The sequence below is a fragment of the Pseudomonas sp. PB106 genome (assembly GCF_009764645.1).
GTDB lineage: Bacteria > Pseudomonadota > Gammaproteobacteria > Pseudomonadales > Pseudomonadaceae > Aquipseudomonas.
Window position 1 is genome coordinate 1 of record NZ_RWIM01000005.1, and the last position, 115,343, is coordinate 115,343.

98 protein-coding genes and 1 pseudogene (1 of these 99 running past the window's edge) are annotated in these 115,343 nt (G+C 59.6%); 50 read left to right on the forward strand and 49 right to left on the reverse strand.

The window, feature by feature from the left end; genetic code table 11:
- The first annotated feature begins 135 nt into the window (after nt 1-135).
- A complete protein-coding gene (gene pssA, locus EJA71_RS00750; RefSeq protein ID WP_158953428.1) occupies nt 136-1,479 on the forward strand; it encodes a CDP-diacylglycerol--serine O-phosphatidyltransferase in 1,344 nt (447 codons plus the stop codon).
- A 131-nt stretch (nt 1,480-1,610) separates the two neighbouring features.
- Here pssA and efeO (EJA71_RS00755) read toward each other — a convergent pair whose 3' ends face one another.
- The 4 genes from efeO (EJA71_RS00755) to efeU are packed head-to-tail and all read right to left on the reverse strand — an operon-like array spanning nt 1,611 to nt 5,835.
- Nucleotides 1,611-2,435, reverse strand: a complete 825-nt coding sequence (gene efeO / locus EJA71_RS00755; RefSeq protein WP_158953430.1) for an iron uptake system protein EfeO — start codon at nt 2,433-2,435, stop codon at nt 1,611-1,613.
- A 29-nt stretch (nt 2,436-2,464) separates the two neighbouring features.
- Complete coding sequence (efeB, locus tag EJA71_RS00760; RefSeq protein ID WP_158953432.1) at nt 2,465-3,763, reverse strand: iron uptake transporter deferrochelatase/peroxidase subunit; 1,299 nt, start codon at nt 3,761-3,763, stop codon at nt 2,465-2,467.
- An 18-nt stretch (nt 3,764-3,781) separates the two neighbouring features.
- A complete protein-coding gene (gene efeO, locus EJA71_RS00765) occupies nt 3,782-4,981 on the reverse strand; it encodes an iron uptake system protein EfeO (protein ID WP_158953434.1) in 1,200 nt (399 codons plus the stop codon).
- Nucleotides 4,982-4,989: 8 nt separating this feature from the next.
- Nucleotides 4,990-5,835 (reverse strand): iron uptake transporter permease EfeU, encoded by an 846-nt coding sequence (gene efeU, locus EJA71_RS00770; RefSeq protein WP_158953436.1) that lies wholly within the window; start codon nt 5,833-5,835, stop codon nt 4,990-4,992.
- Nucleotides 5,836-6,119: 284 nt separating this feature from the next.
- Here efeU and EJA71_RS00775 point away from each other — a divergent pair, with 284 nt between their 5' ends.
- The 6 genes from EJA71_RS00775 (at nt 6,120) to EJA71_RS00800 (ending at nt 13,334) form a co-directional block, all read left to right on the forward strand.
- A complete protein-coding gene (locus EJA71_RS00775) occupies nt 6,120-7,136 on the forward strand; it encodes an AraC family transcriptional regulator (RefSeq protein WP_158953438.1) in 1,017 nt (338 codons plus the stop codon).
- 389 nt (nt 7,137-7,525) lie between these two features.
- On the forward strand, nt 7,526-9,190 hold the full coding sequence (locus EJA71_RS00780; protein ID WP_158953439.1) for an AMP-binding protein: 1,665 nt from the start codon (nt 7,526-7,528) through the stop codon (nt 9,188-9,190).
- Between the two features lie 16 nt (nt 9,191-9,206).
- Nucleotides 9,207-9,968 (forward strand): SDR family NAD(P)-dependent oxidoreductase, encoded by a 762-nt coding sequence (locus EJA71_RS00785; protein ID WP_158953441.1) that lies wholly within the window; start codon nt 9,207-9,209, stop codon nt 9,966-9,968.
- A gap of 12 nt (nt 9,969-9,980) precedes the next feature.
- Nucleotides 9,981-11,174: an acetyl-CoA C-acyltransferase gene (locus EJA71_RS00790; protein WP_158953443.1), complete on the forward strand. Its 1,194-nt coding sequence runs from the start codon at nt 9,981-9,983 to the stop codon at nt 11,172-11,174.
- 139 nt (nt 11,175-11,313) lie between these two features.
- On the forward strand, nt 11,314-12,441 hold the full coding sequence (locus tag EJA71_RS00795; RefSeq protein ID WP_158953445.1) for an acyl-CoA dehydrogenase: 1,128 nt from the start codon (nt 11,314-11,316) through the stop codon (nt 12,439-12,441).
- Between the two features lie 119 nt (nt 12,442-12,560).
- Entirely contained in the window at nt 12,561-13,334 is a 774-nt protein-coding gene (locus tag EJA71_RS00800; RefSeq protein WP_158953447.1) for an enoyl-CoA hydratase, read from the forward strand.
- A gap of 87 nt (nt 13,335-13,421) precedes the next feature.
- Here EJA71_RS00800 and EJA71_RS00805 read toward each other — a convergent pair whose 3' ends face one another.
- The 12 genes from EJA71_RS00805 to arnB form a co-directional block, all read right to left on the reverse strand.
- The gene (locus EJA71_RS00805) at nt 13,422-14,573 is read right to left on the reverse strand and encodes an acyl-CoA dehydrogenase family protein (protein ID WP_158953449.1); all 1,152 of its coding nucleotides are present in this window, start codon (nt 14,571-14,573) and stop codon (nt 13,422-13,424) included.
- Nucleotides 14,574-14,576: 3 nt separating this feature from the next.
- Complete coding sequence (locus EJA71_RS00810; protein WP_158953451.1) at nt 14,577-15,683, reverse strand: enoyl-CoA hydratase/isomerase family protein; 1,107 nt, start codon at nt 15,681-15,683, stop codon at nt 14,577-14,579.
- A 142-nt stretch (nt 15,684-15,825) separates the two neighbouring features.
- Entirely contained in the window at nt 15,826-16,515 is a 690-nt protein-coding gene (locus EJA71_RS00815) for an HPP family protein (protein WP_158953453.1), read from the reverse strand.
- A 156-nt stretch (nt 16,516-16,671) separates the two neighbouring features.
- The gene (locus tag EJA71_RS00820; protein ID WP_158953455.1) at nt 16,672-17,850 is read right to left on the reverse strand and encodes an MFS transporter; all 1,179 of its coding nucleotides are present in this window, start codon (nt 17,848-17,850) and stop codon (nt 16,672-16,674) included.
- 193 nt (nt 17,851-18,043) lie between these two features.
- Nucleotides 18,044-19,423, reverse strand: coding sequence for a UDP-glucose/GDP-mannose dehydrogenase family protein (locus EJA71_RS00825; protein ID WP_158953457.1), 1,380 nt, complete (start codon nt 19,421-19,423; stop codon nt 18,044-18,046).
- Nucleotides 19,420-19,824 (reverse strand): 4-amino-4-deoxy-L-arabinose-phosphoundecaprenol flippase subunit ArnF, encoded by a 405-nt coding sequence (gene arnF, locus EJA71_RS00830; RefSeq protein WP_158953459.1) that lies wholly within the window; start codon nt 19,822-19,824, stop codon nt 19,420-19,422. Before arnF ends, EJA71_RS00825 begins: the two co-directional genes overlap by 4 nt.
- A complete protein-coding gene (arnE, locus tag EJA71_RS00835) occupies nt 19,821-20,165 on the reverse strand; it encodes a 4-amino-4-deoxy-L-arabinose-phosphoundecaprenol flippase subunit ArnE (protein ID WP_158953461.1) in 345 nt (114 codons plus the stop codon). Before arnE ends, arnF begins: the two co-directional genes overlap by 4 nt.
- On the reverse strand, nt 20,162-21,814 hold the full coding sequence (arnT, locus tag EJA71_RS00840) for a lipid IV(A) 4-amino-4-deoxy-L-arabinosyltransferase (protein WP_158953463.1): 1,653 nt from the start codon (nt 21,812-21,814) through the stop codon (nt 20,162-20,164). The genes arnE and arnT overlap by 4 nt, the downstream gene beginning before the upstream one ends.
- The gene (gene arnD, locus EJA71_RS00845) at nt 21,811-22,695 is read right to left on the reverse strand and encodes a 4-deoxy-4-formamido-L-arabinose-phosphoundecaprenol deformylase (RefSeq protein ID WP_158953465.1); all 885 of its coding nucleotides are present in this window, start codon (nt 22,693-22,695) and stop codon (nt 21,811-21,813) included. Before arnD ends, arnT begins: the two co-directional genes overlap by 4 nt.
- Entirely contained in the window at nt 22,695-24,686 is a 1,992-nt protein-coding gene (arnA, locus tag EJA71_RS00850; RefSeq protein ID WP_158953467.1) for a bifunctional UDP-4-amino-4-deoxy-L-arabinose formyltransferase/UDP-glucuronic acid oxidase ArnA, read from the reverse strand. Before arnA ends, arnD begins: the two co-directional genes overlap by 1 nt.
- On the reverse strand, nt 24,683-25,705 hold the full coding sequence (gene arnC / locus EJA71_RS00855) for an undecaprenyl-phosphate 4-deoxy-4-formamido-L-arabinose transferase (RefSeq protein ID WP_158953469.1): 1,023 nt from the start codon (nt 25,703-25,705) through the stop codon (nt 24,683-24,685). Before arnC ends, arnA begins: the two co-directional genes overlap by 4 nt.
- A complete protein-coding gene (gene arnB / locus EJA71_RS00860) occupies nt 25,702-26,850 on the reverse strand; it encodes a UDP-4-amino-4-deoxy-L-arabinose aminotransferase (RefSeq protein WP_158953471.1) in 1,149 nt (382 codons plus the stop codon). Before arnB ends, arnC begins: the two co-directional genes overlap by 4 nt.
- 446 nt (nt 26,851-27,296) lie before the next feature.
- Between arnB and xerC the strand changes: the two genes are divergently transcribed.
- Nucleotides 27,297-28,142: a tyrosine recombinase XerC gene (gene xerC / locus EJA71_RS00865; protein ID WP_256671463.1), complete on the forward strand. Its 846-nt coding sequence runs from the start codon at nt 27,297-27,299 to the stop codon at nt 28,140-28,142.
- Here xerC and EJA71_RS00870 read toward each other — a convergent pair whose 3' ends face one another.
- The 8 genes from EJA71_RS00870 to EJA71_RS00905 all read right to left on the reverse strand — a co-directional run bounded on the left by EJA71_RS00870 (nt 28,143) and on the right by EJA71_RS00905 (nt 38,391).
- The gene (locus tag EJA71_RS00870) at nt 28,143-29,201 is read right to left on the reverse strand and encodes an ABC transporter ATP-binding protein (RefSeq protein WP_158953473.1); all 1,059 of its coding nucleotides are present in this window, start codon (nt 29,199-29,201) and stop codon (nt 28,143-28,145) included.
- A complete protein-coding gene (locus tag EJA71_RS00875) occupies nt 29,198-30,793 on the reverse strand; it encodes an iron ABC transporter permease (protein ID WP_158953673.1) in 1,596 nt (531 codons plus the stop codon). Before EJA71_RS00875 ends, EJA71_RS00870 begins: the two co-directional genes overlap by 4 nt.
- Before the next feature lie 3 nt (nt 30,794-30,796).
- Nucleotides 30,797-31,810, reverse strand: coding sequence for an iron ABC transporter substrate-binding protein (locus tag EJA71_RS00880; RefSeq protein ID WP_158953475.1), 1,014 nt, complete (start codon nt 31,808-31,810; stop codon nt 30,797-30,799).
- Between the two features lie 221 nt (nt 31,811-32,031).
- The gene (locus EJA71_RS00885) at nt 32,032-32,583 is read right to left on the reverse strand and encodes a membrane integrity-associated transporter subunit PqiC (protein ID WP_158953477.1); all 552 of its coding nucleotides are present in this window, start codon (nt 32,581-32,583) and stop codon (nt 32,032-32,034) included.
- Between the two features lie 16 nt (nt 32,584-32,599).
- Entirely contained in the window at nt 32,600-34,255 is a 1,656-nt protein-coding gene (locus tag EJA71_RS00890) for an intermembrane transport protein PqiB (RefSeq protein ID WP_158953479.1), read from the reverse strand.
- 233 nt (nt 34,256-34,488) lie between these two features.
- Complete coding sequence (locus tag EJA71_RS00895) at nt 34,489-35,790, reverse strand: FAD-binding oxidoreductase (protein ID WP_158953481.1); 1,302 nt, start codon at nt 35,788-35,790, stop codon at nt 34,489-34,491.
- A complete protein-coding gene (locus tag EJA71_RS00900) occupies nt 35,787-36,875 on the reverse strand; it encodes a polyamine ABC transporter substrate-binding protein (RefSeq protein WP_158953483.1) in 1,089 nt (362 codons plus the stop codon). Before EJA71_RS00900 ends, EJA71_RS00895 begins: the two co-directional genes overlap by 4 nt.
- A gap of 157 nt (nt 36,876-37,032) precedes the next feature.
- Nucleotides 37,033-38,391, reverse strand: a complete 1,359-nt coding sequence (locus EJA71_RS00905; protein ID WP_158953485.1) for a glutamine synthetase family protein — start codon at nt 38,389-38,391, stop codon at nt 37,033-37,035.
- A 162-nt stretch (nt 38,392-38,553) separates the two neighbouring features.
- Between EJA71_RS00905 and EJA71_RS00910 the strand changes: the two genes are divergently transcribed.
- The 5 genes from EJA71_RS00910 to EJA71_RS00930 all read left to right on the forward strand — a co-directional run bounded on the left by EJA71_RS00910 (nt 38,554) and on the right by EJA71_RS00930 (nt 46,442).
- Complete coding sequence (locus EJA71_RS00910; protein ID WP_158953487.1) at nt 38,554-39,450, forward strand: helix-turn-helix domain-containing protein; 897 nt, start codon at nt 38,554-38,556, stop codon at nt 39,448-39,450.
- A gap of 87 nt (nt 39,451-39,537) precedes the next feature.
- Nucleotides 39,538-42,333, forward strand: a complete 2,796-nt coding sequence (locus EJA71_RS00915) for an RHS repeat-associated core domain-containing protein (RefSeq protein WP_158953489.1) — start codon at nt 39,538-39,540, stop codon at nt 42,331-42,333.
- A gap of 182 nt (nt 42,334-42,515) precedes the next feature.
- Nucleotides 42,516-43,025 (forward strand): sigma-70 family RNA polymerase sigma factor, encoded by a 510-nt coding sequence (locus EJA71_RS00920; RefSeq protein ID WP_158953491.1) that lies wholly within the window; start codon nt 42,516-42,518, stop codon nt 43,023-43,025.
- Nucleotides 43,025-43,972, forward strand: a complete 948-nt coding sequence (locus tag EJA71_RS00925) for a FecR domain-containing protein (protein ID WP_158953493.1) — start codon at nt 43,025-43,027, stop codon at nt 43,970-43,972. The genes EJA71_RS00920 and EJA71_RS00925 overlap by 1 nt, the downstream gene beginning before the upstream one ends.
- A 67-nt stretch (nt 43,973-44,039) precedes the next feature.
- Nucleotides 44,040-46,442: a TonB-dependent receptor gene (locus EJA71_RS00930; RefSeq protein ID WP_158953495.1), complete on the forward strand. Its 2,403-nt coding sequence runs from the start codon at nt 44,040-44,042 to the stop codon at nt 46,440-46,442.
- A 61-nt stretch (nt 46,443-46,503) separates the two neighbouring features.
- Here the strand turns inward: EJA71_RS00930 and EJA71_RS00935 are convergent, their stop codons facing one another.
- The gene (locus tag EJA71_RS00935; protein ID WP_158953497.1) at nt 46,504-47,319 is read right to left on the reverse strand and encodes a DUF1206 domain-containing protein; all 816 of its coding nucleotides are present in this window, start codon (nt 47,317-47,319) and stop codon (nt 46,504-46,506) included.
- 189 nt (nt 47,320-47,508) lie between these two features.
- Between EJA71_RS00935 and EJA71_RS00940 the strand changes: the two genes are divergently transcribed.
- Nucleotides 47,509-47,757: a CsbD family protein gene (locus tag EJA71_RS00940; RefSeq protein WP_158953499.1), complete on the forward strand. Its 249-nt coding sequence runs from the start codon at nt 47,509-47,511 to the stop codon at nt 47,755-47,757.
- 115 nt (nt 47,758-47,872) lie between these two features.
- Here EJA71_RS00940 and EJA71_RS00945 read toward each other — a convergent pair whose 3' ends face one another.
- Both EJA71_RS00945 and EJA71_RS00950 read right to left on the reverse strand, forming a co-directional pair.
- Nucleotides 47,873-48,544 carry a lipopolysaccharide kinase InaA family protein gene (locus EJA71_RS00945; RefSeq protein WP_158953501.1) on the reverse strand — a complete coding sequence of 224 codons (672 nt, stop codon included), beginning with the start codon at nt 48,542-48,544 and terminating at the stop codon, nt 47,873-47,875.
- A 196-nt stretch (nt 48,545-48,740) separates the two neighbouring features.
- Complete coding sequence (locus EJA71_RS00950; RefSeq protein WP_158953503.1) at nt 48,741-49,634, reverse strand: LysR family transcriptional regulator; 894 nt, start codon at nt 49,632-49,634, stop codon at nt 48,741-48,743.
- Nucleotides 49,635-49,728: 94 nt separating this feature from the next.
- On the opposite strand from EJA71_RS00950, the gene EJA71_RS00955 reads away from it, so the two are divergent.
- The gene (locus EJA71_RS00955) at nt 49,729-50,895 is read left to right on the forward strand and encodes an MFS transporter (protein WP_158953505.1); all 1,167 of its coding nucleotides are present in this window, start codon (nt 49,729-49,731) and stop codon (nt 50,893-50,895) included.
- Nucleotides 50,896-51,003: 108 nt separating this feature from the next.
- Here EJA71_RS00955 and EJA71_RS00960 read toward each other — a convergent pair whose 3' ends face one another.
- Nucleotides 51,004-51,918, reverse strand: a complete 915-nt coding sequence (locus EJA71_RS00960) for a LysR family transcriptional regulator (protein ID WP_158953507.1) — start codon at nt 51,916-51,918, stop codon at nt 51,004-51,006.
- A 215-nt stretch (nt 51,919-52,133) separates the two neighbouring features.
- On the opposite strand from EJA71_RS00960, the gene EJA71_RS00965 reads away from it, so the two are divergent.
- Both EJA71_RS00965 and EJA71_RS00970 read left to right on the forward strand, forming a co-directional pair.
- A complete protein-coding gene (locus EJA71_RS00965) occupies nt 52,134-53,465 on the forward strand; it encodes a nucleobase:cation symporter-2 family protein (RefSeq protein ID WP_158953509.1) in 1,332 nt (443 codons plus the stop codon).
- Nucleotides 53,466-53,496: 31 nt separating this feature from the next.
- Nucleotides 53,497-54,006, forward strand: coding sequence for a nucleoside deaminase (locus EJA71_RS00970; RefSeq protein ID WP_008077533.1), 510 nt, complete (start codon nt 53,497-53,499; stop codon nt 54,004-54,006).
- A gap of 114 nt (nt 54,007-54,120) precedes the next feature.
- Here EJA71_RS00970 and EJA71_RS00975 read toward each other — a convergent pair whose 3' ends face one another.
- Entirely contained in the window at nt 54,121-55,242 is a 1,122-nt protein-coding gene (locus EJA71_RS00975) for an SMP-30/gluconolactonase/LRE family protein (RefSeq protein WP_158953511.1), read from the reverse strand.
- Between the two features lie 257 nt (nt 55,243-55,499).
- Between EJA71_RS00975 and EJA71_RS00980 the strand changes: the two genes are divergently transcribed.
- Nucleotides 55,500-57,005 carry a sensor domain-containing diguanylate cyclase gene (locus EJA71_RS00980; protein ID WP_158953513.1) on the forward strand — a complete coding sequence of 502 codons (1,506 nt, stop codon included), beginning with the start codon at nt 55,500-55,502 and terminating at the stop codon, nt 57,003-57,005.
- A 142-nt stretch (nt 57,006-57,147) separates the two neighbouring features.
- Nucleotides 57,148-58,083 carry a LysR family transcriptional regulator gene (locus EJA71_RS00985; RefSeq protein WP_158953515.1) on the forward strand — a complete coding sequence of 312 codons (936 nt, stop codon included), beginning with the start codon at nt 57,148-57,150 and terminating at the stop codon, nt 58,081-58,083.
- Here EJA71_RS00985 and EJA71_RS00990 read toward each other — a convergent pair.
- The 4 genes from EJA71_RS00990 to EJA71_RS01005 form a co-directional block, all read right to left on the reverse strand.
- The gene (locus EJA71_RS00990) at nt 58,068-58,514 is read right to left on the reverse strand and encodes a heme-binding protein (protein ID WP_158953517.1); all 447 of its coding nucleotides are present in this window, start codon (nt 58,512-58,514) and stop codon (nt 58,068-58,070) included. The two genes, EJA71_RS00985 and EJA71_RS00990, sit on opposite strands and share 16 nt — an antisense overlap.
- Nucleotides 58,515-58,525: 11 nt before the next feature.
- Nucleotides 58,526-59,875 carry an amidohydrolase family protein gene (locus EJA71_RS00995; protein WP_158953519.1) on the reverse strand — a complete coding sequence of 450 codons (1,350 nt, stop codon included), beginning with the start codon at nt 59,873-59,875 and terminating at the stop codon, nt 58,526-58,528.
- 183 nt (nt 59,876-60,058) lie between these two features.
- A complete protein-coding gene (locus EJA71_RS01000) occupies nt 60,059-61,216 on the reverse strand; it encodes a S9 family peptidase (protein ID WP_158953521.1) in 1,158 nt (385 codons plus the stop codon).
- 59 nt (nt 61,217-61,275) lie between these two features.
- Entirely contained in the window at nt 61,276-62,238 is a 963-nt protein-coding gene (locus tag EJA71_RS01005; protein ID WP_158953523.1) for a LysR family transcriptional regulator, read from the reverse strand.
- Nucleotides 62,239-62,495: 257 nt separating this feature from the next.
- Between EJA71_RS01005 and EJA71_RS01010 the strand changes: the two genes are divergently transcribed.
- The 13 genes from EJA71_RS01010 (at nt 62,496) to EJA71_RS01070 (ending at nt 78,156) form a co-directional block, all read left to right on the forward strand.
- Entirely contained in the window at nt 62,496-63,437 is a 942-nt protein-coding gene (locus tag EJA71_RS01010; RefSeq protein WP_158953525.1) for a VOC family protein, read from the forward strand.
- Nucleotides 63,438-63,450: 13 nt separating this feature from the next.
- On the forward strand, nt 63,451-63,813 hold the full coding sequence (locus EJA71_RS01015; protein WP_158953675.1) for a Rieske (2Fe-2S) protein: 363 nt from the start codon (nt 63,451-63,453) through the stop codon (nt 63,811-63,813).
- Nucleotides 63,814-63,947: 134 nt separating this feature from the next.
- Nucleotides 63,948-65,084, forward strand: coding sequence for an FAD-dependent oxidoreductase (locus tag EJA71_RS01020; protein WP_158953527.1), 1,137 nt, complete (start codon nt 63,948-63,950; stop codon nt 65,082-65,084).
- Between the two features lie 57 nt (nt 65,085-65,141).
- Entirely contained in the window at nt 65,142-66,839 is a 1,698-nt protein-coding gene (locus EJA71_RS01025; RefSeq protein WP_158953529.1) for a DUF1302 domain-containing protein, read from the forward strand.
- A 12-nt stretch (nt 66,840-66,851) separates the two neighbouring features.
- Nucleotides 66,852-68,240 (forward strand): DUF1329 domain-containing protein, encoded by a 1,389-nt coding sequence (locus tag EJA71_RS01030; protein ID WP_158953531.1) that lies wholly within the window; start codon nt 66,852-66,854, stop codon nt 68,238-68,240.
- 60 nt (nt 68,241-68,300) lie between these two features.
- Entirely contained in the window at nt 68,301-69,404 is a 1,104-nt protein-coding gene (locus EJA71_RS01035) for a YCF48-related protein (protein WP_158953533.1), read from the forward strand.
- A 4-nt stretch (nt 69,405-69,408) separates the two neighbouring features.
- Entirely contained in the window at nt 69,409-71,883 is a 2,475-nt protein-coding gene (locus tag EJA71_RS01040; protein ID WP_158953535.1) for an RND family transporter, read from the forward strand.
- The gene (locus EJA71_RS01045; RefSeq protein ID WP_158953537.1) at nt 71,873-73,120 is read left to right on the forward strand and encodes an MFS transporter; all 1,248 of its coding nucleotides are present in this window, start codon (nt 71,873-71,875) and stop codon (nt 73,118-73,120) included. Before EJA71_RS01040 ends, EJA71_RS01045 begins: the two co-directional genes overlap by 11 nt.
- A 13-nt stretch (nt 73,121-73,133) precedes the next feature.
- Nucleotides 73,134-73,715, forward strand: coding sequence for a cupin domain-containing protein (locus tag EJA71_RS01050; protein WP_158953539.1), 582 nt, complete (start codon nt 73,134-73,136; stop codon nt 73,713-73,715).
- Nucleotides 73,712-74,695, forward strand: coding sequence for a fumarylacetoacetate hydrolase family protein (locus EJA71_RS01055; protein WP_158953540.1), 984 nt, complete (start codon nt 73,712-73,714; stop codon nt 74,693-74,695). The genes EJA71_RS01050 and EJA71_RS01055 overlap by 4 nt, the downstream gene beginning before the upstream one ends.
- Nucleotides 74,696-74,704: 9 nt before the next feature.
- On the forward strand, nt 74,705-75,706 hold the full coding sequence (locus EJA71_RS01060) for an NAD-dependent epimerase/dehydratase family protein (protein WP_158953542.1): 1,002 nt from the start codon (nt 74,705-74,707) through the stop codon (nt 75,704-75,706).
- Complete coding sequence (locus tag EJA71_RS01065) at nt 75,684-76,478, forward strand: cyclase family protein (RefSeq protein WP_158953544.1); 795 nt, start codon at nt 75,684-75,686, stop codon at nt 76,476-76,478. The genes EJA71_RS01060 and EJA71_RS01065 overlap by 23 nt, the downstream gene beginning before the upstream one ends.
- 46 nt (nt 76,479-76,524) lie before the next feature.
- On the forward strand, nt 76,525-78,156 hold the full coding sequence (locus tag EJA71_RS01070) for an arylsulfatase (protein WP_158953546.1): 1,632 nt from the start codon (nt 76,525-76,527) through the stop codon (nt 78,154-78,156).
- 59 nt (nt 78,157-78,215) lie between these two features.
- Here EJA71_RS01070 and EJA71_RS01075 read toward each other — a convergent pair whose 3' ends face one another.
- Together EJA71_RS01075 and EJA71_RS01080 are read right to left on the reverse strand one after the other, a co-directional pair.
- Nucleotides 78,216-79,289 (reverse strand): aromatic ring-hydroxylating dioxygenase subunit alpha, encoded by a 1,074-nt coding sequence (locus EJA71_RS01075; RefSeq protein ID WP_158953548.1) that lies wholly within the window; start codon nt 79,287-79,289, stop codon nt 78,216-78,218.
- Between the two features lie 36 nt (nt 79,290-79,325).
- Complete coding sequence (locus tag EJA71_RS01080) at nt 79,326-80,279, reverse strand: PDR/VanB family oxidoreductase (RefSeq protein ID WP_158953550.1); 954 nt, start codon at nt 80,277-80,279, stop codon at nt 79,326-79,328.
- A 291-nt stretch (nt 80,280-80,570) separates the two neighbouring features.
- Between EJA71_RS01080 and EJA71_RS01085 the strand changes: the two genes are divergently transcribed.
- A complete protein-coding gene (locus EJA71_RS01085; protein WP_158953552.1) occupies nt 80,571-81,041 on the forward strand; it encodes a MarR family winged helix-turn-helix transcriptional regulator in 471 nt (156 codons plus the stop codon).
- Between the two features lie 177 nt (nt 81,042-81,218).
- Here the strand turns inward: EJA71_RS01085 and EJA71_RS01090 are convergent, their stop codons facing one another.
- The 3 genes from EJA71_RS01090 to EJA71_RS01100 all read right to left on the reverse strand — a co-directional run bounded on the left by EJA71_RS01090 (nt 81,219) and on the right by EJA71_RS01100 (nt 85,233).
- Nucleotides 81,219-82,463, reverse strand: a complete 1,245-nt coding sequence (locus EJA71_RS01090) for a saccharopine dehydrogenase family protein (protein WP_158953554.1) — start codon at nt 82,461-82,463, stop codon at nt 81,219-81,221.
- A 28-nt stretch (nt 82,464-82,491) separates the two neighbouring features.
- Complete coding sequence (locus EJA71_RS01095) at nt 82,492-83,589, reverse strand: carboxynorspermidine decarboxylase (protein ID WP_158953556.1); 1,098 nt, start codon at nt 83,587-83,589, stop codon at nt 82,492-82,494.
- 321 nt (nt 83,590-83,910) lie between these two features.
- Nucleotides 83,911-85,233, reverse strand: a complete 1,323-nt coding sequence (locus EJA71_RS01100; protein ID WP_158953558.1) for a chloride channel protein — start codon at nt 85,231-85,233, stop codon at nt 83,911-83,913.
- A 210-nt stretch (nt 85,234-85,443) separates the two neighbouring features.
- Here EJA71_RS01100 and EJA71_RS01105 point away from each other — a divergent pair, with 210 nt between their 5' ends.
- The 5 genes from EJA71_RS01105 to EJA71_RS01125 all read left to right on the forward strand — a co-directional run bounded on the left by EJA71_RS01105 (nt 85,444) and on the right by EJA71_RS01125 (nt 90,440).
- On the forward strand, nt 85,444-86,886 hold the full coding sequence (locus EJA71_RS01105; protein ID WP_178113637.1) for an ATPase domain-containing protein: 1,443 nt from the start codon (nt 85,444-85,446) through the stop codon (nt 86,884-86,886).
- 23 nt (nt 86,887-86,909) lie between these two features.
- Nucleotides 86,910-87,269, forward strand: coding sequence for a response regulator (locus EJA71_RS01110; RefSeq protein WP_158953560.1), 360 nt, complete (start codon nt 86,910-86,912; stop codon nt 87,267-87,269).
- Between the two features lie 154 nt (nt 87,270-87,423).
- Nucleotides 87,424-87,927: a cupin domain-containing protein gene (locus EJA71_RS01115; protein ID WP_371925601.1), complete on the forward strand. Its 504-nt coding sequence runs from the start codon at nt 87,424-87,426 to the stop codon at nt 87,925-87,927.
- Nucleotides 87,928-88,237: 310 nt separating this feature from the next.
- Nucleotides 88,238-89,299 carry an SDR family oxidoreductase gene (locus EJA71_RS01120; RefSeq protein WP_158953564.1) on the forward strand — a complete coding sequence of 354 codons (1,062 nt, stop codon included), beginning with the start codon at nt 88,238-88,240 and terminating at the stop codon, nt 89,297-89,299.
- Nucleotides 89,300-89,765: 466 nt separating this feature from the next.
- Nucleotides 89,766-90,440, forward strand: a complete 675-nt coding sequence (locus EJA71_RS01125; RefSeq protein ID WP_158953566.1) for an HAD family phosphatase — start codon at nt 89,766-89,768, stop codon at nt 90,438-90,440.
- Nucleotides 90,441-90,502: 62 nt separating this feature from the next.
- On the opposite strand, the gene EJA71_RS01130 is transcribed toward EJA71_RS01125, so the two are convergent.
- From EJA71_RS01130 to EJA71_RS27455, 3 genes and pseudogenes are all read right to left on the reverse strand, one after another.
- Nucleotides 90,503-90,868: a histone-like nucleoid-structuring protein, MvaT/MvaU family gene (locus tag EJA71_RS01130; protein ID WP_053123193.1), complete on the reverse strand. Its 366-nt coding sequence runs from the start codon at nt 90,866-90,868 to the stop codon at nt 90,503-90,505.
- A 169-nt stretch (nt 90,869-91,037) separates the two neighbouring features.
- Nucleotides 91,038-91,337, reverse strand: coding sequence for a hypothetical protein (locus EJA71_RS01135; protein ID WP_158953568.1), 300 nt, complete (start codon nt 91,335-91,337; stop codon nt 91,038-91,040).
- Nucleotides 91,338-91,566: 229 nt separating this feature from the next.
- Nucleotides 91,567-91,705 (reverse strand): annotated as a pseudogene (locus EJA71_RS27455) (MarR family transcriptional regulator); the annotation flags it as partial.
- A gap of 85 nt (nt 91,706-91,790) precedes the next feature.
- On the opposite strand from EJA71_RS27455, the gene EJA71_RS01140 reads away from it, so the two are divergent.
- From EJA71_RS01140 to EJA71_RS01150, 3 genes are all read left to right on the forward strand, one after another.
- On the forward strand, nt 91,791-92,306 hold the full coding sequence (locus EJA71_RS01140; protein WP_158953679.1) for a sigma-70 family RNA polymerase sigma factor: 516 nt from the start codon (nt 91,791-91,793) through the stop codon (nt 92,304-92,306).
- Entirely contained in the window at nt 92,293-93,276 is a 984-nt protein-coding gene (locus EJA71_RS01145; RefSeq protein WP_158953570.1) for a FecR domain-containing protein, read from the forward strand. The genes EJA71_RS01140 and EJA71_RS01145 overlap by 14 nt, the downstream gene beginning before the upstream one ends.
- Before the next feature lie 122 nt (nt 93,277-93,398).
- Nucleotides 93,399-95,789, forward strand: coding sequence for a TonB-dependent siderophore receptor (locus tag EJA71_RS01150; RefSeq protein WP_158953572.1), 2,391 nt, complete (start codon nt 93,399-93,401; stop codon nt 95,787-95,789).
- 93 nt (nt 95,790-95,882) lie between these two features.
- Here the strand turns inward: EJA71_RS01150 and EJA71_RS01155 are convergent, their stop codons facing one another.
- The 3 genes from EJA71_RS01155 to EJA71_RS01165 all read right to left on the reverse strand — a co-directional run bounded on the left by EJA71_RS01155 (nt 95,883) and on the right by EJA71_RS01165 (nt 99,701).
- The gene (locus tag EJA71_RS01155; protein WP_158953574.1) at nt 95,883-97,061 is read right to left on the reverse strand and encodes a M20 aminoacylase family protein; all 1,179 of its coding nucleotides are present in this window, start codon (nt 97,059-97,061) and stop codon (nt 95,883-95,885) included.
- Between the two features lie 3 nt (nt 97,062-97,064).
- The gene (locus tag EJA71_RS01160; protein ID WP_158953576.1) at nt 97,065-98,384 is read right to left on the reverse strand and encodes an MFS transporter; all 1,320 of its coding nucleotides are present in this window, start codon (nt 98,382-98,384) and stop codon (nt 97,065-97,067) included.
- 393 nt (nt 98,385-98,777) lie between these two features.
- Nucleotides 98,778-99,701: a LysR family transcriptional regulator gene (locus EJA71_RS01165; protein WP_158953578.1), complete on the reverse strand. Its 924-nt coding sequence runs from the start codon at nt 99,699-99,701 to the stop codon at nt 98,778-98,780.
- A 304-nt stretch (nt 99,702-100,005) separates the two neighbouring features.
- On the opposite strand from EJA71_RS01165, the gene EJA71_RS01170 reads away from it, so the two are divergent.
- The 5 genes from EJA71_RS01170 (at nt 100,006) to EJA71_RS01190 (ending at nt 107,256) form a co-directional block, all read left to right on the forward strand.
- A complete protein-coding gene (locus tag EJA71_RS01170; RefSeq protein WP_371925602.1) occupies nt 100,006-101,340 on the forward strand; it encodes an MFS transporter in 1,335 nt (444 codons plus the stop codon).
- A gap of 149 nt (nt 101,341-101,489) precedes the next feature.
- The gene (locus EJA71_RS01175; RefSeq protein ID WP_158953582.1) at nt 101,490-102,683 is read left to right on the forward strand and encodes an ABC transporter substrate-binding protein; all 1,194 of its coding nucleotides are present in this window, start codon (nt 101,490-101,492) and stop codon (nt 102,681-102,683) included.
- Between the two features lie 3 nt (nt 102,684-102,686).
- Nucleotides 102,687-103,556, forward strand: a complete 870-nt coding sequence (locus EJA71_RS01180) for a branched-chain amino acid ABC transporter permease (RefSeq protein WP_158953584.1) — start codon at nt 102,687-102,689, stop codon at nt 103,554-103,556.
- The gene (locus tag EJA71_RS01185; RefSeq protein WP_158953586.1) at nt 103,553-106,033 is read left to right on the forward strand and encodes a branched-chain amino acid ABC transporter ATP-binding protein/permease; all 2,481 of its coding nucleotides are present in this window, start codon (nt 103,553-103,555) and stop codon (nt 106,031-106,033) included. The genes EJA71_RS01180 and EJA71_RS01185 overlap by 4 nt, the downstream gene beginning before the upstream one ends.
- Nucleotides 106,030-107,256 carry an amidohydrolase family protein gene (locus EJA71_RS01190; protein ID WP_158953588.1) on the forward strand — a complete coding sequence of 409 codons (1,227 nt, stop codon included), beginning with the start codon at nt 106,030-106,032 and terminating at the stop codon, nt 107,254-107,256. The genes EJA71_RS01185 and EJA71_RS01190 overlap by 4 nt, the downstream gene beginning before the upstream one ends.
- Here EJA71_RS01190 and EJA71_RS01195 read toward each other — a convergent pair.
- The 3 genes from EJA71_RS01195 to EJA71_RS01205 all read right to left on the reverse strand — a co-directional run bounded on the left by EJA71_RS01195 (nt 107,253) and on the right by EJA71_RS01205 (nt 110,818).
- Nucleotides 107,253-107,945 carry a GntR family transcriptional regulator gene (locus EJA71_RS01195; protein WP_158953590.1) on the reverse strand — a complete coding sequence of 231 codons (693 nt, stop codon included), beginning with the start codon at nt 107,943-107,945 and terminating at the stop codon, nt 107,253-107,255. The two genes, EJA71_RS01190 and EJA71_RS01195, sit on opposite strands and share 4 nt — an antisense overlap.
- A 110-nt stretch (nt 107,946-108,055) precedes the next feature.
- Nucleotides 108,056-109,627, reverse strand: a complete 1,572-nt coding sequence (locus tag EJA71_RS01200) for a gamma-glutamyltransferase family protein (RefSeq protein WP_158953592.1) — start codon at nt 109,625-109,627, stop codon at nt 108,056-108,058.
- 75 nt (nt 109,628-109,702) lie between these two features.
- Nucleotides 109,703-110,818 carry an aromatic ring-hydroxylating dioxygenase subunit alpha gene (locus EJA71_RS01205; protein WP_158953593.1) on the reverse strand — a complete coding sequence of 372 codons (1,116 nt, stop codon included), beginning with the start codon at nt 110,816-110,818 and terminating at the stop codon, nt 109,703-109,705.
- 116 nt (nt 110,819-110,934) lie between these two features.
- Between EJA71_RS01205 and alaE the strand changes: the two genes are divergently transcribed.
- Nucleotides 110,935-111,414, forward strand: coding sequence for an L-alanine exporter AlaE (gene alaE, locus EJA71_RS01210; RefSeq protein ID WP_256671462.1), 480 nt, complete (start codon nt 110,935-110,937; stop codon nt 111,412-111,414).
- 97 nt (nt 111,415-111,511) lie between these two features.
- Nucleotides 111,512-111,973: a short chain dehydrogenase gene (locus EJA71_RS01215; protein WP_158953595.1), complete on the forward strand. Its 462-nt coding sequence runs from the start codon at nt 111,512-111,514 to the stop codon at nt 111,971-111,973.
- A gap of 15 nt (nt 111,974-111,988) precedes the next feature.
- Here the strand turns inward: EJA71_RS01215 and EJA71_RS01220 are convergent, their stop codons facing one another.
- A complete protein-coding gene (locus EJA71_RS01220; protein ID WP_158953683.1) occupies nt 111,989-112,600 on the reverse strand; it encodes a dTMP kinase in 612 nt (203 codons plus the stop codon).
- A 128-nt stretch (nt 112,601-112,728) separates the two neighbouring features.
- Here EJA71_RS01220 and EJA71_RS01225 point away from each other — a divergent pair, with 128 nt between their 5' ends.
- On the forward strand, nt 112,729-113,862 hold the full coding sequence (locus tag EJA71_RS01225; RefSeq protein ID WP_158953597.1) for an aminotransferase class V-fold PLP-dependent enzyme: 1,134 nt from the start codon (nt 112,729-112,731) through the stop codon (nt 113,860-113,862).
- Nucleotides 113,863-113,981: 119 nt separating this feature from the next.
- On the forward strand, nt 113,982-114,884 hold the full coding sequence (locus EJA71_RS01230) for a bestrophin family protein (RefSeq protein WP_158953599.1): 903 nt from the start codon (nt 113,982-113,984) through the stop codon (nt 114,882-114,884).
- A 43-nt stretch (nt 114,885-114,927) separates the two neighbouring features.
- Here EJA71_RS01230 and EJA71_RS01235 read toward each other — a convergent pair whose 3' ends face one another.
- A protein-coding gene (locus tag EJA71_RS01235) for a MetQ/NlpA family ABC transporter substrate-binding protein (RefSeq protein ID WP_158953601.1) crosses the window boundary here: on the reverse strand, nt 114,928-115,343 show its 3' portion. It continues 364 nt past the right edge of the window; 416 of the gene's 780 nt are visible here — the last part of the coding sequence; its start codon lies beyond the right edge, outside the window; the stop codon is at nt 114,928-114,930.

A 115,343-nucleotide genomic window follows, 5' to 3' on the forward strand; every position in this document is an offset into this window, starting at 1 on the left:
GCAGCTCCTACATTGGTCGGTGTAGGAGCTGCCGAAGGCTGCGATCTTTTGATCTCTTTACGGGCACTAACAAGACCCGAGGGGTGTGATGGTGTAAGCTCTCGGGTTCTTCGGATTCGACCCATTGCGAGCCCTATGCCGTTGCTTTTCAAACGTTCCTTGCTGCCTAAACTGCGCAGCTTTCCGCTGACCGCCGAGGCCGTGACCATTCTGTCCGGCGCCGCCGAGTTTCGTCGTTGCCTGCTGGAGAAAATCGCCGCAGCGACCCAACGCATCTACATCGTTGCGCTGTACTTGCAGCAAGACGAGGCCGGTCAGGAAATCCTCGATGCCCTCCACGCCGCCAAGCTCAAGCGTCCCGAGCTGGAAATCGCCGTGGTCGTCGACTGGCTGCGTGCGCAACGCGGGCTGATCGGTGCCGGCAAGCAGCCGGGCAATTCGGCGTGGTATCAGGAAATGACCCGCACGCATCAAAGCGAAGTGCCGGTCTACGGTGTGCCGGTGCAGACCCGCGAACTGTTCGGCGTTCTGCATTTGAAGGGCTTCGTGATCGACGATTGCGTGGTCTACAGCGGTGCCAGCCTCAACAACGTTTACCTGCACAAGTTCGACAAGTACCGTTTCGACCGCTACCACGTGCTGCAAAGCCATGAGCTGGCCGACTCGATGCATCACTTGGTCAAGCACGGCCTGATCGAGTCGAAAGCCGTGCATCGCCTCGACCTGCCGAACCTGCCGACCACTCGCAGCCTGCGCAACGACATCGGCGACCTGCGCAGCCGTCTCAAATACGCGACATACGACACCGCCACGGGCAGCACCGCCCGAGACGGTCTGTCGGTTACGCCGTTGCTCGGCGTCGGCAAGAACAACCCGTTGAACCGGGCAATTCTCGAACTGATCGCCAGCGCGCAAAAGCAACTGACCATCTGTACGCCGTACTTCAACCTGCCGCTGGGCGTGATCCGTGAGATCAATCGCGCGCTGGCCCGTGGCGTGAAGATCGACATCGTGGTCGGCGACAAGACTGCCAACGACTTCTATATCCCGCCGAGCGAGCCGTTCAAGGTGATTGCGGCGCTGCCGTACCTGTACGAAATCAGCCTGCGCCGCTTTGCCAAACGGCATCAGCGCAACATCGACAGCGGCCAGTTGAACCTGCACCTGTGGCGTGATGGCGACAACACCTACCACCTCAAGGGCATGTGGATCGATCAGCGCTATACGCTGCTGACCGGCAACAACCTCAATCCACGGGCGTTCCGCCTGGACCTGGAAAACGCGTTGTTGATCGATGATCCGAAGGGCGAGTGGCTGGAACCGCGAGCGAAGGAGCTGGAAGAGATTTTCCGCCACACCACGCGGATCGAGAATTTCCAGAATCTTGAGACGTTGCCGGAATACCCGGCCGGGGTGGCCAAGTTTCTCAAGCGCGTGAGTCGGGTGCGGATTGAGCGGTTGTTGTACCGGATTCTGTAGCGCCGCTGGAAATGCCATCGCTGGCAAGCCAGCTCCCACAGGTTCTTTGGTTTACACAATATTTGTGAATGACCGAGAACATTGTGGGAGCTGGCTTGCCAGCGATGGGGCCTGCCTAGACGCTAAAAAACTCAGTTCAGACCCAACTTGCCACGCAACGTGGACAAGTCTTCCGCCAGTGTATTCACCGGCCCGACCAGCGCTTTACGGTCGTTATCCTTCACCTTGTCATACGTCTCAAACCCACCATCCTTGGTCTTGTACTTGGCCAGAATCTTGTCGACCGTGGCGAAGTTTTTGTCGACCTTCGCGATGAACGCCTTGTCCTGCTTTTCGATCTGCGGACGGAACAGATCGACGATCTTCTTCGCGCCGTCGATGTTGCCCTGGAAGTCGTACAGGTCGGTGTGGCTGTAACGATCTTCTTCGCCGGAGATCTTGGTCGCGGCGACTTCTTCCAACAGGGCGGCAGCACCACCGACGACTTTCTCAGGCGGGAAGGTCAGGCCGGCCACGCGGGTTTGCAGGTCTTTGACGTCGCTGTTGAGCTTGTCTGCCAGCTCGTTCAAGCCCTGGGTGCTTTTTTCCGAGAACAGCGTGTATTCGATGCGATGGAAACCGGTGAAGTCTTCCGCTTTCACGCCTTTCTCGTGGTCGTCGACGCGGGAGTCGATGGACGCATCGAGGTCACTGAACAGCTCGGCAATCGGCTCGATCGACTCGTAGTAAACGCGAGTCGGTGCGTAGAGTTTCTGCGCGGTAGCGAGATCGCCTTTTTTCACCGCATCGGTGAATTGCTGGGTGTGGCTGCCCAGCTCATCGAGTTTTTCGGTGACGTAAATCTTGTAGTCCGACACCGGCCCGACCAGATCCAGCGGTGCCGTGGCGGCAAACGCCGACAGCGGGGTGTTGAGCAAACCAAGGGACAGCAATAACGCGAGTGGCGTTTTTTTCATGGGGGCGGCTCCAGTGTGGGGATTTTGTTTTATGCAGCTGTTTTCGGTTGTGTGGCATTGAGCAGCGAACGACCGATGAAATCCTTGTCGCTCGTGACACCCGGAAGGGTGAAGAAGTAACCGCCGCCGACCGGTTTGAGGTATTCCTCAAGGGGTTCGCCGTTGAGGCGGGTCTGCACGGTGATGAAGCCTTTTTCCAGGTCGGCCTGGTAACAGATAAACAGCAGGCCCATGTCGAGCTGGCCGTTCTTGTTCACGCCGTTCGAGTAGTTGAATGGCCGGCGCAAGATCAGGTTGGCCTGGCTCGCGGCGGTGCGCGGGTTGGCCAGACGAATGTGCGCGTCGAGTTTGGTCAGCTTGCCTTCCGGATCCTTGTGGTAATCCGGCACTTCGGTTTCATGGCTGCCGCCGATAGGCGCGCCGGAGGTTTTTACCCGACCGAGGATGCTTTCCTGTTCCTGTAGCGGCGTACGATCCCAACGCTCGACGAAGTTGCGGATGATCCGCACCGCTTGATAGCTGCCATGCGCGGCCCAGGCCGGTTCGTCGCTGCCCGGTTGCACCCAGACGATGCTGTCCATGGCTTTGGCGTCGTTGGAGTTCGGGTTGGCCGAGCCGTCACGGAAGCCGAGGAAATTACGCGCCGATTGTGCCGGCACACCCGGTTTCGCCGGGGCTTGCGGCGGCACGCTGCCTTCCTGTTTCCAGCGCACCAGCAGCAGGTCGGGGAGGTTTTTGACGATGTCGCGCAGGGCGTGAATGTTGGTGTCGGTGGTGTTAGAGCAAAACTGCAAGCTCAGGTCGCCGTGGCAGCAATCGGCCTCCAGCGCATCGTTGGGGAAGCCGACCATGCGGATCAGCCGCTTGGGCTTGGCGTCGGTCAGTCCGAAGCGCTCGTCGAACAGCGATTCGCCGACGGAGACGGTGATGGTCAGGTTGTCTGGCGTCACGTTCGGGCCGAGGATGCCGGAATCCGGCGGCGGCAGTTTTGGATCGATCTGGGCGACCGGGCCGCCCTTCATCAGGAAGGCGATGCGCTCGTTGAGGGTGCGGAACAGCCGCTCGAGATCTTCACGGTCACTGGCCAACACGTCGAACGACACCAGCATGCCCGAGGCCGGGCGCGGAGTAACGATGCCGGTCTGGTGCACACCGTGGAAATCGTGGCGATCTTCGGTCTTGTCGCTGCTCGGCGCTTCGGTGACTTGTGCCGGCGCGGCGGCCATGGCCGGGCAGCTCAGCGCGCTACCGGCGAGGGCGACACCGGCGGCGCCCATGCCCATCAGGACACGGCGACGTTGCAGGTTGAGGTTTTCTGAATCTTTCATCGCGAATTCGTCTTCTGCTTACAGGCCAGAGAGGCCGAGGGCGGGATCGATGCCATCCAGTGCGTCGGCCAGAGCCTGAGCCTTGTCGGCGATCTGCTTGCGTTGTTCGCCGCTGACGGAGTCGTAGCTGGCGTAGCCGTCCTTGATCTTGTAGCTGTTGAGTTCGGTGTCGAAGTCCGTAAGTGCCTTGTCGATTTTTGGGAGCAGGTCAGCGGCTGACTTGGTCAGCATTGGCCGCAGCAAATCGACGACTTTGTGCGCGGTTTGCGCATTGGCGGCGAAGCCGTTGAGGTCGCTGTGGCTGTAGCGTTCTTCTTCACCGCTGGCGGCGCGCACGTCGGCGAGGGTGTTGAGGTTGCGCACGACGATGCTGACCAGTTGCTCAGGCGGCAGACTCTGCGCGAGCAGTTGCTGTTTGAGCGTGGTGACATCGCTGAGCAGGCGTTGGGCCACGGGCGTCAGGTCGTCGAGTTTGCGCTGCTGGAACAGGCCGAATTCGAGGCGATGGAAGCCAACGAAGGCCGGATCCTGCTCGCGTTTTTCGAAGTAGTCGGCGCGGGCGTTGATGCTGTTGTCCAGTTCTGCCAGACGCTGCGCAGCCGGGGCCAGACGTTGATAAGCGGCACGCGCCGGCAAGTACAGCGCCTGAGCCTGACTCAAATCGCCGCTTTCAATCGCTTGATTGAGCGCGGTCACGGCTTTGATCAGCGCGCTGCTCTGGCTGGCCAGATACACGCGGAATTCCGACAGCGGGCCGACGAAAGCGAACATCGACGGTTTGGCTTTGGCGGCAGCATCGGAGGCCGCCGTCGGCGTTACATGCAACGTCCCGCGCGGATTGCTCAGCAGGCCGCAGGTGATCGCGTAATCGCCGGGTTGCAGATTGGCGTTGATCACCTGGCTCAGACCGGGGGCGATGTTTTCGCGTTCTTCGACGACCAGCACGCCGTCGAGAATTTCCCATTCCACCGCACGGTCGGAACGGTTGACGATACGGAAACTGGCGCGGCCCGCCGGCACGGTCAGGGCATTCGGCTCGCAACTGCCCGGATGAATGTTCACCACCACTTCATCGTGGTTGTGCTGACGTTTGGCCGCGGCCATTTTCGAGGCGTACCAGAACAGGCCGCCGGCAGCGATCATGATGACCACCGAACCGGCCACCGCCCAGCGCAGGGCGCGGGGAGGGGAGGCCTGAGGAGTATTAGGCTTTGACATGGAGGCCCTTATTGGCTGGAAACGGAAGACGATTGCGCGGAGGGCTTGGGTGCGGGAGCCGGATAGAAGAACATCACCAGCGCTACCACCAGATAAATCAGATACGCCCCGAGGGTGCTGACGGTCGGTGCATCCTGATAACCGAACATGCCGGCCAGCACCGAGCCCAACGGGCCGTCCATCGGCAGCGTCGCGCTGAAGTCGAAGAGCACGGTTTGCAGATGATTCCACAGTCCGGCTTCATGCAGCGCCTGCACCGAATTGGCGAGGATCCCGGCGGCGACCACCAGAATGAACAGGCCGGTCCACTTGAAGAACGCCGAAAGGTTGAGGCGCATGCTGCCGCTGTAAATCAGGAAACCGACGATAATCGCCAGAATCAGGCCGAGCAGGGCACCGATCGGCGCGCCCGGGCCTTCGCTTTGCTGGAACACCGCAAGCAGGAAGAACACGGTTTCCAGACCTTCACGGGCCACTGCGAAAAAGACCATGACGATCAAGGCGATCACTTGGTGTTTGGACGAGGTCAACGCGTGATCCAGCGAGGCTTGCAGCGAGTGTTTGATCGAACGCGCCACCTTGCGCATCCAGAACACCATCGAGCTGAGAATGCCCACGGCGACCAGCCCGACGATACCTTCGAACAGTTCCTGCTGCTTTTGCGGAAATTCGGCGCTGACCAGTTCCAGACCGCCACCGACCAACAGGGCGAGGGCGGCGGCGAGGAAAACCCCGATCCACACGGCGGGCATCCACTGGCCACGGCCGGTTTGCTGGAGGTAGCTGGCGATGATGCCAACGATCAGCGCGGCTTCAATGCCTTCGCGCAGCATGATCAGAAAGGGAACAAGCATTCGGTATCCAACAAGTCATTCGAAGAGGTTACAAGTTGTAACATAATGACAACCATTCTCACATGACAATCATTGACACAAACCTGAACAGAAGCTGAACAAAGTAAAGAACAACCATTCTCATGCGGGCGACACCGGAACTCTGGAGCTGCCGAAGGCTGCGATCTCTTGATCCTGTTTTTTTTGAATCAAAAGATCGCCGCCTTCGGCAGCTCCTACACGGGATTTGCGTTGGTTGCGGTAAGATGCCTGCCACTCAAAAACAACAAGGTTCACCGCGCTCCATGTCGGAAAAAGACACCATCGCCGTTCAATTGGTGCGTGAAGCGCTGCTGCAAAGTTGTGCCCCGGGCGTGGCCACGGACGACGTCTTGAGCAAGGTCGGCATTGCGCCGACGCTGCTGCAAACCCCGCAGGGCCGGGTGCCGGCCTCGCAGTACGCCAAACTCTGGCGGCTGTTGGCTCGACGCGGGGATGACGAGTTTTTCGGCATGGACCCGCGCAAGCTCAAGTCCGGCAGCCTCGCGTTCCTCTGTCGCAGCGCGATGGCGCAACCGACGCTGGCGGCGGCTTTGAGCACTGGCCTGAGCTTTCTGTCGTTAATGCTGGAGCGCATGCCGGCGCAGTTGGTGCACCAGCAAAGTCTGGCGGAAATCGTGCTGCTGGAGGACGACGCCGAACCGCGCCGCGCCTTCACCTATTTCACCTATTGGATGATCGTCCACGGCGTCGCCTGCTGGCTGGCGGGGCGGCGGATTCCGATTCTGGCGATTGAATTGCGTTGCCCTGAACCGGACTTCACCGATGACTACCGGGTGATGTTTTCCGAGAACCTGCGGTTCGATCGGCCACGCACGCGGATGATCTTTTCTGCCGATTGCCTTGATCTGCCGATCAAACGTTCCGCCGAAGAGTTGAAGCGCTTTCTGGCCCATGCGCCGGCCAACATCCTGGTGAAGTACCGCGACCCGGAAAGCCTGGCGAGCCGGATCAAGCAGGATCTGCGGCAGTTGCCGGCAGAACAGTGGCCGGAAACCGACGCGCTGGCCCAGCAATGGTGCATGTCGGCCTCGACCTTGCGCCGGCGCCTGGCGGAAGAAGGGCAGACCTATCAGGGGCTCAAAGACAGTGTGCGCAAGGAATTGGCGATCATCTGGCTGGCGGAGCCTTCGATCAGTTTTGTCGAGATTGCGGCGCGATTGGGGTTTGCTGACGCGAGTTCGTTTTACAAGGCGTTTCGCAAGTGGTCGGGGTCGAATCCGGGCCATTACCGCACGCTGATACTGAATGAGGTCGTCTGACCCGGCCTCTTCGCGAGCAAGCTCGCTCCCACATTTGAAATGCATTCCCCCTGTGGGAGCGAGCTTGCTCGCGAAGAGGTCAGTCCAGGCAACCCAAAACTTAAACCTTGGCCAAACCAGTCAGCCATTTTGATGGCTTTTGATGATCGTTCCCACGCTCCGCGTGGGAATGCCTCTAGGGACGCTCCGCGTTCCAATTCTGAAGTGGACGCAGAGCGTCCGGGGCTGCATTCCCACGCGGAGCGTGGGAACGATCGGTGTGGCAAGGCATGGCCAAACCAGTCAGCCACTTTGATGGCTTTGACCATTGCCGCCACCGCCCCACAGCGCGACTATCCCTCTGTTGTTTACGGTTCCCAGCCTAATAAAAACACAGAGGGATTCTGGCAATGCGCGATTACTTGTCTGCCACCAAACAGTTCAATTATCAGCACACCGTGGATGCCGCGCTCAGCGGTTCGCTTGAGGCGCTCAACGCCTGCGTCGAATGCTGCGACCGCCACGCCTTGCCGGGGCGCATCGCGCTGTTCTGGGAGGGCCGCGACGGCGCCAGTGCGACGTACACCTTCAGTGAACTGCAGGATAACGCCGCGCGTTTCGCCAATTTCCTCCTCGCCCAAGGCGTGCAGAAGGGCGACAAAGTCGCCGGCCTGCTGCCGCGCAACATCGAATTGCTTATCACGGTGCTCGCCACCTGGCGCATCGGCGCGGTGTATCAGCCGCTGTTTACCGCGTTCGGCCCCAAAGCCCTCGAACATCGGCTGAACTGTTCCGACGCGAAAGTCGTGGTCACCGATGCGGTCAACCGGCCGAAACTCGCTGAAGTCGCCGACTGCCCAACCCTCGTCACCGTCGGCGGCGCGAAAGGCCAAGGCATCGTCCGTGGCGATTTCAGCTTCTGGGCCGAACTGGCCCATTATTCCAACGTCTGCGAACCGGTGCTGTTGACCGGCGAAGACCCGTTCCTGCTGATGTTCACTTCCGGCACCACCGGGCCGTCGAAAGCGCTGTCCGTACCGCTCAAAGCCATCGTCGCGTTCCAGAGCTACACCCGCGATGCCGTGGATTTGCGTGCAGAAGATTCGTTCTGGAACGTCGCCGACCCGGGCTGGGCCTATGGCATCTATTTCGGCGTCACCGGCCCATTGTCGATGGGGCACCCGATCACTTTCTACGATGGCCCGTTCACCCTCGAAAGCACCTGCCGGGTCATCAACAAATACGGCATCACCAACCTCACCGGATCGCCGACGGCTTATCGTTTGCTGATTGCCGGTGGTGATGAATTCGCCAAATCGATCAAGGGCAAGCTGCGCATCGTCAGCAGCGCCGGCGAGCCGCTGAACCCGGAAGTGATCCGCTGGTTCGCCGACAACCTCGACGTGGTCATCCACGACCATTACGGCCAGACCGAACTGGGCATGGTGCTGTGCAACCACCACGGCCTCGACCACGCGGTACACGTCGGCGCCGCCGGTTTCGCCTCGCCGGGCCATCGCATCGTCGTGCTCGATGATCAGTACAACGAACTCGGCGTCGGCCAGCCGGGCATCCTCGCCATCGACCGCCCGCAATCGCCGATGTGCTGGTTCGGCGGCTACGAAGGCGTGCCGACCAAGGCTTTCGTCGGCGATTACTACCTGAGCGGCGACACCGTGGAATGGAACCCGGACGGCAGCATAAGCTTCGTCGGCCGCAGTGATGACGTGATTACCACCTCCGGTTATCGCGTCGGCCCGTTCGACGTGGAAAGCGCGCTGATCGAACACCCAGCGGTGGTCGAGGCGGCGGTCGTCGGCAAACCGGACCCGGAGCGCACCGAACTGGTCAAAGCCTTTGTCGTGCTCAGTGCGCAATACCGCGCCGCGCCAGAGCTGGCCGAAGAGCTGCGCCAACACGTGCGCAAGCGTCTGGCCGCGCATTCGTACCCGCGTGAAATCGAATTTGTCAGCGAATTGCCCAAGACCCCGAGTGGCAAATTGCAGCGCTTTATCTTGCGCAACCAGGAAATCGCCAAGGCTCAAGAGGCCGCGGCGCATAACGTTTCAGCTTGAATCAGGAAGTACTGTCATGCAGATCGAGAACAAGGTTTTTATCGTCACCGGCGGCGCATCCGGCCTCGGTGCAGCCACCGCGGAATTGCTGGTCAGTGTCGGCGCCAAAGTGATGCTGGTGGACATGAACGCCGAAGCGGTCGCCGCTCAGGCTCAACGTCTCGGCGCACAGAGTGTCGTCGCTGACATCAGCAACGAAGCCGCCGCCGAGGCTGCGGTACAAGCGACGGTCGCCGCGTTTGGCAGCGTCAACGGTCTGGTCAACTGCGCCGGCATCGTTCGTGGCGAGAAGATCCTCGGCAAGAACGGCCCGCATGCGCTGAGCAGTTTCGCGCAAGTGATCAACGTCAACCTGATCGGCAGCTTCAACATGCTGCGCTTGGCTGCTGCGGCGATTGCTGAATCCGAGGCAAACGCTGACGGCGAACGCGGCGTGATCATCAACACCGCGTCGGTGGCGGCGTTCGACGGCCAGATCGGCCAAGCGGCGTACGCGGCCTCCAAAGGCGCAATCGCCAGCCTGACCCTGCCGGCCGCCCGCGAACTGGCGCGTTTCGGCATCCGCGTGATGACCATCGCCCCAGGTATTTTCGAAACGCCGATGATGGCCGGCATGACCCCGGAAGTGCGTGATTCGCTGGCCGCCGGCGTACCGTTCCCGCCGCGCCTGGGCAAGCCTGCCGAATACGCTGCGCTGGTTCGACATATCATCGAAAACAGTATGCTCAACGGTGAGGTGATCCGTCTCGACGGCGCCTTGCGCATGGCCGCCAAGTAAGGAGGATTTGTCATGACTATTTCCAACGATCCGATTGTTATCGTCAGCGCCGTGCGCACGCCAATGGGCGGCTTTCAGGGCGAACTGAAAAGTCTCACTGCGCCGCAACTCGGCGCCGCTGCAATCAAGGCTGCGGTTGAACGCGCCGGTGTTGCCAGCGATGCGGTGGATGAAGTGTTGTTTGGTTGTGTGCTGCCCGCAGGCCTCGGTCAGGCACCTGCACGTCAGGCTGCGCTGGGCGCCGGTTTGGACAAATCCACCCGTTGCACCACCGTCAACAAGATGTGCGGCTCAGGCATGGAAACCACCATTCTGGCCCACGACATGCTGGTCGCGGGCAGTGCCGATGTGGTGATTGCCGGCGGCATGGAAAGCATGTCCAACTCGCCTTATCTGCTGGATCGTGCCCGCGCCGGTTACCGCATGGGCCATGGTCGCGTGCTCGACTCGATGTTCCTCGATGGCCTCGAAGACGCCTACGACAAGGGTCGTTTGATGGGCACCTTCGCTGAGGATTGCGCCGAGACCAACCACTTCAGCCGTGAAGCGCAGGATGCATTTGCCATCGCCTCGACCACCCGCGCACAGCAGGCGATCAAGGACGGCAGCTTCAAGGATGAGATCGTCCCGCTGACCGTGACCGTCGGCAAAGAACAGGTGCTGATCAGTAACGACGAACAGCCACCGAAAGCCAAACTGGACAAGATCGCCTCGCTGAAACCGGCGTTCCGCGAAGGCGGCACGGTGACGGCGGCGAACTCCAGCTCGATCTCTGACGGTGCGGCGGCACTGGTGCTGATGCGCCAGTCGCAGGCGCAGAAACTGGGGCTGAAACCGTTGGCTGTTATTCATGGCCACGCTGCGTTCGCCGACACACCGGGCCTGTTCCCGGTGGCGCCGATTGGGGCGATCAAGAAGCTGATCAAGAAAACCGGTTGGTCGCTGGGTGATGTCGATCTGTTTGAGGTCAATGAAGCGTTTGCCGTGGTGGGCATGGCGGCGATGACGCATCTGGAAATCCCCCATGACAAGCTGAATGTGCATGGCGGTGCGTGTGCACTGGGGCACCCGATTGGCGCGTCAGGGGCGCGGATTCTGGTGACGTTGCTGTCGGCCCTGCGGCAGAAGAAGCTAAAACGCGGGATTGCTGCGATCTGCATCGGCGGCGGCGAAGCCACGGCCATGGCTGTGGAATGCCTCTACTAAACTCACTCCCCCTGTAGGAGCTGACGAGTGCAACGAGGCTGCGATCTTTTGATCTTGTTTTTAAGATCAAGATCAAAAGATCGCAGCCTGCGGCAGCTCCTACAGGGGGTTGTGGTAAACCGGATTTTAAGGATTCACCATGATTCCCAACGAAGACCAAACCCAGATCCGTGACATGGCCCGGCAGTTTGCCGAGGAACGCCTCAAGCCGTTCGCCGCCGAGTGGGATCGCGAGCACCGTTTCCCCAAGGAAGCCATCGGCGAGATGGCTGAGCTGGGCTTCTTTGGCATGCTCGTGCCGGAGCAGTGGGGCGGTTGCGACACTGGTTACCTGGCCTACGCCATGGCCCTGGAAGAAATCGCTGCCGGTGATGGCGCCTGCTCGACGATCATGAGCGTGCACAACTCGGTCGGCTGCGTGCCGATCCTCAAGTTCGGCAACGACGATCAGCGTGAACGCTTTCTCAAACCGCTCGCCAGCGGTGCCATGCTCGGCGCATTTGCACTGACCGAACCGCAGGCCGGTTCCGACGCCAGCAGCCTGAAAACCCGTGCACGGCTGGAAGGCGATCACTACGTGCTGAATGGCTGCAAACAGTTCATCACTTCCGGGCAGAACGCCGGGATCGTCATTGTCTTCGCGGTGACCGAGCCGAGCGCCGGCAAGCGCGGGATCAGCGCGTTTATCGTGCCGACCGATTCACCGGGCTACACAGTCGCTCGCGTCGAGGACAAACTCGGTCAGCACGCGTCCGACACCTGCCAGATTCTCTTTGAAGACGTCAAAGTGCCGGTGGCCAACCGTTTGGGCGAAGAGGGCGAGGGTTACAAGATCGCCCTGGCCAACCTTGAGGGCGGCCGCGTCGGCATTGCTTCGCAATCCGTGGGCATGGCCCGCGCGGCATTCGAAGCGGCGCGCGATTACGCCCGCGAGCGCGACACCTTCGGTAAACCGATCATCGAACATCAAGCCGTCGCGTTCCGCCTGGCTGACATGGCCACGCAGATCGCCGTCGCCCGGCAAATGGTGCATTACGCGGCGGCCCTGCGCGACAGCGGCCAACCGGCGCTGGTCGAGGCGTCGATGGCCAAGCTGTTCGCTTCGGAAATGGCCGAGAAGGTCTGCTCGATGGCATTGCAAACCCTCGGCGGTTACGGTTACCTCAACGACTTCCCGCTGGAGCGCATCTACCGCGACGTGCGCGTCTGCCAGATCTACGAAGGCACCAGCGATATTCAGCGCATGGTCATTTCGCGCAACCTGTAAACCCAACCTCTGTAGGAGCTGCCGCAGGCTGCGATCTTTTGACTTTGATTTTTTGAAAGAAAGATCAACAGATCGCAGCCTGCGGCAGCTCCTACACGGGGCGAATTGAGGAGTTATGTATGAGTTACGAAACGATTCTGCTGGAAACCCACGGCCGCGTTGGCCTGATCACCCTCAACCGACCACAGGCGCTGAATGCCCTGAACGCGCAACTGGTCAGCGAAGTGAACCAGGCGCTCGATGCACTGGAAGCCAATGCCGCCATCGGTTGCATCGTCATCACCGGCTCGAAAAAGGCTTTCGCCGCCGGTGCCGACATCAAGGAAATGGCCGAGCTGACCTACCCGCAGATCTACATGGACGACTTGTTCAGCGACAGCGATCGCGTGGCCAACCGGCGCAAGCCGATCATCGCAGCTGTCAACGGTTTTGCCTTGGGCGGTGGCTGTGAACTGGCATTGATGTGCGACTTCATTCTGGCCGGCGACAACGCCAAATTCGGCCAACCGGAAATCAACCTCGGCGTGCTGCCGGGCATGGGCGGCACTCAGCGCCTGACGCGCGCGGTGGGCAAGGCCAAGGCGATGGAAATGTGCCTGAGCGGGCGTTTGATCGATGCAGTGGAAGCCGAGCGCTGCGGCATCGTCGCACGTATCGTGCCGAGTGATGAGCTGCTCGATGAAGCGCTTAAAGTGGCTGGAGTGATCGCGAGCAAATCGCTGCCGATTGCGATGATGGTGAAGGAAAGCGTGAATCGTGCCTTTGAGGTCAACCTGACCGAAGGCGTGCGTTTTGAGCGCCGGGTGTTCCATGCCGCGTTTGCCACGCAGGATCAGAAAGAAGGCATGGCCGCGTTTGTGGCCAAGCGTGCGCCTGAGTTCAAGGGCAAGTAACGCAGATCAAAAGATCGCAGGCTTCGGCAGCTACTACATGGGAATGTGTTTCCTGTAGGAGCTGCCGAAGCCTGCGATCTTTTGCCGTTAAAGCTGATAGTTCTTCAAATCCCGCGCAATCACCATCCGCTGTATCTCGCTCGACCCTTCATAAATCTGGGTAATCCGCGCATCGCGGTAGTACTTCTCGACCGGATAATCTTCCAGATACCCATACCCGCCATGAATCTGAATCGCTGACGAGCAGACCTTCTCGGCCATTTCCGAAGCGAACAGCTTGGCCTGCGAAGCCTCTGATAAACACGGTTTACCCGCCGTACGCAGTCGCGCCGCGTGCAGGATCAGCAAGCGGGCCGCGTTGATTTGCATGTGCATGTCAGCCAGCAGGTTGGCGATGCTCTGGTGTTCGATGATCGGTTTGTCGAACTGCACGCGATCCTTCGAGTACGCCAGCGCCGCTTCAAACGCCGCACGGGCAATGCCCAACGCTTGAGCGGCGATGCCGATGCGTCCGCCTTCAAGGTTGGACAGGGCAATCGCCAGACCTTTGCCGCGCTCGCCGAGCAGGTTGGCCTCGGGAATGCTGCAGTTGTTCAGGGTCACCGCGCAGGTATCCGAAGCACGGATGCCCATCTTGTGTTCAGTGCGGTCAACGATGAAACCGGCGGTATCGGTCGGCACCAGGAACGCCGAAATACCTTTCTTGCCCAGCTCCGGATCGGTCACCGCGAACACAATCGCCAGTTTCGCCCGTTTGCCATTGCTGACAAATTGCTTGGAACCGTTGATCACCCATTGGCCGTCGCGCAATTCGGCGCGGGTGCGCAGGTTGTGCGCTTCCGAGCCGGCCTGAGGTTCGGTCAGGCAGAAGCAGCCGATGGTTTGACCGCTGGCCAGATCCGCCAGCCAGGTCTTTTTCTGTTGTTCGCTGCCGAAGTTGAGCACCGGGCCGCAGCCGACCGAGTTGTGAATGCTCATGAACGCGCCGGTGGCGCCGTCACCGGCGGAAATCTCTTCCACGGCCAAGGCATACGCCACGTAATCGACGTAGGTGCCGCCCCATTCCTCGGGCACCACCATGCCGAGCAGGCCCAGCTCACCCATCTTCGCCACGAGCACGTCGTCGATCCAGCCAGCCTTTTCCCACACCTGCGCATGGGGCGCGATTTCGCCGCGGGCGAAGTCCCGGGCCATGTCGCGGATCATCACTTGTTCTTCAGTCAGTTCGAGATCGTGCATGGCTCAGCTCCCGCTCTCATCAAAACCGTGGAAGAAACTCGCCACATGCGCAGCGTCCAGCGTCGCGAGAGTCGGTGGGTTCCAGCGTGGTGATTTGTCTTTATCGATCAGCAGGGCGCGCACGCCCTCGATCAGGTCGCCACGGGCAAACCATTGACGATCCAGGTGCAGCTCCAGCGCGAAGCAATGTTCCAGGCTCAGGTGCCGACCGCGCCGGAGCATTTCCAGAGTGACGGCCATGGCCAGCGGTGAACGGGTTTCCAACAGGTTGGCGGTGGTGGTCGCCCATTCATGGCTGTCGGCGACGGTCACGGCGCGCAATTGCTCGACCATGCTCGGTACGTCGGGCAGGGCAAAGAAGTGATCGATCGCTGGGCGAAGTTTTTCGAGCGGCGCATCGGGCAGGGTTTGTACGCCATGCTTGGCCAGCAGGTTTTGCAGAGCCTTGAGCGGGGTGTCCTGCCACTCCATCGCGTCGAGTTTTTCGTCGAGCAGCGCCAGTTTGCTGCTGTCCAGATACCAGTCCGCCAGGCCGAAATACAGCGCATCGGCGGCACGGATCTGCACACCGCTGACGCCCATATAAATCCCCAGCTCACCGGGGATGCGCGGCAGGAAATAACTGCCGCCGACATCCGGGAAATAACCGATGGCTGTTTCCGGCATGGCCAGACGACTCTTCTCGGTGACCACACGCAGATCGGCGCCTTGCACCAGACCCATGCCGCCGCCGAGGACAAAACCGTCCATCAAGGCCAGCACCGGTTTGCGGTAGTGATGAATCGTCAGGTCAAGGGCGTATTCCTCGACGAAGAAATCTTCATGCAGCGTGTCGCCGCTTTTGAAACTGTCGTACAGGGATCGAATATCGCCGCCGGCGCAGAAGGCTTTTTCACCGGCACCGCGCAGCACCACGGCGTGGACATTGGCGTCAGAGGCCCAGGCGTCGAGTTGCTGTTGCAGCAAGCGCACCATGTCGAGGGTGATGGCGTTGAGGCCGGCGGGGCGGTTGAGGGTCAGGTGACCGATGTGATTGCGAACCTCGGCCAGCACTTCGTTTTGCGTGGCATCCATGGACTGTGTCCGCGGGGATGAAGCCTGAGCTGTCATCAGTAACTCCCTGCTTTTATTGTCTTTATTCGAGAAGCTCGCACGCGAGCGTTATCGGATCGTAACAGTGCAAATTTGCCCTGTACAACGGGGATATGTGCAGGGCGTGTCTGCGTTTTTACCTTAGACGAAATGCCAGAGGTTACTTGGAAAAAACCTCGCCGATGCTGCGGCGCTTGGCGTGCAGCTCACTGGCGTGGATCAGTTGTTCCAGATCCTCGGGGGTGATGTCGATGAAAGCTTCCATGTCGGCCAGGGCGAGTTTCAGGTCTTCGGCGGTGATTGCCTGATTGTCGACCGGGGCTACTGCGGGCGCCGGTTCCGCCGGGCGTTTGGGGTAACGAATGCGCGTCAGGTTGTTGTAGGCGAGGGCACTGAGCAGCATGCACGCAGCACCGAGCATTACCGGTTCCATGGCTTTCCAGTCCATGGCGATGGTCGCGGGATCGGCCAGCACCAGCGTCAGCGCGAGGGCGCCGGCCGGTGGGTGCAGGCAACGCAGCCAGCACATCAGAATCAGCGCCATGCCCGCCGCCAGACAAGCGCTGCCAAGGGTTCGGCCAAGCACGTGAGCAACCAGCAGCGCGACGACACCCGCGCACAAATAACCACCCAGAATCGACCACGGCTGGGCGAGGGCGCCGGAGGACACGGCGAACAGCAACACTGCCGAGGCGCCGAGCGGCCCGATCAGGTGATAAGCGACGTCATGGCCGAACACCTGCGCGCACAACCACACGCTGAACAACGTGCCCAGCGCCATGCCGATGGCGGCGCGGCTCCATTCGGTTGGGCGGGTGTTTATGGCGGCGGGCAACCAGCGAGCGAGCATGTGAAACTGATCCTTCTACAAAATCCGGGCAAAAAAAAGGACTCGTCCGGTCTGTCCGGAAAGCCCTCGAAGTGTTCCAACATTGGGGGAGGAACGCACACAGTGTGACGTTCAATCTCGATGCTGACAAATTCATATAAATGCAGTTTGAGTGCATTATTTTTGCACTGAAGCGACGCGACGGCCGCTGGCGACACACAAATAGCCGCCGACTGCCGCCAATGCGCTCAAGGCGTAGAACATCATCGGCGCCGGCGTGTGCATCAGCAGAAACCCGCACATCACCGGGCTTGCAGCGCCGCCGAGTGCCGCCAGATTCTGCGCGCCGTAGTAACTGCCGCGCAGTTCCTCGGGGGCGAGCGTGTCGACGAAGAGGAAATCTGCCGGGTAAATGATCATCTCGCCCAGGGTGAAAATGAACATCGCCACGCACCAGCCGACGAGGCTGTCGGCCATGCTGAAACCGATCAAACCCAGGATGAATAGCGCGGTGCCGCCGGCGATCCACTGGCGCAAGTGCTCGCGTTTGAGGAAACGACCGATCTGGTATTGCAACAGGATGACGGTGACCGCATTACAGGCGAGCAGGGCGGCCATGGTGTCGAGCGTCTGTTGCTGGCTGTGGGTGACCAACAGGTATTGCGACAGGTACAGGGTGAAGCGCCCGTGCACCAGCGTGCTGAGCAGGCAACCCAAGGTAAACAGGATCATCGTGCGGTCGTTCTTCAGGATGATCAGGGTGTTCAGAAAGCTTTGCGGCGGGCCGACCGAGCCGGCCGGATTAGCCTTTTTCTCTGCGCCCACCAGCAGAAAAATGCTGCCAATGGCAATCGCGCCGGCGACGATAAACGGCGCCGAAGGCTGGATACCGGCAATCACCACGCCGATCATCGGGCCGACGGCGTAGCCGATATTGGTCAAGGTGTAGTTGAGGGAAAACGCCTTGACCCGTTGGCCGACCGGGAGGTTTTCACTGAGGATGGCCTTCGAGCAGATGAGGAACAGCGCTGACGCGGTCTCACTGATGATCAACACCAAAGTGACCAGATACAGATTCTGCGCGAAGGTCAGCAGGATCAGGCCGATGCCGCTGGAGAGCATGGTCAGAATCAGCAACTGGCGTTTGTCCAACCGGTCGATGATGTAACCGCCGTACAGCGACAACAATGTTGCGCTGAATACCGCAACGCCCAATAGCAGGCCGACGTCTTGCGGGTTGAGACCGAGTTTGTTGCTGAGGAACAGCGTCAGCAGCGGACTGATCAGGGCGCGGCTGATGACGACGGTCAGCGAGCTGATCATCAAACGGCGGATGAAGCGCGAATAGATGGCCACGGCGGGACAATGTCCTTATTTCAGAGGCTTGGCGGGCGTGCATCATCCTCCCTGCGCAACCATCACCGGTCAAGCCGCCGTAACACTACCCCCTGTGGAAGCGAGCTTGCTCGCGAAGGCGTTGGGTCAGATACATCAATGTTGACTGACACTCCGCCTTCGCGAGCAAGCTCGATCCCACGGGGGTAGGTGTTTATGCGACGTCAGACGCATGCGGCCACTGTTGCAGCGGGATCGGCAATTTGCGTGATTCGCCACGGCCCATCGGGAAGTACTGAATGCCATTGCGCGCCAGACGCTCAGCGTCGTAGAGGTTGCGCCCGTCAAAGATCACCGGGGTATTGAGGCGCTGTTTGATCAGCTCGAAATCCGGCGCCTTGAACTGTTGCCATTCGGTGCAGATGATCAGTGCGTCAGCGCCGGGCAATACCGATTCCGGCGTGCCCATCAACATCAGTCTGGATTCATTCGGATAGAGGTTCTGGGTTTCCTGCATGGCTTCCGGGTCGAACGCACGCACGCTGGCGCCGGCGGCCCACAACTCTTCCAGCAGCACGCGGCTCGGCGCATCGCGCATGTCGTCGGTGTTGGGTTTGAACGCCAGCCCCCACAAAGCGAAGGTCTTGCCGCGCAGTTCGCCTTGGTAGAAGGCGTTGATGCGCTCGAACAACTTGTGTTTCTGCCGCTGATTGATCGCTTCGACTGCTTGCAGCAAGTCGCTGGAGCAATGCGCCTCTTCGGCACTGTGGATCAAGGCGCGCATGTCTTTCGGGAAGCACGAGCCGCCATAACCGCAGCCCGGATAAATGAAGTGATAACCGATGCGCGTGTCGGCGCCGATGCCCTGGCGCACCGATTCGATGTCGGCGCCCAAGTGTTCGGCCAGTTCGGCGATCTGGTTGATAAAGCTGATCTTGGTCGCGAGCATGCAGTTGGCGGCGTACTTGGTCAGCTCGGCGCTGCGCAGGTCCATGAACATGATGCGGTCATGGTTGCGGTTGAATGGCGAATACAGATCACGCATGACGTCGCGCACCTCATCGCCCTCGCACCCGATGACGATGCGATCCGGGCGGCGGCAGTCGGCAACTGCCGAGCCTTCCTTGAGAAACTCCGGGTTAGAGACGATATCGAATTGCAGCAGGCGACCGACCTTGATCAGCGCCTTTTCAATGTGCGTGCGCAGGGTGTCGCCGGTGCCCACCGGCACCGTGGATTTCTCGACGATGATCAGCGGCTGCTCACGATGGCGGGCAATCGCGTCGCCGACCGAGAGCACGTAGCGCAGATCCGCCGAACCGTCTTCACGGGACGGCGTACCGACCGCGATGAACGCCACACGAGCGTGCTGCACGGCGAGTTTTTCATCGGTGGTAAACAGCAGGCGTTTCGAATCCAGCCCTTCGCGCACCAGGCTGGCCAGCCCCGGTTCGAAAATGCTCACGTGCCCCTGGCGCAACAGGTCGACCTTCTTCTGGTCGACGTCCATGCACACGACATCATGGCCGACCTCGGCCAACACAGCCGCTTGCACCAGACCGACGTAACCGCTGCCAAATACTGTGATTTTCATGGAGCACTCCTGAATGCGGGCGCACGAGCCGGACGCGTGTTGATGGTGATGACCCCGAGCATGACCAGCGCCACGCCCAGCGATTTACTGAAACTGAAGGATTCGTTGAACAGCGGCAGACTGGCCGCCAGCAGATACACCAGCGCGTAGCTGATGCTCAGCAGCGAATAGGCACGGCCCAGCGGCAGATCGCGCAGGGCGGCGAGCCAGCAGAGCATCGACAGCGCATAGGCGAAGATCGCCGCAATGACCACGGCCAGTGCGCGCAGGTCGAGGCTGGCTATGGTCGGCCAATGTTCTGGCGTGGGCAGGCGGGTCATGCTCCAGCGCATGCCCAGTTGCGCGGCGCTGACCAGCAAAACGCTGCCGAGGGCGAAAGTGATTCCGCGACGCTGATTCATGTCTGTTGCCCCAGCAAAACCACGCCGCCAATCACCAACGCCACGCCGAGCCAATGTTGGCGGTCGATGGGTTCGCGGAAGACGAAGCGGGCGATCAGGGTGATCAGCACGAAATTAAGGCTGAGCATCGGGTAGGCGATGCCGACTGCCAGGCGCTGTAACACCAGCAGCCAAACCAAGAGGCCTGAGCCGAGGGCGAGCAGGGCCAGCCACAACCACGGCGAACGCAGTTTGTCGGCCCATGTCGACTCCACGCCGCGCCAACTCTCCACGGCGTATTTCTGCGCAATTTGCCCGAGACAGGTCAGCAGGCACGCAGCCAACAGCAGCAACAGGCTCATGACGCCACCTTCGGCAGAATCATGATCACCAGATTGCCCTGTTCATAACGGACGCCGTCCTTTGGCAACTTGTCGATTTCGTCCAGTTCGTCCTGCCCCTTGACGCGCATCACCACGCCGACCGAACCGCTGCGGCGCGCCTCACGCATCCACTGTTGCACTTGATCGGGATCGACCCGTTGCTGAATGCCGTCAGGATAGGCAAGGCCATATTTCAATTCGCCTATCGTGTTGTACAACGCGACCTGCGGGGTTTTCAGGCGCCAGGCCAGCGCTGACGCCGCGCCGAGGTCGTTGCTCAGCAGGTGCGTGGTTTGTGCCAGTTCGCTGACGTGATGCTTGATGAACTGATCAGGCATCTTGTTGGCGACCACCGATTTGGGCATCGCTGCCGGCAACACCGCGATCAGCAACAGACTGCCCAGCGCCGGCGCCGCCCAGCATTGCAATGGCAGGAAGGCTTGCAGCAGGTTGGCGATGATCCAGCCAATCAGGGCAATGAACACCAGCACCATGCTGTGCAGCTCGTGGTCGTAGACCGGTTTGGTCAGTTGCAGGTACACCAGGGCAATCAGCGTGACGAGGCCGAGCAACAGATTGAGCACACCGTTGATGCTCAGCGCCCGACCTTGCTCCAGACGTAAACGGTCGGCCAGCGCGTGACCGAGCAGCAACGCCAGCGGCAGCAGGCACGGCAGGATGTAAGTCGGCAATTTGCCGTTGCTCAGGCTGAAAAACAGCAGCGGCATCAGCAACCACAGCAGCAGGAAAATCACTTTGGGCTGAGCGCGGGTTTGCCAGGCTTGCTTGAACGCCGTCGGCAGCAATCCCGCCCACGGCAAACTGAACGCCACCAACAACGGCAAGTAGAACCACCACGGCGCGTCATGCTGGGCATCGTCACCGGCAAAGCGGCGGATGTGTTCATGCCAGAAGAAGAACCGCCAGTAGTCGGGCTCCTGCGCATGCACCGAGAGTACCCACGGCAGACTGACGATGATCGCCACGGCAATGGCCACCGGGCCAAACAGCAGCAGTTCACGCCAGCGTTTTTGCCAAAGCATCCACGGCAATGCGATCAGCACCGGCAGCAGCCAGGCGAGAAAACCCTTGGTCATGAAACCCATGCCGCAAGCCAGCCCAAGTAGCGCCCAAGCGGCCATGCGTTTGCCGCTGGTGCGGCTGTCGACGGCGAACCACAGCGCCACCAGACTCAGGTTGACCCAGAAGGTGAATTGCGGATCGAGGTTGGCGTAACCGGCCTGACCGGCAACGATGGTTAAGCTCATGTAGATCAGCGCGCAGGCGAAGCTTTTGCGCGGTTCATTCCACAAACGTCGGGCAACCAGATAGCACAGCAGCACGCTCAACCCGGTACTCAGCGCCGAAGCAAAGCGCACGCCGAACAGGTTCTGCCCGAACAATTCCTGCCCCAACGCAATCATCCAGTAGCCGGCAATCGGCTTCTCGAAATAGCGCAAGCTCATGAAATGCGGCGACACCCAGTTGCCGCTCAGCAGCATGTCCTGGCTGATCTGCGCGTAGCGAGATTCATCGGGAATCCACAGGCCATGGGTGCCCAGCGGCAGCAGGTACGCCAGCAGACCGATTCCCAGCAACAGCAACGGCAATGCCCAGCGTTTGCTCATGCGCCTTGCACTCCCAGCCAGCCTTCACGGCCATCGAGCGCGCCACGCTGCACGCGGCCCACGGGCAAGGTGTTGAAGAACTCGGGCAACAAATCGCCCAGCGGTGTGAAGTCGATGTGGCGCTGACGCGCCTCGGCCAGCAGTTGGCGAAAATCCTCAGCCATCAGAATCCCTTCTACCTCGGCGTGAATGGTGTAGACGTTGACCTGTTGCGCCCGGAAGTGATCGAGCAGAAACGCGTTGTAATCCCGCGCTGAAACGATAGGGCCGACGACTTCGTCGAAAGTCGGCAAGTCCACCGGAATCTGCGGCGTGCCCGGCGTGCCGTCGGCCAGCAGCGGACGAAACAGTCGCGTGCCCCGGCAATCGCTGTTGTAGCGAAAGCCAAAGGCCTGCTTGGCCTCGATCACGCGCTCATCGGCACGCCAACCGGCGGCGGCTGAACAGGTGATTTTCTCGCCGAGAATGTCGCTCAAGGTGTCGACGCCCTGACGGATCTGCTCGACCAGTTGCGCCTCGCTCCAGCGCCCGGCATTCGCTTGCCAGCCGTGGTGATCCCAGGCATGCAAGCCGACTTCATGACCGGCATCACGGGCCTGACGCATCAGATGCCCGAGGTCGCGACCAATCGGTTTTCCCGGCCATGCGGTGCCGGCCAGCAGAATGTCCCAGCCATACAGGCCGGCAGCGTTGGAGCGGAGCATCTTCCAGAGGAACTGCGGGCGGATCAGGCGCCACAGATGCCGGCCCATGTTGTCGGGGCCGACACTGAAGAAAAACGTCGCCTTGATCTGCGCCTCGTCGAGCATTTCCAGCAAGCGCGGCACACCTTCACGAGTGCCGCGATAGGTGTCGACGTCGATGCGTAGACCGGCCTGCATCAAGGCTTGTCCGCGATTTCGAGCATGGCTTCACGCAGGAAGAAATCCAGCGTGTTGCCAATGGTCTCGCGCATTTCCACGGTCGGCGTCCAGTCGAGCAGGCGCTTGGCATTGGCGATGCTTGGCTTGCGGTGTTCGACGTCCTGATAACCGGCGCCATAAAACGCCTTGCTCTCGACGTCGCGGAAGCCGGCGAACGGCGGGAAGTTGTCGCGCAGCGGATGCGCTTCGAACTGGCGCAGCAACTCTTCGCCCAACTGGCGGATGCTGGCTTCGTTGTCCGGGTTGCCGATGTTGATGATCTGGCCGTTGCACGCGTCGTTGTCGTTATCGATGATCCGCGCCAGTGCCTCGACACCGTCAGCGATGTCGGTGAAGCAGCGCTTCTGCTCGCCACCGTCGAACAGGCGGATTGGCGTGCCTTCGACCAGATTGAGGATCAACTGAGTGATGGCGCGGGAGCTGCCGATCCGCGCCGAATCGAGGCGATCAAGGCGTGGGCCCATCCAGTTGAAAGGACGGAACAGGGTGAAATTGAGGCCCTTGGCGCCGTAGGCCCAGATCACTCGGTCGAGCAGTTGCTTGGAGACGGAGTAAATCCAGCGCTGCTTGTTGATCGGGCCGACCACCAGATTGGAGGTGTCTTCGTCGAAGTGCTTGTCCTGGCACATGCCATAGACTTCCGAGGTCGATGGGAAGATCACGCGCTTGTTGTATTTGACGCAGTAGCGCACCAGTTTCAGGTTTTCTTCGAAGTCGAGTTCAAACACGCGCAACGGGTTGCGGGTGTATTCGATCGGTGTGGCGATGGCCACCAGCGGCAGGACCACGTCGCACTTCTTGATGTGGTACTCGATCCACTCGGAGTGAATGCTGATGTCGCCTTCGACGTAGTGGAAATGCGGATGGCTGCGCAAACGGTCGATGGCGTCGGAGCCAATGTCGAGGCCATAGACTTCGTAACGGTCATCGCGCAGCAGGCGCTCGGACAAGTGATTGCCGATGAAACCGTTGACGCCAAGGATCAGCACGCGCGTGCGACGTGGCGCACGCCCGGATTCCGCGCCGCGCAGCAGCGAACCGTCGACCAGACCGAGTTCACTGGCCAGTTGCGGACCGCTGAGGAACAGGCCGTTGTCGTTGCGTTGGCCGGAAAGGATTACCAGCGAATCTTCACCGCAGGCAATGCGCAGTGGATCGACACTGATCACCCGGCCCGGTGCCTGACCGTCGTTGCCTTTGATGACCTCGGCGCTCCAGACGATCAGCTTGTGTTCACCGACGGCGCAGAACGCGCCCGGATACGGCTGGGTGACGGCGCGCACCAGATTGAACAGTTGCTCAGCGGGTTTGGCCCAAAGCAGTTTGCCGTCCGCTGCGCTGCGACGACCGAATACCGTGGCTTTCGCTTCGTCCTGCGCGGTTTCAGTGATTGTGCCTTGCAGCATCGCCGGCAAGGTATCGCGCAACAGATCGGTCGCGGCGATGCGCAATTTACCGTGCAGGCTCAACGCGGTATCGCTGCGTTCGATGGCCACGCGTTGTTGCGCGACGATGGCGCCGGCATCGGCACGTTTGACCATGCGGTGCAGCGTTACACCGGTTTCGCTTTCGCCGTTGACCAGCACCCAGTTCGCTGGAGCGCGGCCACGGTAGCTCGGCAGCAACGAGCCGTGCAGGTTGAACGCGCCTTGTTTGGCCACGGCCAGCAGTTGTTCGCTGAGCAGGTTGCGGTAGTAGAACGAGAACAGGTAATCGGGATTGAGCTTGGCAATCCGCTCGATCCACAACGGGTGGTTAACGTCTTCTGGCGCATGCACCGGGATGCCTTTGCTGGCGCACAGTTGCGCGACCGAGGCGTAGAAGGCGTTTTCTTTCGGGTCATCGGCGTGAGTGAACACGGCGGCGATGTCGTAGCCGCTGTCGAGCAGGGCCTGAATGCCGGCGCAGCCAATATCGTGGTAAGCGAAGACAACAGTTTTTGCGCTCATGAGAGAACCTGACCGGTAGTGGAAGTAGAAGAGAGACCGTCAACGGTGATCGCAGGCGCCGGGTGGGACGGGTGGCTGCGCAACACTTTTTCAATGAAGAAACGCGGGCGGGCGCGCACGTCGCTGTACATGCGCCCGAGGTATTCGCCGAGCAGGCCCATGCCGATGAACTGGCCGCCGGTGAACACGAACAGCACCGCGAACAGTACAAACATGCCGTCACCGGCCCATCCGGCACCGAACACCAGGCGCAGCACGATCAGCGCTGCGGCGAACAACACGCCGAGGCCAGCCATGGCGAAACCGACAATGCTCAGCAACCGCAACGGCGTGGTGGTCATGCAGGTGATCAAGTCGAACATCAGGTTGATCAGGCGCATCGGGCTGTACTTCGAATCGCCGTGTTCACGCTCGGCGTGGGCGACGACGATTTCGGTGGTGTGGCGGGCGAAGCTGTTGGCCAGAATCGGGATAAACGTGCTGCGCTCGCGGCAGGCGAGCATCGCGTCGATGATCGTTCGGCGGTAAGCGCGGAGCATGCAGCCGTAGTCGCTCATGGCAACGCCGGTGGAGCGCTGCACGGCGAGGTTGATCAGCTTCGACGGGTAGCGACGCAGCGCCGAATCCTGACGATTACCGCGCACCGTGCCGACCACGTCGAAACCCTTTTCGGCTTCGGCAACCAGGCGCGGGATTTCTTCCGGCGGGTTCTGCAGGTCGGCGTCGAGGGTGATGACCACGTCGCCTTTGCATTGCTCGAAACCAGCCATGATCGCCGCGTGCTGGCCGTAGTTGCGGTTGAGGATGACCGCCACGAACGGACTGTCTTCGCGGGTCGCGGCTTCTTCCAGAAGGTGGGCGGAATCGTCACGGCTACCGTCGTCAATCAGGACGATTTCATAGTCGTAACGCAGCATCCGGCACGCTGCTTCGGTACGGCGCAGCAACTCCGGCAGACTGTCCTGTTCGTTATAGACCGGGATAACGATCGACACACAGCGGATCGGATAGGGTTTCACAGGCGTTTATCCATGAGGGTGGCGATGGCCCCGACGACGCGATCAAGGTCCTGATCGCTCATGTCGGGGAACAATGGAATCGAGCACAGCCGTGCCGAGTTCCATTCGGTGTTGGGCAGGTACAAATCGGGGTCACGCTGGCGATACCAGGTGTGCAGGTGGGTGGCGATGAAGTGGATGCCGGTGCCGATGCCCTGATCCTGCAAGCCCTTCATAAAGGCTTCGCGGTCGATGCCACAGCGCTCGCCGTCGATGCGCAGGATGAACAGGTGCCAAGCGTGTTGTTGCGCGTAGGCGGGCAGGGCCAAAGGCTGGACCGGCAGGCCTTCGAGTTTTTGCCGGTAAGCAGCGGCCAGCTCGGTGCGGCGCGCGTTGATCGCGTCCAGACGCTGCAACTGCACCAGGGCAATCGCGGCGTTGATGTCAGCGAGGTTGTACTTGAAGCCCGGCTCCATCACCTGCGCCTGCGGCTTGCGGCCACCGGTCAGGCGATCGTAGGCGTCAACGCCCAGACCGTGGAACTTGAGCATGCGCACACGACTGGCCAGTGCTTCGTCATCGGTGACGAACATCGCGCCCTCGGCACAGGTCATGTTCTTGATCGCGTGGAAGGAGAAGATCGCCGTGCCTTGCGCGCCGACGTGACGGCCCTTGTAGCGGGTGCCGGCCGCGTGGGCGGCGTCTTCGATGACGGCGATGCCGTGCTTGTCGGCCAGCGCGTAAAGCGGATCGAGATCGAACGCGGCGCCAGCGTAATGCACCGGAATGATCGCTTTAGTGCGCGGGGTGATCGCCGCCTCGATGCGCGCAGCGTCAGTCATCAGCGTGTCACGGTCGACGTCGACGAACACCGGTTTGGCGCCGAGCAACGAAATCATGTTGGCGGTCGACACCCAGGTTTGCGAAGGCGTTATAACTTCATCGCCCGGGCCAATGCCCAAGGCGAGCAAGGTGATATGCATGCCGCCGGTGGCCGAAGAAAGTGCGACGGCATGTTTGCAACCGACATAAGCGCCGAACTGTTCTTCGAGTGCCTGACATTTAGGGCCAGTGGTAATCCAGCCAGAACGTAATACTTGTTCAACGGCGGTTATTTCCTCATCGCCGATACTCGGACGCGAAAACGGCAGGAACGCTTGACTCATAAGAACCTCGGGGCGACAGCCATCCTTCAGCCAATTGTCTGAAAAACACGGAATTTCAAGGGTTTGGGATACCGGCCGGGGAATGCCTGATTGACTTTTAAGCCCACGGACGGCAGGTTGTAGGCCTTTCGGGGCAACCTGTTGTAATTAAGGTTATGCCGCTTTTTGTCAAAGGAACATCAAAATACGGTCGGCAATTCGTCTATCTGTAAGCCATACAGCCACCGTTCAGACTTCTTCCGTTCATCGGCGCTTTTAATAGAAAAGTCCTACAGAAGAGTCGCTCCTTATATAAGTTTCTTTGCACTTTTAGTTTGTTTTGTTGAACTGTTTTCTATTCAAGGCCGTTTCGTTTGATTGACTTGTCGAGTACTGAATCCACCCCGTCCAACACTAATCCGCTGACGATTTATCTGGCACGTCTGGCGCCTTCCAGCCAATTGACCATGCGTTATGTCTTGCAGGACGCCGCCGACCGCCTCGGTTTCGAAGACGTCGACATCGAGGAAATCCCCTGGCACGGATTGCAACCCGAAGACGTCGTGGCACTGGTCGCGGCGTTGCGCGCCGACGGCTATGCGCCGAACACCTCGTCGTTGTATGTGAATGCCGTGCGCGGCGTGATGAATGAAGCCTGGCGCATGAGCCTGATCAGCCAGGACCATCTACTGAAAATGCGTTCGGTCAAAGGCATTGCCGGCACGCGGTTGTCCCAGGGGCGCAACTTGAAGCGCACCTTGATTCACGAACTGATGGAAGTCTGCGCCGCCGATCCGCGCCCTCAGGGATTGCGCGACGCAGCGGTGATCGCGCTGTTGTACGGCACCGGCATGCGCAAATCGGAATCGGTCGATCTGGATCTGAATCAGGTGGACTTCCATGAACGCAGCCTGACCGTCACCGGCAAGGGCAACAAACAACTGATCAAGTACGCCCCGGCGTGGGCGTTTGCCAAACTCGATGCATGGCTGGAGTTTCGTCGCGAGCAGCTCAAGGAGGGGGAGAACGACGATACCTTTCTGTTCAACCGCATTCGCCGTGGCAGCCACATTACCCGCGAGCGCATCACCAAACACGCGATCTACTACATCGCCCGTCAGCGTGGCACTCAGGTCGGGGTGAAGATCATGCCCCACGATTTCCGCCGTTCGTTCATCACGCGGGTGATCGAAGAGCACGACCTGTCGATCGCGCAGAAGCTGGCGCACCACAGCAATATCCAGACCACCGCCAACTACGATGTGCGTGATGACAACGAGCGGCGGCGGGTGGTGGATCGCTTCGATCTGTGATCACGGGGCGGCGAATACGTGGGCGGCACCGAGTACCGATAATTGCACCGCGCTGCCGGCAGGTGGCGCGTGCATGCCGGAGCTGCGCACCAACAGCGAGCGACCTGGGTTTTGCGGAGTTTCTGAGCGCAGCTCGACGGTGAGGGTGCAGGTGTTGCCGGCGAAATCCCGTTCGGTGACCACGGCATGACAACCCAGCGCGCCCGTGACCGCGCCGCCCACCTGCAGTTGCTCGGGGCGCAGCATGATCTGCGCCGCGCCGATAAAACCATTGCTGTTCACCGGCACCGGGCCGAGATCGCAGTGTGCCCAACCGGATTCAATGCGCGCCGGCATGACCACGGCTTCGCCGAGAAAATGCGCTGTTTGCTCGTCGCTCGGGTAACGGTAGAGGTCCATCGGATGCCCGGACTGCACCAGACGCCCGCCGCGCATCACCGCCAATTGATCGGCAAACGACAGCGCTTCGCCCTGATCGTGGGTGACCAGAATCGTCGTGACACCGGCATCTTCCAGCAAGCGCGCGACCATTTTGCGCATGGCGCTGCGCAGACCGGTGTCGAGGGCGGAAAACGGTTCATCGAGCAGCATCAATCGCGGTTGCTGGGCCAGCGCTCGGGCAAGGGAAACCCGTTGCTGCTGGCCGCCGGACAATTCATGGGGCCAACGCTGGGCCATGTTGGCGTCCAGCGCAACGCTGTCCATCAGCTGCGCGATGCGCTCGGTTTTTGCCGACCCTGTCAGGGCTAAGCCAAAGCCGATGTTGGCGGCGACGGTCATGTGTGGAAACAGCGCGCCGTCCTGCGGCACGTAGCCAATCTGGCGTTGATAAGCCGGCACGGCGTGGGTGCTGTCGACCAGCACTTGACCGTTGAGGGTCAGGCTGCCGGCGTCGGGGAATTCAAAACCGGCAATCATCCGCAGCAAGGTGGTTTTGCCGGAGCCCGACGGGCCGACAATCACCGTGCGGCTGCCGGTCGGGACGGACAGGCAGATGTCATCCAGCGCTGTTTGCGCGCCGAAGGATTTGCTCAGGGAGATCAGTTCAAGTGCGTTCATCGGCCAGCGGTGCGCCTGGATTGGTGATAGAGAATGGCTGTGAGAGGCAGCGACAGCAGCACCATCAACAGCGCGTAAGGGGCTGCGGCGGCGTAGTCGATTTCACTGGTCATGGCCCAGAAACCGGTGGCCAGGGTGCGCGTGCCGTTGGGGGCTAGCAGCAAGGTCGCGGTCAGTTCATTGGTGATTGCCAGAAACACCAGCGCCGCGCCGGCGGCAGCGCCCGGTGCGGCCAGACGTAAAGTGATCAGCCACAAGGCGCGCAGCGGTGAGCGACCAAGGCTTTGCGCAATGTTTTCCAGTTCCACAGGCGCTTGGGCGAACCCCGCACGCAAACTGACCAGCGCCCGTGGCAGGAACATCAGCAGATAGGCGAGCAACACGGTGAGGGTGGTTTGGTAGATCGGTCGGGCGAAGTGGATGGTCACGGTGACCAGCGCCAGCGCCACGACAATCCCCGGCAGCGAACTGGTGATGTAATTGCAGCCTTCCAGCAGGCGCTGCAATTTGCCCGGCGCACGGATCGACAGCCAGGCAATCGGAATCGCCGCCAGACTAGTCAGCAGCGCACCGGCCACACCGAACGACAGGGTTTGCAGCAGGGCCGGCAACAGCTCGCCACTTTCCCAGACCTCCACACCGCCGGCGATCAACCAGCGGCCCAAGGTCAGTAACGGTACGCCGAGGGCCAACAGGCAAGTGAGGATTTGCAGGCCCAAGCCGAGGGCAACGGCGCTACGACTCAACAGCACCGTGCGTTGTTCGCGCGCACTGCCAGAGCCGACGCGAGCGTAACGCGCCTTGCCACGCGCAGCGGATTCGACGGTGAGCATCGCCAGACAACACAACGCCAGCACCCCCGCCAACATGTTCGCCGCGGGACCATTAAAGGTTGATTTGAACTGATCGAAAATCGCCGTGGTGAAGGTGTCGAAGCGAATCATCGCGTAGAGACCGTACTCGGCCAACAGGTGCAACCCCACCAACAATGCGCCGCCACAAATCGCCAGACGCAACTGCGGCAACACCACCCGGAAAAACACCGCCCACGGCTTGAGGCCGAGGGATTCGGCCACGTCTTCAATCGCCGGATCAAGACGGCGCAAAGTCGCCGCCACCGGCAAATACAGAAATGGAAAATAAGCGATCACCGACACCAGCACGCCGGCGGGCAATCCGTGAATCGATGGAATCAGGCTGACCCACGCATAACTGTGAACGAACGCTGGCACCGCCAATGGCGCGACGGCGAGCAAGGACCACAGACGGCGGGCAGGCAGATTACTGCGTTCGGTCAGCCATGCCAGCGTGGTGCCGAGGACGATGCATAAGGGCAGGGTGATCAACACCAGCAACACCGTGTTGATCAGCAGTTCGGCGACCCGTGGGCGAAACACCAAGGCTTCGATCGTCGCCCAACCGGTCGCCCACGACACGCCGATCACGAACAGAATCGGCAGCAACGACAGCAGGGAAACGCTGATCGCCAAGGCGACCACCCACGAACCCCCGCGACCATTGAGGGCGCGGGTTTTCAGGGCCCGGTGAGCGGAAGAGGCCGCCGCGACGTCCGCCGGTAACGGTTCCGGGATCACTTACAGGATTCCCGCCTGGGTCATCAGCTCGACGGCTTTCTTGCTGTCGAGTTTCGAGGCATCGACTTTTGGCGCATCGAGATCCTTCAACGGCGTCAGTTTCGGGTTGGACGGGGCGCCTTGGCCGACCGCGTATTCAAACGAGGTGCCGCTGTGGAGAATCTCCTGGCCCTCTTTACCGGTGATGTATTTGACGAACTTCTGCGCCTCTTCCTGATGTTTGCTCGACGCCAATACGCCGGCACCGGACGTGCTGACAAACGCGCCCGGGTCTTGATTTTTGAAGTAGTAGAGCTTGGTGTTCTTGCTGTTTTCGCCGGTCTTGGATTGATCAACGAAGCTGTAATAGTGGTAGATCACGCCACTGTCGATCTGCCCGGCGTTCACCGCTTTAAGCACGGCGCTGTTGCCGCGATACACGGTGGCGTTGGTTTTCATGCCTTTGAGCCAGTCGAGGGTGGCGGCTTCGCCTTTCTGCTCCAACACGGCGGCGACGATGGCCTGGAAGTCAGCGCCGGCCGGGGAGGCGGCCCAGCGACCTTTCCATTCGGGTTTGGCCAGGTCCAGCAGGGATTTCGGCAGGTCTTTTTCGGCGAGTTTGGCCGGGTTGTAGACGAACACCGTGGAGCGCGCAGCGATGCCGATCCATTGGCCATGGGCCGGACGATACGCCGCATCCACCTGCTCCAGCGTCGCGGGCGCAATCGGTGCGAACAGCTTGGCGTTGTCGACCAACACCATCGCCGGGGAATTCTCGGTCAGGAACACGTCCGCCGGAGACGCCGAGCCTTCCTGAACCAGTTGATTGCCCATCTCGGTGTCATCGCCATTGCGGATCGTCACTGGAATGCCGGTCTCTTCGGTGAAACCGGCGACCCAGGCTTTGGTCAGGCTTTCGTGCTGGGCGTTGTAAACCAGCAGGCCAACGCCGTCGGCGGCCCACAGCGGAGCAGAACCGAGTAGGGCGGTGGCCAGTACAGCGCGTTTCAGCAAGGCGGGAAGGTGTGGACTCATGGCGGGTGGGCTCCTGGCTTTTTAGACGTTATGGGCAAACCTTCGTCGCACGTGGATGCGAATGGTTTGCAAGTGTTGAGTCGCAGGCAATGTAGGCTGGCAAATGAGAAAAAACCGTCAAAAAGACGGTTAATACATGTCATTCCCATTCAGATTAGCAGCGACTCAACGACGCACGATTGCCGTGCGTCTTAACGTGAGGTTTTTTCTCGGCCAGACACTCAGGAAGAAGCCGGGCAACCGCGCGGGTTGCCCGCCGCCTGACTGATCAGCGCAGCCAGGCGTTTGACGTTGTTCTGCTGGGCTGTGACCAGCTCATCGATGCTCGGCCCCGACGGCGTTTGCAAGGTCGAACGGCACGTGACCAGACCGCTGTCGGTATCGCCCAGCGGACGCAGGCGCCATTTCGCATCGATCAACGCGTATTGGCCGGGGATCGAGTCGAAACGTTGCACCTCGATGCGCACCGAGACATTGCCGCGACCGCTGTTATTGCTCAGTTGATCGACCAGCGCACTGCGCAACTCATCCGCCAGACTCGCCCCCCACCATTCAGTCTCCAGAATCGCCAGGCCGCTATTGCCCTGGCGAATGACGATTTGCGGGCGGTCGACCTGCGGCGGCACGGTAATGCCCTCAATCGGGATTTGCGCCCCGGCGCGGGCGCTGCCCAGTTGCACCGGGGTCAGCGTGTGAAAGCTGATCGGGTCGCTGCGGCAGGCGCTCAGCAACACAACGGCAGCGAGCACGGTGATCTTCAGCGGTAAAGCCATGGTTAAGCTCCTGTGCTCAATTGCGTGGCGGTCCTTTCAGATCCAGTGGCGCCGCGTTGTCGGGACGGCCGCGAATCAGCGACTCCGGATGACGGCCCAGGTAATCCGAGAGTTCACGCAGGGAGCGCGACATGCGCCCGAGCTCTTCGAGGGTTTCGGTGAGTTTTTCGCGTTGCGGTGAGTCCTCGGCCAGCGTCGAGTTGGCGGACTGCAACGTCTTGCTGACATCGGCGAGGGTGTTTTGCACGCCCGGCAAGGTCTTCGCGTTGAATTGGCTCAGGCCTTTGCGCAACTCGACCAGATTGCTGTCGAGGTTGCTGGCGATGCGTTCCACCGGCAGTGCGTTGATCTTGTTGACCATCGCTTCGAGTTTTTCCTGCAGCTGTTCGAGGCTGCCGGGAATGGTCGGGATGCTGACCGGGCGCGCTGTCGGGTCAAACGCGACTTTCGCTGCTTTCGGGTAGAAATCCAGGGCGATGTACAACTGGCCGGTGAGCAGGTTGCCGTTGCGCGCCTGGGCCCGCAGACCGTTTTCGATGAAGGTGCCAATCAGGCGGGCACCGGTCGCCTCGTCGTTTTCGTTGCCATTGAAGGCCTTGAGCATCTTGGTGTGCGCACGGCCCAGGCGCTGCGGATAAATGACGATGCCGACGTTGACCGGAAAAGTGCGTTTGACTTCGTCGAAGTCGAGATTGACGGCGACCACGCGACCGATCTCGACACCGAGGAATTCAACCGGTGCATCGACCTTCAGCCCGCGCAACGCCTGGTCGAAACGCAGGGTCAGGTACTGCGCTTTGCCGTTCGGCGGGGCGAGGGCGGCGGACTGGTCGGCGAACAGTTCGAAGTTCTGGTCTTCAGCGGCGGCCGTGTCGTTGGGGCTGTAATCCGGTGCGCGGAAGGCGATGCCGCCGACCAGCAGGGTCGAGAGTGATTCGGTTTTCACTGCAAAGCCGTTGGCGCCGACATTGACGTCAATGCCGCTGGCGTTCCAGAAACGGGTGTTCTCGGTGACGTAGGCGTCGTTGGGCGAGTGGATGAACACTTCGATGTTCACGCCTTTGCCGTCCGGGTCCAACGCGTACGAGACAACCTGGCCCACCGGGATCTTGCGGTAATAGACCGGCGAACCGATGTCCAGCGAGCCCAGGTCTGCGGTGTGCAGGGTGAACGTCTTGCCCGGTTCGCCGTAGGTGATCGGTGGCGGATTTTCCAGGCCCTTGAAGGTTTTCGCGCGGTTATTGGCCTCGCCAATGTCCGCGCCGATGTAGTCGCCGGACAGCAGGGTATCGATGCCCGAGACGCCGCCAGCACCGATTCTTGGGCGTACCACCCAGAACTGTGAGTCTTCGCGGGTAAAGCTTTCGGCCTGCTTGGCCAGTTTGATCGTGGCGTTGACGCTTTTGTGATCGTCGGCCAGCTCGACCTCCGAGACATGTCCGATCACCACGTTGCGGTATTTGACTTCAGTTTTATTGGCGGTGAGGCCGTCACCGGTCTTGAACGTGACGGTGATGGTCGGGCCTTCCTGGAGGATGTTATGTATGACCAGCGAGATGCCCACCAGTACGGCGACAATCGGCACGATCCATACAAGTGAAATGCCGAAACGGCGGGTTTTGACTGGGGCTTGGCCTGGTGCTCGCGGCTCGTCGATGGCTGACGACTTCATCCATGTCCTCCTTAATTCATTGGGCACTGAGCGTCAGGAACGCAAAAGCACTTCATCAATATAGAAGTGCCTTGCGATAGAGCAACCCGAAAGGATTAATTCCTTGAACGTTCCCACGCTCTGCGTGGGAATGCAGCCCGTGACGCTCCGCGTCACTGGACGCAGAGCGTCCCTTGAGGCATTCCCACGCGGAGCGTGGGAACGATCAGATCGCGACAGCGCTGATTGTCCTGTCAGCCGAGGATTTCGCGCAGCCGATACCAGAACATGCCCAATGCCAGCAGCGGCGAGCGCAGTGCCGGGCCGCCGGGGAAGGTCATGTGTGGCACACCACTGAACACGTCCATGCCTTGACTGTGCCCGGCGTGAATCGCCTCGCCGAGCAGTTTCGCGCACCAGTGCGTGACGTTCAGGCCGTGCCCGGAATAGCCCTGAGCATAGAACACGTTGGGGTGTTGCTTGAGTCGCCCGACCTGCGGAAAGCGGTTGGCGGTGATGCCGATCTTGCCGCCCCATTGGTAATCGATGCGCACATCCGCCAGTTGCGGGAATACCTTGAGCATCTTCGGGCGCATGTAGGCGGCGATGTCCGCCGGATCCCGTCCTGAATAGTGACAGGCACCGCCGAACAGCAAACGCCGATCTGCCGAGAGCCGGTAGTAGTCGAGGCCGACTTTCTGGTCGCACACCGCCAGATTGTGCGGAATCAATTGCGCGGCGCGCTCCTCGGACAACGGTTCGGTGGCGATAATGTAACTGCCGGCGGGCAGCACTTTGCCACTGAGCTGTTGTTCGAGTTCGTCCAGATGCGCGTTGCAGCCGAGCACCAGACTGCCGGCACGCACGGTGCCGCTTGCGCAGCGCACTTGCACGGTTGCGCCGTGGATGATTTCCAGCACGTGGCTTTGCTCGAAAATCCGTACGCCCAGCGCTGCTGCCAGTCGCGCCTCGCCTTGCACCAGATCCAGCGGATGCAGGTGGCCGGAGCCCATGTCGACGAGGCCACCGGCGTAGATGTCGGAATTCACCACTTGCTGGCGGATCTGCTCCGGGCCGATCAACCGGGTTTCGTGGGCATAACCGAGTTCGGCGAGGTCGACCAGCTCATCCTTGAACGCAGCGAACTGCGCCGTGGTGTTGGCCAGATCGCAGAAGCCCCAGCGCAGGTCGCACTCGATACCGTTGTCGCCGATGCGCTGGCGCACCAGTTCCACCGAATCGATGCCGGCGCGCTGCAAGTAACGCACGCCTTCCTGACCGACATACTTGGCGAAACCGTCGACGTCATGACCGATTCCGCGAATCAACTGCCCGCCATTGCGGCCGCTGGCGCCCCAGCCGATGCGCCGCGCTTCAATCAACACCACTGACAAACCGCGCTGCGCCAGTTCGATGGCGGTGTTGACGCCGGTGAATCCGCCGCCGATCACGCAGACATCGGCAGTCAGATCACCGTCCAGCGTCGAATACGGTGTGGTCGCCCGCGCTGAAGCGGCGTAGTAGGAGCGGGCGTGTTCCTGGGTGTACTGATTCATTTGTTCGACTTCACTTTGCTCCAGGACCGGGTCATCAGACGCATGATCGCTTGAGGCGGGGTGGTAGAGATGTAGAGCTTGTCGAGCACTTCTTGAGGCGGATAAACCTCAGGGTTATTGACCAAATCCTGGTCCATGTACTGCTTGGCGGCCGGGTTCGGGTTGGCGTAACCGACGGACGCGCTGACCTTGGCGATCACTTGTGGATCGAGCAGGTAATTAATGAAGGCGTGGGCTTCTTTGGTGTTGCTGGCGTCAGCGGGGATGGCCAACAGATCGAACCAGAGGTTGGCGCCTTCTTTGGGAATGGCATAGGCGATGTTCACGCCGTTCTTGGCTTCCTTGGCGCGGTTGGCGGCCTGGAACACGTCGCCGGAATAACCGAACGCCACGCAGATATCGCCGTTGGCCAGATCGGATACGTATTTCGACGAGTGGAAATAGGTGATGTACGGGCGGATGCTCAGCAGTTTAGCTTCCGCTTTTTTGAAGTCTTCCGGGTTCTCGCTGCGCGGGTCCATGCCCATGTAATTGAGCACGGCGGGGAATACTTCGTCGGCGGAGTCCATCATCGACACGCCGCACTGGCTGAGTTTTTTCAGGTTTTCAGGCTCGAACAGCACGGCCCAGGAATCGATGTGATCGATGCCCAGCACTTGCTTGACCTTGTCGACGTTGTAGCCGATGCCGTTGGTGCCCCACAGGTACGGCACGGAATGCGCGTTGCCGGGGTCATTTTTTTGCAGCAGTTCGAGCAACTTCGGATCGAGATTCTTGAAGTTCGGCAGTTGCTCGCGATCCAGTTTGAGGAACGCGCCAGCCTTCACCTGACGGGCAAGGAAGTGGTTGGACGGCACCACCACGTCATAACCGGTCCGACCGGCGAGGAGTTTGCCTTCCAGGGTTTCGTTTGAGTCGAAAACGTCGTAGATCACCTTGATCCCGGTTTTGGCCTGGAAGTCGGCGAGGGTGGTTTCGCCAATGTAGTCGGTCCAGTTGTAGACGCTGACTTGGGGCTGGGCTTGGGCGGCGACGCTGCACATCAGGGCCAGTGTGGCGGGAACCAGGGTTTTCAATAGACGCATTTCGACACCTCTTCTTAGAATGATCGTTCCCACGCTCTGCGTGGGAATGCCTCAACGGACGCTCCGCGTTCGGCTTTGAATGGGACGCGGAGCGTCCCGGGCTGCATTCCCACGCAGAGCGTGGGAACGATCGACACAGGGGATCTTTTTAGGTTGGTCAGACGCTCATCATCAGGAACTCACGCTCCCACGAGCTGATCACGCGCTTGAAGTTTTCATGCTCGGCGCGTTTCACCGCGACATAACCCCGCACGAACTTGTCGCCGAGGTACTTCGCGACGGTTTCGCACTCTTCCATTTGCGTCAACGCTTCTTCGATGGTGATCGGCAGGCGCAGGTTGCGGCGTTCGTAGGCGCGGCCCTGTACGGCGGCGCTCGGTTCGATGCCTTCGACCATGCCGATGTAACCGCAGAGCAAGCTCGCGGCGATGGCCAGGTATGGGTTGGCGTCGGCGCCCGGCAGGCGGTTTTCCACGCGCATCGCCTCAGGGCTGGAGGTCGGCACACGCAGGCCGACGGTGCGGTTTTCTTCGCCCCATTCGACGTTGACCGGTGCCGAGGTGTCCGGCAGGAAGCGGCGGAACGAGTTAACGTTCGGCGCGAACATCGGCAGCACTTTCGGGATGTATTTCTGCAAACCGCCGATGTAATGCAGGAACAGCTCGCTCATCTGCCCGTCGTCATTGGCGAAGACCGGCTTGCCGGTGGCGATGTCGACCACGCTTTGGTGGATGTGCATGGCGCTGCCCGGCTCGTCGCCGATCGGCTTGGCCATGAACGTCGCGGCGACATTGTGCTTGAGCGCGGCCTCACGCATGGTGCGTTTGAACACGGTGATCTGGTCAGCCAGATCCAGCGCGTCGCCGTGGCGGAAGTTGATTTCCATCTGCGCCGGGCCGTCTTCGTGGATCAGTGTGTCCAGATCCAGACCTTGCAGTTCGCACCAGTCATAGACGTCTTCGAACAGCGGATCGAATTCGTTGGCGGCATCGATGGAAAACGACTGCCGACCGCTTTCCGCGCGGCCCGAGCGGCCCAGCGGCGCCTTGAGTGGCAAGTCCGGGTCTTCGCAGCGTTGGGTCAGGTAGAACTCCATTTCCGGCGCGACAATCGGCTTCCAGCCTTTGTCGGTGTACAGCTGCAAGACTTTCTTCAGCACGTTGCGCGGCGACAGTTCGATCGGGTTGCCGAACTTGTCGAAGGTGTCGTGGATGACGATGGCGGTCGGTTCGATCGCCCATGGAATCACGTAGACCGCGTCAGCCACTGGCTTGCAGACCATGTCGATGTCGGCAGGATCGAGCAGGTCGTAGTAGATGTCGTCGTCGACAAAATCCCCGGTTACCGTTTGCAGCAGCACACTTTCCGGCAGGCGCATGCCTCGCTCATGCAGGAACTTGTTGGTCGGTGCGATCTTGCCGCGGGCGATGCCGGTCAGGTCACTGACCACACATTCGACTTCGGTAATCTTGTGATCTTTCAGCCACGTGAACAGCTGATCGAAAGGGGCATTCATAAAGACCTCGTTATTGGTTTCATAGACGCCGGGGAGGGCGGGTTTCATCTTCCGCCCCTTCCCCTGTGGCGCGTTGACGACTATCTTGGGCGAGCCTTGCAGTTCCATCTATCCACTTTAAGCAGCACCAAAGCGCACCAAAAGAGTGCGCAAGGTCACCCCATGACAATGTGCAATCCGCTTCAGGTTCAAGCGTTCAACACCGCCGATGTGGCCGAGCAAGTCCGCGCCACACCGGGCTGGGTTCAGCATTACCAACAGATGTCGCCGGGGCATTTCGCCGGGCAGATTCGCTACCTGGATCTGCAAGGTGTCGAGGTCTACGAAGAACAGATGAATACCCGGGTCGAGCAGAATTTCAGCGCGCCGTCGGGTGCTTTGGCGTTCTGTTTTGATCGCAGTGACAACGCGCTTTATCTGCTCAATGAAGAGAGCCGCAACATCTGGATCACCCCGGAGAACTACCAGGAAATTGCCGTGGTGTTCGGCCCGGAATTCGTTCGTCAGCACGGCCTCGATGTGGAAAAACTCGAAGGCTTGTTCATGACCCAGCTCAATTGCGGACAGAACGCCTTGTTCAGTCGCTGGTTAAGCTCGACTCTCACGAAGTTGTCGCAAGCTATTGATCCGTTTGATAAAGATGCGCTGACCAAGCAGCTGTTGGACGACTGTCTGTTCATCCTCGACAACGCGCGGGTATGCCTGGACGGCGGGGGATTGCAGCGGCGCACTGAAGAGCGAAGCATCATGAAACGCATTGGCGAGTGGGCCGCTGATTCGCCGGAAGACACGGTCAATCTGCTCCAGCTTTCCAATGTTGCGGGCGTGTCGTTGCGCCAGTTGCAACACGCGTTCAAGGCGTACACCGGCATGACCCCGAGTCACTGGCTGCGTCTGCGTCGACTGAACAGTGCGCACCGTGAATTGCTCAAGCGCCGCCCCTCGGAAACCACGGTCGCCGAGGTGGCGATGCAGTGGTCGTTCTGGCATTTGGGGCGGTTTTCAAGCAGTTATCGCGCGTTGTTCAAGGAGTTACCGAGCGAGACGCTCAAGCGATGAGCCGCGTCCATCGTCATGTAGAACCCCCGCCTGATTGACGTTGTTGGCGCGCCGGCTAAGCTGACCTGATTCCAGGGAGGCCCAGACATGGCAGGGAATCTTCACTACCACACGCCTACAATCACAGCGTCTGACCCTCGTGGGCTGAAAGTGCGAACCGTCAGTTACCACCGTCGTCGATCCGACGCACCGGTTCAGACGCGCGTCAATCGCCAACTGCACGATGCCGCTGGCCGCATGTGCGCGAGTTGGGACCCGCGTCTATGGGCATTGCACGAGCTGGAAGGTGATGTCGCTCCCAATCTGCAAACGCACTACAACCTTGCTAGCGTGCCGGTTCGCCGACAAAGCGTGGACTCAGGATGGCAGCTGAGTCTCCTCGGCGTGGCGGGCCAGCTTTTATCGGTCTGGGACTCGCGCTCCAGTCTGTTCCTGCATTTTTATGACTCCCGGTTACGTCTGACCGACTCCAGCGAACAGGCGCCGGGCGTCACAGAGCGATACGTAGAGCGCCTGCGCTATGCCGGTGCCGAAGCCGACGCGGGCAGTAATTTGCGCGGGCAGCTGTTGCGCCATGACGACGGCGCAGGCAGTCGAACCTGGGGCGGGTACGACCTGCACGGGCAGCCAGCGATAGAAACCCGACGCTTTCTCAATACTCTGCAAATGCCCGACTGGACGCAAGACGAGGATGGTCGGGAAATATGGCTGGAGCCCGCCGGTTTCTCTTCTGTCTGGGTTCGTAATCCCAACGCTCAAACCGTCAGTCAGACGGATGCCAGCGGCAATTCGCAGTCTCGATTGTTTAACCTGGCCGGTGACGTCAGAGAAGTCTGGATGATGTTGGCGCAGACAACGCTTGCGCACAGTGTGGTGAGTTCGGTCACTTATGATGCCTACAGGCATGTCATTTCCCAGACGGCGGGAAAAGGGATTGTTCTCAGTGCCGAATTTGACCCCGCGAACGGCAGGCTTGCGCGGCGGACGGTGCGCAAACCGGATCATCATCTCTTGTTGGATCTGAGGTATGCCTATGACGCGATGGGCAATGTGTTGAGGGAGGAAGATCGAGCGCAAGCTGTACAGTTTCATCGTAATCAACGCGTCGAACCGGTTACCAACTACCGGTATGACTCGCTGTATCAACTTGTTGAGGCGACAGGCAAGGAAAGTATATTCGCCACGGGGGGGCCAGGGCTCCCGGATATCGCGCCTATCGGGGACACCAGCCGCCAGCGAAATTACCAGGAACAGTATGATTACGACGCCGCAGGCAATCTACTGGAGTTGCAACATCAGGCGGAGAACGGCAATTTCCGGCGCCGGATGAAAGTTGCACCGCGCAGTAATCGAAGTGTGCCCTGGATAGACGGTGGCCGTGAACCTGATCCTGACGCTTTCTTTGATCCGAACGGAAACCAGCAGGTATTGCAACCAGGCCAGGCGATGGAATGGAGTTTGCGCAATCAACTGCGGCAAGTCAGTCAGGTTGTGCGCAGAGATGCCGCCAACGACAGTGAGCTTTACCAATATGACGCATCGGGATCGCGGCTGCGCAAGTCACGCATGACAACATCTGGATCGCAGGGGCAGTTATCGGCCACCCACTACCTGCCAGCACTTGAGTTGCATACCGATACCATGACCGGTGAAAGGCTTCAGGTTATTGATGTCGTAGCCGGAGTTCTGGATCTGCGCGTGTTGCACTGGGATTCAGTACCGCCACAGGGTTTGGCCAACGATCGCTTTCGTTATGCCGTGCACAACCTGTTGGGAAGCGTGTCGTTAGAACTGGATGAAAACGGCCGCGTGATCAGCCACGAGGAATATCACCCCTATGGAAGTACAGCGTGGTGGGCGTCGGGCTCTGCTGTAGAGGCGAGTTACAAGAGTGTTCGATACTCGGGAAAGATCCGTGATGCAACGGGACTTTATTATTACGGAAAGCGCTTTTACGCCCCGTGGTTGATGCGTTGGCTCAGCACCGATCCTGCACTGGAGGCTGATGGATTGAACCTTTATCAGATGGTGGGGAGTAATCCGGTTTCGTACAGGGACGCCGACGGCCGTAACCGGGAGAGTATTGGGCAAGGCAATCAAATCGTTCCTCCAGACCAACGCTTGGCCGTCGCCGAAACGATGATTGAACGGATCAGTGCGTATGAGCCGGCATTGACGGAAGTCCTGGATAAAGCCGCCGCGGAGCTCGGTGCGGAGCTTTATGGTCGGGAATATAGAGTGAAGGGTGCAGAATCGCTCGCGCAGAAGTTGAGTGTGGCGCCGCCGGATCAAATGAATGATGTACTTCGCTACACCATAGGCTTTCCTTTCGGCACTGAGGGGCCAATCAGTGAACAGGACCAGCAGTCCTTCGTTCAAGGCGTGGTCCGAACGTTTCATGCATTGGGCAGCGAAGGCTATCAGCCGGTGCTGATCCGCAATACATTTTTCCCGGATCAGAGCTATCGAGGGATTAACGCGAATTTCCTTTTACCCGATGGCAAAACCAAGTTCGAAGTTCAAGTGCATACCGCACAAAGCTATAAAGTTAAAAGTGAAGGTCACGGCCGATACGAAGCCATACGTACGCTTGAACGAGAACTGGCGGGAAGTGCGGTAGATGAAAGCAAGCGGTTGACGATCGCGTTGGAACTGGAGGACAGAAAGGCCGGTCACCGAGAGGCGTCGGCTGTCATCGCAACGCCTGTGGGCATCCAGGAATGGGTTCCGAGCAAACCGGAAATGCAAGGCTTCAAATGGCAGCCTCGTCAACTCGATCCGCAGCAGCGAGCGTTTTATGAGCAGAGAGTCAAAAGCAACAGAAAACAACTGGGTCAAAGTCGCCAAGGGAGTAAAACTGTTCAGCGACGTCATTCCTTCTGACGTCCGCCAAGGTTTTCTTTTTACAGCCTTGCAAGGTGCTGCACACCGAGGCGAGTTAAGGCAGATCTGGCAACGAGGGCGCAGTCGACCGGTGTGACGGCTAAAAAAGCCCTTTGTGTCCTGGGCAAAGTTAAATAGAATCAGTCTCATTTGAATTCTGACTTCGCGCAGGGCCTCTCCAGATGACTGAAGCAGCGACGCCATCGCCGCAGCACCTGCACGAACTCTATCGCGATCATCGCGGCTGGCTGGAAACCTGGCTGCGGCGGCGCATGGGCAACGCGTGGGATGCGGCCGATCTCAGTCAGGACACCTTCCTGCGCGTGCTGTGCAGCGCGCAACCGATCGCCGACATGCGTGAACCGCGCGCGTATTTGCTGACCGTGGGCAAGCGTCTGCTGAGCAATTTCTACACCCGGCGCAGTCTGGAAAAAGCCTATCTCGAAGCCCTCGCGCAGTTGCCGGAAGAGCGCGCGCCGTCGCCCGAGCAGCGTTGGCTGCTGCTGGAAACCCTGCAAGCATTGGATGAACTGCTCGACGGTTTGCCGCGAGCGGTGCGTCGGGCGTTTCTCTTGAGTCAGCTCGAAGGCCTCGGCTACCGTGAAATCGCCGAGCGTTTGCAAGTGTCTGAACGAACAATAAAACGTTATATGGCAACGGCTTATGAGCATTTCTTGATGTTGGATCTATGATGCGCGTAGCTCCCAATTCCGAAGCGCGCGACGTGGCGCGTGCCGCCGCGCAGTGGTTGGCATTGCTCGAATCGGGCGAGGCCAGTGAGGCGGATCACGCGCAGCTGAAAACCTGGCGCGACAGCGATAGTCGCCATGAAAACGCATGGCAGAAGATCCAATTGTTGCGTCAGCGTTTCTCCGGTTTGCCGGCAGAACTGGCCATGGCCACGCTGGATCGCCCGGACCTGGCGCGGCGTGCGGCGCTGAAGCGGGCGCTGGGCCTGGCCGCGCTGGTGCCGGCGGCGTGGCTGATCAGTCGCCAGTTGCCGCTCGACGTTTGGCGTGCCGATTTGCACACCGGCACTGGCGAACGCATGCAGATCCCGTTGGCCGACGGCAGCACCTTGCAACTGAACACGGCAAGCGCGGTGAACGTTGATCTGGCCAGCCGCCAATTGACCCTGGTGCGTGGCGAGATGGCGCTCAATGTGCCCGGCAGCACTGCGTTGACGATCAATGCGCCTTACGGACGGATCATCGTTAGCCGCAGCGAAATCTGCGTGCGTCTCAATGAGCGTGATTGCAACGTCTCGGTGGTCAGCGGTTCGGTGCAGTTACTGCCGTTACACGGACCGGCGCTGCAATTGAATGCCGGGCAACAGGTCAATCTGCAACCCTGGGGCGCCGGACCGGTCGCAATGTTCGATTCACAAATGCCCGGTTGGCGTGACGGTGTGTTGATGGCGCACAACCAGCCGCTGGGTGAGTTCCTGCGCGAGTTGAGCCGTTATCGCTCGGGGCTGTTGCGTTGGGATCCGACACTGGAACGCTTGCGCATCACCGGCAGTTTCCGCCTCGACGACACCGATAAAGTACTGGCGCTGCTGGCGGCGAGTCTGCCGCTGGAAGTGCATTCGCGCACGCGTTTCTGGGTCACGCTGACGCCGCGAAAAAATATCGTCTGAAGCCTGTCCCTTTTTTTCGCCTCACCGGTCATTGCAGATAAGTGAACAAAATCGAGAGCTTCTTCCAATGCCCGCAGTATTCCCAAGTCGTTTGCGTCCGTTGTTGCAGTTGAGCTTCGTGCTGAGCCTGAGTGCCAGCCCCGTGTTGATGCAGTCCAGTTGGGCCGATGACGCCGCCCGCCGCAGTTATCAGGTGCCGGCCGGCAGTTTGAGTGCTGCGCTGACCCGCTTTGCCGGGTTGGCCGGGGTCAATCTCTCGGTGGATCCGGCGCTGGTGAGTGGCCGCAACAGCAACGGTTTGTCCGGTGAATTCGCCGTGGAGGAGGGGTTCACCCGGTTGTTGCTGGGCTCCGGCCTGCAACTGCAACCGGTGGGCGATCATGCCTACACGCTGATCCCAGTCGCGGAGGGCAGCAGCCTGCAACTGGCGCCGACGTCGATCCTCGGCGCTACCGGTTCGGGCGATGCCGATGTGTTCGCTGGCGGCCAAGTTGCGCGGCGTGGCTCGCAGGGTTTGCTGGGGTCGAAAGACTTCATGGAAACCCCGTTCAGCATGACCACCTATACCAGCGAAGCGGTGAAGAATCAGCAGGCGCGCACCTTGGGTGATTTGATTGCCAGCGACCCGTCGGTGCGTGCGACCAACCCCGCCGGCGGGCGTTATGAGCAATTCACCATCCGTGGATTCAGCCTGTTTAACAGTGACGTTGCGTACAACGGGCTCTATGGCGTGCTGCCCACTTACACGATCGATATGGAAATGGCCGATCGCGTCGACATCCTCAAAGGCCCGAGCCAGCTCATCAACGGTATTTCGCCACGGGGCAGTGTCGGCGGCGGGATCAACGTGGTGCCCAAGCGTGCCACCGACAAACCGATCACCTCGCTGACGGCCAATTACGCCTCGAACAATCAGGTCGGCGGCGCGGTGGATGTCGGGCGGCGCTTCGGCGAGGACAATCAATTCGGCCTGCGCTTCAACGGCGTCAAACAGTCCGGCGACACCGAGTGGGATCACCAAAGTGTCGACCGTGACATGGCCGTGCTGGGCCTGGATTTTCGCGGTGAACGCTTGCGGCTTTCCACCGATATTGGCCACACCGAGCGCGACACCGATGCACCGCAGGAACGCGTGCAGGTCGCGGCGAATGCCAAGGTGCCGAGCCCGAACAGCGTGCATCGCAACTACGCGCAACCGTGGAGCCAGGCGAAAACCGAGGACACCTTCGGTACGCTCAACGCTGAGTTCGACGTCAATGATTCGGTGATGCTGTACGGCGGCGTCGGTGCGCGCAAAAGTAATCATGACTTCCTGCGCCACGCCGTTTCCGTCACCAATGACGCCGGTGATTTCAGCGTTCTGCCACGCGACTTCACCCGCGACGAAAACGTACGCACGGCCACGGCGGGCGTGCGCAACTGGTTCCACACCGGGCCGGTGAGCCACGAGGTCAATCTCGCGGCCAGCTACTTCTACATGGATTTCGAGAACGGCGGCGCGCGTTACGCGGCAGGGCGCAGCAATTTGTATGACCCGGTCGAAACCGCAAAACCCGGCACGCCGACGCGCAATGACGCCAAGGTCTACACCGAAAACCGCTTCAGCGGCGTGGCGCTGTCCGACACCCTGGGCTTTTTCGATGATCGCTTGCTGCTGACTCTCGGCGCGCGCTGGCAGCGGGTAAAAGTCGATGACTGGAGCGATGACATCAAAGGCGACACCGCGTATGACGAGGAAAAGGTTTCGCCCTCGGGCGGGATTCTGTTCAAGGCGACCGACAAGCTTTCGCTGTACGCCAACTACATGGAAGGCCTGAGCCAAGGCAAGATCGCGCCGTCGACTTCCATCAACGAAGACGAAATCTTCCCGCCGTTCATTAGCCGCCAGGTTGAAGTCGGCGCCAAATACGATGCCGGCGCCTACGCGCTGACCGCTGCGCTGTTCCGCATCAAGCAACCAGCTTATGAAACCAATGCGACCACGCGGGTGTTCGGGCCCAATGGCAAGCGCGAGAACAATGGCGTGGAGTTGAGCGTGTTCGGCGAACCGCTCAAAGGTTTTCGGTTGTTGGGTGGTGTGATGTACATCGACAGCGAACTGACCCAGACCACCAACGGCACCTTCGACGGCAATCGGGCGCCGGCGACGCCCAAATACAACGTCAACCTCGGCGCCGAGTGGGACGTGCCGACCGTGCAGGGGCTGACGCTGACAACTCGTGGTATCTATTCGAGCTCGCAGTATCTGGACCAGTCCAACGACAAGGAAATCGACTCGTGGGAGCGCTTCGACGTGGGCACGCGCTATGCCTTCAAAGTTGACGACAAGACCATCACCTTGCGCGGCAATATCGAAAACGTGCTGGATAAACGCTATTGGAGTTCGGCGGGGGCCTCGGATGACAGTGAGCCGGGGCTGACGTTGTCGACGCCGAGGACTTATCTGCTGTCGGCTACTGTCGATTTCTGATGATCACGCTTTGATGGGCGCGAGGGAGCAAGCTCCCTCGCGCCTTTTTCCATTTGGCTAATTACAACGATCCCGACACGCCCGGCACATCCATATTAATCTTGCGCCAGTACGCTTCAGAGAAACTGTAAACCGAGAAGGCAATCAGCCCCGCAGCCATCACCATCAATATCAGCCATCCCGCTGGCAAATTCTGCAGGGCGTCGAGGGCTTCTTTCATGCCCGGTGGGTCCATGGCTTTATATGCGGAACCGCTGACGGCCAGCAGCAAGGCAATTTCGATAAACACGACACCACGGGCGATCAGGCCGAACCGCGACACCGGGCGGACGTACTGCATGACGTCTTCGTCGGCTTCAAAGTATTTCTCGAATGACGCTTTCCAGCCTTTGATGATGTGAGCAATTCCCACGCCCAGCGGAATGAGCGCGATCAGGTACACCAATAGATTCGAGTATTGCCAAGACAACAGATGCGCCAGCCAGTCCTTGGTCTGGCCACCGGAATCGCCCGAGCTTTTAATGCCGCTGACCAGCAGGCCCAGTGCAAAGAATGCCAGCGCACCGTTGACCAAACCGCCCGCGAACAGACCGGCGCGAATCACCAGACCTTTGAAGTTTTTGCCGTGATGGTCGACATCGCGAGTCGCTTGCAGGAAACGCCAGGCGGCAAAAGCGAGCAGGCCCGCCACGACAATCCCAACCAGAAAATAACCAAATGGCTGAGCCAGCAACGCCTCGAGGCTTCTGTGGCTGTCTTTGGGTTTTGTCGAGTCATGCGCTGCCAGCAACGCGAAGATACCGATGATCAGGTAAAGCACACCTCGAGCGGCGTAGCCTCCCCGGGCGAGTATGACAAGACTGCGTTGCGCGGACATTGGATTGATTCCCGAGAGTGATTCAAGACCAGACCCCTCTGGTTGGGAGGGGTTCTATGAAAGAAGGGAAAACTGTGGGGCTCATCATCTTTGAACTAATCATACGGCGAACGCCCCTAATGTCTGGCTGCCCGCCATGCGGTCAGGGCTGTCGGATTTCCCCACTCACACACGCAGGTTTGAAGAATCATGAAGAGCGAACAAGTAGAAGGTGTAGCGGAAAAACTGGCCGGCAAGGCGCAGAGCGCAGTCGGTAGACTGATGGGTGATTCGACACTGGAGGCTGAGGGGGCAGGGCGCCAGGCTGCTGGCCAACTGACCAAAACCTACGGCGATACACTCGACAGTGTCTCGACGTTCGTCAAAGAGAAACCTGTCGCCGCACTCGCGATTGGCGCGGGTCTGTTGCTGTTGGTCAATCGTCTACTGCGCCGCTGATTCAGGAACTAGGGCGCTCCCGACTGGAAGCCCTTATTGTTATCGCCCCCTCACAATGCCCTGGATTCAAATACCGGAGATTGTGAGGGAGGCTGACCGCTTTACACGCAATGGCTTACATGGCTCGACCAATGGCTTGCTCATAGTAAGAAAGGAAACTCTGCCACTGCGCTTGATCCCAGAAAGAATGCCGTCTGAGTTGCGGGATGTCGTGCCGCGCCGCACCCATTGCAGTCACACGACCGCGAGACTTCTCCAGATCCAGCAGGGCCAGTTCGAAATCGAACTGCTCGCCCGTCATCGATGCCTTGATGAAGATGTGCTTGGAACGCATGCAACCGTGCTGCCATTTGCCCGAGTGCATCCGCGCGAGCATTTGCGCCAGACGCTGTAAAAGTTGCTGATGCTGCTCTGTCGTCAACAGGCTCGCGGCACCTTGGCCATACCAGGTATCCAGATCAATGAAGCCGCCGAGATCTTCGGTCACCAAGACACCTTGCCACACGCCTTCGACCTTTCTGGCGCCATAAAAAACCGGTCTTGGAGCATTCACGCCCAGCTTCTGCAGTCTGGACAGTGCAACGCCTTCACGCAGAGCGGTAGGGCGGCCAGTGGGATACCGAAAGCTGCGAAACAGATGGCCGGTTTGACGCTTGACGAAAAACGTCTTGTCATCTTTCACAATCAGCTGGACACCACTGGTGCCGCTGCGGCGCACATTCGGCGGCTCGACCCACTCCCCGGACGTACCCCACCAGAATTCAAACTCATTGCGTGCACGGCCCATTTATCCGCTCCATTTATTGTAGGAATTTTCAGTGCGACGTTTGCATTATCGCCGCGATAGCAGCTCTGTCCATGGGTGGAAGTTAATAGTTCCCTGAAATTCGCAACTTTTTGCCGCCAAGTTGCGATTTTTACGCCTGGTTTATCGAAAAGCGATGCCGCTTGGGGTGGTAGGTGTTGCACCCATGACTGGCGACTTACATCCGGTGATGTTCCAGCAAGAAGTCCACGAACAATCGCACCCGCGCCGGCATTGCCGCTCCGCCAACGAACACTGCGTGAATCGGTTCCTCGTCCCCGGGATTAAAGGCCTCCAACAGCGCAATCAAGTCGCCGCGCTGCAGATCCTCGCGCACGCTGAAATCGCCGATGCGTGCAATGCCGGCACCGACCCGCGCGAGTTGCGCCAGCGCTTCACCACTGCTGCATTCGATGTTGCCAGTGACCTTCAGGGAAAACTTTTCGCCATCGCGGATGAACGGCCAGTTGGACTCGGCACGCCGAAAGTTGAAGCGCAGGCAGTTGTGCTGCAACAGGTCTTCCGGTTTCTGCGGTGTGCCATGGCGCTGAAGATACTCCGGCGATGCCACCACGACCTGACCGGTGTCGCCGAGCCTGCGCGCGGTCAGCGGGCTGTCGGGTAGATGGCCAAAGCGCACCGCGACGTCGGCCTGGCCGCCAAGAATGTCGACCACTTCGTCGCCGAGGGTGAGGTCGACGACGATGTTCGGGTAACGGGCGCTGAAGGCTGCGACCAAGGGAACGATGGCGAGCCGACCATGGCCAAGGGCGGCACTGACTCGCAGTCGTCCCTTGGGTACGCCTTGATCGGCGATGGCTTCTTCGACCTCGTCCATGTCGGCGAGGATACGCCGGGCGCCGCGCAGGAACGCTTCGCCCTCGGCCGTGAAGGTGATCGCGCGGGTGGTGCGCAACAGCAGGCGGGTGCCGAGACGTTGCTCGGTTCGCGCGATGATCCGACTGACTGCCGAGGGCGTCAGGCCCAGTGCACGCGCGGCGGCCGAGAGACTGCCTTCCTGCGCCACGGTGGTGAACACGCTCATTTCACCTGACCTGCCGTTGAAATCCACTTGTGCCTCCTACGCAAAGGTGATTGCCAAAAATGCAGTCTACCGCCTGAAAAGCCGGGATCGTAGCATTGGCGGCATAGATGAGGAGCTTTCCATGCGTATCAATCCACCACTTGTCGCACTCGCCATTGGTGCCTTCGGCATCGGCGTAACAGAATTCGCCCCCATGGGCATGTTGCCGGGTATCGCTGCAGACTTGGGCGTTTCCATTCCCGCTGCCGGTTTGCTGGTCAGTGCTTATGCGCTGGGGGTATTGCTCGGCGCACCACTGATGACCCTGACTACCGGCAAGATTCCCCGGCGCTATCTGCTGATCGGGCTGATGGCGATTTTTACCCTGGGTAATCTGATGTCAGCCTTGGCCACCGATTACTACAGTCTCATGATCGCCAGGGTAGTGACCTCGCTGAACCACGGTGCATTTTTTGGCGTTGGCTCGGTTGTCGCCGCCAGCCTGGTCGCGCCAGAAAAACGTGCCGGGGCGGTGGCTGCGATGTTCATGGGCCTGACCCTGGCGACCATCGGCGGTGTGCCGTTGGCCGCTTGGTTCGGCGAGTTGTACGGTTGGCGCACGGCTTTCTGGGGCATTACCGGATTGGGCGTGGTGACGATGGCCGCGCTGTGGTTCGCGCTGCCCAATGTGCGGGCGCCGCAAAGCGTCGGGGTCATGGCGGAAATTCGGGTATTGGCGCGCGGCCCGGTGCTGGGCGCGCTGGCCCTGACCGTCGTCGGCTCGAGTGCGATGTTTACCGTGTTCACTTACATCGCACCGATCCTCAGCAACGAGACCCATGCTTCAACTGCCTACATCACCGCGATGCTGGTGCTCTACGGTGTTGGGTTGACGCTGGGCAACATGTGGGGCGGCAAAGCGGCGGACCGCTCGATAGATCGGACCCTCATTGCCTCGCTGAGCGTGCTGATTCTGGTCTTGCTGGCGTTCACTGTACTTATGCGCTGGCCGCTGCCCGCCGCCGTGGCCATTCTGATCTGGGGTATCGCCAGCTTTGCCTTGGTGCCACCGCTACAGATGCGCGTGATGGAAGCGGCCAAGGACGCGCCTAATCTGGCCTCGGCAGTGAACATCGGCGCCTTCAATTTCGGCAACGCGATTGGCGCAGCGCTGGGCGGTGCGGTGATCAACGCGGGTCTCGGTTATCCGGCGATTTCGCTGGCTGGCGCGGCAATGGCGGGCTTGGGACTGCTGATGGTGTTGGCGTTTGCCTGGCGTTCCAGAACGATTGCAGCCGCAGTGGTGTGACAAGCTCGCGGTCACTTTGAAACAGCCAAATTGGCGTAGCTACAACAGCGTTTAATCGAGGCCCGCACTGCGGGCCTCTTTGCTTCCCGGCGTGAACAGCGATCCACCTCACAGCGTGGTGATCTGCCCATTGCGATCCAGTTCATACACCTTGTTGCCCTGCAATTTCTCCTTCAGCCAACGCTCCGCCTTACCCAGCGGCCGCTGCCGCGCCCACAGCAAATCCACACCAATCTGCCAGTCCGTATGCGGATACGCCGAGAGCTGCATTTCCACCAGTTCACCCTTGGCCAGCTCACGCTGAATAAGCTGGCGGGGCAGGGTGGCCCAGCCGAGTCCGGCGCGGACCATTTCCAATAACGCCAGATAGCTTTCCGCTTGCCACAACTGGGTCGAGCGCAGGTATTCGCTGCTCGGCAGTTTGCTCGCGTGGGCGCTGAAGGCCAGGCGGCGGTGGACGTGCAGGTCGTCGAAGGTGACGTTGTCGAGTTGCGCCAGTGGATGCTCGGGGTGGCAGACGTGCAGCATGATCAGTTTGCCCAGTTGCTGGAACGCCAGTTCCTTGGGGTAGCCGGGCTGGGAGAACGCGACGCCGAGGACGGCTTCACCGCTGCTGACCAGTTCGCTGACGTCGCCATAGACCGGATGACGGATGATCAGGTCGACAAAGGGGAACGCGGCTTCGAAGGCTTTGAGCACCGGCATGATCGGGCCGTACGGCGTTTCAATGGCGAGCGTCAGGCTCGGTTCTACATTGTCTGAAAGGCAGTCGGCGTGGGCTTCGAAGGTCATGCAGCGCTCGAGCACGGCTTCGGCCTGCACCAGCAATTTGTGGCCGCTGGCGGTGAGGGCAGGGCTGCGGTTGCTGCGGTCGAACAGGTCGACGCCCAGATCCGTTTCAAGGTTGGCAATCGCTGCGCTGATGGTCGATTGAGTCTTGCCCAGTTTGCGCCCGGCGGCGGAGAACGATCCGCTTTTGACTACCTGGACGAACATCAACAGTTGATCGAGTGAGAAGCGCAAGCGGTGAACTCCCGTGTCGAGGTAAGGGGGTTGCAGCGGTTAACAATCGCCTGATTGTGCCATCGAAAAAAGCGATGGTTGCTAATTTGTTTCATCGCAATAAACGTTCAAAGATGGCCCCGCGTCAAACGATCTCCGGGGCGGATCCATCCTTGCAAACGCCCCTGAGCATGCCCGCGATCTCAACAGATGCCGCACTTTCAGGAGCGTGTGAAATGACCCCACAACGCATTCATCCGGTGGACGAGGTTTTGCCACTGCGACAGTTGTTTACGTTCGGCTTGCAGCATGTGCTGGTGATGTACGCGGGAGCGGTGGCTGTGCCGCTGATTCTCGGTAGCGCGATGGGGCTGACCTCGGCGCAGATCGTCTTGCTGATTAACGCCAACCTGCTGACTTCTGGCGTGGCGACACTGATTCAAACCCTTGGCTTCTGGAAGTTCGGCGCGCGCCTGCCGCTGATTCAGGGCTGCTCGTTCATTGCTCTGGCGCCGATGATCATGATCGGTAAAGAGTTCGGCCTCAGTCAGATTTTCGGTGCGGTGATTGCTGCAGGCTTCATTACGATTGCCCTGGCGCCGGTGTTCAGCCGCTTGCTGCGGTTTTTTCCGCCGGTGGTGATTGGCAGTCTGATCACCATTATCGGCATCTCGCTGATGCCGGCGGCGGCAATCTGGCTGGGCGGCGGCAATCCCGATTCGGCGGATTTTGGCAATCCCGCCAACCTGTTGCTGGGCTTGGCCACGGTCAGCGTGACGCTGGTGATCTACGCAAAGTTCAAGGGCTTCATCGGCAACCTTAGTGTGCTCATCGGCTTGTTCGTCGGCAGCCTGATCGCAGCGCTCTGCGGCATGACGCACTTCAGCCGGGTCAGCGAAGCGGCGTGGTTTGAACTGAGTGCGCCAATGGCCTTCGGGACGCCGGAATTCGCGCCGGTGCCGATCCTGATCATGACCCTGGCGATGCTGGTCATCATGGCCGAGACCACCGGCAATTGCCTGGCCATCGGCAAATTGACCGGCAAACCGACCACGCAACAAACCCTCGGTAACGCGTTTCGCGCCGACGGCTTGTCGACCATGCTCGGTGGCTTGTTCAACAGTTTTCCCTACAACGCCTTCACTCAGAACACCGGTTTGATTGCGCTTTCCAATGTGAAAAGCCGCTTCGTCGTGGCCGCTGCCGGGGCAATCATGGTGCTGATGGGCTTGTTCCCGAAACTCGGCGCGTTGATCGCCGCCGTGCCGACGCCAGTGCTGGGTGGCTGCGCGATCGTGATGTTCGGCATGACCACGGTGGCGGGGATTCAGGAACTGTCGCGGGTGCAATTCGAAGGGACGCGTAACGGCATCATCGTCGCCGTGTCGGTCAGTGTTGGCGTGCTGCCGATGTCCTTTCCGGCGCTATTCGAACACGTCGGCCCGACACTGAAACTGGTGCTCGACAGCGGGATCTTCCTCGGTGCGATCACTGCCATCCTGCTCAACGTCCTGCTCAACAACGAAAAAAAATCGACCGAAACCATCGGCGCTGAATTAGCAGACTGACTTTTTATCTTCCACTGCCCAGGAGTTACCCATGAATCAATTCACTCAGCTCATCCCGGCTGGCGTCAGTGAGCTTGATCTGACGTTGCTGCGCCAGACCATCGCCTTGTCCGAGGCATCGAAGCAACGCGGGCGCCATCCGTTCGCGGCATTGGTGGCCGACCGCAACGGCAAGGTGATTGTCGAAGCGGGGAACAACTCGATGCCGCCGGAAGGCGATCCCACTCAGCACGCCGAGTTGGTGGCAGCGGCGGCAGCGGCAAAACTGCTGTCGCCGCAAGAGCTGGAACTGTGCACGCTGTACACCAGCGCCGAACCGTGCTGCATGTGCGCCGGTGCGGTGTATTGGACCGGAATAGGGCGGGTGGTTTACGCCTTGTCTGAGCATGCGTTGCTGGGGTTGACGGGTGACCATCCGGAGAACCCGACGTTCTCGCTGCCGTGCCGCGAGGTATTCGCCAAGGGGCAGCGCAAGGTCAGTGTGTTGGGGCCGATGCTGGAGGGGGAGGCGGCTGAGCCGCACAAGGGTTTCTGGTCGTAAACGGCTGTTGGGCACCTGCCATCATCCGTTCGGGCTTGAATGCCGCGCATCTTCGGATGCGCGGCAGACTATTGTTCCGATGCTCACTAATTCAACGCAAGACGAACCTCGCTTTTACAACGCAAACGTAGTCCCACGAGTGTTCACGAACAGCGAATAGATCGAGTGACTGCTGGCCATGAACAACCGATTCCCTTCGCGTCCGCCAAAGCATAAATTCGGGCAGCGCTCTGGCAGGGAAATGTGTCCGATGGCTTTGCCCTGCGGATTGAAAACGCGCACGCCGTCGAGTTTTTCCAGGTCGGCTTTGGGATCGCCATTGCCGCCCCAGCCGCACCACAGATTGCCCGCTTCGTCGCATTTGATGCCGTCGATCGCGGCATATTCCAGCCCTTCGATGTGCTTGCGGCGTTCGCCGAGTGTGCCGTCGTCCTTCACGGCAATCGCCCAGATCAAGCGATTGGGCTTGGCGCGACCTTCAACGACGTACAGGGTTTTTTCATCGGGAGAAAAGCACAGGCCGTTAGGGCCGTTGAGGTCGTCGATGACCCGCGTGACTTTCTTGCTCTCGCCGTCGATGCGGTACAGGGCGTGGGGTTGGCTCGGGGTGATTTTGTGGCCTTCGTAGTTGTTGCCGGTCTGGAAGGGCGGATCGCTGAACCAGATCGATCCGTCACTTTTGCAGACGACGTCGTTGGGCGAGTTGAAGGGTTTGCCGTCGAAGCTGTCGGCCAGCACGGTGATCGTGCCATTGGCTTCAGTGCGCGTGATGCGCCGGCCTTCGCTGGTGGTGGTGGAGCCTTCGCAGACGATCAGACGCCCTTGGCGATCCCGGCACATGCCGTTGGAGAAGTTCGAATGTTCGCGGTACACGCTGAAGGTGTCGGTGATTTCGTCCCAGCGCATGATGCGATTATTGGGAATGTCGCTGACCAGCAAATAGCGGCCATCACCGACCCACACCGGTCCTTCGGCCCAGCGCATACCGGTGGCGAGTTTCTCAACGCTGGCGTTGAAAATCCGCAGCTCGAGGAAGCTGTCATCGAGGATGTGAATCAGTGGATCAGGGTAGCGCTGACTCAAGGGCTCGGCGGCCTCGGCGATCCGGGTGAGGGCAGTGCTGCCGACGGTGGCAAGCGTGGCGGAAATGGCGAGGGATTTTTTCAGGAAGCTGCGGCGGGTATTGCCTTGCGCTCGGTCGAGGCTTTCAGGCCTGGCGGAATGGGATGAGTCCATGTAGCGATCTCCGTGGTTTTATTGTTTTTGGGAGACGTAGTAATACCGCGTGGTAGGACATCGTACAAGTCATTCGTGGCTTCTGTTAATGAGCCTGTGTCATGAGACTTCACCCAGGTGATCGCCCTGCACAATCTGTTGCTGCAACGTTTCATCACTGCTTGTATCCTTGCGCGCGGCGAGCGCAGGCGTCTGCAGCCGTTGGGTCGATCATGAGTCGCTGGAGCGGAAAACCGGACTTTCCAAAAGGTAGCAATGTGAAGCGTGATACTCATCTGGTTGTGCTTTTGTTGTGGGTGATCGGTTGTTCCCTCGCGTCATTGACGGTGTGGAAAGTGTTGGCGTCTCGCGAGCGCGCACTGGAGGAAGTCAACGTCCATGGCTTGAACCTGACCCAGGCGTTGGCGACGTACTCCGAAGGCATCGTCCGCCAGAGTTCATTGCTGTTGCTCGGCCTCGTCGAGCGTCTGGAAACCGAAGGCAGTGGCCCCGCGCAGATTCAGCGGCTGAGTGCCCTGGTCAAGCGCCAGGAACCGTTGATGCCGCAGCTCAGTGGCATCACCATCTACGATACTCAGGGTCGCTGGCTGATGTCTTCCAACCGGCCGATTCCCGCCGGATCGAACAGCAGCGATCGCGCCTATTTTATCCATCATCGCGATGATCCCTCCCGCGAGACTTTCATCGGGCCACCGATTCAGAGCCGTTCCAATCAGGAATGGGTAATTACCGTCAGCCGCCGTTTCAATGATGCAAGCGGCGAGTTTGCCGGTGTGGTGGCGGTGACGTTGGGGGTGGAAAACTTTCTGCGCCTGTTTGGCAAGCTCGACGTCGGGCAGGACGGTGCCATCGGCTTGTCCTACACCGATGGCACGTTGCTGGTTCGCTATCCCTTTCGCGAGCAGGACATGGGCCGCAACTTTTCCAAGTCGCCGATCTATGCGAAGTATCTGGTCGATCACTCAGTCGGCACCGCGTCGTTCACCTCCAGCCTGGACGGCGTTGAGCGGCTGTACGCCTTCCGCAAGAGTGATCGTCTGCCGTTGATCACCACCGTCGCCCTCGGCAAGCGCGAAGCCCTCGCCGCTTGGCGCCTGGAAGCGTTGCTGTCGGCAGTGGTGGTGGCCGGGCTGCTCGGGCTGACCGGTTTGATTGGCTGGTTTCTGATTCTGGATATCCGCCGGCGTACCGAGGCCGAGGATCAGTTGCGCGGCACGCAGCAGCAATTGCTCTCATCCAACCGGCAACTAGAGTTGCTCGCCATGAAAGACGCATTGACAGGATTGGCCAACCGACGCTGCTTTGACGAGAGTCTCGCGATGGAAGCTCGGCGAGCACAACGTGACGGCAGCACGCTGGCATTGCTGATGATCGATATCGACTACTTCAAACTGTTCAACGACTCGTTCGGTCACGTCGCCGGCGATGCCTGCCTGCAGACCGTTGGCCGCGTGCTGCAGGATTGTGTGCGACGTCCTTCAGACTTGCTGGCGCGTTATGGTGGCGAGGAAATGAGCGTCATCATGCCAAATACCGACGCTGACGGCGCCGCGGTGGTGGCGCAACTTATCCTCGATCGCCTCAAGCAAGAGAATATCGCCCATAGCGCCAGCCCGTTCGGGCGCCTGAGCGTGAGCATCGGCATCGCCACGGCAACCGGCGCGCGACTGGAGGGCTTGCAGGGATTGATCGAGGCGGCGGATCAGGCGCTGTACAACGCCAAGGCGTTGGGGCGTAACCAGTTTGCGCGGGGCGGGCAATAGCGCTTGGTATCGCTGTTGACGATACCTGCCAGCGAAGCACGCGATTGGTGCATCGGTGAGCCGCTGGTTAAGGTCATGATTTGTTGTCGATCATGCCCGGCATTCGGGCAAATCCTCGACTCACCCCTTCGACGGAACCGACATGCGATATCGACGCCTCGACCTTAATCTGTTGGTTGCGCTGGACGCTTTGCTGAGCGAGTGCAGTGTCAGCCGGGCGGCCGAGCGTCTATGCCTGGGACAGTCAGCCGCCAGTTCGGCATTGGGCCGTTTGCGTGAACATTTCAATGACCCGTTACTGGTGCCAGTGGGGCGACGCCTGGAACCCACCGCGTTGGGCCAGGCGTTGCTGCCAAAAGTACGTGCGGCGCTTGAACTGACGCGGGAAATCGTCGACGCGCCGCTGGATTTCGATCCGGCACACTGCAATCGGCACATTACCCTGGTCGCCTCCGATTACGTCGCCGACGTGCTGCTTCCCGCAGTAAGCCGTGTTTTGGCGCGTATCGCTCCGAATATTCGCTTGAGCCTGCGTGACATGCCCGTGCCGCGTGACGGTGATGTCGTCAGCGAAGCACTCGATTATCGGCGCAGTGATTGCGTCATCGTGCCGCAACGACGGTTGAATCCGGCCTATCCCCATGTGCCGCTCATGACAGACCAGCTCTGTTGTATCGTCTGCGCCCAGCAGCCAGAGTTTAGCGAGCAACTGAGCATGGCCGACTATCGCGCCGCAGCGCATGTGGTGCGCGAGTTCGCCGACGGGCACAACTTGGCGATGGACGCCATGCACCTGCATGAACTCGGGATTGAGCGGCAAGTGGCGGTGACCGTTGAAAGCTTTGTGCTGATGCCAGAGTTCATCGTTGGCACCGCGCGCATCGCCACGGTGTTTCAACGCCAGGCGCAACGTTTTGCCCAGCGTTATCCGTTGCGTATTCTCCCAGCGCCGGTAGCGTTTCCGGAGGCCGTTCAAGTCTTGCAATGGCATCCCTATCAAGCACACGACCCGGTCATGCAGTGGTTTCGCGGCCTGCTCGTGGAACAGGCCGCGTTGCTCGATCAACCCTCTGGCTGATCGCCGCTGTCGGCGAGCAATCCGGCGTTGGCGATGGCCAGCAATGCGCAGCGCTCGTCGTTGTCCGAAGTATCGCCACTGATGCCGATGGCCCCCAGCACCACGCCCTCGGCATCACGAATCAGCACGCCGCCCGCCACTGGAATCACTTCACCGCCGGTCAAACTGTTGATCGCATCGAAAAACGCCGGCATGGCCTGCGCGCGTCGTGCCAGTTCACGTCCGCCAAAACCCATGCCCAAGCAACCGCGTGCCTTACCGATGGCGATTTGCGGGCGCAGGAAGGTGGCGTGTTCGTCGCGCAGAACCGCCAAAGGATGGCCGGCGGCATCCAGTACGGCGACGCCCAGCGGTTTGATCCCGGTTTTCCGAGCGATGCGGATGGCATCGCTTGCCATGGTTGTGGCGGTCAGCAAGTCGAGTCGTTGCATGGCTTCTGTCCTCATACGGCCCACTTGCCCAGTTGGGAAACGCGGTCACGGGTATACAGGTCGGTCCACTTCAGCGAATTGAAATCCGACACTTGCTTAGGGTTGTAGGGGCTGCGCTCAAGGCGCACCGGTTGTCCGGCTTTATAAACGGCTTTGAGGCGCGAACGATCCTGAAGGATGCGAATGTCGTCCAGCGGTGAACCGTCGAGCAGCAGGAAATCCGCCTGCTTGCCCACCTGCAGCGTGCCGAGGGTTTCACCGCGCGGCATGCAGCGTGCGCCGACAGCGGTCGCGGCGTATAACGCTTCGGCCGGGGTGAATCCAAGCCGGGTCACCAGCAGCTCCAGCTCACGGGCGTGCCACTCGCCGTAAGGCGTAACCGCAAAACCGCTGTCACTGCCGCAGGCAAACGGTACTCCCGCAGCCTTGGCTCGCTTGAGCACCGCCGAACCGACCTCCAATGTGCGAGCACAATAACCGGCATAACCCGTACTGATCGCCGGATCATGGGGCTGGCAGAAATCCACGGTGTTCTGCGGGAAGGTCATGGTCGGGGCCAGAATGCTGCCGGCCTCAAGCAGTGCTTCGATGCACGCATCGTCCATGTAAAAGGCATGGAAAACCAGATCAACGCCGGCGCGCGCCGCGTACATCACGGCTTCGCGACCGTAAGCATGGGTGGCGACCTTGCAGCCCAGACGGTGTGCTTCCTCGACCATTTCGAAAGTCTCGTCGGCGGTGAAGGCCGCAATGATTTCGCCGTTGGGGCGGCGGTGCGTGCCGTCCATGGCAATTTTGATCAAGTCGACGCCGTCCTTGGCCTGCTTGCGGATCTCCGCGAGGGCGTCGCTACGGCTGGTGACTAATTGGGCGGTGAAGTATTCAGGGGCGCCGACGCGACTCGGGAACCAGTCATTCAGACTCTGCCGATTGGTGATGACGCGACTGCTGGCCGCGATCCTCGGCCCTTCGAACAAACCCGCGGTCACCGCATTGCGCACGGCGATGCTGAGCTGACCGCTGTCGCCGGGGCAGACCATGCTGGTGACACCGGCCGCGAGCACATGCTGGGCGAAGAACATCCCGCGCAAGGCGCGAAATTCGTCGCTGGTCCACAGGTCAATGTCTTCTTCACTCTGCGCGTTGCCGAAGGCCAGATGCGTGTGCACGTCCACCAGCCCCGGCATGACGAAATTATCCCCCGCATCCACCTGTGTGTCGCCTGGCTTGGGAGCGGGTGCCAGCGCGGTGGGCCCGACGTAACTGAGCAGGCCGTTTTCGACGATCAATGTCTGTTGCTGGCGGGTTTCCAGTCCGGTGCCGTCAAACAGGGTCTGGCATTTCAGGTGCAGGGCAGTCATGGCGTCTTCACTGTGTGATTGTTCTGTGCATGAGGCTAAAGAGCAGGCGAGGGGGCCACCAGCAGATTGCATCGATGGCCGAGCATTGATTGCGTCAATAGCTGCGCCTGACGGAATCCATAAACGAAAACGCCGGACAATCGTGAGATTGTCCGGCGTTTTTTTGTGCGCGTTTTTCAGTGATCAGGCAGTGCGACCACCCAAGGTTTCAGCAACCCAGTCGGCAATGTAATGCCCGGCATTGATGCTGTTGTCGAAGCTCGAATGCTGCACGCCGCCTTCACGTTCGGTGAAGATCTTCAGTTCGCACTTTGGACTGTTGACCAGTTGTTCGTAGGTGCGATGCGCCCACTTCAACGGAATCTGGGAATCCTGTTCGCCGTGGGTCACGAGGAAGGGCACTTTGATCCGGTCGAGCACGCCGTCGAGGTGGACGTTTTCGGCGATGGTCATGAACTCTTCGACGTCCTTGGCGCCCCAGACCCAGCAGACGTGCGCCCAATAATGCGGCACTGGGAAGCTGCCTTCCTTTTCCAGTCGACGCTTTTGCACATCACGCCAGTCATGGTTGGCGCCCCACACGACGCCGCAGGCGAAGCGTGGTTCGAATGCAACCGCGCGCGGACAGTAATAACCGCCCAACGAGACACCTTCCAGACCGATACGTTTGGCATCAACGTCGCTTCGGGTTTCCAGCCAGTCCACCACGCGACTGGCCCAGTGTTCACTGTCGAATCGTGCGGTCAGGCTATGCAGGCGCAGCGCTTCGCCGGTGCCTGGCTGGTCGATGATCAGTGAGGAGATGCCGCGTTTCGCCAGCCACGCTGGCAGGCCCACGCGGTATTTCATTTCCTTGGTCGAGTCCAGACCATTGACCTGCACCAGAATCGGCGCGGGACCCTCGACGCCTTCGGCGCGCACCAACAAGCCGGAAAGATGTTTGCCCTCGTAAGGAATTTCCACCCGTTCGCAGTTTTCCCGCGACAGTTCGATGCCGCGCTTGAAGGTCTGCAGAAAACGCTGATACAGCTCGGTACGCCCCGGAGCGCCATGGGCTTGCAGGCGCTCGCAGGTCAAATAATAGGTGGCGGCGCGGTTGTATTTTTCGCCAGCCGAGAGCATCCGGCCATTGCCTTCGTCTTCCTCGGCCAGACCGCAGAGCTTGTCGGCCATTTTCGCCCAGGTTTCGCGAAAGGCGCGGGTGCCGGCCGCGTCTGGCTGTTTCGCAGCCTCTTGCAGCGGGGCACACATCTCTTCGATTTCACCCATGCGGGCGCCCATTTCAATGGCCAGGTCGACAGAGAGATTCCAAACGTAGTTGGTCGGGAAATAGCGAAACATGATTATTGTTGTCCTTATGGTTGCCTTGGCGTTCCCAAGGCACGTTAAGGATCACCCGACTAATTGGCCAATCGCGACGGCGGATACGAGGTATCGCGAGATACGATGGGCACGTGTTGCAGATGCTGGATGGATTCGCTGATGCGTTCGCGCAGCCAGCGATGCATCGGGTCGCCGTCAACGCTGCGGTGCCACAACATGTACTCGCGCATGACCGGAATCTTCACCGGCGGCGGCAGGATGCGCAGCGGCAGATAGTGCGCGTAGAGGTTCGCCAGACGCTGGTGCATCGTGGCGATGCGCTGCGTGCCAACGATCAATTGCGGCAAGGTATTGAAGTCGCTGGTGATCACTTCAATGCGCCGATTGAAGCCGTACTGATTCATGAACCATTCTTCGATGCTCATGTGCCGGGTACGGCCGAAGCCCACCGAGACATGGCCCATCTCCATGTACTGCTCAAGGGTCAGGGTATCGCCGACTTGCGTATTGCCTTGCCACACCACGCACACGTGTTCTTCTTCGAACAGCAGGCGCGAAGGGTGGCCGTCAATGATGTAGCGCTCGGGAACAATCATCAGGTCGACCTCGCCACGCACCAGCAACTCGCCGGAATTGTCGCTGGGGCCAAGCATTTCGAAAGTGATGTTGGGCGCTTCCTGATGAATGTTCTGAATCACCTGGGCGAACAGCACGCTGATCAGGTAGTCCGAGGTCACCAGGCGAAAATGTCGCTTGCTGGTGGCCGGGTCGAACACCGGTTTGGCGGTGATTGAGGACTGGATCGTCAGCAGGACTTCACGCACCGGTTTGGCCAGTTCCGTGGCGTAAGGCGTGGGCTGCATCTTGCGGCCCACCTGGACCAGCAGCTCATCCTCAAAGTAGGTACGCAAACGCGCGAGCACGCCGCTGGTGGCGGATTGGGTCATGTGCAGGCGTTCGGCAGCGCGGGTGATGTTCTGCTCTTCGAGCAACACATCGAGCGCGACCAGCAGGTTGAGATCCAGATGGTTGAAACGCATGGGCAGGTCCGTTTTTGTATTTATTTTCGCAATACATTCGATCGAATCCATCGGCGCGTCAACCTTCGTCGCAGGTATCGCGTTTGCCGATAGGTCGCATCCCGACTCGCGATTAGTCAGCTGTCAGCCCTTGCGCCAATCTTCGCCTCAGTCGGCCATGCAGCCGACACCACCACCGGTTTCCAGTCAGGCCCGGCGCGCTGCAAGGCGTCCATGGCGACAGTCACCGGATCATAATTTCAATGGAGTGGTAAGCCATGAACATCATTGGCCTTGATGCCCTGATTTTTGGCGTCGATGACATTCAAGCCTGCACCGATTGCCTGCGCGACTACGGCCTTGCGCCGGTCGGCGTTGACAGCAACGGCGGGCGTTTCGAAGCGCTGGACGGCACCGCCGTGATTATCCGTCGAGCCGACGATCCTGATTTGCCGGTGGCGATCGGCCCGGCGCCGTCGATTCGCGAGACGGTCTACGGGGTCGCTGCGCTCAGCGATCTGGACGCCATTGAAGATGAGCTGGCGCGTGATCGCCCCATCCGTCGCGATCAACACGGCGTGCTGCACAGCGTTGACGACATGGGTTTCGCCATCGCGTTTCAGGTCAGCGTGCGCAAGCCTTACAGCGCACCGGAGGATCTGACCAACGCCGCCGGCCATGCGCCACAGCGGCCACTTAACCAGCCGGGCATTACCCTCGATATGGGCGCTGTTCCGCGCACTTTGTCGCACGTAGTGTATTTCGTCCCCGACGCGGCAAAGGCTGAAGCTTTTTACGCCGAGCGTCTGGGTTTTCGCACCACCGACACCTTCATTGGTGCCGGGCCGTTCATGCGTCCGGCAGGCTCCGATGATCACCATTGCCTGTTCATGATCCAGACCCCGCCGCACATGAAGGGCTGCGAACACTTCACCTTCCACATGGGCAGTGGCACCGAAGTGCTGCTGGCCGGGACGCGTTTCGAGCAAAAGGGCTGGACCAGTTTCTGGGGCCCGGGCCGTCACCTGTTCGGCTCCAACTGGTTCTGGTACTTCAACAGTCCGCTGGGCTGCCACATCGAATACGACGCCGACATGGACAAGCACGATGACGCCTGGGAGGCCCGTCGCGCGCCGCTGTCGGCGGATAACTCGCAGCTGTTCCTGTTCAGCGCCAAAGAAAAATGGGCCCCAGGTGGCCCGCCGCCAAAACTCGGTTGAGGCCGCGCTGATCATGAGCGGTATCGCGCAGCCATTGTGTCGGCTGGACGAACTGGAGGAGGGCCGGGCGCGCGGATTCGATCCGTTGGCGCAGGGACGCGACAGCGTGTTTGCCCTGCGTCATGACCATCAGGTGCGGGTCTATCGCAACCGTTGTCCGCATCTGGACGTGCGCCTGGAGTATCGCAAGGACAAGTTCCTGTCCGCCGATGGCCAGTTGATCGTCTGTTACGCCCACGGTGCGCAATTTCTGCCGGCGACCGGCGAGTGCATCTACGGCCCGTGCCTGGGCCAGAGACTGGAGGCGCTGCCGTTCAGCGAGAAGGATGGCTGGCTGCTGGTGCAAATGCCTGAAGGGATGCCGTTGCCGGGATAAATCGAGGTATCGCGTACGGCGATACATCGCATCCCTACTCGCGATTAGTCAAATCCCTGCTTTGCCGGGAAGCTTCATCCAACGATGCCGTGCCCGACGCAGCATCGATCACAAGAATAAAAAGAGAGAACACCATGAGTGCAGTGAACAACGTTCTGATCGTGGGCGGTGGTATCGGCGGCTTGTGTGCAGCCATCGCCTTGCGGCGTAAAGGTATCGAGGTCGACCTGATCGAGCTCAAGTCCGAATGGACAGTCTATGGCGTCGGGATTATTCAGCAGAGCAACGTCGTTCGTGAAATGGCCAAGCTCGGCGTTCTCGACGGTTATCTGGACGCCGCTTATGCCTTCGAGGACGTCGCCATCTACGGCCCGGGCGGACAGCAACTGGCGCGTATTCCGGGTCAACGACTGGCCGGCCCGCAATACCCCGCCAACGTCGGTATTTCCCGCTTGGCGCTGCACAAAGTCCTCAGCGAAACCGCCCTGCAACTCGGTGCCAACGTGCGTTTGGGCCTGAGTGTGGAAGCGCTGGACGACAACGGCACAGAGGTCGACGTGTTGTTCACCGACGGCAGTCGCGGCCGCTACGACCTGGTGGTCGGCGCCGATGGTCTGTTCTCGAAAGTGCGCAGCCTGGTCTTTGGCGATGCCTACACCCCGCGTTTCACCGGCCAGTCGGTGTGGCGCTACAACTTTCCCCGCGCGCCACAGATCGATCATCTGGCCAACTATCAAAGTGCTGACGGCAATGCCGGGCTGGTGCCGTTGGCCGGCGACTTGATGTACCTGTTTCTGACGTCCCACGAGCCCTCCAATCCGTGGATGGATCCTGCCGATCTGGCCGCTCAGATGCGCCAGCGGTTGCAAGGATTTACCGGGCTGATCGGCGAACTGCGCGAGCAAATCACCGACAACAGCCAGGTCGTCTACAAGCCGATGGAAGTGGTGTTCGTCGATGAACCGTGGCATCGCGGACGCGTCCTGCTGATCGGCGATGCGGCCCATGCCACCACGCCGCACCTCGGTCAAGGCGCGGGTATGGCCATCGAAGACGCGATTGTGCTCAGCGAAGAACTGACTCACGAGCAGTCCGCGACCACCAGCGTCGAGCAGCAGTTGCAGCGCTTCATGGCGCGGCGCTTCGAACGTTGCAAATACATCAGCGAAAGCTCGGTGCTGGCCGGCGACAAGGAGATGCAGCACGACCGCGCCTTCGATCGCATCGGCCTGGTCAAGCAAATGCTCGCGCGCACTGCCGAGCCAATCTAAGCCACACCTGCGACTCATCCACAGCAGTTACCACTATAAAAACAAGAGGTTAACGCGATGGTTAGTTCTACGACTGCGGCGCTCGCGCGTCGCCCGGTCTGCTCGTCTGCACCCTTTGGTTTGAGCGTCGCTGCGCTGCTGGTGCTATGCAGCCAGGCCGCTTACGCTTTCGACATCGATACTGGCAACCCGGATTTCAAGCTGCGCTGGGACAACACGATCAAGTACAGCGCTGCCTGGCGCACGCAGAATCCGAGCAGCAAATTGACCGAGGGTCAGGTCGCGCTCAATCAGGACGATGGTGATCGTGCGTTCAAAAAAGGCCTGATCTCCAATCGCACCGACATTCTCTCGGAACTGGATCTGTCGTTTCAGGACTTCGGCGCACGTTTGAGCGGTGCAGCGTGGTACGACAGCGAGTACCAGGGCAACAACGACAATAACGATCCGTCCCGCGCCAACGCGCGCTCCGTGGGTTACGACGAGTTCACCGATGACACCCGCCATTTGCACGGGGGTGACGGCGAAATTCTCGACGCGTTCGTCTACTGGAACGGTGAATTGGCCGACCGCGCAACGTCGGTGCGCGCCGGCCGTCATGGCCTGATCTGGGGCGAGAGCCTGTTCTTCGGCGCCAACGGCATTGCCGGTGGCATGGCCCCGGTTGACGTGGTCAAGGCGCAGTCGGTGCCTAACACGCAGTTCAAGGAAATCACCCGCCCGGTCAATCAACTGTCGGGCACCTTTCAACTGACTGACGACGTATCGCTCGGGGCGTACTACCAACTCGAGTGGGAAGAAACCCGACTACCCGCCGCCGGCAGCTATTTCTCCACCAGCGACACCATTGGCGAAGGCAATGAGCGTCTGATCGTCGGTGCGCCGTTTCCGGCATTCCTCGGCGGCAACCCGGCCAGTCCCGCCGCGTTTTTCCACGGTAACGATAAGGAAGCGCGCAGTTCGGGGCAGGGCGGTCTGCAACTGAAATACAGCGCTGAGACCGTCGAGTACGGCCTCTACGCCATCCAGTACCACGACAAGACGCCGAAGCTGTACCTGAAACCGTCGACGGCAGCGCCGAACTTCAGCACTGGACAGATCGGCGAGTACTACTGGGTTTACCCCGAAGATATTCGCGCGCTGGGTGCGAGTTTTTCCACCACCGTGGACGAGTACAGCTTCGCCGGTGAAGCGTCGATGCGCTGGAACATGCCGCTCGTCTCGAACGGTCAGACCGTGCTGCCCGGCGTCGTTGCCGACAACGATGATGACGCGCTCTACGCGGTCGGTCGTACCGCTCACGTCAACCTGAACGTGTTGGCGTCGTTTGGCCCGAACTTCCTCGCCCGAGAGTCCGGACTGGTCGGCGAAGTGGCGTGGAACCGCTTGCTCAGCGTCACCAAAAATCGCGCCGCGCTGGACCCGAACGCCACCGATGATGGCCTGGGTTTCAAAGTCGTCTACACGCCGACCTACCGTCAGTTTTTCTCCGGCATCGATATCAGCATTCCCGTCGGCGTCAGTTACTTCCCGCTGGGCAAATCAGCGGTGGTCAGCTCGTTCGGCCCGGACAACGGTGGCGACATCAACATCGGCATTACTGCCACTTACCTCGATCGCGTCACGGCCGGCCTGACGTACACGCATTACTACGGCGCCGAGGACACCAACCTCAACGGGCTCAGCCAGTTCAATTACAAGCAATCGCTGAAGGATCGGGATTATCTCGCCTTCTCCGTCAAGACCACGTTTTAAGAGGACTTGCGCATGACTTCTCACCACCACAATAGCTTCCCACGGCTGAAGGCCCTGTGCTTTGCCTTGCTCGGTACCTTGACCGTCCTGAGTCAGGTTGCGACTGCGGCCACCGCAGAAGAGGCCGCCAAACTGTCGACCAGTCTCACGCCAATGGGGGCCGAGCGCGCAGGCAATGCCGACGGCAGCATTCCAGCCTGGCAGGGCGGTTACACCAAGGTTGACCCAGCGTACAAAGCGGGCGGCAAGCGCGGCGATCCGTTTGCGGCTGACAAGCCGCTGTTCAGCATCACCTCAAAAAACCTGGCGCAATACGCCGGCAAGCTCAGCGATGGCACTAAGGAGATGTTCAAGCGTTTTCCCGACACCTATCGCATCGACGTCTATCCGACCCGTCGCACGGCGGCCGCACCGCAATGGGTGTATGACAACACTCTGAAAAATGCCACCCGCGCCAAGCTGGTCGACAGCAGCGCTGGACCGGTACCCGAAGGTGCGTTTGGCGGTATTCCATTCCCGATTCCACATAACGGCGCCGAAGCCATGTGGAACCACATCCTCAACTGGCGCGGCACGTCGCTGGCCATGCACTTTCGCCATTACCTGATGACCGCAGACGGCAAGCAGGTGATGACCACCGACGGCCAGGCGATCCAGGACATGCCGTATTACTACCAGGACGGCACGCCGGAAAGCTTCGCCGGTGATTACTGGCTGTTCCGCCTGCTTAATGTCGGCCCGCCGTTGCGCGCGGGTGAGCAAATCATGGGCCGCACCAACATCAACGGCGATAAATCCCAGGCTCACGTCTATCTGACCGGCCAGCGCCGCGTGCGCAAGTTGCCGAATGCCTGCTGCGACACACCGACGCCGGCCACCGCCGGGGTGATGTCGTTCGATGAGTTGAGCGTGTTCCAGGGGCGCATCGATCGCTTCGACTGGAAGCTGGTCGGCAAGCAGGAAATGTTTATCCCTTACAACACCAACAAAGTCCTGACCGCCGGCAAACCGGAAGACCTGTTTCTGGCTCACCACATGAATCCAGATTACGTGCGCTGGGAGTTGCATCGCGTGTGGGTGGTGGACGCCGAACTCGCACCGGGCAAGCGTCACCAATTGCCGAAGGGCCGCTATTACCTCGATGAAGATACTTGGCAAGCGATGCTCGGCGACCGCTGGGACGCTAACGGCCAACTCGCCAAAACCCTGTGGTCGCTGCCCGCCGTGCTGCCGGATCTGCCAGCGCAGGCGCAGCTGTCTTCGGGGTTCTACGACCTGACCTCCGGCGCCTGGTTTATTCAGAACGTCTACACCGGCCTGCCTGAGCAATATGGCGTGGTTGATCGCTACAAGGCGTCTGAATTCTCGCCAGCGGCGATGGCGGGTGCCGGGGTTCGTTGAATCAGGCCGGATCGCCACACGCTGTGGCGATCCGGTTTCACAAGTGGTTTCGAGGTCGGTATGAACAGAATCTGTCAGGTGCTCGGGCGGTTGTTAGCGCTGCTGGCGCTGCCTTGCGTATTACCCGTGAGTCAGGCTCAGGCCGCTGCCGTCGGTGATGTATTGAACACCCCGGCGATGCGCGCGCCGCAGGCCCGGCAAGCGGTCCTGCTTGATCTGGCCCGGGCGGGCGCGCGATTGGTGGCGGTCGGCGAACGCGGCATCGTCTTGCTCTCCGATGACAACGGTATCAATTGGCGGCAGGCGCAGGTGCCGGTCTCCGTCAGCCTTACGGCGGTGCAATTTGTCGACGCGAACACGGGTTGGGCGGTCGGCCATGCCGGTGCGGTGCTGGTCTCCCACGACGGCGGCGAAAACTGGGCGTTGCAGCTGGACGGCAACCGCGCTGCGCAACTGGAGTTGCACGCCGCACGCGAGCAATTGCCGACAGCCAATGACCCCGACGCAGCGGCGGCGCGCGTGCAGACCGCTGAACGGATGGTCAGCGAAGGCGCGGACAAACCGTTTCTGAGCCTCAAGTTCACCGATGCGCGGCACGGCCTGATCGTCGGCGCCTACGGCCTCGCCTTTACCACCGAAGACGGCGGTGTGAGCTGGCAGTCGCTGATGGGCCATATCGATAACCCGGCGGGCGCGCACCTGTATGCCATCGCGCAACAAGGCGAGCGTTGGTTTATCGCTGGCGAGCAAGGCTATGTGGCCCGTTCCGAGGACGGCGGACAATCTTTCGTCGCGCTCGACAGCCCATACAGCGGCAGCTTCTTCGCCCTGCAAGTACGCGATGACGGCGCGCTGCTGGCGGCAGGGCTGAAAGGCAACGCGTTCATTTCTACCGACGACGGCAACAGCTTCGTGCCCGCGCCCGTACCGATGCCCGTGTCCTTCAGTGAAGCGATCCGCACCGCTGACGGCCAGCTGTTGTTGGTCAATCAGGCGGGCGCACTGTTTCGCACCTCGGGCGACGCACCAACCCTGCAGCCTTTCGGCAAACCGCTGGGCAAACCGATAGCCAGCGTCGTGCAGGCCGCCGATGGCAGCCTGGTGCTGGCCGGTTTCACCGGGGTGACGCGTCTGGCGTCACCCACCGCTACAGCTTCGGAGTGAGGTTATGAAACCATTCGACAACGCCACGGCCAGCCTGGCGAGTTTCGACCCGCGCTCCGGCTCGGTCGTAGAACGCACTTTGTTCAATCACCGGTTGTGGGTGTTGCTGGTGTGCCTGGTGACCACGCTTTGCTTGGGCTATCAGGCCACCCGCGTCGAGCTGAACGCCAGTTTCGAAAAGATGATTCCCACGCAACAACCTTACATCGCCAATTATCTGCAACATCAAAAGCAACTCAGCGGTCTGGGCAACTCCTTGCGCATCGTTGTCGCCAATCGCCAGGGCGATATCTACGACGCTGATTATCTGAAAACCCTGCAGGCGCTGAGCGACAAGCTGTACCTGCTGCCCGGCGTTGATCGCGCCTACATGAAATCGCTGTGGACGCCCGCAACTCGCTGGGTCGCAGTGACTGAAGACGGCCTGGATGGCGGCCCGGTGATTCCCGACGATTATGCCGGCACACCGACCAGTCTCGAGGCCTTGCGCCGCAACGTGCAGCGCTCCAACGAGCTCGGCCAACTGGTAGCGTTCGATCAAACCTCGAGCATCATTTATGTGCCGTTGCTGGCGACGACTGCTGACGGCCAGGCGCTGAATTACTCAGTACTGTCCGAGCAATTGGAGGCGTTGCGCAGCGAGTACCAGAACGACAGGATCGACATTCACATCACCGGTTTCGCGAAAAAGGTCGGCGATTTGATTGCCGGGCTCAAGCAGATTCTGTTGTTTTTCGCCGTGGCGATCCTGATCACCACCGCCGTGCTGTTCTGGTACACACGCTGCCTGCGCAGCACGGTGCTGGTGGTGTTCTGTTCGCTGGTAGCGGTGGTCTGGCAACTGGGCCTGTTGCCGTTGCTCGACTATCAGCTGGATCCGTATTCGGTGCTGGTGCCGTTTCTGGTGTTCGCCATCGGCATGAGCCACGGTGCGCAGAAGATGAACGGCATCATGCAGGACATCGGTCGCGGCATGCACCGGGTGGTGGCCGCACGTTTCACCTTTCGACGGCTGTTTCTGGCCGGGCTGACGGCATTGCTGTGCGATGCAGTGGGTTTTGCCGTGCTGATGCTGATCAAGATTCAGGTGATTCAGGATCTGGCCGTGATCGCCAGCATCGGTGTGGCGGTGCTGATTTTCACCAACCTGATTCTGCTGCCGGTGTTGCTGTCCTACGTCGGCGTAACGCCACGTGCGGCGCAATTGAGCCTCAAAAGCGAGCAGAACGACCAGGCCGGCGCGCGGCGTCATGGCTTCTGGCGCTTTCTCGATCTGTTTACCCAACGTCGCTGGGCCAGCCTGTGCATCGCCATCAGTCTGGCGTTGGCGGCATTGGGTTTTGTGGTCAGCCTGCAATTGAAGATCGGTGATCTGGATGCCGGCGCGCCGGAGCTGCGGGCCGACTCACGCTACAACCAGGACGATGCGTTTCTGACCCGGCATTACGGCGCCAGCAGTGATTTGTTCGCGGTGATGGTCAAGACCCCGGCCGGGCAATGTGCGCGTTACGACATCCTTGCCAAGGTTGATGCGCTGGACTGGCAACTGCGTGCGCTGCCGGGGGTGGATTCGACCAACTCGCTGGCCTTGCTCAACCGGCGCATGCTGGTCGGCCTCAGCGAAGGCAGCGCCAAGTGGTACGAGCTGCAGAACAATCAGGCGATGCTCAACATGATCACCGCCAGTGCGCCACGCGGCTTGTACAACGAAGATTGCAGCTTGCTCACGCTGTACGCCTACCTCACCGACCACAAGGCTGAAACGCTGACGCGGCTGGTCGAGCACGTCGAGCAATTCGCCGCTGCCAATAACAACGATGATGTGCAGTTTCTGCTGGCAGCGGGCAATGCCGGCATCGAAGCGGCGACCAATATCGTGGTCAAACAGGCCAACCGCGAGATGTTGTTCTGGGTCTACGGGGCGGTGATCGTCCTGTGCCTGATCACCTTCCGTTCGTGGCGCGCCACGCTGTGCGCGGTGATTCCGCTGATGGTCACCTCGATCCTCTGTGAAGCGTTGATGGTCTGGCTGAACATCGGCGTGAAGGTCGCGACGTTGCCGGTTATCGCGTTGGGTGTCGGCATTGGCGTCGACTATGCGTTGTACGTGATGAGCATCCTGCTCGGTCATCTGCGCCAAGGCGCGAGCCTGTCAGAAGCCTATTACCGCGCGCTGGTGTCCACCGGCAAAGTGGTGATGCTCACCGGCATCACGCTCGCCATTGGCGTGGCCACGTGGATCTTCTCGCCGATCAAATTCCAGGCTGACATGGGCGTGCTGCTGGCGTTCATGTTCGTCTGGAACATGGTGGGCGCACTGGTGTTGTTGCCAGCGCTAGCGTACTTCCTGCTGCCTGCACGGCGCACGAACACCGACGCAGAAATGCCGGCGGAGGCAGTCGATGTGGCCGTGCCGTCGCGAGCCGTGGCGGTAGATGTTGTTCAATCCCGTCACCGGGAGACCTGTCATGGCCGTTGAGTCTTCAGTTGAAAGCAGCGCCCGCCACGCCGGTTTGACGCAATCATTGCTGTTGCTGCTCGGCAGCTGTCTGCCTGTGCTCGGCGCAGTATTGCTCGCACCGGTATTGCCGCGCATGCAGGCACATTTTGCCGAGGTCGCAGGCAGCGCTGTGCTGGTGCCGATCGTGCTGACCCTGCCGGCATTGATGATTGCACTACTGGCGCCGTTTGCCGGGGTTATCGCCGATCGGCTCGGGCGCAAACCGCTGTTGTTGGCGAGCATGGCCCTCTACACGCTCTGCGGTGTGTTGCCGCTGTGGCTGGATTCGCTGCCGGCCATCGTCGCCAGCCGCGCCGGTATCGGTCTGGCGGAGGCGGGGATCATGACCTGCTGCACTACGCTGATGGGCGACTACTACAGTGGCGCCCGACGCGAGCGCTTGTTCGCCTTGCAGATGGTCGCGACCTCACTGTCGGCTGCGGTGTTTATCGCGCTGGGTGGTTTTCTCGGCCAGGACGACTGGCGCACACCGTTTGCGCTGTACGCGGTCGGGCTGATTTTCCTGCCGCTGATGGCGTGGAAACTCTGGGAGCCGCAACCCCGCGTGCAACCGGCGACAACGGTTCCGATGCCAGCCCCGCGCGTTTTTCCGTGGCGCGCACTGACGCCCCTGTATGGATTATCGCTGCTCGCGGGCCTGAGCCTGTTCATCGTGCCGGTGCAGGCCGGCTACTTGCTCAACTTGTTGCACGTGGATGCGCCGCAGCAGATCGGCATGACCATGGGCGCCAATCAACTCGGTGTGCTTGTCGGGGCCTTGAGTTTTCGCTTGTTGAGCGGTCTGCGCAGCCAGCATGTGCTGCTGATTGCCTATGGCCTCGCGGGTATCGGCGGCCTGTTGATGGCCGCTGCCGGCAGCCACGCGCAAGTGGTGGTCGCGGTCCTGGTCAACGGTCTGGGCATCGGCCTGATGTTGCCGACGTTGATCACCTGGATCATGGCGCAAGTCGGTTTTGCTCAGCGTGGGCGAGCGGCGGGGTGCTTCACCGCCGCGATTTTCGCCGGCGAATTCATCAGTCCGCTGGTGGTACTCGCCATCACCGCCGGGGCTTCCACGGCGTTGCCGCAAGCGTTGGCCGTGATCGGTTGGCTGCAACTGGTCGTGGCACTGTTTTGTCTGTCCGTGCCGAGGCTCGGTGGTCTGTTGACCCGCCCCCATGTTAGCGGTCACGACTCCATCGGCAACGGCCATTGAACGAGGATTTTCCATGCAAGCGCTTCCCCCTTTCAAACGCGTGGTCACCGGGCATGATGCCGACGGCCGCGCGGTCGTCGCCAGTCTCGGCGCAACCGCTAACGTCTTCGCACTGCAAGCGGTGCCAGGCACGGTATTTCATGAAATATGGAACAGCAGCGGCAGTCCGGCACTGCTCGACAATGCCGATGATCCAACCGGCAAACCCTTACAACTGAGCCCCGGCCCGCTGGGCAGTGTGATTCGTGTCGTCGACATTCCGCCAGACAGCGTGCAGAACCAGGTCAGCGCTGCCGCTGCTGCGGCTGCATTCGCCGAGATTGGCCAGGCGCATGCCGGCACCGGCCACGCCAACGCGCGGCACAAACTGATGCACCGCACCGAAACCCTCGATTACGGCGTCGTCACCGAAGGCGAAGTCTGGCTGGTGCTCGATGATACGGAAGTCCACCTCAAACGCGGCGACGTGGTGGTTCAGCGTGGCACCCATCACGCGTGGAGCAACCGTACCGAGGCCATGGCGCGCATGGTGTTTATCCTGCTGGACGGGCGTTTCGCCGCTGAACTGCAAGACTGCCCGGGAGAAACGGCATGAAGCTCGCAACCTTGAAAAACGCTAGCCGTGACGGCCAATTGGTGGTGGTTTCGCGCGACATGTCCCGGGCTATCGATGCCCTTTCGGTGGCGCCGACCTTGCAGCAAGCCATCGAAAACTGGGCTGAATCCGAGCCGCGTTTGCAGGCCCTGGCGCGTGAACTTGAAAAACACGATTGCCGCGAGGCCTTTGCCTTCGACCCTGCGCAGGCGATGGCACCGTTGCCGCGTGCTTATCAATGGTGTGACGGTTCGGCGTTTCTCAGTCACGGCGCGCTGATGCAGAAGGCGTTCAACCTCGACCCGATTGAAGGCGCCGACCGCACGCCGTTGATGTACCAAGGCGCCGGTGATGACTTCATCGGCGCACACGATGACATCGAACTGCCGAGCGAAAGCCAGGGCATCGATTTCGAAGGCGAATATGTCGTGCTGGTCGATGATGTGCCGATGGGGTGCTCGGCGGAAAACGCGTTGCAGCACATCAAACTGATCCTGCAGATCAACGATGTCAGCCTGCGTGCGCTGGCACCGCGTGAAATGCGCACCGGGTTCGGTTTTCTGCAAGCCAAACCGTCCTCCAGTTTCGCCCCGCTGGCGATTACCCCGGACGAACTCGGCGAAGCCTGGCTTGATGGGCGTGTGAATTTGCCCCTGCAAGTGCAGTGGAATGGCGAGTGGTTTGGCCAGCCGCACGGCGCGCAGATGAACTTTCATTTTGGTGAGCTGATCGCCCACGCGGCGCTGACCCGTCGCCTGCGCGCCGGCACGCTGATCGGTTCCGGCACGGTGTCGAACGCCGAGCGCAACGTCGGCTCGGCGTGCATCGCCGAACGCCGGGCCATCGAGATGATCGAGCAGGGCGCGCCAGTGACAGGCTTCATGCGTTTCGGTGATCGCGTGCGCATGGACGTCACCGGCAGCGATGGTCGGTCGCTGTTTGGTGCCATCGACCAGCGCGTCGTCAAGGCCCACGGCTGAGGAACGCTCATGCGTGTACTGATTACCGGAGCCAATGGCTTTGTCGGTCGCGAACTGCTGCGTTGTCTGCTCGCACGCGGCAGTTTGCGCGGGCAAGTCATTCGTTCGTTGCTGGTGCTGGATACTGACGTCCAAGGCCTGCCAGACGAGCCGCGCTTGCGTCGGCATAGCGGCAGCGTGACGGATGCGGCGTTGATGCGCCGGGTCTTGGCCGATGGCATCGATGTGGTGTTTCACTTGGTCAGCATCCCCGGCGGAGCAGCGGAGGCGCATTACGAATTGGGTTATCAGGTCAACCTGCTAGCGAGCCTCGAACTGCTCGATCAACTGCGTAACAAGGCGCGACCACCGGTGTTGGTATATGCCAGCAGCGTCGCGGTGTACGGCGCGGATCTGCCGGCGAAGATGAACGAGCAGGCTGAACTGCACCCGCAACTGTCGTACGGCACACACAAGTTGATGGTCGAACGCGCGCTGATTGATCTGGGTCGGCGCGGTGAGGTCGACAGCCGCGCGGTGCGCCTGCCGGGCATTGTCGCGCGACCGCGCGAACCCAACGGCTTGCGCACGGCTTTCATGAGCGACTTGATGCGTGCCTTTGCCGAGGGCGCCGACTACTGCTGCCCGGTGTCGCCGCAAGCGACGGCGTGGTGGATGTCGGCACGCTGTTGCGTGAGCAACCTGATTCACGCCGCCGAACTGGATGACGCCGCCGCGCAACAGCGGGTCTGGCAACTGCCGGTGCTGCAGTTGTCCATCGCCCAGGTCATCGATGCACTGGCGGCAACTTACGGCGAGCAACGCCGTGCGCTGATCCGTTTCGCCGCTGACGCAGACCTCGAAAACTTGTTCGGGCGCATGCCGCCCTTGAAAACCCCGCAGGCCCGCGCTGCCGGTTTCTGCCATGACGGCAACGTCGCCACGCTTATTCGCAACGCCCTCAACCCAGCCCCTTATCGGCATCTGCCGTTGAACGGAGACACGCCTCATGTCACAGCCCATCCAGCGTAAACGTCGTCTGGTCGACCTTTCGGTGACCCTCGATAACAACCCGTACACAGACCCGCCGCCGCTGTTGCCGAAGATCGATTACATGGATCACCAGCAAGGCTGGCCCGAGATGGCCGCGATGTTTCCGGGTTTGCAGCTTGAGCAGATGCCCGGCAATGAATCGTGGGCTGCCGAGCGCTTGCAGATCACCACCCACAGCGGCACTCACATGGATGCACCGTGGCATTACGCCTCGACCACCGATGGCGGCGAACCGGCATTTGGCATCGATGAGTTGCCGCTGGACTGGTGCTTGCAGCCGGGGGTCAAACTGGATTTTCGCCATTTGCCCGACGGGCACGTGGTCACGGCAGAAGAGGTCGAAGCGGAACTGGCGCGTATCGAGTACGCGTTGCAGCCGCTGGATATTGTGCTGGTCAACACACGCGCCGGGGCGTTGTTTGGCCAGCCGGGTTACCTCGATGCCGGCATCGGCATGGGGCGCGAAGCGACGATGTACCTGCTGGAACGCGGCGTGCGCGTGGTCGGCACTGATGCCTGGAGCTGGGACGTACCGTTCAAATACACCCGTGAGCGTTTTGCTGCCAGCGGCGATGCTTCGATCATCTGGGAAGGGCATAAGGCCGGGCGCGATATCGGCTACGGACAAATGGAAAAACTCGCCAACCTCGAGTCCCTGCCTGCGAGCGGCTTCACGGTGTCGTGCTTTCCCTACAAGATCCGGCATGCGTCTGCAGGTTTCGTGCGTGCGGTGGCTATTTTCGAAGAGTGATCGGGCTGTCCGAGGCATTCCTTTTAACGACAATAAGAGAAAACCGATGGCTCTATCGCGATTACCGCTGACGGCATTTTTTTGCGCCCTGACTATGGCCAGCGGCGTGGCCCTGGCGGCCAGCCAACCGAATATTCTACTGATCGTGGCGGACGATCTCGGGTACTCGGATCTGGGCAGCTATGGCGGCGAAATCCACACCCCGAGCCTGGATGAACTGGCCCAACAGGGCGTGCAATTCACCAGCATGTATGCGGCGCCGACCTGTTCCATCACCCGATCCATGTTGTTGTCCGGCACTGATAATCACTTGGTCGGGCTGGGCACCATGGCCGAAGCCTTGCAACCGTTTCAACGGGGTAAACCGGGGTATGAAGGGTTCCTGAACGGGCGCGCTTACTCGGTTGCCGAACTGCTCCAAGCGGGCGGGTACAACACGCTGATGGTCGGCAAATGGCACTTGGGTCTGGAGGCCGATCAAGGTCCTGACCGGCGCGGTTTTGAGCAGTCGTTCACCTTGCTGGAAGGCGGGGCGACGCACTTCAAACCCGCCAGCGTTGCACCGACGCCATTGGAGCAAGTGCATTACCGTGAAAACGGTCAGCCGGTAGAGGTTCCCGAGAGTTTCTACTCCACGGACTTTTACACCGACAAGCTGATTGGCTATCTGCAAAACACCCAACGTGGAGGCAAACCGTTTTTTGCCTATGCCGCCTACACGTCACCGCACTGGCCGTTGCAAGCGCCCAAGGAATACCTGGACAAATACCGCGGCCGCTTCGATCAAGGCTACGACAGCACGCGTCTATCGCGAATTGAACGCCTGAAAAAGCTCGGCCTGCTCGACAAGGGTTTTCAACCCGCGCAACCGTTGCCCGTTAACCCGAGGCTGCCCGGTTGGCAGCAACTCACGGCTGAGCAGCAGAAAATCGAAGCGCGGAAGATGGAGATCTACGCGGCAATGGTCGACAACCTCGACCACAACATTGGCCGGGTTATCGACTACCTGCGCCAAAGCGGCCAGTACGACAACACGGTCATCGTGTTTATGTCCGACAACGGCGCAGCGGCGGAAAACCATGCGCAGTTCTATCCACCCGGCGCGAACACCGATAACAGCCTGGCCAACCTGGGCCAGCGAGGCTCGCAGATTGACTATGGTTTGCGATGGGCGGAAGTCAGTGCCGCGCCTTTTCACCTGTTCAAGGGCACCACGGCCGAAGGCGGAATCAGTGTGCCGGCGATCATTCAACTGCCCAAGACACTGCGTCGTCAGGGCGTAGAGAGGGGCGTGGCACGGGTAGATGATCTGGCACCGACCTTCCTTGATTTGGCGGGCATCGCTTTGCCGAGCGAAGCGGACAAACACCCGGTTACCGGCCGATCCATCCTGCCAATGCTCGAAGGCAAGGGCAGCCCTCACGACGCTGAAAGTCTGGCCGGAGAGTTGTTCGGCAATGCTTATTATCGTGAGGGCAACCTCAAGTTATTGGGCATGCGCCCGCCAGCAGGTTTCGGCGATAACACGCAGCCGCCGCAATGGCAGCTGTTTGATGTTGCACAGGATCGGGGTGAAACCCATGACTTGGCGGCTGCTCAACCGCAGACGGTCGAACGGCTCAGAGCCGCATGGCTCAAGTACGCCGAGCGGGTCGGTGTAGCGTTTCCCCCGCGCTAATACGGCAGAGGCTTCAAGCACAGTGGACGGCGTTTACCGCCGCCACTTCTTTGCGGCCATCAACTCGTTGGGTTGCGCAGTCGCTCGATGATTCTGCGGGCACGATTGGCACCGACGTCGACGTGAATATCAATCATCGGGCGCGTACCGAACCGGCACATGTTCTGGTACTGCGCTTCGATCACCACTTTGTCTTCGTCGAACGTCAATCGCGTCTGGTGTAGAACTTTGGCTGTGACGGCTTCGGGATCATGCTCAGGGTTGGTGGCCATGGTCCAGAAATAGTGGCTTGAGGTGTCTGTTTCCGGCGTCACGCCGTGAAAACCACGCATGTGGAAACCGCCTCGATCCGGGTTGTTCAGATCGTCCGTGCCCGCGTCTATCGCGCCGGTCCAGATGCGCAGGTGATTGAAGTGAAATTCGATCTCCTGCCAGCGGTCGATGTTGCCTTTGAACGGGTAGGCGGCGGTGTAGGTCGGCGGCGGGACGGAATCGGGCATATGACGAACCACACGAACCATCGAGTCATCCCCGTCCACGCTCATCTGCGCGTTCATGTGAATGCTGGCGTTGCCGCCAATGGTGTGCAGATGGACATAGCCCAGGTGACTGAGATCCATGAGATTGTCGTGGATGAGTTGATAAGGCGCGTCGTAGTGGTAGACATCACCGTCGAACAGGTATTTACCGCTGCTGTGCACGTCGTAGACCGGTGGCGCGAATGCCGGTTCTGGATGCTCGGTGCTGCCGAACCAGATCCAGATGATCTGATCCTGCTCCCGGACAGGGTAGGCAGGGACTTTGGCTTTGCTCGGGATCTTGTCCTGGCCCGGAATTTCGATGCATTTACCGCCTTCATTGAATAGCAGACCGTGATACCCGCAGCGCAAACCGCGTTCCTCCACCGTGCCGCCGGACAGGGGCAGTGCTCGATGGCAGCAGCGATCTTCCAGCGCGGCGACCTGATTATCTGCCGTGCGGAAAAGCACCACGGGTTTATTCAGTAACGTACGGCCAAGGGGCTGGTCTTTCAGTTCCCGGCTCAGGGCCGCGACATACCATTGATCGAGCGGGAAGCTCGGCACAGTGGCCGGGGCAATTTCATGGGCAAGGGGTTGGGCAGCAGTTGTCATGGTGTTCTCCGGCGAGCGGCCAAGGCTCGGTTCAGGTCAAAGGTCCAATACCAGGCGGGGCGATTTGGCACGTGAGCAGCACGGCGTGAAACGGTCGTTGGCAGCGTGTTCTGCAGCCGTCATGAACTGGTCACGGTGATCGCCAATGCCTTCGAGCAAGCCCGTGACACAGGTGCCGCAAACCCCTTGCTCGCACGATGATTCGATGGCAATCCCGGCCTCATCGAGCACTTCGAAAACGGTGCGATCGGCAGGGATGTAAAAAATCTGCCCTGTGCTCGCCAGTTGAACTTCGAAGGGCGCATCAGCGCTTGCATCGACAGGTGCGGCGGTGAAGAACTCTCTGTGCACTCGATCTTCGGGCCAGCCAGCGGCCTGCGCGGTGTCGAGGATGAAATTCATGAAGCCGGCCGGGCCGCATACGTAAAGGTGAGTCGCGCTGTCTGGCGAGACGAGGAGGGCGGCCGCATCGAGTTTCTGTTCGGGCAATCCGCTGTCGTCATGCAAATGCACGTGGTTGGCGAAGGGAGCTAGTCGCAGGTATTGGATAAACGCGGCACGCTCGCTGGATCGAAAGCTGTAATGCAACTCGAAATCCACGCCTTGATGATGAAGTTCATGAGCCATTGCCAGCATCGGCGTAATGCCGATGCCGCCACCAAACAGCAGGTGACGGTTGGCTGAGTCCGCGAGTGGAAAGAGGTTGCGTGGTTCGCTGATGCTGAGTGTCTGTCCCTGACTGATGCTGTCGTGCATCGCGGTGGAACCGCCGCGGGAGGCGGGATCCTTCAACACACTGATCACGTAGCGATGACGCTCTCGGGAATCATTGCACAGCGAGTATTGCCGGGTGAGGCCGCCGGCAATATGGATGTCGATGTGAGCACCGGCGTCGAACGGCGGTAACGGGCGACCGTCTGCTGCGCACAGCTCAAAACTGCAAATACCCTCGGCCTCGACGACTTTGCGGGTGACGTTGACTTGAAGCATGACTTCTCCCTCCACATTGAAGTGGCTGCTGAAAACGTACGGCAAAAAAGGGGGTGAGCGAGTGACGAATCAGCCGGGCGAGAAGAAGCAGAGACTGTGGGAAATTATCGGCGCCACGGAGGGGCACGGTTGGCGAGTGTTCATAAGCAAGACCTGTAATTATTTTTTTGAGGTTGTGCTACGGCGTATCATGCGGCGGATTGACCGCAATGCATGGCTGAGTGAATCCTCAGATAAATTGGTTGCGGTGTCAACAAAATTGCAAGATCTTCGATCTATGGTGTTTTCTCGATGGCTACCGATACACAACTGAACCTGTCGCGTTATGTACCTGGCCTGGTGACGTTCCTGGCGAACAAACTCGCCACCGGGGCTTCCCAGTGTTATCGCAAACACTTCGGAATTGGCGTGGTTGAATGGCGGATGCTGTCAATGCTGGCGGTTGAATCCGACATCACCGCCAATCGAATCTGTCAGGCCATCGGCCTCGACAAAAGCGCGGTCAGTCGTTCATTGCAAACGCTGGAAGCAGCGGGGCGGATCACCAGTCAACTGGATCCCAAGGACGCGCGGCGATACACCGTGCGATTGACGGCCAGCGGCAAGGAACTGCATGACCGTGTGCTCAAAGTTGCACTGGAGCGAGAGTCGCGTCTGCTCACCGGATTGACCCCGGCCGAGGTCGACACGCTGGTTGACTTGCTGGGGCGACTGCATCAGCAGGTGCCGAATGTGAACAGTTATGACCCGAGTGACGAGTGAATCAGTGGAATATCAAGATATCGCTGATCAGTCTGGAAGCGAGCGACCGGTGTCTTTGTGAGTCCGGCTCAACAATGTCCAGAAGCCGTGTCCTGATTTTCAGTGCATACAAAAACGCCGCTCAATGAGCGGCGTTTTTTGTCGCGGGCGTTGACGCGTCGCTGGTTATTGCGAGCCTCAGGCTACGCTGTTCCAGGGACGATCTCCGTTTTCATCCTTGATGCGGGTTGGCAGGCCCATCACGTCCAGCGCCTTGAGGAACGGCTCAGCCGGCAGTTCCTCGACGTTGGCCATACGCTGCACATCCCACTCGCCGCGGGCGACCAGCAGGGCAGCGGCAACTGGCGGTACGCCAGCGGTATAGGAAATGCCCTGGCTGTCGGTTTCGGCAAAGGCTTCCTCGTGGTCGGCCACGTTGTAGATGAACACTTCGCGCGGCTGGCCATCCTTGGTGCCCTTGACCAGGTCACCGATGCAGGTCTTGCCGGTGTAGCCGGGCGCCAGCGAGCTCGGATCAGGCAGCACGGCCTTGACTACTTTCAGCGGCACGACTTCCAGGCCTTCAGCAGTCTTGACCGGTTGTTCGGACAACAGGCCGAGGTTCCTGAGGACCGTGAACACGTTGATGTAGTGCTCGCCGAAACTCATCCAGAAACGCACGTTAGGCACGTCCAGATTCTTCGACAGCGAGTGCACTTCATCGTGACCGGTCAGGTACAGGTTCTGCGACCCAACGACCGGCAGGTCGTCAGTGCGTTTGACTTCGAACATGGTGTTGCTTGTCCACTGGCTGTTCTGCCAGCTCCACACCTGCCCGGTGAATTCACGGAAATTGATTTCCGGATCGAAATTGGTGGCGAAATATTTGCCATGGGAACCGGCATTGACATCGAGAATGTCGATCGAATCAATGCGGTCGAAATACTGTTGTTGCGCCAGTGCTGCATAGGCGTTCACCACGCCCGGGTCGAAGCCCACGCCGAGGATGGCGGTGATGTTTTTCTCTTGGCACTCTGCGAGGTGCTTCCACTCATAGTTGCCATACCAAGGCGGGGTTTCGCAGACTTTGCCCGGTTCTTCGTGAATGGCCGTGTCGAGATAAGCGACGTCGGTATCGATGCAGGCTCGCAACACCGACATGTTGAGGAACGCGGAACCGACGTTGATGACGATCTGGGATCCGGTTTCGCGGATCAATGCCTTGGTCGCCTCGACATCCAGAGCATTGAGCGAGAAGGCTTGGATGTCGGCGGGTTGTTTGAGGCTACCCTTGGCCTTGACGCTGTCGATGATGGCCTGGCATTTGGAGATGTTGCGCGACGCGATAGCGATACGACCGAGTTCATCGTTATGCTGCGCGCACTTGTGGGCCACCACCTTAGCGACACCTCCTGCACCAATGATAAGAACGTTCTTTTTCACTTTTTTTACTCTCCTTTATCTGTCCGTTTCAAGAAAGGCTGGACAGGTAGTCTTCGTAACCGAATTGGCGAACCACTTCGACAGTACCGTCGAGTTGTTTCACAACGATGGATGGCATTTTCAGGCCGTTGAACCAGTTCTTCTTGACCATGGTGTAGCCGGCGGTATCGATGAATGACAGGCGATCGCCGATGGCCAGTGGACGGTCAAACTGGTACTCGCCGAAGATGTCTCCGGCCAGGCACGATTTGCCGCACACCATGTAGGTATGTTCACCCTCGCTCGGCGCCAGCTTGGCGTTGAGGCGATAGATCAACAGGTCAAGCAAGTGGGCTTCGATGGAGCTGTCCACGACCGCCAGGTGCTTGCCGTTGTAGAGGGTGTCGAGCACGGTGACTTCCAGCGAGGCGCTGTTGGTGATCGCCGCTTCGCCAGGCTCCAGATAGACCTGCACGCCGTACTTTTGCGAGAACGCTTTGAGACGCGCGCAGAATGCATCCAGCGCATAGCCCTCACCCGTGAAATGAATGCCGCCGCCCAGGCTGACCCAGCTGACCTTGTGCAGCAATTCACCGAAGCGTTCTTCGATGGTGCAGAGCATTTTGTCGAACAGCTCAAAGTCGCCGTTCTCACAGTTATTGTGGAACATGAAGCCGGAGATCTGACTGATAACGCCCTCGATTTTCACCGGGTCCCATTCGCCAAGACGGCTGAACGGACGCGCAGGGTCGGCGAGCAGATAATCGGAACTGCTGACTTGAGGGTTGACGCGCAGGCCTCGGACTTTACCTTCAGAACGCTCGGCAAAACGCTCCAGCTGGCTGATGGAGTTGAAGATGATCTTGTCGCAATTGTCGAGCATCTCCTCGATCTCATCGTCAGCCCAGGCCACGCTGTAGGCGTGGGCTTCGCCTTCGAACTTCTGGCGACCGAGCTTGAGTTCGTACAGCGACGACGACGTGGTGCCGTCCATGTATTGCTGCATCAGGTCGAACACCGACCAGGTTGCGAAGCACTTGAGCGCCAGCAGGGCCTTGGCCCCGGATTGTTCGCGCACATAGGCAATCTTCTGCATGTTGGTCAGCAGTTTCTGTTTGTCGATGAGGTAGTACGGTGTCTTGATCATTTCGAGGCCTCCGGCAAGGCCAGCCAAAAAAAGGATGCGCATTGTGCCCGGACTGACTGCATATCGAAAGAGCAGAGCGTGAAGCTCACTGAACGGATGCCCCAAGATGGTTGAGCGCTCGGGACGCCTGAGCCGTGACGACAAGCTAGCCATAACGGGCGCAGTACATCCGGCGTTGGTCCGGCGTTGCATACAGCCGTCAGTCCCATTCAATTGCCCGGATGGCTGTTGGGCACGGTTTCGTTGACGTCGATGGGTAGTAGCGGCGGCGGGTTGGGGTTGGTTTCAGGCATGAGTCGCCAGGCAATCACAAGATAAAGCCTATCGAGCTGAATTCTTTGGCGTGGTGGCAGGTTCCGCACTCTCGAGAAAGCCCCGCGCCAATTGCTGATACAACTCAGGGCCCATTCTTGAACTGATGGCCTTGGCAATCAAAGCTACAGCCATGAGACTGATCACCATACTGTGGCTATCAATCATCTCCATCACAATGATTGCGGAGGTGATTGGTGACTGAGTAACGGCAGCCAGAAAACCAACCATGCAGAGTGCAATAGTGGGTTGCGCGGCCAAGTGAAATAGCTCTGCGGTATTGGCGCCGACTGCGGCCCCTACAGCAAGCGAGGGGGCGAAAATACCGCCTGGAATACCAGAGAAATAGGTCACTACGGTCGCCAGGAAGCGAGTAATGGGCGCGTGCCATGGCACGACTACATCGGATGCGATGACCTGTGAGGTAATGCCGTACCCACTACCAAACGACATTCCGCCACTCAGCCAACCCAATAGAGCGACGACCAATCCACAGATGCCGGCAAACCACACGGGGTGCAGTCGCCGCCATTGCCAGATGATGAGGTGCGGATGCCGCTGCGGCCATAACAACATTCGGCTAAACAAACCACCCAACAGCCCACATCCAATTCCAATGACTAACGCCGGGAGAACGATGTCGAGGTTGATGTCCTGAATACCGAAATGGCCGAAATAGTTGTAGTTTCCCTGCAAGGCAATGGCAACCATCCCGGAGAGAATGATGGTGCTTAGCAGAACGCCACTGGTACGGGTCTCCAGCTTGCGTCCCAATTCTTCTACCGCGAAAGCGATGCCGGCCAAGGGCGTATTGAATGCAGCCGCAATCCCCGCTGCACCTCCCGCCAGAATAAGGTCCTCGCTGCGTACAATTCGCGCATTGGGCAGAAAGCGGTGAAAGAAATGCATGATGGATGCCGCAACCTGAACTGAAGGGCCTTCACGCCCTGCAGAAAAGCCGCCGGTCAGCGCCAGAGTTCCGAGGCCTATCTTGGCGAAAGCAATGCGCAATGAAACCAGTCTTCCAATGGGCTTACCTTGACGCGCAAGTCGTGTTGCTGCAATTACCTGAGGAATCCCGCTGCCTTGGGCTCCCACGAAAAAGCGCGTTGTCAGCCAGACTACGAGCATGCCGATCAGTGGAGTGTAAACAAGAGGAAGCCAGGCGCGCTCTGCGGTCTGTTGAGCAAACTGCGCCAGGGCCATGTCCGCCAGCCTTGCAAAAGCCACCACCAGCAAGCCGGCAATGGTTGCCGCGATCCACAACGTAACCCTGGTGCGCCAGCGCATGGACGCGAACCCTCGGCGTAACAGCATTAACGGTTTGATCACCCGAGGCGCTCCCTTGAAGTCGCGATATTGACCGCAAGACTAACCAAATAAGCAGCTCGTTCCAAACAGCTTCGGCAATGCCGCACGACCGGCTGTTTTTGCGCTCATGGGTATTCAGCAATCCCTTACGGCTCCAATGGCTCTAGAACGAAAATGGCGTTAGCATTCCACCCACTCGGCTTAAACAGCCTGTTTTCAGATCAGGGTCGCATCGTGGAAAAGCTAAAACGCCTTCAAAGCGGAATAGAAGGGCTCGACGCTCTGCTCAAGGGCGGGCTGGTAGCAGGCGCTTCATACATAATCCAAGGGCGTCCAGGGTCTGGGAAAACGATCCTCGCCAACCAGCTTGGATTCCATCATGCGAACAATGGAGGCCGGGTTCTGGTCGCCACGCTGCTGGCCGAATCACATGACCGTCTCTTTCAGTTCCTTTCTACTTTGAGCTTTTTTGACGCATCCAAGGTCGGCGCCGAAATTCAGTTTGTCAGTGCATTTGATACTTTGGAAAACGAAGGCTTGGATGAAGTAGTAAAGCTGCTCCGGCGCGAAATAAGCCGCCAGAAAGCCACGGTCATGGTGGTGGACGGCCTTCTCAATGCACGCTCAAAAGCTGATTCGCACATCGACACAAAAAAATTCATCTCCGAGCTGCAGGGACACGCTGCTTTTGCTGGTTGCACAGTGCTGTTTCTGACCAGCTCCCGCTTAGATGACGGCAGCCCAGAGCACACCATGGTCGATGGCGTGATTGAGATGGGCGAGGAGCTGTTTGGCACTCGGTCCGTGCGTCGTATCCAACTGCGTAAAACTCGTGGCAGCTCAGCAATGACCGGTCTTCACGAGTGTGAAATCACCGACAATGGCTTGATCGTTTACCCGCGACTCGAAAGTCTCTACAGCCACCCATCCTCTCCTGATAACGCCGATATGACGCGTATCGCCAGTGGCATTCAATCACTGGACGACATACTGGGCGGAGGCCTGCACAGTTCCAGTGTGTCCTTGGTAATAGGCCCCTCCGGGATTGGTAAAACAACACTCGGTCTTAAATTTCTGTCCGAGTCGACTGTGGAAGCTCCAGGCCTGCATTTTGGTTTCTACGAAAGCCCACAACGATTGCGACTCAAAGGCCAATCACTGGGTATCGATATCAAAGGTATGGAAGAAAGCGGGGCGCTGAATATTGCCTGGCAGCCTACAACTGAAGGCCTGTTGGATGGGCTGGGGGCACGACTCCTGAGTCTCGTTGAGGAGAAGGGCATCAAGCGCGTGTTCATTGATAGCTTGAGCGGTATGACGCGAGTCTCGACAAATCCGGCGCGGATTAATGACTTCTTCAGTGCTCTGATGAACGAACTGCGATCCAGAGGGGTTACGGTATTTGCTTCTTGGGAAATGCGCGATCTATTTGGCTCCGAGGTCAGCGCACCGAACTCTGACCTGTCCAGTATCGTCGACAACCTCATGCTCATGCGGTTCTCCGAGTATCAGTCTGAACTAAGCAGGACACTTTCCATTCTTAAGGTACGAGACAGCTCTTACGACCCTTCGCGCTTCGAGGTCGTCATTCGTGATCAACACGTTTTCCTGAAAAAGGCTTCAAGATATGAACCATCAGTCCCCACTGAGTCATCGCCCGGTTCAACATCTTAAGCCTTTGTGCGGGTTGAATTAACATGACCACCATTCTGGTCGTCGACGACGAGTATTTGATCGCTGACATTCTCAGCTTCGCGCTGGAGGATGAGGGGTTCATGGTGGTAACGGCCAGCAATGGGCGAAAAGGGCTTGAGGTGCTCGATAGAGAACGGCCTGCCTTGATCATTACCGACTTTATGATGCCGGTGATGGACGGGCTGGAATTCGCCACAGCCGTTCGAGCTCTTCCTTCCGCTAATCAATTGCCGATCATATTGATGAGCGGTGCTCAAGCACACATCGGTATGGAGAGATCGGATCTGTTTGATGCGGTGTTGGCAAAGCCATTTGACATCGACTTGATCATTGCCCAAGTAAAAAAGCTCTTGCCCTATTAGGCGAGATTGCTGCCAAACAAGTTAGGGCAGGGGGCTGCCTTGGAAATTGGCAATACCTTAACCGCGCACACTTATAACTCAATTAAATAGACGTTTAGTCGAGTTAACATCAATTTCGCTGCATTTCGACGAAGAAGAGGCCATGATTAAGTCTTTGGTCAAATCGCAAGACGTGATCAAGGCATTGGATCTGGAGCCCCACGTCGAAGGTGGTTATTTCCGCAGAACCTATCAGGCAGACCACCGCGACCAACTCGAAACTGCCAACGGCCCACGATACCTGCTGACGTCGATTTACTATCTGCTGGATCTGCAGTCACCAGTGGGCCAGTTTCATTTCAATCAATCGGACATCCTGCATTACTTTCATCTGGGCGATGCGATCGAATACAGCCTGATCCATGCGGACGGTTCGTTGCAGACATTGGTGATGGGCAGCGACATTCAGGCAGGACAGAGTTTGCAATTACACGTACCGGGCGGAATCTGGAAAGCTTCACGGTTGCTCGATGGCGAGAACGGGTTTGGATTGATCAGTGAAGCTGTTTCGCCGGGGTTTGATTTTGCAGATATGGAAATGGGTAATCGCCGGAAGCTCACCAGACAATTTCCACAGCATCGAACGCTGATTGAAAAGCTGACGCGTGATGAGGGTTGAGAGGCGTCGAATTCTAGGAAACGCAGTGGACCGGTTTCAGGGCAATTCTGTAGATTGAAATCCACTGTGCAACCGGGCTAATCCCGAAACATCTTGTTACGTGTAATGTATATTATGTTAAATGATGGTTGTGTCAGATGCGTTCATGAATAGCCTCAGGCTCCTCGCGACTCTCCAGTGTCAAAACTAATGAGGCGCACTCGATCACCTTCTTGTCGCTGAGCGCATCTCGCCAGGCTAATGCGGATCCGGTTCAGGTTGAACCTCTGTTGCTTACGTGGACTCCCAGATCTAAATCCAGGAGAAACGTATGACCCAGACAGCTTTGGTCGTGGGCGCCAGCGGCATCGTCGGCAGCGCCATCACTCAGTTACTCATCGACAACCAGTGGCAGGTCGCCGCGCTCTCGAGGCACCGGTCGCAAGTGCAAGGCGTGATACCTGTCGCGGCAGACCTTCAGGATCCTGCTTCGCTGGCACAGGCGCTGGCAGATTTGAAACCCACTCATGTGTTCATTACCACATGGTCACGGCAAGCCACGGAGGCCGAGAACATTCGTGTCAATGCTGCCATGATTCGCAATGTGCTCGCCGCCATTCGTCCAGCCAAGAGTGTTAAGCACGTAGCACTGGTGACTGGCCTGAAACACTACCTCGGTCCATTCGAAGCCTATGGCAAAGGCAGCCTTCCGCAGACACCGTTTCGCGAAGATCAGGGCCGTCTGGATGTCGAGAATTTCTACTATGCCCAAGAAGACGAACTCTTCGCCGCTGCTGAAAACGACGGCTTCACGTGGAGCGTTCATCGCCCGCATACCGTCACCGGGGTTGCTGTAGGCAATGCGATGAACATGGCAACTACCCTCGCCGTCTATGCCTCGATTTGCAAACAGACCAATCGCCCATTTGTTTTTCCAGGATCAAAAGTTCAGTGGGACAGCCTTACCGATATGACGGACGCCCGGCAGTTGGCGAAACAACAACTGTGGGCGGCCACCACGCCGGCTGCGGCCAATCAGGCATTCAACGTCACTAATGGCGATGTGTTTCGCTGGAAATGGATGTGGAGCCGCATTGCCGATTACTTCGACCTGCCTGCTGCCGATTATCCCGCTTCACTTTCGCCGCTCGAGAAGCAGATGGATAACGACCAGGCCACATGGACGCAAATGGTTGCGGAGCACGGTTTGAAGGAACCTGATATTGATCGCCTGGTGTCCCCATGGCACACCGATGCAGATCTCGGTCGTCCAATCGAAGTTGTCACGGATATGTCCAAAAGCCGCGCAATGGGCTTCACTGCGTACCAAGCAAGCGATCAGGCATTTTTCGACGTGTTCGACAAACTACGCGAGATGCGTTTGATACCTTAGGTCGTGTCCCATCACGATAATTTCACATTGGCATGCGTACGGTGTGACAGCTCCTTAAGTGTTTCCCGACCCGTGCCCCATCGCGGGTCTTTTTTTTTGCCAAACAAAGAGATCAGTGTCTCGATCAAGGACGCTCATTTTCGTTATCCGGCAGTTCGTCAATCCCCTCCTCCTTCATCGGCTCAACCTCAGTGCGCCCCGGGCTTAGTGGTATTCATGCGTTGCAGTTCCTGCATTTCGAGATTTGCGAAAGACTGAACGACTCAGGTCTTATGCTTTCGAAAAATTGAACGCCTCGAATCTCGAGGGGCGATGAGTTCCTTGGCGACGAACCACGTGTGGAACCCGGCCCAGCCGACTTGGAAAGACTCAAGGATTAACGTCAGCTCTCTGGGTATTCGATGCGACCAATATTTCCAGGACGCGACATCTACTACCTGAAATTTGCTTAATGGAGGTGTCACGTATGCGCCAGCAAACCTCATTCCTATTTGATCTGGATGGCACGTTGACTGACAGCGTTTACCAGAATGTCTTTGCGTGGAAAACTGCGCTGGATTCAGAAGACATACCGTTGGCCATGTGGCGAATTCACAGAAAAATCGGTATGAGCGGCGGGCTGATGCTCAAGATGTTAGCCCGTGAGACCGGCTTGGAGATCAAACCGGATCAGGCTAAAAGGCTGAGCGATAAACATGATAAAGCCTACAAGGATCTGCAAGGCCAGATAACTGCTCTCCCTGGCGCTGTAGAGCTTCTCGATACTCTAAACCGCGATCAGCTCAAGTGGTGTATTGCGACCAGCGGTGGCATGGACACTGCGGCGATAAATATGAAGGCATTAGGACTGGATATCGCGGAGGTCAATTTCATCACTCGTGATGACGTGAAGTATGGCAAGCCCGATCCAGACCTTTTCCTCACCGCCGCAAGCAAACTCAATGTACCCATCGAAGATTGTTTGGTGATCGGCGACGCCATCTGGGACATGCTTGCCGCACGACGCTGTAAGGCCACCGGTATAGGGCTGCTTTCAGGTGGTTACGACAGCGGAGAACTTGAACGCGCTGGTGCACTGCGAGTTTACGAGGATCCTCTGGCACTGCTGCTGCACCTGGACGAGGTGGCTTCCCGTCAGTGAGTTGACTAAAAAACGATAACTAAAAAGGGCCTTATCAGGCCCTTTTTGTATTTAAACCAAAATCACTTGGCCAACCAGGACTCGACAGTCGCAGAACCATGTTCAGCTTTCCAGTCTTTCAATGTCTTGTGGTTGCCGCCTTTGGTTTCAACAACTTCGCCGGTGTGCGGATTTTTGTAGACCTTCAACTGACGAGGCTTGCGACTACCGGTTTTGGACTCGGCGGCTGGAGCGCGACGACCTGCTTGCGGATCAAGAAGGTTGACCACGTCCTTGAGGCTGTAGCCATATTTCGCGAGCAAATCACGCAGTTTGGTTTCGAATTCAATTTCTTTCTTGAGACCAGCATCACCCTTGAGCGCCTCAAGCGCTTGGAGTTGTTCGGCGAGATGTTTTTCGAGCTGACGGAATTCGGCGAGTTTTGACATAAGAAATTCTCGATGTGGGTAATACCCAGAAGGTTACACGATAAATCACGGCCCGCACTTACAAGGAGTGGCGCTTGAGGTCTCTGAACCGGACAGCCGATATTAATATCTGTTTCCAAGCGTCAATAAGACCCGAATTGATTCCCTGTAATGGTCGATGCTCTCTTTCTTATTGATGAGTATCCGCCGCCTCAGCCGGATAAAACTCGCCCTCCTTGCCCATCCTTTTTAGCTGTTCGCGCACGATCAACTCAACGCTTACAACGGCGGCTTGATCGTCAGGGTCGACTAATTGCACGCACAGGCGTCGAACATTCTGATCGTGGGTGCCCTCGCTCATCATCTCGTGAGTGAAGACTTGTTCACCACGCCATAGGCATAGCTGGGTATGAGTCTCGCCGAGCCATATCTCGTTGATTGATCTCAGGTCGGTGGTAGCCAGTTGATCGACGGTGATTGTCTTATCCATTGCGCTGTACCTTACCAATAAGCAGAGACAGGTAGACTTACGGGCACAGCGGGTCGTTCCAAAGGCTGCGCTGTTTCTGCCAGGTAATCCTGGCGACTCTTGGTCTGTTCCAGGCGCGACACGAAAAATGTTGTTTACCATCACCACTACCGCTTCTGAATCCGCACAACTTCAAGTGCTTGGCTCATCAGCAATGATCAACCAATAGAAGCAACCACGGCGGGCAAAGAATCGCACCGCAACGACAATTGGCGGTGATGCCGGATTCAAAAGCCAGCATTGACAGCATCCGCCATTCAATCACGCCGATTCCGAAGTGTTTGCGGTAGCACTGGGGAGGCTCCGGTGGCGAGTTTGTTCGGCCAGAAGCGACGATCAACATCATATTTGCCTGAGACCTATCGCACGGATAGAATGCGAGTCATTATCAATCACGTGCTCTCCGGGATGCCGATGCGCAGCGACGATCCATTAGCTATTGCAGATCTAGGGCTGCTCTATCGCACCCATCACTCGTGGTTACACGGCTGGCTGAGCCGACGCATTGGCTGTCGCGATAACGCAGCAGATTTGGCCCAAGACACGTTCGTACGTCTGCTCAAGTCTCGTCAGTCGAGCCCGCTGCGTGAGCCCCGGGCTTATCTGAGCAGCATCGCCCGCGGACTGATGATTGATCAGTACCGTCGTCGCGAACTCGAACGCGCCTACTTGGAGAGCGTCGCGTTGCTGCCTCAACACGAAGTGCCCTCGGAAGAAAGTCGACTGCAGATTCTCGATACGCTCGAGCGAATAGACCGCATGCTCGACATGCTTAAACCGAGAGTTCGCCAGGCATTTTTATTTGCCCGACTCGACGGTTTGACCTGCCCGCAAATTGCCGAAAAGCTCGGTGTTTCCCGGGCGACGGTGGAGCGCGACCTGGCCACGGCCCTGCAACATTGCTATCGCTTGCGTTATGTCGAGGCGTGAATCGCAGGCGCTGGATCCGGCCGTTGTTGATCAGGCGATCCACTGGCAAGTGCGCCTTGGCTTCAACCAACCAGATGAGCAAACACAGCGCGCTTTTGAGCACTGGCTGCAGCAGCGCCCAGAGCATTTACTGGCATGGCAGCGTGTGAAAGCGCTTGGGGATGAGTTTGCCGGCATGCCAGCGCAATTGTCCCGACAAACCCTGAATGGCGCCCACCATGGCATACGACGACGGGAAAGCCTGAAACTGCTCGGCCTATTGGCCACTGTCGGCGCAGCCGCCTGGCTCGGTCGGGATTACACACCCGTGCCGGCGATGCTCGCGCAGCAGCGCAGTAGTACCGGCGAGCAACGACGCGTCCAGCTCGATGATGGCAGCCTCATCCAGCTCAATAGCGACAGCGCCGTCGACAGCGTTTTTGACGCACAGCGGCGGCTGATTATTCTGCGGCGTGGTGAAATCATCGTGAATGTCGGCGCCGATGAACACGCGGCGCAAGCGCGTCCTTTTTGGGTACAAACACGCGATGGGGTCATGCGTGCTCAGAGCGCCCGTTTCCTGGCGTGGGAGCGTGACGACGGCACCCTGCTTTCGGTTCAAGGAGGTACCGTCGCGGTATTTCCTGGAGCCAGTCAACCTCTGGAGGCTGGCAGCAGTGTCCAGGCCAAAAATCAGGTGCTGTTCACATCAAGCGGCGCCCGTGAGTACAGGGATAACGGCCTTGATCTCTGGAGCTGGAGTGACGGGGTAATCAGCGTGCGCGATATGCGCCTGAGGGATTTTGTTGCGGAGTTGTCGCGCTACCGTCCCGGGGTATTGCGATGCGCCGAAGAAGTGGCTGAGCGTCGAATTTCCGGCACCTTTCAGCTCGCTGACAACGATCAGGTACTGGCATTGGTTGCGCAATCACTGCACTTGCACATTGATTATCGGACCCGTTATTGGGTGACGTTAACCGCCGCCAGCTGAGTCTATTCGCACTTTTCTCGATTTTGAGAAAATTAATGAGGTGGCTTCTCATTCTCGCTCGACTTGTAAGGAAGGCCGACTTTACAGGCCAATCTGCCGATACCCTTCCTTGGAGCGAGAGAATGAGTCCGTCCCCGGTTATACAGCGCCACCCATTGAGCCACGCCGTACACGGTGTGATTCTGGGTTTGATCGTCAGCAGCTACGCCCTTCCCTCGCTGGCGCAATCTTCGAGCGCTGAACACCGCAATCAGCTCCAGCAATGGAATATCGATGCCGGCCCGTTGGCGCCGGCGCTTGACCGCTTTGCGCGCGAGGCTGGCATCAGTCTTTCCTTCGATGCCTCCAGCGTAGCGAACCGCACGACAGCAGGCGTGAAAGGCGCCTTCGATACATCGGCAGCCCTGTCAACGTTGTTGCAGGGAAGCGAATTGCAGATCGAACAGCAAGGCCCCAACGCTTTCCTGCTGATACCTCAACCAAAGCCGGCCGGTCCGCTTGAACTCGGTTCAACCGACATCGAGGACTACCGCCTCGCGCCCCTGATCATCAATGCCAAGGTCAAGGTTAGTGCCGACGACGACGCTAACTCGGTGGTCGCCAAGGAACTCTGGGTTGGCGGCAAAGTGGCAACCAGCATTCTCAACACCCCCGCCTCGGTGTCAGTTGTGACGAGCAAGGAAATGGAGCAGCGCAGCGTCAGCACCACGGAAGAAGCGCTGCAATACACACCAGGCGTGATCACTGACTTCTACGGCACGGACGACCGCAACGACTACTTCCAGATCCGTGGCTTCCAGGCCACCACTTACCGTGACGGCTTGACGCTGAGTTCGATGCGCGGCGTCCGCGAAGATCCCTTCGCCTATGAGCGCATCGAAATTTTGCGTGGCGCCAACTCCACGCTGTTTGGCCCGGCGGACCCAGGGGGTTCGGTGAACTTCGTGAGCAAACAGCCGCGGTTCGAAAAATTCGGCCAGGGCTATGTGACCTACGGTTCCTTTGACCATGTCGAGACGGGCATCGATGTCGGCGATGCGCTGAACGACGAGAAAACCCTGGCTGGCCGCTTTACGGCCAAAGGCCAGAACAGCGACCGCGAATACGATCACTCGCAGGACGACAACCAGTTGTTCATGGGTGGCCTCACCTGGGCGCCGACGGATTTCACGTCGGCGACGATGATTCTGGACTACCTGAAAACCGAAAGTTCGCCAAACAGCGGTGGCTATCCGCTGGACAGGGAATACGACCGCAGCAAGTTTTATGGCGAGCCCAGCTACAACTTTCACGACGTTGAGCGCACCAGTCTCAGCGGTAACGTCACCCATGACTTCGACAACGGCTTCGTATTGCGCAGCAATCTGCGTTACAGCAAGTTGACCGATGATTTTGGCTACGTTTACCTCAGCGACAGCGCCGCACGTGTCGGTACCACCGTTGACCGCTATCAGTTCGGAACGGACAGCGAAGCCGACCAGTTCAACGGCAATCTGATGCTGCAATACGATGCCCGCTTCGAGAACATCGACAGCAGCAGCCTGGTGGGCGTGGAGTACCTCGATTCGACCACCAAGGAAAGCTCGATCTACTCTCCGACGACCTCGATTGACATTGCAAATCCGGTGTTTACTGGCGTTTCACGCTCAATCGCGCCGTATGCCGTCAACAAGCGTGACGCGACCACCAAAGCCGTATTCCTGCAGCAGAACCTGTCGTTCTACGAGCGTTTCATCGTCACCGGGGGTGTGCGCAACGACTCGATGGACCTGACCAGCAAAGGCTTGGCGTCCACTGAGAAAGACACCTTCTCCGAAACCTCCTACCGCGGTGCGTTGACCTATATCGTCAACGATGAGGTGTCGACCTATGTGAGCATGGTCGAATCCGTTTCGCCGCCGCAGGTTGGCGTGACACCGCAGACGGGCAGGCAATACGAAGTGGGCGTGAAGTATTCGCCGATGGCGATCGACGCGCTGTTCTCCGCCGCCGTTTATGACCTGACCCAGGAAAACGTCACCATCGCCGTGGTGCTGCCGAGCGGCATCATTGAGCAACAGACCGTGGGCGAGTCGCGGGCGCGTGGCCTCGACCTGGAGGCCAAGGCGCAGTTGACGCAGAACCTCAGCCTGATCGGTGGCTATTCCTATATGGAGTCCGAGGTACAGCGCGGCTCGTTGTACGACGGCAGTTCCCTGAAGGGTAATGAGTTCGCCACGGCACCCAAGCATTCCGCTTCGCTCTGGAGTTATTACGACGTGGCAAACACCGATGTCAGCGTTGGCTTGGGTGCGCGCTACGTCGGGTCTTATTACTTCGATGCAGCCAACTCCGACAAAAGCGATGGCACCACGCTGTTCGACGCCGCCTTCAACTACAAGATCGCCAAGGGCACCGACCTTGCGGTGAACGTCAGCAACCTGCTGGATGAGCAGCATGTAGTCGGTTCGGGCACAGCGAACTTCTACAACCCGGGTCGCGAAATTACCGCAAAGGTGAGTTACAACTGGTAAGCGGGGATGTAAGCCATATCCCTTCGTAGTCTGCACGGGCGCTGACGGGCGCACGTGCAGCAACGTCTGGCTAGAAACGACATCAGCCAGCGTCTAGACGAGAAAATCCTTCACCAGTTTTACCCAGCAATCAGCGCCCAACCGGATCAGTTGGTCGTTGAAATCATAATGCGGGTTATGCACGGAGCAGCCGTGAAACTCGCCCTCACCATTGCCCAGCATGAAATAGCACCCTGGAACCTGCTCCAGCATCCAGGCGAAATCCTCGGTACCCATCACCTTCGGTCCGCGACTGTGCAACTGGCCAGGCGAAAAGATCGGCGCAAGGCTTTCGCGCAGTTTTTGCGTCTCGGTCTCGTGGTTGATCAACGCCGGGGCCAGTGAGGTGATCTCCATTTCAATGCTCACGCCGAAGGTTTGTTCATGGCCACGGACGATCTGTTCCAGCCGCTGGTTGATTTTTTGCTGGGTGTGCGGCGTGTCGGTACGCACACTGATCAGCATGCTGGCTTCGTCAGGAATGATGTTGTAGACACTGCCGGCCTGCAGCATGCCGATGCTGATCACCGCGTATTCCTCAGGGCCGAGGTTTCGCGACTTGATGGTCTGGATCGCATTGATCAGGCTGGCGACCGCAGACAGCGGATCAACCGCTTTTTCCGGCATGGCGCCGTGGCCACCTTGACCGGTGATGCGCAGCGACACCCGTTCGGACGACGCCATGGTCGGTCCCGCTTGAACCACGGCGGTGCCCACGGGCGCGCCGGGCATGTTGTGCAGCGCAAAAATCGCATCGCAGGGAAAACGCTGGAACAGGCCGTCGTCGATCATCGCCTTGGCCCCGCACAAACCTTCTTCGTCAGGCTGGAAAATCAGGTTAAGTGTGCCGTTGAATTCGACGTCGGATGCCACGCGATAGGCCGCTGCCAGCAAGATCGCCGTGTGGCCGTCGTGCCCGCAGGCGTGCATGCGATTGGCAATCTGGCTGGCGTGCGCGAAGGTGTTTTTTTCCTGCATGGGCAGCGCGTCCATGTCGGCGCGCAGTCCGATGCTGCGTGTGCCCTCTCCTCTTTGCAGCACGCCCACCAGGCCATGCCCGCCGATGCCGCGATGCACCTGATAGCCCCATTGCGTCAGTTTGGCGGCGACCAGTTCAGCGGTGTTGGGTGTTTCGCCTCCCAGTTCAGGCGCCGCATGAATCTGCTGGCGCAGTGCAGTGAAGGTTTGCAGTTCGGCGTCGTTGAGGCTGGTTTCGATGTATTGATTGCGCATGATTTAGTCTCTTCCAATGTTTTCCGGGAACAGTTTCAGGCAGCACAGGCTGACCACGCCGCCGGCCAGCAAGTAGAACGCCGGGGCTGTGGGGGTATTCAGTGCCGAGGTCAGCCAGGTGGCGATCAAGGGTGAAAAGCCGCCAAACAGGGTTACGCCAAAGCTGTAACTCACTGAGGTGCCGAGCCCGCGATGCGGCTTGGCAAAGGCTTCCATGATCATCGCGAAAAACGCTCCCGAGCCCACGCAACCGGGCAATACCAGAAGTGCGACGATCAACATGGCGAGGTACAAGTCAGTGGTATGCGACAACAGCCACAGCGCTGGCCAGGCCGCAATGACTGGCAAGGTGATCGTCCACACCAACAGTTTTTTGCGCAGACCATTGCGGTCGGCATAGCGCCCGGCAATGGGCGTGATGATTGCCAGACACGCGGCTGCAACGCAGGCAATGGCCAGGGCGCTGCGCTGCGGATAATGCAGGGTGGTGACCAGATACGCCGGCATGTAGAAAATGAACAGGTACATGCCGATGGTGGCGCTCGCCATCAGACCCGTAGCCAGGACGGTGTTGCGCAGATCGATCACCTCGCGCCAGCCAGGTTTGCGGACCGTGGATGGCACAGGGTTGATGGCGGGCGTTTCAAGGGTTTCCGGCAGGCAGCGGCGGATGTACCAGCCGACCGGGCCAATCAGCAAACCGATAACGAAAGGGATGCGCCAGCCCCACGCCTCCAGATCCGGCGTGCTCATGACGCTGCTCAAAAGAAGACCGATGCCCGCCCCCACCAAGGCCGCATAACCCTGGCTCGCAGCCTGCCAACTGACGTTGCGGCAGCGACGGTTGGGGGCCGATGACTCCATCATCAACACCGAAGCGGTGCCGATTTCTCCCCCGGCAGAAAACCCTTGAGTCAGCCGCCCAAGCACCAACAGTACGGTGCCCAAGACCCCGGCTTGCTGATACGTCGGGGCAAATGCAATCAGCGCTGTGCCCAATGTCATCAGGGCAATGGTCAGGGTGAGTGCAGCCTTGCGCCCTTTTCGATCGGCGAACCGGCCAATCACCATTGCCCCGACCGGACGCATCAGAAAGCCCACCCCAAACGCCGTCAACGACATCAGCAATGACGTTACCGGCGACTGCGCGGGGAAAAAATTCCTCGCGATGATCACGGCAAAAAAACTGTAGATCGTGAAGTCGTACATCTCCAGGGCATTGCCCAGAGCACACGCCACAGTGGCTTTTCTCGATTCGGTGGTAGCCGGACTGGAACGCATCGTTCCGGTGGCCAGGGAAGTGTCCGAGTGCACGGTCGTCATGGGAACTCTCCGAATTGTTATTCGCGTTATTCGACGCCAACTATCGGGTAACTCCGAGGACGAATCACTTGCGCTTTTTGCAGGCAATTAACCAATGGTTAATCAAGTCGCGGCTGGTCCTTTGAATGCGCCCTATAACAGTGCCCGATGACAGCCTCAAGACAAGCCGCGCACCCATGCTCGCCATGGATTGCGCTCGATTCGGCCATTACATCGGAGCGAATGCGGGTTTTCCCAGCTCATAGCGATCGCCTTCGGCCCTAAACGTGGTGGTCATTGCCCAGCAAATTAACCATTGGGCATAGCCATACAAAAATGACCATTTTCGTCGCTTTTTATTTTCGTGGAGGCGATCCCAGTAACGTGGCGGTCGGCATGTACTACCACTTCTAGTCAGTACACCGGTTCTGCCAATGACTCAGCGGCCAGTTTGGATTTGAGACCGTAGAACAGATCCCTGGCCGGTGACGTCAGCGAATGTCGGTCAATGCACACCAGGTAAATCGGGTACTCGGGAATGACTTCTTCGACCTCAACGTGCACCAGCTCCGGCGCCCGTCCCGGCGGCAACGCGTTGCCCAGCGCCAGATTGCTCAGCGTCATGAAAGCATCGGCACTGTCCACCAGACGCAAGGCCAGCAGCAACGACGCGCATTCGATGACCTTCTGCGGCGGATGAATATCGTTGACTTCGAACATTTGGTAGAACTGCGAAGAGCGGTCGTCGACCTCGTCCAGGCTGATCCAGTTGGCGTACTGCAATTGCCGCAATGACGGCGAATGGCGCAAGGGATTGTTCGGCCCGCACACCACCGTGCCCTGTATCCGATGCAGGGCTTCCCAATCGAGATTCAAGCGCTGTGTGTTCTGTTGGGACGTCAGGGCAAAGTCCAGCGTGCCGTCGCGCAAACGCTGAACAATGTGGCTGGGACGCGACTCGATGAGTTTGATCCGCACCCGAGGATTCTTGGCCTGGTAATCAGTGATGCACTTTTCAAAACCCGGCAGCATCGCGGTCAGTGACGTGACGCCGACGGCCACCTCGCCCACGGCCATGTCATGAATATTGTCGGCCTCGATCTGCAGGCGCCGCATGCTCTCGACCGCCATGTGCGCATGACGGATGATTCGCCGGCCTTCGTCGGTCAACGACATGCCTTTATAGGAACGCTGCAGCAGGGTCAGGCCTAGTTCGCGCTCCAGATCCTTGATGGAACGGCTCAGCGCGGGCTGGGTGACGTGCAGCATCTGCGAGGCTTCATTGATGCTGCCGCATTGGTTGATCGCAACCAACGCTTTGATCTGATGGAATTTCACGGCGGTGACTCGCTTTTTATTTGGCGCCAACCATAAAGCAAGATACCCGCCAGCAGCTACCCGTTAAGCCATAAGCTTTTGGGCTGCCTGCGTCCTAACGTCGCAGCAGACAGCTATTGGCAAATTCCGCACAAGCCGTAGAATCCCGCGCGCTCTTGCTGGTGCTAACGACGGCAGTTGAGCATCTCTGAACCCAAACGCGTACCTGAATGGCTGGCCACACCTCGCTGACGTGTGTCCTGTTCTACCGCCCTGCCCGTTCGGCAGGCACTCGCACAACCACACACTTCGGCTTGGCAATCGCATGCGCAGAGGCGCACGTTCTGCTGTTCGATCTCTAGAGGTTTTTATGTCTCCGCGTTTGCTGGCCATGGCGCTGGCGCCCCTGCTCGGGCTGTTTATTGTTGCGCTGGGCAACGGTTTCCTGTCTTCCCTGACCACCCTTCGACTGGACGCCGCCGGTGCGTCGACCACGATGATCGGCATCGTTTCATCGGCCTACTTCATCGGTCTGACGCTGGGCGCGGTATTCAACGATCGCTTGATTCTGCGCATCGGCCATATCCGCGCTTACGGCAGCTTTGCCTCGCTGATCGCCGTGACCATCCTGTTGCAGGGATTGTTCTATGACACCTGGGGCTGGTTCGCGCTGCGCCTGATCAATGGCTGGGCCACGGTGGGTGTGTTTCTGGTGATCGAGAGCTGGCTGCTGTTGGCGGGCGACGCGAAGATTCGCGGGCGCTTGCTCGCTTTGTACATGATCGTCCTGTACGGCGCCGGTGTGCTGGGCCAGGCCACGCTGGGGAAAATCACCGGTTTGAGCGACAGCGCACCGTTCATGGTTGCCGGCATGCTCGCGTCGTTGTCGGTGCTGCCGATCGTGATCCTGCCGCGCGTGTCGCCATTGCTCGATCAGGTTGAACCACTCAAACCACGGCAACTGCTGGGCGTGACGCCGACCGGGCTGGTGGGCTGTTTTGGTTCGGGTATCACCATCGCGGCGATCTACACGTTGCTGCCGCTGTACCTGCAACGCGCCGGCCTGAATGTCGGCGAAGTCGGCAGCATGATGGCCTGGACGATTCTCGGCGCGATGCTCCTGCAATACCCGGTCGGACGCTGGTCTGATCGCAAGGATCGTTTGCAGGTGCTGACCCTTCTGACGGTGGCGTGCACCGTGCTGTCGCTGGTGATTGTCTTGCTGCCGTTGTCCTCGACGATGCTCGCCGCGACGCTGTTTTTGCTCGGCGGCGGCGTGTTTGCGCTGTACCCGGTTGCCGTCAGCCATGCCGCCGACCGTGCACCCGCCGAAGCCTTGGTGCCGATGATTCAGGGCTTGCTGTTGATCAATTCACTGGGCTCGGCGATCAGTCCGATGATGATCTCGCCAGTCATGAATTCCTTCGGCGCCAATGGTCTGTTCTGGGTTTTCGCCCTGGTCAATCTGTGCATGGTCACCTTCTTTCTGTGGCGACGTGGCAAGCGTCCGGTTCCGGCCAACCCCGCGCCGTTTGCAGCGGCGGCCACGTTCTCGCCGACCGGTGCGGAGCTGCGCGTGACCGAAGATTTGCGTCAGGCGGTGCAGGAACACCCGCCCATGGTCGATGCCTTGAGCGGTGAGCCTGCGCCGCAGCCATAAACGCGCTTCCGAGTGGTGCAGACCGCCTTCATTTGGAGCGCCAACCCGCCACAGAACGCTGCAAAAGCCGGAGATTTGATCGCCAAACCGAGTGGCACCCTACTTGCTAGCAATAATTTTATAACTGCTAGCAATCAGGAGAATCAACTATGGCTACTCGGCTTCAAAACCTGCAGCGTCTACTGTTTCCCGTGGCTGCGGCAGTCACGCTCAACCTGGCCATGTTCGGTGGCGCGCACGCGGCCGAGCCGCCGATCAAAATCGGTCTGGTCGCTGCGCTTTCGGGGCAATCGGCCAAGTCCGGTGAAGCCCTGACTCGCGGTTTGACCATCGCCATCAATGAGGTCAATGCCAGCGGCGGTGTGCTCGGGCGTCCTCTGGAACTGGTGCGTCGCGACGACGAAAGCAACCCGTCCAAGGGCATTCTCGCTGCTCGCGAACTGGTCCAGCGCGAAAAAGTCGCCGTGCTGTTTGGTGGTCTGGATACGCCGGTTTCCTTGGCCATCGTGCCCTTGGTCAATCAGATGAAAGTGCCGTTCATGGGCATCTGGGCGGCGGGCACGAAAATCACCGAAAACGGCGCCGCCGATAACTACGTATTCCGGGTTTCCGCCGTCGATGAACTGGTCGATGAAGCCTTGGTGAAATACGGCGCAGATCGTGGCATGAAGAAGCCGGGGATGATCCTCATCAACAACCCGTGGGGCGAATCCAACGAGGCGGGCCTCAAACGCGCCCTGGAAAAACGTGGCATGGCCAGCGCCGGCGTCGAGCGTATACAGGACAGCGATCTCGACGTCGTGCCACAACTGACCCGTTTGAAAAACGCCGGTGCAGACACCCTCCTCCTCGTCGGTAACGTCAGCCCTTCCGCGCAAGTCGTGAAGTCTTTGGATCGCATGGGTTGGGACGTGCCGGTCGTCTCGCACTGGGGGCCGGCCGGTGGTCGTTTTGGTGAGTTGGCAGGGCCGAATGCATCGCGCGTGCATTTCATCCAGACCTACGTGTTCACCGAACACAACAGCGCCAAGGGCGATGCCTTATTGGCCGCATTGAAAGCGGCTTACCCGCAGATCAAGACGCTGGCCGACGTCACGCCCGCAGTCGGCATTGCCAATGCCTACGACGGTCTGCACCTCGCCGCGCTGGCGATGGCCAAAGCCGGCAGCACCGACGGCAAGGCGATCCGCGACGGCTTTTACGCCATCAGCGACTACGACGGCTTGATCAAGCACTACCAGCAACCCTTTACCCCAGCAAAGCATGACGCGTTAGGCCCGGACGATTATCTGTTCACGCACTTCGTCAACGACCAGATCGTGCCGCTCAAGCCTGAGGAGTAAGCCATGTACACCGCCGCCATCATCTCCGGGCTCGGCCTCGGCAGCATGTACGCGTTGCTGGCGTTAGGGTTTCACCTGACCTACGTCGTCTCGCGCACCGTCAACTTTGCCCAAGGCAGCGCCATGATGGTCGGCGCGGTGCTGGGTTACACCTTTTGCATTAACTGGGGCTGGTCGCTGTGGCTCGCCCTGCCGCTGACACTGTTCCTCTGTGCGCTCTATGGTCTGGCAATTGAACGCTGGCTGGTACGGCCCTTCCACAGTCGTGGCTCACAGGCCTGGCTGATGGCGACGGTCGCGGGAGGGATTCTGGTGGACAACCTCGCCCTGTTCACCTTCGGCAAGGAGCCGCGCCAGTTTGAAAGCAGTCTGGCCAACCTGAATGTCGAGCTGTTTGGCAGCAACGTCGGCGCCCTGCAAATGCTGATTCCACTGGCGGGCGCGGCGATTGCCCTGGCGCTGTATCTGGTGCGGCGTTACACCCGACTGGGCAAAGTGCTCGAGGCCTGCGTGCAGAATCCCCGCGCTGCGATGCTGATGGGGATCAACGTCAATCGGGTGGTCGCCATTGCCTTTGCGGTATCCACGGTATTTGCAGCCGTGGCCGGTTTGTTGATTGCGCCGCTGTTCAGCGTCAACGCGGAAATGGGCATGTTGTTCGGCCTCAAAGCCTTTGCCGTGGCCATTCTCGGCGGCATCACCAGTGCCGGCGGCGTCTTCACGGCTGGCCTGTTATTTGGCCTGACGGAAGCGCTGATCACGATGTATTTCGGCTCGGCCTTCACGCAGATCTTTACCTTTGCGTTGGTCATCGTCGCACTGGCGATTCGTCCCAACGGTCTGTTCGGCAGCCAGGCATTGGTGAAAGTATGAAAAGCATTCCCACTCTGCTCATCGCCCTCCTCGCTGTCGCGTGTGGCGTCATGGCGTTCACGCTCGACAGCTACTCATTGCTGGTGTTTACCCTGTGCGCGCTGGCGACAGTGGTTGGCGTGAGCCTGAATATTCTGATCGGTCTGAGCGGGCAGATTTCCTTTGGCCATATCGCTTTCTACGCGATCGGTGCCTATGTCTCGGCACTGCTGACTTTGGCGGGTTGGCCGTTGTGGCTGGCCCTGCCAATAGCGGGCGTGGCGGCCGGTGTGATCGGTGCGCTATTGGCGATTCCCGCCCTGCGGGTCAGCGGCCCGTATCTGGCGATGATCACCATTGCCTTTGCTTTCGTGGTGCATCACAGCCTGATCGAATGGCGTGATGTCACCGGCGGCTCCAACGGTTTGATGGGCATCCCGATGCCGGAGTTTGCCGGGCTTGACCCGTCGATGTTCCTCGCCCTGTTGGCCGCCGCGTTGATGATTGGCGCCCTGTTCTTCTTTCAGCGCCTGAGCCACAGCCGTTGGGGCAAAGCCATGCTCGCGGTGAAAGCCTCGGAAATTGCCGCGCGATCGCTGGGCTTCAATCCGGTGATCAGCAAGACCCTGGCGTTTGCCTTGTCGGCGGCACTGACCGGACTGGCGGGCGGCTTGCTCGCGCCGCTGCTGATGTTCATCAATCCTGAGTCCTTTCCGTTTTCGCAGTCGATTCTGTTTGTGCTGGCGGTGATTGTCGGTGGCAGCGGCCGGCTGTTCGGGCCGCTGATTGGCGCGCTGTTGATCGTGCTGGTGCCGGAGTTGCTCTCGGATTTTGCCGAATATCGCTTGCTGATCTTCTCCACGCTGCTGTTGTTGGTGCTGTGGATTGCACCCAACGGTCTGCTGGGCGCCCTCGCCCGACGCTGGAGCAAACCGGTTCGCTTGCTGCCACCGACGCAGTTCAATCAGCAGCGCATTGCCGCGCATCTGCGCAGCCGTGGCCCGAATTCCGGTTTGCGCGTCAGCGATATCGGCATCCGCTTCGGCGGTGTGCAGGCGGCGCAACATGTCAGCCTGGATGCCCCGGCCGGCAGCATCACCAGCATCATCGGCCCTAACGGCGCCGGTAAAACCACTGTGCTCAATATGATCAGTGGTTTCTATGTGCCGGACAGTGGCCAGATCGAACTGCAACAACCGCTGGCGGGGCTGCCGGCCTGGAAGAGCGCCCGGGCCGGCATTGCTCGCACCTATCAGACGACGTTGCTGTTCGGCGAAATGTCGGTCATGGACAACCTTCTGGTGGCGATGCAGCAAGGACGCATGGGCTGGCCGTTCAGCCTGTCCACCGCCGAGCAACGCAGCTTGGCCCTGGATCTACTGGCCTTGGTCGGCTATCGCGGCGAAGTGAATATTGCCGCCGAAGATCTGCCCCACGTTGATCGACGACTGGTGGAAATCGCCCGCGCACTGGCCACGGCGCCTGCGGTGTTGTTGCTGGATGAGCCGGCGGCGGGTCTCAGTCGTCGTGACACCGACGATCTGGCGTTACTGCTGCGCAAACTGGCGGATTTTGGTTTGACAGTGATTCTGGTCGAGCACGACATGGCGCTGGTCATGGCGGTGTCCGAACACCTGCTGGTGCTCGACGCCGGCAAGCCGATCGCCTCGGGGCCGCCGGCGGAAATCCGGCAAAATCCGCAGGTCATCGCGGCGTATCTGGGCGGTACCGAGTATCAAGCCACACCTCGCGCTCAGGCCTGGAACGGCAGCCGCGATGCGCGTTTGTACGTGCAGGATCTGGTCATCGATTACGGCGCCTCAGCGGTGGTCGACAAGGTCAACCTGCTGGTCAATCCCGGTGAACTGGTGGCGATTCTCGGCGCTAACGGCGCGGGCAAATCGAGCATCCTCCAGTGTCTGGCCGGCCTGCATCGCGCTACCAGCGGCAGCATTGTCCTGGACAACGAAAACATTGAACTGGCCAGCGCCAGCAGCATCGCGGCCAAAGGTCTGGCCCTGGTGCCGGAAGGCCGCCAGGTATTTCCTTATCTGAGTGTGCGCGACAACCTGTTGCTCGGTGGCTATTCGCGTCGCGAGGCCTTCGATGCCGAGGCTGAAATCGAGGCCATCCTCAAACGCTTTCCACGTCTGCGCGAGCGCATCGACAACCCGGGAGGCCTGCTTTCCGGGGGCGAACAACAAATGGTCGCCGTGGGCCGTGGCTTGATGGCCAAGCCCAGCATTCTTCTGCTCGACGAGCCGTCACTGGGTTTGTCGCCCGCGATGATCGGCGAGTTGTACGACGCACTGGCGGCCCTGCGCGACGAGGGCGTGACCATCCTGCTGGTGGATCAAATGGCCAACCTCGCGCTGCAAGTGGCGGATCGCGCCTATGTCCTGGAGACCGGGACCATTGTCAAAGCCGCCGGCTCCGCCGAACTGCGCGCCGATAAAGCGTTGGCCGCCGCTTATCTCGGCGAAGGGGCCAGCGCATGAGCGCTCTGAAAATCATCAATGCGCGGCTGGGCAGTGATCATCGCTTGACTGAGCTTTACGTCGAGAACGGCTACTTTGTCGACCGCTTCAGCGCGACCGTCAGCCCTTGGCGAACCCTCGATCTGCAAGGCCGGTTGATCCTGCCGGGGCTGGTCGAAACCCATATCCATCTGGACAAGGCCTGCATCATGCAGCGCTGCCATCTGCAGGAAGGCACGCTGGCCGAAGCCGTCGCGCAAACCCGCGCGGCGAAAGCCGAGTTCACCGAAGACGATGTCTATCAGCGCGGTGCGCAGGTCCTGGACAAGGCGATCGTGCAAGGCACGACGCACATGCGCACCCATGTTGAACTTGACCCGCAGATTGGCCTGACGGGATTCAACGCCATTCGCCGTTTGCAGGCGGATTACGCCTGGGCCATCAGCCTGGAAATCTGTGTGTTTCCGCAGGAGGGCCTGCTGAACAATCCGGGGACTGAAGCGCTGCTCTGCCAGGCGCTGGAAAGCGGCGCCAGCGTGCTTGGTGGCTGCCCCTACATGGACAGCGACCCGCATGGGCAGATCCAGCGCCTGTTCGAACTGGCGGTGCGCTACGACTGCGACCTGGATCTGCACCTGGATTTCGACCTGAACAGTGAAGGCATGACGGTCATGGAGGTGGCGCGCTGCACGCAACTGCACGGCTGGGGCGGACGGGTCACAATCGGCCACGCGACCAAACTCTCGGCGTTGCCCAAGGAGCCACTGACGGTGCTTGCCCTGCATCTGGCCAAGGCCGGCGTACAGGTCACCTGTCTGCCCAGCACCGATCTGTTCCTGATGGGCCGCGAGTCATTTCACAACAAACCCCGAGGGCTGGCGCCGCTGGCGCATCTGCACGCGTGCGGCGTGAGGTGTTCGGTCTCGACCAACAACATCGGCAATCCCTTCACGCCGTATGGCGATGCGTCGTTGATCCGCCAGGCCAACCTGTTCGCCAACGTCAGCCAGATGGGTACGGTGGCGCAATTGCTGCAATGCCTGGCGTGGGTGTCCAGCGAGTCGGCCGCCCTGCTCAGACTGAAGGATTACGGTGTGCGCCCAGGTTGCCGCGCCGATTTCATTGTGTTCGACGCGCCTTCGCCGGCGGCGGTGATCGCCGAAATAAGCGCACCGCTAATGGGCTTCAAGGGCGGACGCCAGACGTTTAGCCGGCCGGCGGCAACGTTGCTGAAAGCGACTTAATCAATCAATGCCTGCTTGAGGTTGAACTCGGCAGGCACACTTTCATCCAGCGCCAACTGCGCTTCCAGCTCATCCAGATGCTCGATCATGACCGCGACGGCTTTTTCGTTATCGCCGTTTTCCAGCGCGGTGATGATTTCCTGGTGTTCATCGGAAGCGCAGGACGGCACGTCGTTGCGCTGATACAGCGCGACGATCAATGAACTGCGCACCATCAGGTTGGCGAGGATGTCGCTGAGCACGGCATTGCCACTGATCTCGCTAAGCAGCAGATGAAACTCGCTGAGTTCACGGACGATGGCCCGTCGATCGGTGTCATTGGTGGCTTTGCGTTCGTTCTTCATGTGGTTGGCAATGCGCTGGCGTTGCTTGCGCATGGTTGCCGGCGTGATGCCCTCGACAATCGCCCGTTCGATGGCGCGGCGTGCACTGAAGATATCCCGCGCCTCCCGAGCCGTCGGCTGAGCAACCATCGCGCCGCGATTGGCTTCGATGGTCACCACTTTTTGCATCGCCAGACGCTGCAACGCCACCTGCACATGGTTGCGGTTGGCTTGCAGGGTTTCGACAATTTGCGCTTCGATCAGGCGAGTGCCCGGCGGCAGGCGATGCTGGGCGATAGCGCTGAACAGCGCATCGACGATGCGTTGCACTTCAAGCTGTTTGGCGGTGACAGTGCTCAAGCCCATCCTTACCTCTGTTGTCCAGAAAGCCTGCCAATCCACACAGCTGCGGTTGGCGGGCAATGGCCGGCATTATCCGCCAGCCGCCGGAGCCCGGCAAATGCGCGCAGCCAGGCTCAGTCTGGCTGACCCAGCCCTGTGCCCTCGCCCCGAGGATCATGCATGGCGCTGCGTTGACCTCCGGCATCAATGGCGATGATGCCGGCGTGGCCGGTCATGGGACTGCGCACCGGAATGATCTCCACCGCATGCCCGAGCATGCCGAGGCCTTCAATGGTGGTGGCGCTCATATCGCCTTCGAGTTTGAGATTGTCCGTGCTGTCGAAAAAGCTGCGCCCCAACAGAAAGCGCGGGGTCAGCAGCGCCTGGTCAATGGGCTGCTGGAAGTCGATCAGTTGGGTCGCCAGAACCATTTGTGTCTGCGGCTGGCCATCGCCGCCCTGGGTGCCGAAGAACCAGCGGCGGCCATCATCCGCCAGATAGCAGGACGGATTGAGCGTGTGCGCCGGACGCTTGCCGGGGGCCCAGCCGTTGACGTGTGCGGGGTTAGCGTTGAACCCCGCCGCGCGGTTCTGCCACAACACACCGGTGTCGCCGAGCATGCAGCCCGAACCGAAGTCATGGAACAGGCTCTGGATCAGGCAGGCCGTCCGCCCTTGAGCATCGGTTGCGGCCATCCACACGGTATCGGCGGGCCGTCCCGGCTCGTTCCACGGCGCGGCACGTTGATCGTCGATGGCATCGGCACACGCTTGAATCTGCACGTCCTCCAGACTGGCGGCAAAATCCCACGTTTGGCTCAGCGGATCGCACAGTTGCGCATTGCGTCGCAGCAGGCCCTGTTTGATGGCTTCGACCAGATAGTGATAGTAAAGCGCGCTGCCATTGCCGACGTCCGCCAGCGGCTTGTGTTGCAGCGCGGCCATGGCCTGCAGCGTGTACAAACCTTGGGATGGCGGCGCGACGTTGTAGAGTCGGCCCTCGCGATAACGGACCGAAATCGGTGCGACTTCCGGCGCTCGGGTCGCCGCCAGATCGGCCGCCGTCAAGCCGCAGCCCAAGCGATCAAAGGCTGCCCCGAAAGCCTCGGCCAATTCGCCTTGATAGAAATCTTCGACGCCATGTCTGGCCAGATGCCGCAGGGTGTTGGCCAGTTCGGGCTGGCGCAGGTTATCGCCCTCGCGCAGCCACTGCCCATCGCGTTTGCACAGCCGATGCAGGTCCGGCAACTGCTCGATCAGCGGGCGCCGCAGGGTTTGCCAGAACAATTGCGATCGCGAAACCTCGATGCCGGCATCGGCCACGTTCGCGGCGTCTGTTAACAGATCAGACCAACCGAGTCGTGAGCCCCACTCGTGACGACTGATGTTGGCGGCGGTCTGCCAACTCGCCAGCGCGCCTGCTGTGCTGGCCACCGACGCCGGGCCGCGCACGGTAATGGCTCCGCCCTCCGGCAAACGTTGCCCGGCCTGGCCAATCCCCACGATGGTGCGCACCTGCTTGTCGTGGATCATCCATAGGGCATCGCCGCCCAGCCCGGTCATGTGCGGAAACACCGCAGCAAGTATGGCACTGGCCGCGAGCATGGCATCGATGGCCGTGCCGCCCGCTTCAAGAATCCGCAGGCCGGCGGCGCTGGCTTCGGCATGAGGCGTACAGATCACCGCACGGCTGGAGGTTGCGATCATGGTTGCAGGCTCTCTCTTTGCTAGCTATCGGAATAGGTTTTGTTAGCAAAGCAAGATGTATGCCCTCAGGAGCGGTCAGTGCTGTTCTTCGGTGATGTCCACAAGCGGAATCGGCTCGATTGCCCAAGCGCGGATTTGACGCCGTTCAGGGCTGGGCACCGCGCACGCCTTGCGTCCGGTGAAAGTTCGCGCAAGACGCTCTTCATCGATGCGCCAGCCGCGCTGTTCCAGTGCCTGCACGTCTTTGCGAAAGGCGATCTGCAGTGCGTCGGATTTCAACGAAACCTCCTGCTGAAAGGAGTCCGGCACGCGCTCGGGCCGCACGTTTTTAAGCACGGCGTGGTCTTGTTCGAAGATGCGGATATTGCTGGCAATGAACCGGCGATCCAGCAGTCGCGAGCGTAGAAAGGTTCTGCCCATCATCCACCAGGTTCGCGTGCGGTTAGCGTCAATCGGCACGTGAGCCGAGACGATGTGGATTCGCCAGCCGTTCGGTAACTGCAGCTCCAGCGTTGTACTCGGCCCGGACAAATGAAACCCCGGAACGGTGACCACACTGACAAACTCGGTGGATGACTTGCGCCGCAGCAGCCCTTTGCGCGCGGGCCTACGCATGATCATCTGTGCGCTGCCGCTCCACGCATCGCTGTCGACTTCGAATGATTCAATCTCGGGATGATCCGGGTCGCCGAAGGTAGAGCCATGCACAAACGGTGCGTGGGCGAAGTCGAGGCCGTTTTCGATGATCCGGTCCCAACTGGCCTGCCAATCGAAATGACCGGATACCACCCGGATGGCGGGATCGTCGATCCAGTCGAGCACGGGCAGTGGCGGACGCTCGGCTTCAGGCAGATCACCCAGGAAAGCCCAGATCCAACCGTAGCGTTCCTGTGTCGGATAGGCATCGACGCGGGCCTTTGCCGGAATCCGCAGATCGGGCTGCGCCGGTATCTGCGTACACACGCCATCCCCGCCAAAGCGCCAGCCGTGATAAGGACACTGCACACTGTTGCCGACCTTGCGGCCGGCAGACAACGAGCCGCCGCGATGCACGCAAACATCCGACAGCACGTGAGCGACGCCGGCCTCGTCGCGGAACGCTACGAAAGGCTGTCCGAGCAAGCGAACCGGCATCAGTCCGTCAGTCAGCTGCGACGATGGGGAAACGACATACCAGAGGTTGGTGAGCATGGGCAGCGTGGGATCCGTCAGGGTTTTACAGGGCAATAAAAGGGTTCATGGTTGACGGTGTTCAGCGGTGAGTCGTTCCTCTTTGCACCTCGCGGTGTTGCCGCTGTCACACCACGATGAAGAGAAGTTCTGATGTGCCGGGCCCTCAGCAACAGCCATCGCGTCGGACTGCGTTTTTCGCAGATACCGCGGCGCTGATTGTGTTTTTCACCACCACTGGCGTGATCAATGAACGGTTCATCGCTGGCATGACCTGGGATCAGGTCCTGCATGCACGCCTTTTGGGCGCGGTGCTGATGATACCGGTCGCGCGACCTTACGGCCTATGGCGGGATTGGGTGATGACGCGAGCCAGCGAGAGTCGCATGTCGAGGTTGCTCTGGGACAGCATGGCTCTGGTCAGTTTCCAGGTGCCTATTTACGCCGCAATCATTGCTTTCAGTGGCGCTTCCGGCGCCGGTCTGGTGCGCGGCACGCTGGGCGCGACCGTGATGATGCTCGTTCTGGGCCGACCTTATGGCGCGTTTCTCAACGGCGTACGCAAGCTGTTTGGCCTGCCTCCGGGCGGGGACAGACCGATGTCGTTGAAGGGATGACCTGTTCGCTGCGGGTGGCGACTACCTTTCCTCCATTGCATTGAACCCTGATGAATCCCTGTTCTCTATCGCAAAACCACTAAAGGAGGGATTCACCATGATTGCCCCTGCAACCGGTATGAAACCGGGTGAGCGTTACAGCATTGAAAGCGTGGAGCGCGCGCCACAGTTTCCGGGCTTTTTCCTCGACGGAAAATATTATCTGGGTCCCGAGTTGCAGACCGCTGTCGGCTGGCTCGAAGGACAGAGTTTCTTGTATGACCAGCTCGATCCGAATGGTGAACCGGTTTATCCGGGCAGAGTCGTCGGGACGATCACCGGGTTGACCCTGGAGTTGGCCGATGGCCTGCGCTTGGGCATCGAAGCCGTGCCCTACGAAGACTCAACCGTTACGCCGCCTCGGCCGCTGGTTGAAACGATCGCTTTAATCCCACCGACGGCGAGACCGCAACGGCTGCGTCCGCCAATGCAACCTTCTGCGCTGCTGGTCGCAGGTGCCGCGACGCTGGTGGGCCTGTGTTTGCTGGCGATCAATCGGTCGTTCGGCCGAGGTCGGTAATCTGAAGTTGAACACTCAGCCAAGGACTTTATAAATCTCCGCGACCACCTGCGTCGTTGCCGCTTCGATCGTTCCTTCGTTGCGGCATAAAACCCAGCCCTGATCGGCAACCGCTTGCTCGAACATCTCGCTACATGCGACATGCTCTGCGTGTTTCTGGATCACCGTGCCGCCCAGTCCCCGCGAGCGTGCCGTGGCCCGCGCCCAGGAAATATCCGGCGCGGTAACGACCCCGACATGCAGATCCGGCACCTGCACGCCTCGCTCCAGATTCATCTGGAGGATCTCGGCAAAGGGCACGGTGTGGCGAAACGCGGCCTCCGACGGGTACCAGCGATCAATCAGGATAATGCTGTCCGACGGTTGTTTCGGCAGCACATGTTGGGAGATCCAGCGACGGCTATCGGCAAAGCGCTGACACACCGCCCACTCCAGATCCTGGGAAGGATGTCGGGCGAGCTGGTTGACGAGGGCCATGGTTTCGCCCCGGTTGGGATCGCTTTTTCGCTCGCACAGCCGGATGACTTTATGCTGATCTGCTCGCAGTGCTGCCGTGATGGCTTCCAATAGCGTGGTTTTGCCGGTGCCTTTCGGCCCATCCAGGGAGATAAACAGCGGGAGATTCATGGTTTGCGCAACGATTGAGACATTGGTGAGCACTCTACCCGCATTTTTGTTATTCAATGAGCCCATCCCTGCCCTTTGCCTACACTTGCTTGCCAATAATCTTCAGATCTCTGCCAAAGGAGTCATCCATGTCAAAGCTCTACCCCAGTATCGATCCTGAGGGGCTGGTCGAGTATTCCGTGGTCTACACCGACCGCTCGCTCAACCACATGTCGCAGTCCTTTCAAGCGGTGATGAAGAACATTTCCAAGACCTTGAAACAGGTCTACAACGCCCAAGCGGTTGCGGTGGTGCCGGGCAGCGGCACCTTCGGCATGGAAGCGGTGGCGCGACAGTTCGCGACCGGCCAGCAATGCCTGGTAATCCGCAACGGCTGGTTCAGTTATCGCTGGAGCCAGATTCTCGACATGGGCAACATCCCGGCCGCCACCACCGTGTTGAAGGCCCGACCGATCGAGACCGGTCACCAAGCGCCCTACGCCCCGCCGCCGCTGGACGAAGTGCTGGCCGCCATTGCCGAGCACAAGCCGAAGATTGTTTTCGCTCCTCACGTTGAAACTTCTTCAGGGATCATTCTGCCCGACGACTACCTGCGCGCCGTCGGCAACGCCGTGCATGCGGTGGGTGGCCTGTTCGTGCTGGACTGCATCGCCTCCGGCACGATCTGGGTGGACATGCACAAATGCGCCGTCGACCTGCTGATCAGCGCCCCGCAAAAAGGCTGGAGCGCCTCGCCTTGCTGCGCCTTGGTGATGTTCAGCGCTCTGGCCCTCGAACGTATCGAGCAGACGCAAAGCAGCAGCTTCGCCTGCGACCTGAAAAAATGGCTGCAGATCATGCAGGCCTACGAACAGGGCGGACACGCCTACCACGCGACCATGCCCAGCGACTCCCTCGCACGGTTCAACGAGGTGATGAAAGAAACGCAAGCCTACGGTTTCGACAAGATCCGCGACCAACAACAAGCTTTGGGCGATCAAGTGCGCGCCATGTTGACCGGCAAAGGCATTAAAAGCGTGGCCGCTGCTGGATTCCAGGCCCCCGGCGTGGTGGTGAGTTACACCGAAGATGCCGGCATCAAGAACGGCAAGAAATTTGCCGACCACGGCCTGCAGATCGCCGCCGGCGTACCGTTGCAATGCGACGAACCCGCCGACTTCCAGACCTTCCGCATCGGCCTGTTCGGGCTGGAAAAGCTGCAGAATATCGAGCGCACGGTGAGCACGCTTGAGCAGGCGCTGGATGAGGTCATTGTTGACTGATGTGACGCCGACCGCCCGGCGTCCCGGACACATCGTGTAAAGCGATGGTCGAACCTTTCCCCCGGAAACACCGTCCGAGCTAAAGCGTTTACGCTTCCCGCTCGCCACGAGGTTTCCGTTTGAAAGCAGCCATCGTCAGAAAATACCGTTTGATCATCAAGACCCTGGGCTATGTCGGCTGGGCGTTGTTCTGGCTGTTGCTGTGGGACATCGCCGTTACCGTCGACTTCATGCTGTTTCTCAACGCCAAGTTGAATTTGCCGCTGATGCCGTTGACCTTGTTAGGTTCGGCATTGATCGTGCTGATCAGTTTCCGCAACAGCAGCGCTTACAACCGGTGGTGGGAAGCGCGGACGCTGTGGGGTTCGATGATCAACAATTCGCGCAGCTTTGCCCGGCAAGTGTTGACGTTGCTGGATGATCCGGGCAGTGAGGTGAATCCGGTCAAGTCGACGCTGTTGCGCCGTCACGTAGCCTATGTGAATTGCCTCGCGGCGCATCTGCAAGGTCAGCCTTGCCACGAGGAAGTCCGGGCGTTCATTCCGGCTGACGAGTTCGCCCGCAGTGGCACCACCAATAACTTCGCCAACGACATCCTCACTGGCTCCGCAGCGCTGCTGGCCCGGGAATACAAGGCCGGCCGTCTGGACAGCATTCGCCTGGCGCGGCTGGAGTCAACGCTGGTGGATCTCTCGAACAGCCAAGGCGGCATGGAGCGGATCGCCAATACGCCGCTGCCCTACCCTTATGTGTATTTTCCGCGGCTGTTTATTTCACTGTTCTGCCTGATCGTGCCGATCGGACTGGTGGAATCCCTCGGTTGGTTCACGCCGCTGGCTTCGACCGTGGTCGGTTTCATGCTGCTGGCCATCGAGCGCATCGGCACCGATCTGCAAAGCCCGTTTCGCCACAGTGAGCACCAGATTCAGATGGAGGCGCTGTGTGAAACCATCGAGAAGAATCTGCAATCGATGCAGCGTGATTCGCTGGGTGATGTGCGCCGGATTGAAGAGAACGCTTGAAGATGTCGGGAGCCGAGCGCATTTCTGGCGGCTCCCGACTCGATCAGAACGCCGGCACCACATCGCCGTGATAACGCTCAAGAATGAACTGCTTCACCTGCGGTGAATTGAGCAGCGCGCCGAGCTTCTGTACCGCCGGGGTGTTTGCCTTATCGCGACGCACGTACAGGTAATTGGCGTACGGCGACTCCGAACTTTCGATAAACAGCGCGTCTTTGTGCGGCACCAATTTGGCTTCCAGCGCGTAGTTGGCGTTGATCAACGCCAGATCAACCTGATTCAGCACGCGCGGCAGCATGGCGGCTTCCAGTTCCTGAAACTTCAGATGCTTGGGATTGCTGACGATGTCCAGGCGCGTGGCCATGATGTTGTCGGGATCTTTCAGGGTGATCAGGCCTTGTTTGGCGATCAGCAGCAGCGCACGACCGGAGTTGGTCGGGTCGTTGGGAATGGCAATGG

What these genes read in the sequence shown, in the direction of transcription:
- pssA (WP_158953428.1), top strand. Translation starts at nt 136, where the DNA reads ATGCCGTTGCTTTTCAAACGTTCCTTGCTGCCTAAACTGCGCAGCTTT.
- efeO (WP_158953430.1), bottom strand. Translation starts at nt 2,435, where the DNA reads ATGAAAAAAACGCCACTCGCGTTATTGCTGTCCCTTGGTTTGCTCAAC.
- efeB (WP_158953432.1), bottom strand. Translation starts at nt 3,763, where the DNA reads ATGAAAGATTCAGAAAACCTCAACCTGCAACGTCGCCGTGTCCTGATG.
- efeO (WP_158953434.1), bottom strand. Translation starts at nt 4,981, where the DNA reads ATGTCAAAGCCTAATACTCCTCAGGCCTCCCCTCCCCGCGCCCTGCGC.
- efeU (WP_158953436.1), bottom strand. Translation starts at nt 5,835, where the DNA reads ATGCTTGTTCCCTTTCTGATCATGCTGCGCGAAGGCATTGAAGCCGCG.
- EJA71_RS00775 (WP_158953438.1), top strand. Translation starts at nt 6,120, where the DNA reads ATGTCGGAAAAAGACACCATCGCCGTTCAATTGGTGCGTGAAGCGCTG.
- EJA71_RS00780 (WP_158953439.1), top strand. Translation starts at nt 7,526, where the DNA reads ATGCGCGATTACTTGTCTGCCACCAAACAGTTCAATTATCAGCACACC.
- EJA71_RS00785 (WP_158953441.1), top strand. Translation starts at nt 9,207, where the DNA reads ATGCAGATCGAGAACAAGGTTTTTATCGTCACCGGCGGCGCATCCGGC.
- EJA71_RS00790 (WP_158953443.1), top strand. Translation starts at nt 9,981, where the DNA reads ATGACTATTTCCAACGATCCGATTGTTATCGTCAGCGCCGTGCGCACG.
- EJA71_RS00795 (WP_158953445.1), top strand. Translation starts at nt 11,314, where the DNA reads ATGATTCCCAACGAAGACCAAACCCAGATCCGTGACATGGCCCGGCAG.
- EJA71_RS00800 (WP_158953447.1), top strand. Translation starts at nt 12,561, where the DNA reads ATGAGTTACGAAACGATTCTGCTGGAAACCCACGGCCGCGTTGGCCTG.
- EJA71_RS00805 (WP_158953449.1), bottom strand. Translation starts at nt 14,573, where the DNA reads ATGCACGATCTCGAACTGACTGAAGAACAAGTGATGATCCGCGACATG.
- EJA71_RS00810 (WP_158953451.1), bottom strand. Translation starts at nt 15,683, where the DNA reads ATGACAGCTCAGGCTTCATCCCCGCGGACACAGTCCATGGATGCCACG.
- EJA71_RS00815 (WP_158953453.1), bottom strand. Translation starts at nt 16,515, where the DNA reads ATGCTCGCTCGCTGGTTGCCCGCCGCCATAAACACCCGCCCAACCGAA.
- EJA71_RS00825 (WP_158953457.1), bottom strand. Translation starts at nt 19,423, where the DNA reads ATGAAAATCACAGTATTTGGCAGCGGTTACGTCGGTCTGGTGCAAGCG.
- arnF (WP_158953459.1), bottom strand. Translation starts at nt 19,824, where the DNA reads ATGAATCAGCGTCGCGGAATCACTTTCGCCCTCGGCAGCGTTTTGCTG.
- arnE (WP_158953461.1), bottom strand. Translation starts at nt 20,165, where the DNA reads ATGAGCCTGTTGCTGCTGTTGGCTGCGTGCCTGCTGACCTGTCTCGGG.
- arnT (WP_158953463.1), bottom strand. Translation starts at nt 21,814, where the DNA reads ATGAGCAAACGCTGGGCATTGCCGTTGCTGTTGCTGGGAATCGGTCTG.
- arnD (WP_158953465.1), bottom strand. Translation starts at nt 22,695, where the DNA reads ATGCAGGCCGGTCTACGCATCGACGTCGACACCTATCGCGGCACTCGT.
- arnA (WP_158953467.1), bottom strand. Translation starts at nt 24,686, where the DNA reads ATGAGCGCAAAAACTGTTGTCTTCGCTTACCACGATATTGGCTGCGCC.
- arnB (WP_158953471.1), bottom strand. Translation starts at nt 26,850, where the DNA reads ATGAGTCAAGCGTTCCTGCCGTTTTCGCGTCCGAGTATCGGCGATGAG.
- xerC (WP_256671463.1), top strand. Translation starts at nt 27,297, where the DNA reads ATGCGTTATGTCTTGCAGGACGCCGCCGACCGCCTCGGTTTCGAAGAC.
- EJA71_RS00870 (WP_158953473.1), bottom strand. Translation starts at nt 29,201, where the DNA reads ATGAACGCACTTGAACTGATCTCCCTGAGCAAATCCTTCGGCGCGCAA.
- EJA71_RS00880 (WP_158953475.1), bottom strand. Translation starts at nt 31,810, where the DNA reads ATGAGTCCACACCTTCCCGCCTTGCTGAAACGCGCTGTACTGGCCACC.
- EJA71_RS00885 (WP_158953477.1), bottom strand. Translation starts at nt 32,583, where the DNA reads ATGGCTTTACCGCTGAAGATCACCGTGCTCGCTGCCGTTGTGTTGCTG.
- EJA71_RS00890 (WP_158953479.1), bottom strand. Translation starts at nt 34,255, where the DNA reads ATGAAGTCGTCAGCCATCGACGAGCCGCGAGCACCAGGCCAAGCCCCA.
- EJA71_RS00895 (WP_158953481.1), bottom strand. Translation starts at nt 35,790, where the DNA reads ATGAATCAGTACACCCAGGAACACGCCCGCTCCTACTACGCCGCTTCA.
- EJA71_RS00900 (WP_158953483.1), bottom strand. Translation starts at nt 36,875, where the DNA reads ATGCGTCTATTGAAAACCCTGGTTCCCGCCACACTGGCCCTGATGTGC.
- EJA71_RS00905 (WP_158953485.1), bottom strand. Translation starts at nt 38,391, where the DNA reads ATGAATGCCCCTTTCGATCAGCTGTTCACGTGGCTGAAAGATCACAAG.
- EJA71_RS00910 (WP_158953487.1), top strand. Translation starts at nt 38,554, where the DNA reads ATGACAATGTGCAATCCGCTTCAGGTTCAAGCGTTCAACACCGCCGAT.
- EJA71_RS00915 (WP_158953489.1), top strand. Translation starts at nt 39,538, where the DNA reads ATGGCAGGGAATCTTCACTACCACACGCCTACAATCACAGCGTCTGAC.
- EJA71_RS00920 (WP_158953491.1), top strand. Translation starts at nt 42,516, where the DNA reads ATGACTGAAGCAGCGACGCCATCGCCGCAGCACCTGCACGAACTCTAT.
- EJA71_RS00925 (WP_158953493.1), top strand. Translation starts at nt 43,025, where the DNA reads ATGCGCGTAGCTCCCAATTCCGAAGCGCGCGACGTGGCGCGTGCCGCC.
- EJA71_RS00930 (WP_158953495.1), top strand. Translation starts at nt 44,040, where the DNA reads ATGCCCGCAGTATTCCCAAGTCGTTTGCGTCCGTTGTTGCAGTTGAGC.
- EJA71_RS00935 (WP_158953497.1), bottom strand. Translation starts at nt 47,319, where the DNA reads ATGTCCGCGCAACGCAGTCTTGTCATACTCGCCCGGGGAGGCTACGCC.
- EJA71_RS00940 (WP_158953499.1), top strand. Translation starts at nt 47,509, where the DNA reads ATGAAGAGCGAACAAGTAGAAGGTGTAGCGGAAAAACTGGCCGGCAAG.
- EJA71_RS00945 (WP_158953501.1), bottom strand. Translation starts at nt 48,544, where the DNA reads ATGGGCCGTGCACGCAATGAGTTTGAATTCTGGTGGGGTACGTCCGGG.
- EJA71_RS00955 (WP_158953505.1), top strand. Translation starts at nt 49,729, where the DNA reads ATGCGTATCAATCCACCACTTGTCGCACTCGCCATTGGTGCCTTCGGC.
- EJA71_RS00965 (WP_158953509.1), top strand. Translation starts at nt 52,134, where the DNA reads ATGACCCCACAACGCATTCATCCGGTGGACGAGGTTTTGCCACTGCGA.
- EJA71_RS00970 (WP_008077533.1), top strand. Translation starts at nt 53,497, where the DNA reads ATGAATCAATTCACTCAGCTCATCCCGGCTGGCGTCAGTGAGCTTGAT.
- EJA71_RS00975 (WP_158953511.1), bottom strand. Translation starts at nt 55,242, where the DNA reads ATGGACTCATCCCATTCCGCCAGGCCTGAAAGCCTCGACCGAGCGCAA.
- EJA71_RS00985 (WP_158953515.1), top strand. Translation starts at nt 57,148, where the DNA reads ATGCGATATCGACGCCTCGACCTTAATCTGTTGGTTGCGCTGGACGCT.
- EJA71_RS00990 (WP_158953517.1), bottom strand. Translation starts at nt 58,514, where the DNA reads ATGCAACGACTCGACTTGCTGACCGCCACAACCATGGCAAGCGATGCC.
- EJA71_RS00995 (WP_158953519.1), bottom strand. Translation starts at nt 59,875, where the DNA reads ATGACTGCCCTGCACCTGAAATGCCAGACCCTGTTTGACGGCACCGGA.
- EJA71_RS01000 (WP_158953521.1), bottom strand. Translation starts at nt 61,216, where the DNA reads ATGTTTCGCTATTTCCCGACCAACTACGTTTGGAATCTCTCTGTCGAC.
- EJA71_RS01005 (WP_158953523.1), bottom strand. Translation starts at nt 62,238, where the DNA reads ATGCGTTTCAACCATCTGGATCTCAACCTGCTGGTCGCGCTCGATGTG.
- EJA71_RS01010 (WP_158953525.1), top strand. Translation starts at nt 62,496, where the DNA reads ATGAACATCATTGGCCTTGATGCCCTGATTTTTGGCGTCGATGACATT.
- EJA71_RS01015 (WP_158953675.1), top strand. Translation starts at nt 63,451, where the DNA reads ATGAGCGGTATCGCGCAGCCATTGTGTCGGCTGGACGAACTGGAGGAG.
- EJA71_RS01020 (WP_158953527.1), top strand. Translation starts at nt 63,948, where the DNA reads ATGAGTGCAGTGAACAACGTTCTGATCGTGGGCGGTGGTATCGGCGGC.
- EJA71_RS01025 (WP_158953529.1), top strand. Translation starts at nt 65,142, where the DNA reads ATGGTTAGTTCTACGACTGCGGCGCTCGCGCGTCGCCCGGTCTGCTCG.
- EJA71_RS01030 (WP_158953531.1), top strand. Translation starts at nt 66,852, where the DNA reads ATGACTTCTCACCACCACAATAGCTTCCCACGGCTGAAGGCCCTGTGC.
- EJA71_RS01035 (WP_158953533.1), top strand. Translation starts at nt 68,301, where the DNA reads ATGAACAGAATCTGTCAGGTGCTCGGGCGGTTGTTAGCGCTGCTGGCG.
- EJA71_RS01040 (WP_158953535.1), top strand. Translation starts at nt 69,409, where the DNA reads ATGAAACCATTCGACAACGCCACGGCCAGCCTGGCGAGTTTCGACCCG.
- EJA71_RS01045 (WP_158953537.1), top strand. Translation starts at nt 71,873, where the DNA reads ATGGCCGTTGAGTCTTCAGTTGAAAGCAGCGCCCGCCACGCCGGTTTG.
- EJA71_RS01050 (WP_158953539.1), top strand. Translation starts at nt 73,134, where the DNA reads ATGCAAGCGCTTCCCCCTTTCAAACGCGTGGTCACCGGGCATGATGCC.
- EJA71_RS01055 (WP_158953540.1), top strand. Translation starts at nt 73,712, where the DNA reads ATGAAGCTCGCAACCTTGAAAAACGCTAGCCGTGACGGCCAATTGGTG.
- EJA71_RS01060 (WP_158953542.1), top strand. Translation starts at nt 74,705, where the DNA reads ATGCGTGTACTGATTACCGGAGCCAATGGCTTTGTCGGTCGCGAACTG.
- EJA71_RS01065 (WP_158953544.1), top strand. Translation starts at nt 75,684, where the DNA reads ATGTCACAGCCCATCCAGCGTAAACGTCGTCTGGTCGACCTTTCGGTG.
- EJA71_RS01070 (WP_158953546.1), top strand. Translation starts at nt 76,525, where the DNA reads ATGGCTCTATCGCGATTACCGCTGACGGCATTTTTTTGCGCCCTGACT.
- EJA71_RS01075 (WP_158953548.1), bottom strand. Translation starts at nt 79,289, where the DNA reads ATGACAACTGCTGCCCAACCCCTTGCCCATGAAATTGCCCCGGCCACT.
- EJA71_RS01080 (WP_158953550.1), bottom strand. Translation starts at nt 80,279, where the DNA reads ATGCTTCAAGTCAACGTCACCCGCAAAGTCGTCGAGGCCGAGGGTATT.
- EJA71_RS01085 (WP_158953552.1), top strand. Translation starts at nt 80,571, where the DNA reads ATGGCTACCGATACACAACTGAACCTGTCGCGTTATGTACCTGGCCTG.
- EJA71_RS01095 (WP_158953556.1), bottom strand. Translation starts at nt 83,589, where the DNA reads ATGATCAAGACACCGTACTACCTCATCGACAAACAGAAACTGCTGACC.
- EJA71_RS01110 (WP_158953560.1), top strand. Translation starts at nt 86,910, where the DNA reads ATGACCACCATTCTGGTCGTCGACGACGAGTATTTGATCGCTGACATT.
- EJA71_RS01120 (WP_158953564.1), top strand. Translation starts at nt 88,238, where the DNA reads ATGACCCAGACAGCTTTGGTCGTGGGCGCCAGCGGCATCGTCGGCAGC.
- EJA71_RS01125 (WP_158953566.1), top strand. Translation starts at nt 89,766, where the DNA reads ATGCGCCAGCAAACCTCATTCCTATTTGATCTGGATGGCACGTTGACT.
- EJA71_RS01130 (WP_053123193.1), bottom strand. Translation starts at nt 90,868, where the DNA reads ATGTCAAAACTCGCCGAATTCCGTCAGCTCGAAAAACATCTCGCCGAA.
- EJA71_RS01135 (WP_158953568.1), bottom strand. Translation starts at nt 91,337, where the DNA reads ATGGATAAGACAATCACCGTCGATCAACTGGCTACCACCGACCTGAGA.
- EJA71_RS01140 (WP_158953679.1), top strand. Translation starts at nt 91,791, where the DNA reads ATGCGCAGCGACGATCCATTAGCTATTGCAGATCTAGGGCTGCTCTAT.
- EJA71_RS01145 (WP_158953570.1), top strand. Translation starts at nt 92,293, where the DNA reads ATGTCGAGGCGTGAATCGCAGGCGCTGGATCCGGCCGTTGTTGATCAG.
- EJA71_RS01150 (WP_158953572.1), top strand. Translation starts at nt 93,399, where the DNA reads ATGAGTCCGTCCCCGGTTATACAGCGCCACCCATTGAGCCACGCCGTA.
- EJA71_RS01155 (WP_158953574.1), bottom strand. Translation starts at nt 97,061, where the DNA reads ATGCGCAATCAATACATCGAAACCAGCCTCAACGACGCCGAACTGCAA.
- EJA71_RS01160 (WP_158953576.1), bottom strand. Translation starts at nt 98,384, where the DNA reads ATGACGACCGTGCACTCGGACACTTCCCTGGCCACCGGAACGATGCGT.
- EJA71_RS01170 (WP_371925602.1), top strand. Translation starts at nt 100,006, where the DNA reads ATGCGCAGAGGCGCACGTTCTGCTGTTCGATCTCTAGAGGTTTTTATG.
- EJA71_RS01175 (WP_158953582.1), top strand. Translation starts at nt 101,490, where the DNA reads ATGGCTACTCGGCTTCAAAACCTGCAGCGTCTACTGTTTCCCGTGGCT.
- EJA71_RS01180 (WP_158953584.1), top strand. Translation starts at nt 102,687, where the DNA reads ATGTACACCGCCGCCATCATCTCCGGGCTCGGCCTCGGCAGCATGTAC.
- EJA71_RS01185 (WP_158953586.1), top strand. Translation starts at nt 103,553, where the DNA reads ATGAAAAGCATTCCCACTCTGCTCATCGCCCTCCTCGCTGTCGCGTGT.
- EJA71_RS01190 (WP_158953588.1), top strand. Translation starts at nt 106,030, where the DNA reads ATGAGCGCTCTGAAAATCATCAATGCGCGGCTGGGCAGTGATCATCGC.
- EJA71_RS01195 (WP_158953590.1), bottom strand. Translation starts at nt 107,945, where the DNA reads ATGGGCTTGAGCACTGTCACCGCCAAACAGCTTGAAGTGCAACGCATC.
- EJA71_RS01200 (WP_158953592.1), bottom strand. Translation starts at nt 109,627, where the DNA reads ATGATCGCAACCTCCAGCCGTGCGGTGATCTGTACGCCTCATGCCGAA.
- EJA71_RS01205 (WP_158953593.1), bottom strand. Translation starts at nt 110,818, where the DNA reads ATGCTCACCAACCTCTGGTATGTCGTTTCCCCATCGTCGCAGCTGACT.
- alaE (WP_256671462.1), top strand. Translation starts at nt 110,935, where the DNA reads ATGAAGAGAAGTTCTGATGTGCCGGGCCCTCAGCAACAGCCATCGCGT.
- EJA71_RS01215 (WP_158953595.1), top strand. Translation starts at nt 111,512, where the DNA reads ATGATTGCCCCTGCAACCGGTATGAAACCGGGTGAGCGTTACAGCATT.
- EJA71_RS01220 (WP_158953683.1), bottom strand. Translation starts at nt 112,600, where the DNA reads ATGAATCTCCCGCTGTTTATCTCCCTGGATGGGCCGAAAGGCACCGGC.
- EJA71_RS01225 (WP_158953597.1), top strand. Translation starts at nt 112,729, where the DNA reads ATGTCAAAGCTCTACCCCAGTATCGATCCTGAGGGGCTGGTCGAGTAT.